General features: G+C 66.1%; 76 protein-coding genes and 1 tRNA gene. 50 read left to right on the top strand and 27 right to left on the bottom strand.

The annotated features are described in order from the left end of the window. On the bottom strand, nt 1-180 hold a 180-nt coding region (locus DIE23_RS39860), incomplete at its 3' end, for a hypothetical protein (protein ID WP_221623338.1). A gap of 175 nt (nt 181-355) precedes the next feature. On the opposite strand from DIE23_RS39860, the gene DIE23_RS02625 reads away from it, so the two are divergent. Both DIE23_RS02625 and DIE23_RS02620 read left to right on the top strand, forming a co-directional pair. Then, on the top strand, nt 356-2,431 hold the full coding sequence (locus DIE23_RS02625) for a molybdopterin-dependent oxidoreductase (RefSeq protein ID WP_124610665.1): 2,076 nt from the start codon (nt 356-358) through the stop codon (nt 2,429-2,431). Between the two features lie 136 nt (nt 2,432-2,567). Next, nucleotides 2,568-4,241, top strand: coding sequence for a long-chain fatty acid--CoA ligase (locus DIE23_RS02620; RefSeq protein ID WP_124610664.1), 1,674 nt, complete (start codon nt 2,568-2,570; stop codon nt 4,239-4,241). Between the two features lie 353 nt (nt 4,242-4,594). Here DIE23_RS02620 and DIE23_RS02615 read toward each other — a convergent pair whose 3' ends face one another. Then, complete coding sequence (locus DIE23_RS02615) at nt 4,595-5,752, bottom strand: porin (protein ID WP_124610663.1); 1,158 nt, start codon at nt 5,750-5,752, stop codon at nt 4,595-4,597. A 277-nt stretch (nt 5,753-6,029) separates the two neighbouring features. Between DIE23_RS02615 and coq7 the strand changes: the two genes are divergently transcribed. From coq7 to lpxC, 18 genes are all read left to right on the top strand, one after another. Then, nucleotides 6,030-6,656 (top strand): 2-polyprenyl-3-methyl-6-methoxy-1,4-benzoquinone monooxygenase, encoded by a 627-nt coding sequence (gene coq7, locus DIE23_RS02610; protein WP_124610662.1) that lies wholly within the window; start codon nt 6,030-6,032, stop codon nt 6,654-6,656. 387 nt (nt 6,657-7,043) lie between these two features. Continuing rightward, entirely contained in the window at nt 7,044-7,472 is a 429-nt protein-coding gene (gene mraZ, locus DIE23_RS02605) for a division/cell wall cluster transcriptional repressor MraZ (RefSeq protein WP_006400450.1), read from the top strand. A gap of 23 nt (nt 7,473-7,495) precedes the next feature. Then, nucleotides 7,496-8,437: a 16S rRNA (cytosine(1402)-N(4))-methyltransferase RsmH gene (gene rsmH, locus DIE23_RS02600; protein ID WP_124610661.1), complete on the top strand. Its 942-nt coding sequence runs from the start codon at nt 7,496-7,498 to the stop codon at nt 8,435-8,437. Further along, nucleotides 8,434-8,775: a cell division protein FtsL gene (gene ftsL / locus DIE23_RS02595; protein ID WP_124610660.1), complete on the top strand. Its 342-nt coding sequence runs from the start codon at nt 8,434-8,436 to the stop codon at nt 8,773-8,775. The genes rsmH and ftsL overlap by 4 nt, the downstream gene beginning before the upstream one ends. Continuing rightward, nucleotides 8,772-10,619 (top strand): penicillin-binding protein 2, encoded by a 1,848-nt coding sequence (locus tag DIE23_RS02590; protein ID WP_124610659.1) that lies wholly within the window; start codon nt 8,772-8,774, stop codon nt 10,617-10,619. The genes ftsL and DIE23_RS02590 overlap by 4 nt, the downstream gene beginning before the upstream one ends. Next, nucleotides 10,616-12,154: a UDP-N-acetylmuramoyl-L-alanyl-D-glutamate--2,6-diaminopimelate ligase gene (locus DIE23_RS02585; protein WP_124610658.1), complete on the top strand. Its 1,539-nt coding sequence runs from the start codon at nt 10,616-10,618 to the stop codon at nt 12,152-12,154. The genes DIE23_RS02590 and DIE23_RS02585 overlap by 4 nt, the downstream gene beginning before the upstream one ends. Then, nucleotides 12,151-13,557: a UDP-N-acetylmuramoyl-tripeptide--D-alanyl-D-alanine ligase gene (gene murF / locus DIE23_RS02580; RefSeq protein ID WP_124610657.1), complete on the top strand. Its 1,407-nt coding sequence runs from the start codon at nt 12,151-12,153 to the stop codon at nt 13,555-13,557. The genes DIE23_RS02585 and murF overlap by 4 nt, the downstream gene beginning before the upstream one ends. Nucleotides 13,558-13,573: 16 nt before the next feature. Beyond that, nucleotides 13,574-14,743, top strand: coding sequence for a phospho-N-acetylmuramoyl-pentapeptide-transferase (mraY, locus tag DIE23_RS02575; RefSeq protein WP_006752439.1), 1,170 nt, complete (start codon nt 13,574-13,576; stop codon nt 14,741-14,743). Nucleotides 14,744-14,771: 28 nt separating this feature from the next. Continuing rightward, nucleotides 14,772-16,280 (top strand): UDP-N-acetylmuramoyl-L-alanine--D-glutamate ligase, encoded by a 1,509-nt coding sequence (gene murD / locus DIE23_RS02570; RefSeq protein WP_124610656.1) that lies wholly within the window; start codon nt 14,772-14,774, stop codon nt 16,278-16,280. Next, nucleotides 16,277-17,560 carry a putative lipid II flippase FtsW gene (ftsW, locus tag DIE23_RS02565; protein WP_124610655.1) on the top strand — a complete coding sequence of 428 codons (1,284 nt, stop codon included), beginning with the start codon at nt 16,277-16,279 and terminating at the stop codon, nt 17,558-17,560. The genes murD and ftsW overlap by 4 nt, the downstream gene beginning before the upstream one ends. Then, on the top strand, nt 17,557-18,660 hold the full coding sequence (gene murG, locus DIE23_RS02560; RefSeq protein WP_124610654.1) for an undecaprenyldiphospho-muramoylpentapeptide beta-N-acetylglucosaminyltransferase: 1,104 nt from the start codon (nt 17,557-17,559) through the stop codon (nt 18,658-18,660). Before ftsW ends, murG begins: the two co-directional genes overlap by 4 nt. Continuing rightward, nucleotides 18,657-20,054 (top strand): UDP-N-acetylmuramate--L-alanine ligase, encoded by a 1,398-nt coding sequence (murC, locus tag DIE23_RS02555; protein ID WP_124610653.1) that lies wholly within the window; start codon nt 18,657-18,659, stop codon nt 20,052-20,054. Before murG ends, murC begins: the two co-directional genes overlap by 4 nt. Before the next feature lies 1 nt (nt 20,055). After that, the gene (locus DIE23_RS02550; protein WP_040143319.1) at nt 20,056-20,997 is read left to right on the top strand and encodes a D-alanine--D-alanine ligase; all 942 of its coding nucleotides are present in this window, start codon (nt 20,056-20,058) and stop codon (nt 20,995-20,997) included. Between the two features lie 19 nt (nt 20,998-21,016). Then, entirely contained in the window at nt 21,017-21,769 is a 753-nt protein-coding gene (locus tag DIE23_RS02545; RefSeq protein ID WP_124610652.1) for a cell division protein FtsQ/DivIB, read from the top strand. A 26-nt stretch (nt 21,770-21,795) separates the two neighbouring features. Beyond that, nucleotides 21,796-23,028 carry a cell division protein FtsA gene (gene ftsA / locus DIE23_RS02540; RefSeq protein WP_044844232.1) on the top strand — a complete coding sequence of 411 codons (1,233 nt, stop codon included), beginning with the start codon at nt 21,796-21,798 and terminating at the stop codon, nt 23,026-23,028. 111 nt (nt 23,029-23,139) lie between these two features. Beyond that, nucleotides 23,140-24,336: a cell division protein FtsZ gene (gene ftsZ, locus DIE23_RS02530; RefSeq protein WP_011883181.1), complete on the top strand. Its 1,197-nt coding sequence runs from the start codon at nt 23,140-23,142 to the stop codon at nt 24,334-24,336. A 200-nt stretch (nt 24,337-24,536) separates the two neighbouring features. Further along, nucleotides 24,537-25,043 (top strand): peroxiredoxin, encoded by a 507-nt coding sequence (locus DIE23_RS02525; RefSeq protein WP_124610651.1) that lies wholly within the window; start codon nt 24,537-24,539, stop codon nt 25,041-25,043. Between the two features lie 241 nt (nt 25,044-25,284). Next, entirely contained in the window at nt 25,285-26,202 is a 918-nt protein-coding gene (lpxC, locus tag DIE23_RS02520; RefSeq protein ID WP_059506998.1) for a UDP-3-O-acyl-N-acetylglucosamine deacetylase, read from the top strand. A 79-nt stretch (nt 26,203-26,281) separates the two neighbouring features. On the opposite strand, the gene DIE23_RS02515 is transcribed toward lpxC, so the two are convergent. Continuing rightward, the gene (locus DIE23_RS02515; protein WP_124610650.1) at nt 26,282-26,761 is read right to left on the bottom strand and encodes a DUF721 domain-containing protein; all 480 of its coding nucleotides are present in this window, start codon (nt 26,759-26,761) and stop codon (nt 26,282-26,284) included. 267 nt (nt 26,762-27,028) lie between these two features. Between DIE23_RS02515 and secA the strand changes: the two genes are divergently transcribed. The 4 genes from secA (at nt 27,029) to DIE23_RS02495 (ending at nt 32,556) form a co-directional block, all read left to right on the top strand. Next, nucleotides 27,029-29,827 carry a preprotein translocase subunit SecA gene (secA, locus tag DIE23_RS02510; RefSeq protein WP_124610649.1) on the top strand — a complete coding sequence of 933 codons (2,799 nt, stop codon included), beginning with the start codon at nt 27,029-27,031 and terminating at the stop codon, nt 29,825-29,827. 143 nt (nt 29,828-29,970) lie between these two features. Continuing rightward, nucleotides 29,971-31,212 (top strand): bifunctional glutamate N-acetyltransferase/amino-acid acetyltransferase ArgJ, encoded by a 1,242-nt coding sequence (argJ, locus tag DIE23_RS02505; protein ID WP_124610648.1) that lies wholly within the window; start codon nt 29,971-29,973, stop codon nt 31,210-31,212. Between the two features lie 19 nt (nt 31,213-31,231). Then, the gene (locus DIE23_RS02500) at nt 31,232-32,101 is read left to right on the top strand and encodes an ATP-binding protein (protein ID WP_124610647.1); all 870 of its coding nucleotides are present in this window, start codon (nt 31,232-31,234) and stop codon (nt 32,099-32,101) included. Further along, a complete protein-coding gene (locus DIE23_RS02495) occupies nt 32,098-32,556 on the top strand; it encodes an NUDIX domain-containing protein (protein ID WP_124610646.1) in 459 nt (152 codons plus the stop codon). The genes DIE23_RS02500 and DIE23_RS02495 overlap by 4 nt, the downstream gene beginning before the upstream one ends. Before the next feature lie 61 nt (nt 32,557-32,617). Here the strand turns inward: DIE23_RS02495 and DIE23_RS02490 are convergent, their stop codons facing one another. The 10 genes from DIE23_RS02490 to DIE23_RS02445 form a co-directional block, all read right to left on the bottom strand. Next, nucleotides 32,618-32,818 (bottom strand): DNA gyrase inhibitor YacG, encoded by a 201-nt coding sequence (locus tag DIE23_RS02490; protein ID WP_124610645.1) that lies wholly within the window; start codon nt 32,816-32,818, stop codon nt 32,618-32,620. 28 nt (nt 32,819-32,846) lie between these two features. Further along, entirely contained in the window at nt 32,847-33,602 is a 756-nt protein-coding gene (gene zapD / locus DIE23_RS02485; protein WP_124610644.1) for a cell division protein ZapD, read from the bottom strand. A 109-nt stretch (nt 33,603-33,711) separates the two neighbouring features. Then, nucleotides 33,712-34,320 carry a dephospho-CoA kinase gene (gene coaE, locus DIE23_RS02480; protein ID WP_124610643.1) on the bottom strand — a complete coding sequence of 203 codons (609 nt, stop codon included), beginning with the start codon at nt 34,318-34,320 and terminating at the stop codon, nt 33,712-33,714. 84 nt (nt 34,321-34,404) lie between these two features. Then, a complete protein-coding gene (locus DIE23_RS02475; protein ID WP_124610642.1) occupies nt 34,405-35,316 on the bottom strand; it encodes an A24 family peptidase in 912 nt (303 codons plus the stop codon). Between the two features lie 45 nt (nt 35,317-35,361). Then, nucleotides 35,362-36,567: a type II secretion system F family protein gene (locus tag DIE23_RS02470; protein ID WP_124610669.1), complete on the bottom strand. Its 1,206-nt coding sequence runs from the start codon at nt 36,565-36,567 to the stop codon at nt 35,362-35,364. A 5-nt stretch (nt 36,568-36,572) separates the two neighbouring features. After that, on the bottom strand, nt 36,573-37,850 hold the full coding sequence (locus DIE23_RS02465; protein ID WP_124610641.1) for a GspE/PulE family protein: 1,278 nt from the start codon (nt 37,848-37,850) through the stop codon (nt 36,573-36,575). 82 nt (nt 37,851-37,932) lie between these two features. Next, the gene (locus tag DIE23_RS02460; RefSeq protein ID WP_124610640.1) at nt 37,933-39,219 is read right to left on the bottom strand and encodes an HlyC/CorC family transporter; all 1,287 of its coding nucleotides are present in this window, start codon (nt 39,217-39,219) and stop codon (nt 37,933-37,935) included. Nucleotides 39,220-39,806: 587 nt separating this feature from the next. Continuing rightward, a complete protein-coding gene (locus DIE23_RS02455) occupies nt 39,807-40,352 on the bottom strand; it encodes a hypothetical protein (protein WP_124610639.1) in 546 nt (181 codons plus the stop codon). Nucleotides 40,353-40,531: 179 nt separating this feature from the next. Then, a tRNA-Pro gene (locus DIE23_RS02450) sits at nt 40,532-40,608 on the bottom strand. Nucleotides 40,609-40,757: 149 nt separating this feature from the next. After that, nucleotides 40,758-41,753: a polyprenyl synthetase family protein gene (locus DIE23_RS02445; RefSeq protein ID WP_124610638.1), complete on the bottom strand. Its 996-nt coding sequence runs from the start codon at nt 41,751-41,753 to the stop codon at nt 40,758-40,760. Nucleotides 41,754-41,963: 210 nt separating this feature from the next. Here DIE23_RS02445 and rplU point away from each other — a divergent pair, with 210 nt between their 5' ends. The 4 genes from rplU to proB all read left to right on the top strand — a co-directional run bounded on the left by rplU (nt 41,964) and on the right by proB (nt 45,072). After that, a complete protein-coding gene (gene rplU / locus DIE23_RS02440; protein WP_006025184.1) occupies nt 41,964-42,275 on the top strand; it encodes a 50S ribosomal protein L21 in 312 nt (103 codons plus the stop codon). 24 nt (nt 42,276-42,299) lie between these two features. Next, nucleotides 42,300-42,563 (top strand): 50S ribosomal protein L27, encoded by a 264-nt coding sequence (gene rpmA / locus DIE23_RS02435; protein WP_006476999.1) that lies wholly within the window; start codon nt 42,300-42,302, stop codon nt 42,561-42,563. Between the two features lie 187 nt (nt 42,564-42,750). Further along, nucleotides 42,751-43,863: an Obg family GTPase CgtA gene (gene cgtA / locus DIE23_RS02430; RefSeq protein WP_124610637.1), complete on the top strand. Its 1,113-nt coding sequence runs from the start codon at nt 42,751-42,753 to the stop codon at nt 43,861-43,863. A gap of 90 nt (nt 43,864-43,953) precedes the next feature. Then, entirely contained in the window at nt 43,954-45,072 is a 1,119-nt protein-coding gene (gene proB / locus DIE23_RS02425; protein WP_059465328.1) for a glutamate 5-kinase, read from the top strand. A 103-nt stretch (nt 45,073-45,175) separates the two neighbouring features. Here proB and DIE23_RS02420 read toward each other — a convergent pair whose 3' ends face one another. Next, nucleotides 45,176-45,784 (bottom strand): CNP1-like family protein, encoded by a 609-nt coding sequence (locus DIE23_RS02420; protein WP_124610636.1) that lies wholly within the window; start codon nt 45,782-45,784, stop codon nt 45,176-45,178. Nucleotides 45,785-45,797: 13 nt separating this feature from the next. Further along, nucleotides 45,798-46,445, bottom strand: a complete 648-nt coding sequence (locus DIE23_RS02415; protein WP_124610635.1) for an RNA pyrophosphohydrolase — start codon at nt 46,443-46,445, stop codon at nt 45,798-45,800. Nucleotides 46,446-46,663: 218 nt separating this feature from the next. Between DIE23_RS02415 and DIE23_RS02405 the strand changes: the two genes are divergently transcribed. After that, complete coding sequence (locus DIE23_RS02405) at nt 46,664-48,400, top strand: proline--tRNA ligase (RefSeq protein ID WP_124610634.1); 1,737 nt, start codon at nt 46,664-46,666, stop codon at nt 48,398-48,400. A 21-nt stretch (nt 48,401-48,421) separates the two neighbouring features. Beyond that, nucleotides 48,422-49,024 carry a MarC family protein gene (locus DIE23_RS02400; protein WP_096472392.1) on the top strand — a complete coding sequence of 201 codons (603 nt, stop codon included), beginning with the start codon at nt 48,422-48,424 and terminating at the stop codon, nt 49,022-49,024. A gap of 79 nt (nt 49,025-49,103) precedes the next feature. On the opposite strand, the gene DIE23_RS02395 is transcribed toward DIE23_RS02400, so the two are convergent. After that, nucleotides 49,104-49,655, bottom strand: coding sequence for a hypoxanthine-guanine phosphoribosyltransferase (locus DIE23_RS02395; RefSeq protein WP_124610633.1), 552 nt, complete (start codon nt 49,653-49,655; stop codon nt 49,104-49,106). Between the two features lie 94 nt (nt 49,656-49,749). Continuing rightward, a complete protein-coding gene (ffh, locus tag DIE23_RS02390) occupies nt 49,750-51,117 on the bottom strand; it encodes a signal recognition particle protein (RefSeq protein WP_039317379.1) in 1,368 nt (455 codons plus the stop codon). Nucleotides 51,118-51,206: 89 nt separating this feature from the next. Between ffh and DIE23_RS02385 the strand changes: the two genes are divergently transcribed. The 7 genes from DIE23_RS02385 (at nt 51,207) to DIE23_RS02350 (ending at nt 59,178) form a co-directional block, all read left to right on the top strand. After that, a complete protein-coding gene (locus DIE23_RS02385; protein ID WP_124610632.1) occupies nt 51,207-52,100 on the top strand; it encodes an inner membrane protein YpjD in 894 nt (297 codons plus the stop codon). Between the two features lie 13 nt (nt 52,101-52,113). Further along, nucleotides 52,114-52,428 (top strand): PP0621 family protein, encoded by a 315-nt coding sequence (locus DIE23_RS02380; RefSeq protein WP_124610631.1) that lies wholly within the window; start codon nt 52,114-52,116, stop codon nt 52,426-52,428. Next, on the top strand, nt 52,425-53,015 hold the full coding sequence (gene ampD / locus DIE23_RS02375) for a 1,6-anhydro-N-acetylmuramyl-L-alanine amidase AmpD (protein WP_124610630.1): 591 nt from the start codon (nt 52,425-52,427) through the stop codon (nt 53,013-53,015). Before DIE23_RS02380 ends, ampD begins: the two co-directional genes overlap by 4 nt. 452 nt (nt 53,016-53,467) lie before the next feature. Continuing rightward, nucleotides 53,468-56,461 (top strand): ribonucleoside-diphosphate reductase subunit alpha, encoded by a 2,994-nt coding sequence (locus DIE23_RS02370; protein ID WP_124610629.1) that lies wholly within the window; start codon nt 53,468-53,470, stop codon nt 56,459-56,461. A 363-nt stretch (nt 56,462-56,824) separates the two neighbouring features. After that, nucleotides 56,825-58,036 (top strand): ribonucleotide-diphosphate reductase subunit beta, encoded by a 1,212-nt coding sequence (locus DIE23_RS02360; RefSeq protein ID WP_014898151.1) that lies wholly within the window; start codon nt 56,825-56,827, stop codon nt 58,034-58,036. An 82-nt stretch (nt 58,037-58,118) separates the two neighbouring features. Further along, a complete protein-coding gene (locus DIE23_RS02355; RefSeq protein WP_124610627.1) occupies nt 58,119-58,445 on the top strand; it encodes a hypothetical protein in 327 nt (108 codons plus the stop codon). Between the two features lie 28 nt (nt 58,446-58,473). Next, nucleotides 58,474-59,178, top strand: a complete 705-nt coding sequence (locus DIE23_RS02350) for a histone H1-like DNA-binding protein (protein WP_124610626.1) — start codon at nt 58,474-58,476, stop codon at nt 59,176-59,178. 216 nt (nt 59,179-59,394) lie between these two features. On the opposite strand, the gene DIE23_RS02345 is transcribed toward DIE23_RS02350, so the two are convergent. The 10 genes from DIE23_RS02345 to DIE23_RS02300 form a co-directional block, all read right to left on the bottom strand. Then, complete coding sequence (locus DIE23_RS02345) at nt 59,395-59,868, bottom strand: glycine zipper 2TM domain-containing protein (RefSeq protein ID WP_059465339.1); 474 nt, start codon at nt 59,866-59,868, stop codon at nt 59,395-59,397. A 19-nt stretch (nt 59,869-59,887) separates the two neighbouring features. Further along, the gene (locus DIE23_RS02340) at nt 59,888-60,826 is read right to left on the bottom strand and encodes a carbohydrate kinase family protein (protein ID WP_124610625.1); all 939 of its coding nucleotides are present in this window, start codon (nt 60,824-60,826) and stop codon (nt 59,888-59,890) included. Between the two features lie 94 nt (nt 60,827-60,920). Next, nucleotides 60,921-61,424 (bottom strand): thiol peroxidase, encoded by a 504-nt coding sequence (gene tpx, locus DIE23_RS02335; protein ID WP_124610624.1) that lies wholly within the window; start codon nt 61,422-61,424, stop codon nt 60,921-60,923. A 72-nt stretch (nt 61,425-61,496) separates the two neighbouring features. Continuing rightward, entirely contained in the window at nt 61,497-62,831 is a 1,335-nt protein-coding gene (locus DIE23_RS02330; protein ID WP_124610623.1) for a DUF3426 domain-containing protein, read from the bottom strand. Nucleotides 62,832-62,876: 45 nt separating this feature from the next. Continuing rightward, nucleotides 62,877-63,779 (bottom strand): 50S ribosomal protein L11 methyltransferase, encoded by a 903-nt coding sequence (gene prmA, locus DIE23_RS02325; RefSeq protein ID WP_124610622.1) that lies wholly within the window; start codon nt 63,777-63,779, stop codon nt 62,877-62,879. 2 nt (nt 63,780-63,781) lie between these two features. Beyond that, nucleotides 63,782-65,149 carry an acetyl-CoA carboxylase biotin carboxylase subunit gene (gene accC, locus DIE23_RS02320; RefSeq protein ID WP_059451926.1) on the bottom strand — a complete coding sequence of 456 codons (1,368 nt, stop codon included), beginning with the start codon at nt 65,147-65,149 and terminating at the stop codon, nt 63,782-63,784. Between the two features lie 85 nt (nt 65,150-65,234). After that, on the bottom strand, nt 65,235-65,708 hold the full coding sequence (gene accB, locus DIE23_RS02315) for an acetyl-CoA carboxylase biotin carboxyl carrier protein (RefSeq protein WP_124610621.1): 474 nt from the start codon (nt 65,706-65,708) through the stop codon (nt 65,235-65,237). Between the two features lie 64 nt (nt 65,709-65,772). Continuing rightward, nucleotides 65,773-66,225, bottom strand: a complete 453-nt coding sequence (gene aroQ, locus DIE23_RS02310; RefSeq protein ID WP_124610620.1) for a type II 3-dehydroquinate dehydratase — start codon at nt 66,223-66,225, stop codon at nt 65,773-65,775. A 194-nt stretch (nt 66,226-66,419) separates the two neighbouring features. Then, nucleotides 66,420-66,974: a TlpA disulfide reductase family protein gene (locus DIE23_RS02305; protein WP_124610619.1), complete on the bottom strand. Its 555-nt coding sequence runs from the start codon at nt 66,972-66,974 to the stop codon at nt 66,420-66,422. Between the two features lie 7 nt (nt 66,975-66,981). After that, nucleotides 66,982-67,626 carry a UDP-N-acetylmuramate--alanine ligase gene (locus tag DIE23_RS02300; RefSeq protein WP_124610668.1) on the bottom strand — a complete coding sequence of 215 codons (645 nt, stop codon included), beginning with the start codon at nt 67,624-67,626 and terminating at the stop codon, nt 66,982-66,984. 234 nt (nt 67,627-67,860) lie between these two features. Here DIE23_RS02300 and mpl point away from each other — a divergent pair, with 234 nt between their 5' ends. The 13 genes from mpl to araG all read left to right on the top strand — a co-directional run bounded on the left by mpl (nt 67,861) and on the right by araG (nt 82,551). Then, the gene (gene mpl, locus DIE23_RS02295; RefSeq protein WP_124610618.1) at nt 67,861-69,246 is read left to right on the top strand and encodes a UDP-N-acetylmuramate:L-alanyl-gamma-D-glutamyl-meso-diaminopimelate ligase; all 1,386 of its coding nucleotides are present in this window, start codon (nt 67,861-67,863) and stop codon (nt 69,244-69,246) included. After that, complete coding sequence (locus tag DIE23_RS02290) at nt 69,243-69,812, top strand: YqiA/YcfP family alpha/beta fold hydrolase (protein WP_124610617.1); 570 nt, start codon at nt 69,243-69,245, stop codon at nt 69,810-69,812. Before mpl ends, DIE23_RS02290 begins: the two co-directional genes overlap by 4 nt. 81 nt (nt 69,813-69,893) lie before the next feature. Next, the gene (locus DIE23_RS02285) at nt 69,894-71,984 is read left to right on the top strand and encodes an RNB domain-containing ribonuclease (RefSeq protein ID WP_124610616.1); all 2,091 of its coding nucleotides are present in this window, start codon (nt 69,894-69,896) and stop codon (nt 71,982-71,984) included. Beyond that, nucleotides 71,981-72,847 (top strand): shikimate dehydrogenase, encoded by an 867-nt coding sequence (gene aroE / locus DIE23_RS02280; protein WP_124610615.1) that lies wholly within the window; start codon nt 71,981-71,983, stop codon nt 72,845-72,847. Before DIE23_RS02285 ends, aroE begins: the two co-directional genes overlap by 4 nt. Before the next feature lie 14 nt (nt 72,848-72,861). Next, entirely contained in the window at nt 72,862-73,599 is a 738-nt protein-coding gene (gene mtgA / locus DIE23_RS02275) for a monofunctional biosynthetic peptidoglycan transglycosylase (RefSeq protein ID WP_124610614.1), read from the top strand. A gap of 426 nt (nt 73,600-74,025) precedes the next feature. Next, nucleotides 74,026-75,636 carry a S10 family peptidase gene (locus tag DIE23_RS02270; RefSeq protein ID WP_124610613.1) on the top strand — a complete coding sequence of 537 codons (1,611 nt, stop codon included), beginning with the start codon at nt 74,026-74,028 and terminating at the stop codon, nt 75,634-75,636. Nucleotides 75,637-75,720: 84 nt separating this feature from the next. Continuing rightward, nucleotides 75,721-76,125, top strand: coding sequence for an EF-hand domain-containing protein (locus DIE23_RS02265; protein WP_124610612.1), 405 nt, complete (start codon nt 75,721-75,723; stop codon nt 76,123-76,125). Nucleotides 76,126-76,473: 348 nt separating this feature from the next. Next, a complete protein-coding gene (locus tag DIE23_RS02255) occupies nt 76,474-77,373 on the top strand; it encodes an IclR family transcriptional regulator (RefSeq protein WP_098549804.1) in 900 nt (299 codons plus the stop codon). Continuing rightward, complete coding sequence (locus DIE23_RS02250; protein WP_124610610.1) at nt 77,370-78,395, top strand: 2-dehydro-3-deoxygalactonokinase; 1,026 nt, start codon at nt 77,370-77,372, stop codon at nt 78,393-78,395. Before DIE23_RS02255 ends, DIE23_RS02250 begins: the two co-directional genes overlap by 4 nt. 22 nt (nt 78,396-78,417) lie before the next feature. Further along, nucleotides 78,418-79,095 (top strand): 2-dehydro-3-deoxy-6-phosphogalactonate aldolase, encoded by a 678-nt coding sequence (locus DIE23_RS02245; protein ID WP_124610609.1) that lies wholly within the window; start codon nt 78,418-78,420, stop codon nt 79,093-79,095. Next, nucleotides 79,095-79,874: an SDR family oxidoreductase gene (locus tag DIE23_RS02240; RefSeq protein ID WP_124610667.1), complete on the top strand. Its 780-nt coding sequence runs from the start codon at nt 79,095-79,097 to the stop codon at nt 79,872-79,874. The genes DIE23_RS02245 and DIE23_RS02240 overlap by 1 nt, the downstream gene beginning before the upstream one ends. A gap of 102 nt (nt 79,875-79,976) precedes the next feature. Then, nucleotides 79,977-80,972, top strand: a complete 996-nt coding sequence (locus tag DIE23_RS02235; RefSeq protein ID WP_124610608.1) for an arabinose ABC transporter substrate-binding protein — start codon at nt 79,977-79,979, stop codon at nt 80,970-80,972. Between the two features lie 67 nt (nt 80,973-81,039). Beyond that, complete coding sequence (gene araG, locus DIE23_RS02230) at nt 81,040-82,551, top strand: L-arabinose ABC transporter ATP-binding protein AraG (RefSeq protein WP_124610607.1); 1,512 nt, start codon at nt 81,040-81,042, stop codon at nt 82,549-82,551. Nucleotides 82,552-82,588 lie beyond the last annotated feature (37 nt).

Genomic DNA, 82,588 nt, shown 5'->3' with positions numbered 1-82,588 from the left:
TACGCCGATGATAGTGCGGATTCCCGTGTGAAAGTAGGTAATCGTCAGGCTCCCTAAGCCAGAAACCCCCGCCCGAACAGGCGGGGGTTTTTGCATTTGGGCGACGGAAAACGCGGTCTCGGACACGCGAATCGCCTCCGTTTTCTGCTCAAGCCGCAACGCGCGTACCCCCGCTTTCATACCCACTCCATACCTCGATCGTCGCGCCGGCCTTTCGAAGCGGGTCCCGTGTCGATATTCGTCATCCGTCATTACCGCTGTTTCGCCAATAGGCGAGAAATTCGTGCGAAATGCAGCCCTATTCGGCCCGTCCACGTAAAATTTGCGAATCTCCACCCCAGCAGCATCCAGAACAATGAATGCCGCCACTCAGATAGCTCGGGCCGTTTGCCCGCACGATTGTCCGGACACGTGCGCCATGCACGTGACAGTCGAAAACGGCCGGGCGATCAAGGTCACGGGCGATCCCGATCATCCGCCCACGCAAGGCGTGTTGTGTACGAAAGTCAGCCGATACGCCGACCGCGTTCACCATCCCGACCGGCTCACAGTTCCCCTCAAGCGCGTCGGCGCGAAGGGGGAGGGGCGCTTCGTGCCGATCAGCTGGAGCGAGGCATTCGAGGAGATCGGTCGTCGTCTCGGGGAAATCGCCGCGCGCGCGCCGGAGGCGATCGTGCCGTACAGCTATGCGGGAACGATGGGGCTCGTGCAAGGCGAAGGCATTGCGCAGCGGTTCTTCCATAAACTCGGTGCGTCCCGACTCGAGCGGGCAATCTGCGCCGCGGCCGGTGCGGCAGGGCTGCGCTATACGTATGGCGGAAGCGTCGGCATGCATCTCGAGCATTTCGAGGAAAGCGAGCTGATCCTGATCTGGGGTGCCAATCCGATCGCATCCAGCCTGCATTTCTGGACCCGCGCGCAGGAAGCCAAGCGTCGCGGCGCCCGTCTCGTCGCAATCGATCCGTACCGCTCGCTGACGGCAGAGAAATGCCATCAGCACATCGCATTGAAACCGGGCACCGATGGGGCGTTCGCGCTCGGCATGATGCATGTGTTGATCACCGAAGATCTGCTCGATCATGACTATGTCGCGCGTCATACGCTCGGCTTCGATGCGCTCAAGGCGCGAGCCCTGTCTTATCCGCCGGAGCGTGTCGCGCAGATCTGCGGCATCGACGCGTCGGAACTGATCGAACTCGCACGTCGTTACGGCGCGACTCGCAAGGCATCGATCCGCCTCAATTACGGAATGCAGCGCGTGCGCGGCGGCGGCAATGCCGTGCGCGCGATTGCGAGCCTGCCTGCGCTGACGGGCGCGTGGCGCGATCGGGCCGGCGGGCTGCTGCTCTCGTCGTCGGAATCCGCACCGGTCAATCAGGCGGCGCTGCTGCGCCCCGATCTGATGCCCGGCTGGCCGCACAAACTGCCGCGCATCGTCAACATGAATGCGATCGGCGATGCGCTGCAGCATCCGGGCGACGCGACTTTCGGGCCGAAGGTCGAAGCCGTGATCGTCTACAACTCGAATCCGGTCGCGGTCGCACCCGACTCGTCAAAAGTCGCCGCAGGATTCGCGCGCGAAGACCTGTTCACGGTCGTTCTCGAGCACTTCAAGACAGATACGGTCGATTTCGCCGACATTGTGTTGCCGGCCACGACGCAGCTCGAGCATCTCGACGTCCACAAGTCGTACGGTCACACCTACGTGATGGCGAATCTGCCGGCGATTCCGCCGGTCGGCGACGCACGGCCGAATACCGACATCTTTCGCGGCATTGCGCGCAGCATGGGGCTCGAGGAGCCCGCGCTTTATCACAGCGACGAAGAGGTCGCGCAGGCGGCGTTCCGTTGGGACGATCCGGCGCTCGACAGCGACTGGGAGACGTTGAAGCGTGCCGGCTGGCTGAAGCTCAAGGTGGCGGACGCGCCTTTCGCGAATGGCGGCTTCCGCACACCGTCCGGCAAATGCGAGTTCTACAGCGCGCGACTCGAGCAGATGGGCATGGATCCGTTGCCCGATTACCTGCCGCCGTTCGAGTCGGCGGAGGCCGCGCCCGAGCTCGCCGCCCGCTATCCGCTTGCGATGATTTCACCGCCGGCCCGGCATTTCCTGAACAGCACGTTCGTCAACGTGGACAGCCTGCGCAGCACGGAAGGCCAGCCGCACCTCGACATTCACCCGGCCGACGCCGATGCGCGCGGCATCGGGGAGTGCGACGTCGTACGCATCTTCAACGACCGCGGATCGATGCAGGCGGTTGCAAGAGTGACTGATCGCGCGCGGGCGGGGCTCGTCGTAGGGCTGTCGATCTGGTGGAAGAAACTGTCGGCGGACGGGCGCAACGCGAACGAAGTGACGAGCCAGGCGCTCACCGATCTCGGCAATTCGGCGACGTTTTACGATTGTCTGGTAGAAGTTGAGCGCATTTGACCGAACTTCCGAATATGATCAGACGAATTTATTCGAAAGTTCGAATTGGGCATCTAACCCTGTTGTCTCGGAAGGGGCGAGCCGCTACGATGCGTTTTAGCACGACCATTCGAAAATCTGTGAGGAGACGCGTAGTATGGACAAAATTTGGCTGAAATCGTACCCACCCGGCGTTCCAGCCGAAATTGACGCGTCCCCGTATCCTTCCATCCCGGATCTTCTCGACGAAAGCTTCAAGCAGTATCGCGACCGCAACGCGTTCGTCTGCATGGGCAAGAGCATCACATACGGCGAACTCGATGTGCTGTCGCGCCAGTTCGGCGCGTGGCTGCAGTCGCGCGGCCTGAAGCGCGGCGCGCGCGTCGCGCTCATGATGCCGAACGTGCTGCAGTACCCGGTGGCGATCGTTGCGGTGCTCCGCGCGGGCTACACCGTCGTCAACGTCAATCCGCTCTATACGCCGCGCGAGCTTGAACATCAGCTGAAGGACAGCGGGGCGGAGGCGATCGTCATCCTCGAGAATTTCGCGTCGACGCTGCAGGCCGTCATCGCCAATACCGCCGTCAAGCATGTCGTGGTCGCGTCGATGGGGGACCTGCTGGGCATCAAGGGCTGGCTCGTCAATTGCGTCGTGCGCAACGTGAAGAAGATGGTGCCGGCCTGGCAGCTTCCGTCGTTCACGCGCTTCAAGGCCGCGCTGTCGGAAGGGGCGCGGCAGACCTTCACGCCGCAGAAGCTCGGCCCCGACGACGTCGCGTTCCTCCAGTACACGGGCGGGACGACGGGCGTCGCGAAGGGCGCGACGCTGCTGCACCGGAACATCGTGTCGAACGTGCTGCAGGCCGGTGCGTGGCACCATCCCGCGCACGAGAAGTACCCCGACGTGAAGCAGTTCGTGACGGTTGTCGCGCTGCCCCTCTATCACGTGTTCGCGCTGACGGTCTGCGGCTTCCTGACGATGCGCACGGGCGGCATGGGCATCCTGATTCCGAATCCGCGCGACATTGGCGGCATGATCAAGGAACTGAAGGGTTATCAGATCTCGACGATTCCGGCGGTCAACACGCTGTACAACGCACTGCTGAACCATCCCGAATTCAACCTGCTCGACCTGTCGAAGCTCGTGATCGCCAACGGCGGCGGCATGGCGATCCAGGAAGGCGTCGCGAAGCGCTGGTATGAGAAGACCCATACGGCGATCGTCGAAGGGTATGGCCTGTCCGAAACGTCGCCGGTTGCGACCTGCAACCCGGTGACTGCGACTGAATATAGCGGGACGATCGGCCTGCCGCTGCCATCGACTGAAGTTGCCATCCGCGACGACGCCGGCAACGACGTCGCGCTCGGCGAACCGGGCGAGATCTGCATCCGCGGGCCGCAGGTCATGGCCGGCTACTGGAACCGTCCGGACGAAACCGCGAAGGTCATGTTCCCGGACGGTTTCTTCAAGACCGGCGACGTCGGCGTGATGGACGCGCGCGGTTACGTGAAGATCGTCGACCGGAAGAAGGACATGATCCTGGTATCCGGTTTCAACGTGTATCCGAACGAGGTCGAGGACGTGGTGGCGTCGCACCCGGGCGTGTTCGAGGTGGCAGCGGTCGGCGTTCCGGACGAGCACTCGGGAGAAGCCGTGAAGCTGTTCGTCGTGAAGAAGGACCCGGCACTGACCGACAAGGACATCCTCGCGTACTGCAAGGAGCGGCTCACCGGCTACAAGCGGCCGAAACTCGTCGAGTTCCGCACGGAACTGCCGAAGACGAACGTCGGCAAGATCCTGCGGCGCGAACTGCGCGACGGACGCGCGTAACACCGAAGTCGAACGAACGAGCCCGGCCTGTGCCGGGCTTTTTTGTTTGTGGTGCCGGCATCGGAGTTGCGGCGCACCATTTGGCTTTCGCCGGAACGATGCACGTTCGACCCGGCGCGGCGCGTCGACGGAACGTCTCGGCCGGGCTGCCCGTGTCGAATGGCGCGGCACCTCGGTGCAAGCCGCGGGCAGCCGGCAATAGCGTGCGGGTCGATGGGGCACCGCGAACGGTACGCATCCGTGAATGCGGTGTGCACCGACCATCCAGCTCACCGCTCACCACTTCCCGGCCCCAAAAAGAAAAAGGCGCCCGAAGGCGCCTTCAATATGCTGCGGCTTGTCAGGCAAGCTGATTAGAACTTGTGACGGATGCCGACGCGCGCTGCGACCTGGTTGCTGGTCGTCGACGGATCGAGACCGTTGATCGAAGCATGTGCCTGAACGACGTCGCCTGCCGCGTTGAGCGCGTTGCCCGACGCATGCTGATACACGCCGATCACGTAGACGTCAGTGCGCTTCGACAGGAAGTAATCGACGCCCAGCGAGCCTTGGTGGTACTTGGCTGCCGAGTTGCCGTCGATCTTGCTGCCTTGCGTGTAGTCGTACGCTGCGCCGACGATCAGCGCAGGGGTCAGCTGATACTTGAAGTTGATTTCGCCGTTGTTGAACGTCGCGGTCTGGTTCACGAACGGACCCACCGAGAAGCCCTTGAACTTCGTGTTCGAGTACGTCGCGCCGATCGTTGCCGCGCCGAACGTGTATGCGCCGCCCGCGCCGATGACCTGGTACGTGTTCGCGCTGTTCGCATAGGCGCCGTAGACGGGTGACGACACAGCCGTCGCAGCAGCCGACGCGCCCGTGTTGAACATGCCGCCGAAGTTCGCCGGCGTGCGTGCGTTCAAGTAGCCGACACCCAACACCAGCGGGCCGTTGTTGTAACCGGCGCCGAGCGACCAGACCTGGTTCTTCGAGAACTGGCCGGCCTGGCCACCGAAGCTGTACATGCCGCCGAACGTGAAGCCGCCGTAGCTCGGGCTCATGTACTTGACCGCGTTGTTCACACGGTACGCGTTGTTGAAGTTGTCGAGGTCGCCCGGGTGAGCGGCGATGTAGCCGCCCCACTGGTCGCCTGCCTCGAGCGGGCCAACGAAGTCGACGACGGAGTCGTACTGGCGACCCAGCGTGACCGTACCGTACTGGCTCGACAGGCCGACGTAAGCCTGGCGGCCGAACATCAGGCCGCCTTGGCCGAGCTTGCCGGAGTTGACGTCAAAACCGTTCTCGAGCACGAAGATCGCCTTCAGGCCGCTGCCCAGATCTTCGGTGCCGCGCAGGCCGAAGCGGCTGCCTTGCATCACGCCGCTTGCCAGACCGTACAGATGGCCGCCCTTGGCGTTGTTGTTGAAGATGAAGCCTTCGTCGATGATGCCGTAAAGCGTCACGCTGCTTTGCGCATGGGCTGCGCCAGCAAACGCGCCCAGCGCGACGAGCGCGAGAAGCGACTTTTTCATTAACGGATCTCCAAGAATCACTGAATTTTTTTGGCGGGGCGGATAGTTATGTTGTGGTGACGGGCCCCATCAACTTCGCAAGAAGTCGCACGTAATGTAGCAAAACCGATTTTTCGGACAAAGCAAAATGCCGTGGCTCAAGGTCGCCATGTTTCCTTTATGCAACAATGGTTAAAATCACGGGTTAACCGCAATTTCCGCTGAATAATCAAGTCGGTTACGCAGCGGAGCACGTGCCTTTGCCGCTCGCGGCAGCACACGCAGCCAGGAGAACAGGATGGTGTTGGATGAACTGATCAGCGAATTCGATCGCGGCTTGCGATCGCTGACCGGCATTAGCCGGATGAGCCGCCCGGTGCCCGTGCCGGCGGAGCCGCCGGCCGGCGAATTGACGCCCGCCGAGCGCACGCATGCCGCCGGGCTGATGCGCGTGAACCACGTCGGCGAGGTCTGTGCACAGGCGCTTTATCAGGCGCAGAAGCTGACCGCGCGCTCGTCGTCGTCGAAGGCGATGTTCGAGGAAGCCGCGCGCGAGGAGGAGGATCACCTGGCGTGGACCGCGCATCGGCTGAAGGAACTCGATTCGCGTCCGAGCCTGCTCAACCCGCTGTGGTACGCTGGCGCGCTCGCGATCGGCGTCGTGGCCGGAACGCTGGGCGACAAGGTCAGCCTTGGGTTCATGGCGGAGACGGAGCGTCAGGTCGAGAGCCACCTCGACGGACACCTCTCCGAACTGCCGGCGACCGACACGGCGTCGCGCGCGATCGTCGAGCAGATGCGGCTCGACGAGGTGAAGCACGGCAAGGCCGCGACCGACGCCGGCGGGATCGAACTGCCGCTGCCCGCACGGATGCTGATGCGCGCCGCGTCGAAAGTCATGACGAACACTGCGTACTATCTCTGACATTCGGGCCGGGGCGACACGCGACGCCGCCCCGGTTCGCCGTCCCCGATACCGCCCGTTTTTTCCGCGTTTTCCCGCCCCCGAAAGCCCCGTCCGCACGCCAGTCTGGCCCGCCTTTCTCACGTATCACCTTCACAAGTTGCACTAGCTCATTCATTTATAACGATTTTTGGAATGAGGGGTCCCATGAGCATGTGCGCGTAAGTCCTTGTTCTAACTAACAAAATTCGTCAAAAAACCGGGCCGCTCCCTTGACCGTGCCAAACCCTTCCTCTAAAGTGGGAGACAGTGTGAGAAAGTGTATTTTTGTGTGATTTAGCGGGCTATTCCGGCTAAATTCTTGAGCGTTGAGCGGGTGCTTCGGTGCCCTGAACGGGAGAGCGGAAAGTGTTCCAAGGGGCGTCGGCGCTGACGCTCGATGCGAAAGGGCGGATGTCGGTGCCGGCTCGCTATCGCGAAGCGCTGCAAGGACAGGCAGAAGGACGGGTGACTGTGACCAAGCACCCGGACGGCTGCCTGTTGCTGTTTCCGCGCCCCGAATGGGAGGTATTCCGCGCCAAGATCGCCGCGCTGCCGATGGATGCACATTGGTGGCGGCGGATTTTTCTCGGCAATGCGATGGATGTCGATCTCGACAGCGCGGGCCGGATTCTCGTATCGCCCGAGCTGCGGATGGCGGCCGGACTCGAAAAGGAAGTCATGTTGTTGGGAATGGGTAGTCACTTCGAGCTGTGGGATTCACAGACCTACATCGCGAAGGAGCAGGCAGCGATGGCGCAGGGCATGCCCGACGCGCTGAAGAACTTTACGTTCTGATTGCGGTGACGGAGACGCCCGCGATGGGAAACGAATTGCAACATCGGACCGTGCTGTTGGACGAAGCGGTCGATTCGCTCGTGACGCGGCCGGACGGCATTTATGTCGACGGCACGTTCGGGCGCGGCGGTCATAGCCGCGCGGTGCTCGCGCGGCTGGCGCCGGCCGGCCGGCTGATCGCGTTCGACAAGGATCCGAGGGCGATCGAGACGGCGCAGCGCATCGAGGATGCGCGCTTCTCGATCGTGCATGACAGCTTTGCATCGATGCGCGACGCGCTTGCGGCGCGCGGCGTCGAGAAGGTGTCGGGTGTGTTGCTGGACCTGGGCGTGTCCTCGCCACAGGTGGACGATCCGGCGCGCGGCTTCAGCTTTCGCGCGGATGGCCCACTGGACATGCGAATGGATCCGACGCGTGGCGAGTCGGCGGCCGAGTGGCTCGCGCGGGCTTCGGTGCAGGAATTGACGGAGGTGATACGGGATTATGGGGAAGAACGGTTTGCTTTTCAGATTGCAAAGGCGCTTGTTGCTCGCCGGGCAGAGTCCGACCGTCTTGGGCCTCTCGACACCACGGGCGAGCTTGCCCAAATCGTGGGTAACGTCGTCAAAACCCGTGAGAAGGGCAAGGATCCGGCAACCCGCACCTTTCAGGCTATACGGATTCACGTCAATCAAGAGCTTGCGGACCTGCAAGTCGTACTAGACGCGGCACTGTCGTTGCTGGAGCAAGGGGGGCGGCTGGTGGTCATCAGCTTTCATTCACTCGAGGACCGGATCGTCAAACGATTCATGCAGGCGCACGCGAGTGCGCCTGCGGTCGATCGTCGCCTGCCGATCCGTGCCGTCGACCTCCCGAGCCCGCCGCTCAAGATAATCAGCCGTCAGTTTCCGAGCGAAGCGGAAGTCGCCGCGAATCCGCGCGCCCGGTCGGCTGTGATGCGCATCGCGGAGCGCGTCACGCCATGAGCCGCTTCAATATCTTCCTGCTGATCATCGTGATGGGCTGCGCGCTGTCGGTCGTCAACTCGACGAACCAGCAGCGCCAGATCTTCATCCAGCTGCAGCGCGCGCAGTCGCAGGAGCGTCAGCTCCAGCAGGACTACGCGCAGCTTCAATATCAGCAGAGCGCGCTATCGAAGACGTCGCGCATCGAGCAACTCGCGAACGACTCGCTGAAGATGCAGCCGATCACGACGGGCCGCACCCAATACCTGACGCTGCCACCGGGCGCCGTGAAGGCGATCGACGCGCCGATTCCCGCTTCGGCCGACACGGCCACCAAGGGCAGCGGAGGCGCGCGATGAAGCCGTCGCAAAAGCGCCAGGACGTGAAGTTCTCGTCGAGCCCCGTGCTCGGCGTGCATCTGCCGATGTGGCGCTCGAAACTCGTCGTGTTCCTGCTGTTCATGGCGTTCGTCGCGCTGGCCGCGCGGGCGTTCTGGATTCAGGGGCCCGGCAACGCGTTCTATCAGAAGCAGGGCGAAAGCCGCTATCAGCGCACGATCGAGCTGCCGGCCACGCGCGGCAAGATCCTCGACCGTAACGGGCTCGTGCTCGCGACGAGCCTGCCCGTGCGCGCGATCTGGGCGATTCCGGACGCCGTGCCGGACGATCTCGGCGCGGACAAGGTCAACCAGCTCGGCAAGCTCCTCGGCATGACGCAGAAGGAACTGCGCGTGAAGCTGTCGGAAGACAAGGGTTTTGTCTATGTGAAGCGCCAGGTGCCGATCGACATCGCGGACAAGGTCGCCGCGCTCGACATTCCCGGTATCTATCAGCGCAACGAATACAAGCGCTTCTATCCGGAAGGCGAGATCACCGCGCACCTGATCGGCTTCACGAACGTCGAGGACGAAGGGCAGGAGGGCGTCGAGCTCGGCGACCAGAAGATGCTGTCCGGCACGTCCGGCGTGCGCCGCGTGATCAAGGACCGGATGGGGCACATCGTCGAGGACGTCGCCGAACAAATCCCGCCGCACAACGGGACGGACGTCGGCCTGTCGATCGACAGCAAGATCCAGTACATCGCGTATGCGAACCTGAAGGCCGCCGTCGAGAAGTTCAAGGCGAAGGCTGGCGCGGCGATGGTCGTCGACGTGCGTACCGGCGAGGTGCTCGCGCTGGTCAACTATCCGACCTACAACCCGAACGACCGCTCGCGCATGACGGGCGAGCAGTTGCGCAACCGGATCATGACCGACGTGTTCGAGCCGGGCTCGATCATGAAGCCGTTCACGGTGTCGCTCGCGCTCGACCTGCACCGCGTGACGCCGAACACGCTCGTCGAGACCGGCAACGGGCATTTCGTGCTCGACGGCGCGCCGATCACCGACGACGCGGGGTTCGGCACGCTGACGGTCGGCGGCGTGATCCAGAAGTCGAGCAACATCGGCGCGACGAAGATCGCGATGACGATGCGGCCCGAGGAAATGTGGAATATGTATACGAGCATCGGCCTCGGCCAGGCGCCGAAGGTCGGGTTCCCGGGCGCGGTGGCCGGCCGCCTGCGTCCGTGGAAGAGCTGGCGTCGCATCGAGCAGGCGACGATGTCGTACGGCTATGGCCTGTCGGTGTCGCTGTTCCAGCTCGCGCGCGCATACACGGCGATCGCGCATGACGGCGAGCTGATGCCTGTGACCATTTTCAAGACCGACCCCAACCAGCCGGTCGTGGGTACGCAGGTGTTCAACCCGACCACCGCGCGCGAAGTGCGCGCGATGCTCGAGACCGTGGTCGCGCCGGGCGGCACGTCGCCCGACGCCGCCGTGCCGGGTTATCGCGTCGGCGGCAAGAGCGGCACCGCGTACAAGCACGAAGGCCACGGCTACACGCGCAAGTACCGCGCGTCGTTCGTCGGGATGGCACCGATGCCGAACCCGCGCATCGTCGTTGCGGTGTCGGTCGACGAACCGACTGCCGGCAGCCACTTCGGCGGCCAGGTGTCGGGCCCCGTATTCTCGGCGATCGCGGGCGATACGATGCGCGCGCTGAACGTGCCGCCGAACATGCCGATCAAGCAGCTCGTCGTGTCCGACGACGCGCCGGGCGCGCCCGCCAAGCCGGGCCCGCAAAAGCTCGCCGCGGGCGGCGGTGCGAAGCATATGATCGTATCCAGCACGACACGTAATTCACCAGGAGTTGTTCGATGAGCGCCGCTCGCAGTTCCCATCCGGCGCATCAGCAGATCGCGGCCGCGCTTGCGTGGCTGCGCCAGCACGTGGCCCCCGCGGCGCAACTGCATGCGGACACGCGCAGCCTGCAGGCTGGCGATGTGTTTCTTGGTTATGCGGTCGACGGGGCAGACAATCGCGCCTTCATTTCCGATGCCGTCGCCCGCGGCGCGGCCGCCGTGCTGTATCAGCCGGAAGGCCTCGTGGCCGCACCGGCCGTACCCGTCGCACTCGCGGTGCCGGCGCTCGATCAGCTGGCCGGCGAGATCGCCAGCGGCTGGTACGGCGACCCGAGCGACAGCCTGCTCGCCATCGGCGTGACCGGTACGAACGGCAAGACGTCGTGCACGCAATGGATCGCTGCCGCGCTGACGGCGCTGCACCAGCCGTGCGCGCTGATCGGCACGCTCGGCAGCGGCATGCTGGGGCGGCTGGTGCCGACCGGCTTCACGACGCCGGACGCGCCGCAACTGCAGCGCAGCCTCGCGCAACTGCACGACGCGGGCGCGAAGGCCGTCGCAATGGAAGTGTCGTCGCACGCGCTGCATCAGGGGCGCGTGAACGGCACGGCATTCGACATTGCCGTCTTCACGAACCTCACGCGGGATCACCTCGACTATCACGGCACGTTCGACGCGTACGAAGCCGCGAAGGTGAAGCTGTTCGCCTGGCGCGGCCTGCGCGCGGCGGTCGTCAATCGCGACGACGCAGCCGGCCGCCGCCTGCTCGAGAAGCTGGCCGGCCGTGTGCGCACGATCGCATACGGGATCGGCGACGCGCAGGCGCCCGACGCCGATCGCGAGCTGGTCGCGCTCGACGTGCGCGCGACCGCCACGGGCACGGCATTTCGCCTGCGCTCGTCGTGGGGCGATGCGGACGTCGAGGTCGGCACGCTCGGCGCGTTCAACGTCAGCAACCTGCTCGCGGTGCTCGGCTCGCTGCTCGCGGTCGACCTGCCGTTCGACGCGGCGGTCGCGGAGATCGCACGGCTCGAGTCCGTCAACGGCCGCATGCAGCGCCTTGGCGGCCGGCTGCAGAACGACGAACCGCTGGTCGTGATCGACTATGCGCACACGCCCGATGCGCTCGAAAAGACGCTCGACGCGCTGCGCCCGATCGCTGCGGCGCGCGGCGGCCGCCTCGTATGCATGTTCGGCTGCGGCGGCGATCGTGATGCGACGAAGCGCCCGCTGATGGGGGCGATCGCCGAGCGGCTTGCCGACGAAGTCGTCGTCACGAGCGACAACCCGCGCAGCGAAGATCCGCAGCGCATCATCGATCAAGTCATCGCGGGCATGACCGCGCCCGATTGCGCGCGCCGCATCGAGGATCGCGCGAGCGCGATCCTGCAGGCCGTGCGCGGAGCCGCCCGCGAGGATGTCGTCGTGCTGGCCGGCAAGGGGCACGAGGCAACGCAGGAAATCATGGGCAAGAAGCGCACGTTCTCGGATCAGGATCACGCCCGGCTCGCGCTCGCGGCACGCGCGACGCATGGCAAGGGAGGCGGCGAATGACGATGCTCAGTCTCGGCGAAGCCGCCCGCCTGATTCCTGGCGCCACCGTCCACGGCGATCCGGACGTCACGTTCGAGCGCGTGTCGACGGACAGCCGCACGGCCGGTCCGGGCGACCTGTTCGTCGCGCTGAAGGGCGAGCGCTTCGACGCGCACGACTTCCTCGGCGACGTGGCGGCGCGCGGCGTAGCCGCAGCGCTCGTCGCGCACGTGCCTGCGGGCCTCGCGATGCCGGTTGTCGAGGGCGGCGAAACGCGTGCCGCGCTCGTCGCACTTGCGCACGGCTGGCGCAAGCGCTTCGCGGTGCCGCTCGTCGCGGTCACGGGCAGCAACGGCAAGACGACCGTCAAGGAAATGATCGCGTCGATCCTTGCGGCGGCAGTCGGCGCCGACGCGCGGCTGGCGACGGCCGGCAACCTGAACAACGACATCGGCGTGCCGCTGACGCTGCTGCGCCTGTCGGGCGCGCATCGCGTCGCGGTGATCGAGCTCGGGATGAACCATCCGGGCGAGACCGAAATCCTCGCGCGCCTCGCGGCGCCGACCGTCGCGCTGGTCAACAACGCGCAGCGCGAGCACCAGGAATTCATGGCGACGGTCGAAGCCGTCGCGCTCGAACACGCGGCCGTGATCCACGCGCTGACGCCGGACGGCGTCGCGGTGTTTCCGGCCGACGATGCGTACGCCGGTATCTGGCGCGTCGCGGCGACCGGCAACCGGATTCTCGATTTCGCGCTGCACGACGCCGAACGGCAGGTCGAAGCGCAGGTCACGGGCCGTCTGAACGGCGGCGAGCTTGCGATCGACACACCGTCCGGCGCAGTGACGGTGCGGTTGCGCGCGCTCGGCGAGCACAACGCACGCAACGCATTGGCGGCAACGGCCGCGGCGCTCGCTGCCGGCATCGAGCTGGCCGCGATCAAGCAGGGCCTCGAATCGTTCGAGCCGGTCAAGGGCCGTTTGCAGGTTCGGCGGGCGGACGTCGGCAGCCTCGCGGGTGCGACGGTCGTCGACGACACCTACAACGCGAACCCCGATTCGATGCGTGCGGCGATCGACGTGCTGGCCGCACAACCGGCGCCGCGCGTGCTGGTGATCGGCGACATGGGCGAGGTCGGCGACGAAGGCCCGGCATTCCACCGGGAGATCGGTGCGTATGCGCGCGAGCGCGGCATCGATGCGCTGTTCGCGCTCGGCGATGCGTCGCGCGACGCGTGTACGGCGTACGGCGACACGGCGCGCCATTTCGGCGACGTCGGCGCGCTGGTAACGGCGCTGCTCGCGGCGGGTTATGGCGCGCGGGCGACGGTGCTCGTGAAGGGCTCGCGGTACATGAAGATGGAGCGCGTGGTCGACGCGCTGACGAACCAACCCGCGGCGGGCACGGTGCCCGCTGCACACTGAGTAGAAGGAAGGAAGCATGCTGCTGGCGCTGGCGCAATGGCTGCAAGGAGACGCAAGCTTTTTGCGCTTGTTCACGTACCTGACGTTCCGTGCGGTGATGGCTACCATCACCGCGCTCGGGATCGGGCTCGTGTGCGGACCGTGGGTGATCCGCAAGCTGACGCAAATGAAGGTCGGGCAGGCCGTGCGCAAGGACGGCCCGCAGAGCCATCTCGTCAAGTCCGGTACGCCGACGATGGGCGGCGTGCTGATCCTGATCGGCATCGCGGTCGCGACGCTGCTGTGGGGCGACCTGACGAACCGTTTCATCTGGATCGTGATGCTCGTCACGTTCGGCTTCGGCGTGATCGGTTGGGTCGATGACTACCGCAAGGTCGTCTACAAGGACCCGCGCGGGATGTCGTCGCGCGAAAAGTATTTCTGGCAGTCGGTGATCGGCCTGTTCGCGGCGGTCTACCTCGCATTCAGCGTGTCCGAGGCGAACAACGTGCGCGTGTTCGACCTGTTCATGGCGTGGGTGCGCAGCGGCCTGTCGATGGGGCTGCCCGCGCGGGCCGACCTGATGCTGCCGTTCCTGAAATCGATCAGCTACCCGCTGGGCGTCTGGGGCTTCATCGTGCTGACCTACTTCGTGATCGTCGGCGCGAGCAACGCGGTCAACCTGACCGACGGTCTCGACGGCCTCGTGATCATGCCGGTCGTGCTGGTCGGCGGCTCGCTCGGCGTGTTCGCGTACGTGATGGGCAGTTCGGTCTATTCGAAATACCTGCTGTTCCCGCACATCCCGGGCGCCGGTGAACTGCTGATCTTCTGTTCCGCGATGGGCGGGGCAGGGCTCGCGTTCCTCTGGTACAACACGCACCCCGCGCAGGTGTTCATGGGCGACGTCGGCGCGCTGGCGCTCGGCGGCGCGCTCGGCACGGTCGCGGTGATCGTGCGCCAGGAGATCGTGCTGTTCATCATGGGCGGCATCTTCGTCGCGGAAACGCTGTCGGTGATGCTGCAGGTGTCGTGGTTCAAGTACACGAAGAAGCGTTACGGCGAGGGGCGGCGCCTGCTGAAGATGGCGCCGCTGCATCACCATTTCGAATTGTCCGGCTGGAAGGAAACGCAGGTGGTGGTGCGTTTCTGGATTATCACGCTGATGCTGTGCCTGTTCGGTCTGTCCACCCTCAAATTGCGGTAAAGGAAAGGTAACAAGGATGTCTGGCGAGATGTTTGGAGATCGGCAGCGGCCGATGGTGCTCGTACTGGGGCTCGGTGAATCGGGTCTCGCGATCGCGCGGTGGTGCGCGAGGCACGGGTGCCGGCTGCGTATTGCCGATACCCGCGAGGCGCCGCCGAACCTTGCCGCGCTGCAGGCCGAAGGCATCGATGCGGAGTTCGTCGGCGGGCCGTTCACGCCCGCGCTGCTCGACGGTGGCGTCGAGATCGTCGGGCTGAGCCCCGGCCTGTCGCCGCTCGAACCGGCACTGGCGGCGCTGATCGCGACCGCGAACGAGCGCGCGATCGCTGTGTGGGGCGAACTGGAATTCTTCGCGCAGGCGCTGCGCGCGCTCGGCACGAGCGGCTATCAGCCGAAGGTGCTCGCGATCACCGGCACCAACGGCAAGACCACGACGACGAGCCTCACGGGCCTGCTGTGCCAGCGTTCGGGCAAGAGGGTCGCCGTCGCCGGCAACATCAGCCCGGCGATGCTCGACCGGCTCGCGGCCGCGATCGACGAGACGGCGCTGCCCGACGTCTGGGTGCTCGAACTGTCGAGCTTCCAGCTCGAGACGGCGCGCTCGTTCGCGCCCGACGCGGCGGCCGTTCTCAATATCACGCAGGATCACCTCGACTGGCACGGCAGCTTCGACGCGTATGCGGCGGCGAAGGGCCGGATCTTCGGCGCGACCACCACGCGCGTGCTCAACCGCGACGATGCGGCCGTGATGAAGTTCGCGCCGGCCGCTGGCGCGGCCGATGCGGCGCGCACGGTCACGTTCGGCCTGAATGAACCGGCGCAGGACGGCGACTACGGGCTGTCGCGCGACAACGGCATCGCGTGGCTGGTCGAGGCGGTCGACCGTGACGCCCCGGACGAGACGACGACCCGCCGGCGCAAGCGCGATGGCGCGCATACGCCCGACATCACGCAGAAGCGCCTGATGCCGGTCGACGCGCTGCGCATCCGTGGGCTGCACAACGCGGCGAACGCGCTGGCCGCGTTTGCGCTCGCACGTGCGATCGACCTGCCGGCCGCGCCGCTGCTGCACGCGCTGCGCGAATATCGCGGCGAAGCGCATCGCGTCGAAGTGATCGCGACGATTGACGACGTGGACTACGTCGACGACAGCAAGGGAACGAACGTCGGCGCGACGGTGGCCGCGCTCGACGGGCTTGCGCAGAAGATCGTGCTGATCGCCGGCGGCGACGGCAAGGGTCAGGATTTCGCGCCGCTGGTCGCGCCGGTCGCGCGCTGGTGCCGCGCGGTGATGCTGATCGGCCGCGACGCGCCGGCGATTCGCGACACGCTCGCCGAAACCGGCGTGCCGCTCGCCGACCACACGACGCTCGAAGGCGCGGTGCGTGCCGCCGCCGAGCTCGCCGAGCCGGGCGATGCAGTGCTGCTGTCGCCCGCGTGCGCGAGCCTCGACATGTTCAGGAACTACGCCCATCGCGCGGATGTGTTCCGCGCGGCGGTGGATGAAGTCGCCATCGATAAAGGAGCGACGCCATGAGCTGGTCCGATCGCCTCGTCTCCCGTTTCAACGACCGGCGCGACACCGGCGGCAACGCCGCCGGCGGCCGCGTCGCGTCCGCCACGCGCGCCGCGACCGGCGGCCTCGCGAGCGTCGTCAACGGGGTGCGGCCGAGCCGCTCGCGGATGCTCGACTTCGACTACTCGCTGCTGTGGGTCGCCATCGCGCTGCTCGGACTCGGCGTCGTGATGGTGTATTCGGCATCGATCGCGATGCCCGATTCGCCTAAATACGCGTCGTATCACGATTACGCGTTTCTGATGCGCCACTGTGTATCGCTCGTCGTTGCGTTCATCGCGGCGGTGATCGCGTTCCGGGTGCCTGTATCTATCTGGGACAAATACGCGCCGCATCTCTTTCTGATCGCGCTGGTCGGCCTCGTGATCGTGCTGATCCCGCACGTCGGCAAGGGCGTGAACGGCGCGCGCCGCTGGATTCCGCTCGGCATCACGAACATGCAGCCGTCGGAAATCATGAAGCTCGCGGTGACGATCTACGCGGCGAACTACACGGTGCGCAAGCAGGAGTACATGCAGAGCTTCGCGAAGGGCTTCCTGCCGATGGCGTTCGCGGTCGGTCTCGTCGGCGCGCTGCTGCTGCTCGAGCCGGACATGGGCGCGTTCATGGTGGTCGCCGCGATCGCGATGGGCGTGCTGTTCCTCGGCGGCGTGAACGGCAAGCTGTTCGGCGGTCTGGTCGCGACGGCGGTCGGCACCTTCACGATGCTCGTATGGCTGTCGCCGTGGCGTCGCGAGCGGATCTTCGCGTATCTCGATCCGTGGGACGAACGCTATGCGCAGGGCAAGGCATACCAGCTCACGCACTCGCTGATCGCGTTCGGCCGCGGCGAATGGTTCGGCGTCGGTCTCGGCGGCAGCGTCGAGAAGCTGAACTACCTGCCCGAAGCGCATACCGACTTCATCCTCGCCGTGATCGGCGAGGAACTCGGCTTCGTCGGCGTGCTGGTCGTGATCCTGCTGTTCTACTGGATCGTGCGCCGCGCGTTCGAGATCGGTCGCCAGGCGCTCGCGCTCGACCGTACGTTCGCGGGTCTGATGGCGAAGGGCATCGGTATCTGGTTCGGCGCGCAGACGTTCATCAACATGGGCGTGAACCTCGGCCTGCTGCCGACCAAGGGCCTGACGCTGCCGCTCGTGAGCTACGGCGGCTCGGGCATCCTGCTGAATTGTGTCGCGCTCGCGGTGCTGCTGCGGGTCGACTATGAAAATCGCGTATTGATGCGCGGAGGAAAGGTATGACCGCGTCGCGACGCACGCTGATGGTGATGGCAGGCGGCACCGGGGGCCACGTGTTCCCGGGGCTCGCGGTCGCGCACCGGATGGAAGCGGCGGGCTGGCGCGTCGTATGGCTCGGCAATCCGGCCGGGATGGAAGCGACGCTCGTGCCGAAGCACGGCATTCCGATGGAATACGTGCGCTTCGGCGGACTGCGCGGCAAGGGCCTGAAGACCAAGCTGACGCTGCCGTTCAACCTGCTGCGGGCTTGCTGGCAAAGCCTCGGCGCGCTGCGCCGCGTGCGGCCGGACGTCGTGCTCGGGATGGGCGGCTACATCACGTTCCCGGCGGGCGTGATGACCGCGCTGTCGGGCCGTCCGCTCGTGCTGCACGAACAGAATTCGATCGCCGGTCTCGCGAACAAGGTGCTCGCGAAGTTCGCGAAGCGCGTGCTCGTCGCGTTCCCCGGTGCGTTGCCGCACGCGGAATGGACCGGCAACCCGATTCGCGCGGAACTTGCGCGCACGGAAACGCCCAAAGCACGCTATGCATCGCGCAGCGGCCCGCTGAACGTGCTGGTCGTCGGCGGCAGTCTCGGCGCCGCCGCGCTGAACGAAGTCGTGCCGCGCGCGCTGGCGCTGCTGGCGCCGGGCGAGCGCCCGCGCGTCGTGCACCAGGCCGGCGCGAAGCACATCGACGCGCTGAAGGCGAATTACGAAGCGGCCGGTTTCGCGGGCGACGACGACGTACGGCTCGTGCCGTTCATCGACGACATGGCGACCGCGTACGCAGCGGCGGATCTCGTGATCTGCCGCTCCGGCGCGATGACGGTGTCGGAGATCGCGGCGGTGGGCGTGGCAGCGCTGTTCGTGCCGTTCCCGTACGCAGTCGACGATCACCAGACGACCAACGCCGCGTTCCTCGCCGATGCGGGCGCGGCGGTGCTGGTGCAACAACGCGACCTGTCGGCGGATCTGCTTGCCGACTGGCTGCACGGCCAGTCGCGGGCATCGCTCGCGGACATGGCGGAGCGTTCGCGAGCGCTGGCGAAGCCCGAGGCCACCGACGAAGTCGCGCGTGTCTGCGCGAAGGTGGCCGGCGCGAACCTGGAACAACTGCAATGAAACACATCGTCAAACATATTCATTTCGTCGGGATCGGCGGCGCGGGCATGAGCGGCATCGCCGAGGTGCTCGTCAACCTCGGCTACGAGGTCAGCGGCTCCGACTTGTCGCGCAACGCGGTGACCGACCGTCTCGAGGCGCTCGGCGCGCGGATCGCGATCGGCCACGACGCGGCGAACATCGAGGGTGCGAACGCGGTCGTCGTGTCGACGGCCGTGCGCTCGGACAACCCCGAAGTGCTGGCCGCGCGCCACCAGCGCGTGCCGATCGTGCAGCGCGCGGTGATGCTCGCGGAACTCATGCGCCTGAAGCAGGGGATCGCGATTGCCGGCACGCACGGCAAGACCACGACGACGAGCCTCGTCGCGAGCGTGCTCGCGGCGGGCGGCCTCGATCCGACCTTCGTGATCGGCGGCCGGCTGATCAGCGCCGGCGCGAACGCGCGGCTCGGCACGGGCGATTTCATCGTCGCCGAGGCCGACGAGTCGGACGCGTCGTTCCTGAACCTGTATCCGGTGATCGAAGTCATCACGAACATCGATGCCGATCACATGGATACCTACGGCCACGATTTCGCGCGGCTCAAGCAGGCGTTCATCGAATTCACTCAGCGCCTGCCGTTTTACGGCAGCGCGGTGGTGTGCGTCGACGATCCGAACGTGCGGCAGATCATCCCGTTCATCTCGAAGCCGGTCGTGCGCTACGGGCTGTCGCCGGACGCGCAGGTGCGCGCGGAAGACATCGACGCACGCGACGGCCGCATGCACTTCACGGTGATCCGCGAAGGTCGTGCGCCGCTGGCGGTGGTGCTGAACCTGCCGGGCCTGCACAACGTGCAGAACGCGCTCGCGGCGATCGCGATCGCGACCGATCTCGGCGTGGCGGACGACGCGATCCAGCTGGCGCTGGCGGAATTCAACGGCGTCGGCCGGCGCTTCCAGCGCTACGGCGAGGTGCCGAGCGCGGACGGCGGCCAGTACACGCTGATCGACGATTACGGCCACCACCCGGTCGAGATGGCCGCGACGATCGCGGCCGCGCGCGGTGCGTTCCCGGGCCGCCGCCTCGTGCTGGCGTTCCAGCCGCATCGCTACACGCGCACGCGCGACTGCTTCGACGACTTCGTCAACGTGCTGTCGACGGTCGACGCGCTGGTGCTGACGGAAGTCTATGCCGCGGGCGAGGCGGCGATCGCGACGGCCAACGGCGACGCGCTGTCGCGTGCGCTGCGCGCGGTGGGGAAGGTTGACCCGGTGTTCGTCGCGACGGTCGACGACGTGCCGGACGCACTGGCCAAGGTCGCGCTGAACGGCGACGTGGTGATCACGATGGGCGCGGGTTCGATCGGCGGCGTGCCGGCGAAGCTCGTGCAACACACACAACAGAAGGCATGACATGAGCGGGATCGATCCGAAACGTTTCGGCAAGGTGGCGGTGTTGTTCGGCGGCGAATCCGCCGAGCGCGAGGTGTCGCTCACCTCGGGCCGTCTCGTGCTGCAGGGCCTGCGCGATGCGGGCGTCGACGCGCATCCGTTCGACCCGGCCGAGCGGCCGCTATCGGCGCTGAAGGACGAAGGCTTCGTGCGCGCGTTCAACGCGCTGCACGGCGGCTACGGCGAGAACGGCCAGATCCAGGGCGCGCTCGATTTCTACGGAATCCGCTACACGGGCAGCGGCGTGCTCGGCTCGGCGCTCGGTCTCGACAAGTTCCGCACGAAGCTCGTGTGGCAGCAGACGGGCGTGCCGACGCCGCCGTTCGAGACGGTGATGCGCGGCGACGATTACGCGGCGCGCGCGACGGACATCGTCGCGAAGCTCGGCCTGCCGCTGTTCGTGAAACCGGCGAGCGAAGGCTCGAGCGTCGCGGTGCTGAAGGTGAAGACGGCCGACGCGTTGCCCGCCGCACTGTCGGAAGCCGCGACGCACGACAAGATCGTGATCGTCGAGAAGAGCATCGAAGGCGGCGGCGAATACACCGCGTGCATCGCCGGCGATCTCGACCTGCCGCTGATCAAGATCGTGCCGGCCGGCGAGTTCTACGACTACCACGCGAAGTATGTTGCCGACGATACGCAGTACCTGATTCCGTGCGGGCTGCCCGCCGAACAGGAAGCTGAACTGAAGCGCATCGCGCGCCGCGCGTTCGACGTGCTCGGCTGCACCGACTGGGGCCGGGCGGACTTCATGCTCGACGCCGCCGGCAACGCGTATTTCCTGGAAGTGAACACGGCCCCCGGGATGACCGACCACTCGCTGCCGCCGAAGGCCGCGCGGTCGATCGGCATCAGCTATTCGGAGCTGGTCGTGAAGGTGCTGTCGCTTACGCTCAACGACTGACGCAGGAACGGAACGACGTATGTGGAACAACGTTCGCCAACTCAACCTTGCCGCCAGCGCGCTGTACGCGCTGCTGCTGCTCGTGTTGGCGGCGGCCGGTTGCTACTGGCTGATCCAGCGTCCGACGTTCGCGTTGCGCGAAATCCGGATCGACGGCGACACCGAGCACATCAACACGCCGACGGTGCGTGCGGGCGTGGTCGGCCGGCTGAAGGGCAATTTCTTCACGGTCGATCTCGACACGGCGCGTGCCGCGTTCGAGCAGATGCCGTGGGTGCGCCACGCGAGCGTGCGCCGGGTCTGGCCGAATGCGCTGGCTGTCACGCTCGAGGAGTACAAACCGCTCGGGACCTGGGGCAGCGCGCAGCTCGTGAGCGTCGACGGCGAGCTGTTCACCGCGAACCAGGGCGAACTGGATCAGGAACTGCCCGCGTTCGACGGCCCGGAGGGCAGTGCGAAGGAAGTCGTCACGCGGTATCGCGACTTCGCGAACTGGTTTGCGCCGCTGAAGGCGGCGCCGGAAGAAGTGACGCTGTCGGCGCGCTACGCGTGGACGGTGAAGCTGTCGAACGGCATGCAGGTCGAACTGGGCAAGGAGCGTACCAGCGAGACCCTGCATGACCGGAGCCAGCGCCTCGTCGCCGCGTGGCCGGCCGTCACGGAGCGTTGGGGCAACGACATCGAGTACGCGGACCTGCGTTATCCGAACGGATTCGCGATTCGTGCGGCAGGCATGCGGTTCCTGACCGATACCGACAAGCGCAAGAAGTAACGAGAGATCACACGCAAGAGCACTTTATGAGCAAAGACTACAAGGATCTGCTGGTTTCCCTCGACATCGGCACGTCGAAGGTGGTGGCCATCGTCGCCGAGCTGAAGGGCGAGGGCCATTACGAGGTGATCGGCCTCGGCCAGAGCGAATCGAAGGGTCTGAAGAAGGGCGTGGTGGTCAACATCGAGGCCACCGTGCAGTCGATTCAGCGCGCGCTCGAGGAAGCCGAGCTGATGGCCGACTGCAAGATCACCAACGTGTTCACGGGGATTGCCGGCAGCCACATCCGCAGCTTCAACTCGAGCGGGATGGTCGCGATCAAGGACAAGGAAGTCACGCAGACCGACGTCGCGCGCGTGATCGAGACCGCGAAGGCGATCAACATCCCGACCGACCAGCAGGTGCTGCACATCCTCACGCAGGAATTCATCATCGACGGCCAGGAAGACGTGCGCGAGCCGATCGGGATGAGCGGCATCCGCCTCGAGGTGAAGGTGCACATCGTGACGGGCGCGGTCAGTGCCGCGCAGAACATCGTCAAGTGCGTGCGCCGCTGCGGGCTGGAAGTGAACGACCTGATCCTGCAGCCGCTCGCGTCGTCGCTGGCCGTGCTGACGGAAGACGAGAAGGATCTCGGCGTGGTGCTGGTCGACGTCGGCGGCGGCACGACCGACATCGCGATCTTCGCCGAAGGCGCGATCCGCCATACCGCGGTGATTCCGATCGCCGGCGACCAAATCACGAGCGACATCGCGATGGCGCTGCGCACGCCGACGCCGGATGCGGAAGACATCAAGGTCGGCTACGGGATCGCGAAGCAGGCGCTCGCCGATCCGGACGAGATGGTCGAAGTGCCGGGCCTCGGCGAACGCGGCCCGCGCACGCTGTCGCGCCAGGCGCTTGCCGCCGTGATCGAGCCGCGCGTCGAGGAACTGTTCTCGCTCGTGCAGCAGGTCGTGCGCGAGTCGGGTTACGAAGAACTGCTGAGCTCCGGCGTGGTCATTACCGGCGGGGCTTCGATGATGCCGGGCATGGTCGAGCTCGGCGAAGACATTTTCCTGAAACCGGTGCGCATCGGCGCGCCGGAATACGCGGGCGGCCTCGCCGACGTCGTGCGCAATCCGCGCTACTCGACGGCGATGGGCCTGCTCGTCGAAGGCAGTGCCCAGCGCATGCGCGGCCGCAAGGTCGCCGTGCAGTCCGGCAACGCGGGGCAGATCTTCTCGCGGATGAAGGAATGGTTCCTGAGCAACTTCTGACGAACCGAATCGAAATTCGCGCCGGTGCCGGCGGCTGGCGCGCGACAGGGGGTTGCCCGATCTCCTGCCGAATAACGGCCGAGTAGGTTTATTTTCTTGACGGAGGCAACAATGGAATTCGAAATGCTGGAAACCGAAACCAACGGCACCATCATCAAGGTGGTCGGCGTTGGCGGCGCTGGCGGCAATGCCGTTCAGCACATGATCAACCGTGGCGTGCAGGGCGTCGACTTCATCGTGATGAACACCGACGCACAGGCGCTGTCGCGTGCGCGCGCACCGTCCGTGATTCAGCTCGGCAACACCGGCCTCGGCGCCGGCGCGAAGCCGGAAATGGGCAAGGCGGCGGCGGAAGAGGCGCGTGAGCGCATCGCCGACGCACTGCGTGGCGCGCACATGGTGTTCATCACGGCCGGCATGGGTGGCGGCACGGGTACGGGCGCGGCGCCGGTGGTCGCGCAGATCGCGAAGGAGATGGGCATCCTGACGGTTGGTGTCGTCAGCAAGCCGTTCGAATTCGAAGGCGGCAAGCGGATGCGCGTCGCGGAAGCAGGCTCGCAGCAACTGGAGGATCACGTCGACTCGCTGATCGTCGTCCTGAACGACAAGCTGTTCGACGTGATGGGCGATGACGCCGAGATGGACAAGTGCTTCCAGTGCGCGGACGACGTGTTGAACAACGCGGTTGCAGGCATTGCTGAAATCATCAATGTCGATGGCCTCGTGAACGTCGACTTCGAAGACGTGAAGACGGTGATGGGCGAGCAGGGCAAGGCGATGATGGGCACGGCGACGGTCGCCGGCGTCGATCGCGCACGCCTCGCGGCGGAACAGGCCGTGGCGAGCCCGCTGCTCGAAGGCGTCGATCTGTCGGGCGCGCGCGGCGTGCTGGTCAACATCACGTCGAGCCGTTCGCTGCGCCTGTCGGAAACGCGCGAAGTGATGAACACGATCAAGAGCTACGCGGCGGAAGATGCCACGGTGATCTTCGGTGCGGTGTACGACGACGCAATGGGCGATGCGCTGCGCGTGACGGTCGTGGCGACGGGTCTGGGCCGTGCGGCGAAGAAGCAGCAATCGGCTCCGATGACGCTGCTGCGCACGGGTACCGACAACCAGCCGGTCAGCGCGGTCTCGCACGGCTATGCGCAGCCGCAACACGTCAGCACGGCCGACTACGGCGCGCTCGATACGCCGGCGGTGTGGCGCAACTCGCGCGAAACCGCGGCATCGCACGTGCAGGCGCTGCAGGAGAAGGGTGTCGACACGTACGACATCCCGGCTTTCCTGCGCAAGCAGGCTGACTGACGACGCACACACAGGCGAAGCCGCGGCGCAATCGCTGAGATTGCCGCGGTAACGCCGGCGTGACGGATGCTACGGACCACGACAGGCCGCGTCGGATGCGACGCCGGGCCGGGAAACGTGCCCTCTTCGCTCGAGCGAGGCGGGATGGACCGTGCTGTCCGCAACACGCCGAAAAACCGTATCGCTATGAGGGACCAGCCATGATTCAAGTGGGCGACGCGCTGCCCGACGCGCAACTGTTCGAGTTCATCGACGACGCGCGCGAAGGCTGCTCGCTGGGGCCGAATGCCTACAGCGTGCGCGACCAGGTTGCGGGAAAGCGGGTGGTGATCTTCGGATTGCCGGGCGCGTTCACGCCGACCTGCTCGGCGCAGCATGTGCCGGGCTATGTCGAGCACGCCGAGCAACTGCGCTCGGCGGGCATAGACGAGCTCTGGTGCGTGTCCGTCAACGACGCATTCGTGATGGGCGCATGGGGACGTGATCTGCACACCGCGGGCAAGGTGCGCATGATGGCGGACGGCAGCGCTGCTTTCACTCATGCGCTGGGGCTGACGCAGGATTTGTCCGCGCGTGGCATGGGAATCCGTTCCCTGCGCTACGCGATGGTGGTCGACGACGGTGTGGTCAAGACGCTGGCCGTCGAAGCGCCGGGCAAGTTCGAAGTGAGCGATGCGGCGAGTGTGCTCGCGACGTTGACGTCCTGATCGTGCGGTGCGCCGTTGCCTGCCGGCAACGCTGCTCACCGGGCCTCAGGGCAGTTGTAACACGGGCCGATGACCGGAAACGCCTCCGTTCCGGGCATCGGCCCGTCCCGTATCGGCGCGGGTAAACAGTCGAAACAGTTTGATACGCAGTTTCAAACAGCGTTGAATAGGGAATTACGCTATAATCCCACCTATCGAATATAACTCCTGATTGATATTCTCAATCAAGATGAAGAACACCATGCTGAAGCAGCGCACCATCAAATCGATCGTGAAGACCGTGGGCATCGGTCTCCACTCGGGCCGCAAGGTCGAACTGACGCTCCGCCCGGCCGCGCCGGGCACAGGGATCGTTTTCTCGCGCGTCGACCTGCCCACGCCCGTCGACATTCCGGCATCCGCGATGTCGATCGGCGACACGCGGCTCGCGTCGGTGCTGCAGAAGGATGGTGCGCGCGTTTCGACCGTCGAGCACCTGATGTCGGCGTGTGCTGGCCTCGGCATCGACAACCTCTATGTCGACGTGACGGCCGAGGAAATCCCGATCATGGACGGCAGCGCCGCGTCCTTCGTGTTCCTGATCCAGTCCGCGGGCATCGAGGAGCAGAACGCGCCGAAGCGCTTCATCAAGGTGAAGAAGCCGGTCGAAATCCGCGACGGCGACAAATTCGCGCGTCTTGATCCGTATTTCGGCTTCAAGCTGAAGTTCACGATCGACTTCCGTCACCCGGCCGTCGACAAGACCGGCCAGGAACTCGAGGTCGACTTCGCGAACACGTCGTACGTGCGCGAGATCGCGCGGGCACGTACGTTCGGTTTTGCCCACGAAGTCGAAATGATGCGCGAGCTGGGTCTCGCACGCGGCGGCAGCATGGACAACGCGATCGTGCTCGACGAATACCGGATTCTGAACAACGACGGGCTGCGCTACGACGATGAGTTCGTGAAGCACAAGATGCTTGACGCGATCGGCGACCTGTACGTGGTCGGCCATCCGCTGCTGGCGTCGTACACCGCGTACAAGTCGGGGCACGGGCTGAACAACGCGCTGCTGCGCGAGCTGCTCGCGCACGAAGATGCGTACGAGATCGTCACGTTCGACGATCCGCAAGCCGCACCGAGCGGCTTCGCTTTCGACACGCAGACGGCCTTCGCCTGATCGGCGTCGGGCTCCCTGCAACAAAAAAGCGACCTTCGGGTCGCTTTTTTGTTGGGCGGCCGCGGCCGGCGGCGCGCATTCAGCGCGACGACTTTGCGCCGTGCCGCGCGGCCATCCGCGCGAGCGCGGCCTGCAGCGGCGACGGCTCGAGGTGATCGGCGAGCTCGCGCAGCGCGGTGGCGCCGACGGTCGTCATGCGCGCCTGCTTCACGTGTGGCGGTTCCGGCGCGTCCTTCGGCCGCACGCGCACGCGCAACGCCGAGACCGGCCAGCCGCGCTTCTGGAGATCGGCGAGCAGGCGCGGCTCGACCTGCCGCAGCCGGGCGGCAAGCGCATTGTGCGCGGCAAAGAGGGTCAGGGTGCCGTCCTTGATGGAGCCCGGTTCGACATGATTCGCAAGATAGTCGGGCAGGAGCGCGGCGAGGTCGCGCTGCAGCGACGCGACCTGTTCGACGCCGGCGCGCAGCGCCGCGAACGCGTCGGTGCGGTTGAGCACTTCGGACACGGGTTGCGGGCGGTACGCGGGGAGCGGGCCGAAACGCTTGGAAAATCGGTTCATCGAGGCATTCTTCGGGCGCGCACGTGCGCGGACGTTGACGCCGATTGTACCCGCGCCGGCACGCGCACGTGCGGCTTTCGGGCCGTGCGCCCGGTTGCCGGCGCGGTCCCGGCGCACGGCGCGAGTCCGGCCGGGACACGGGCGCATGCTTTCCCGCGTGCTAAAATTCCTCGTTTGATTCCACTAATTCGCTAAGCCGCCGAGGCTCGGGCGTCGGGGCGCGCAACACGCGCCGGGCGCCGGTGCTGCGACGCAGGATCCGATCCGATGACAACCGGTTTTCTCCAGAAAATTTTTGGCAGCCGCAACCAGCGGCTCGTCAAGCAATACCAAAAGACCGTCGCGACGATCAATGCGCTCGAAACGCAGATCGAGAAGCTGACGGACGACCAGTTGCGCGGCAAGACGGATGAGTTCCGTCAGCGGATCGCAGGCGGCGAGTCGCTCGACAAGCTGCTGCCCGAGGCGTTCGCGGTCTGCCGGGAGGCGAGCCGCCGCGTGCTGAAGATGCGCCACTTCGACGTGCAGTTGATCGGTGGCATGGTGCTCCACTACGGCAAGATCGCGGAAATGCGCACCGGCGAGGGCAAGACGCTCGTCGCGACGCTGCCGGTGTACTTGAATGCGTTGGCCGGTCGCGGCGTGCACGTCGTGACGGTCAACGACTACCTCGCGCAGCGCGACGCCGAATGGATGGCGCGCCTCTATAACTTCCTCGGTCTGTCGGTTGGCATCAACCTGTCCGGCATGGAGCACGACCAGAAGCAGCAAGCCTACGCGTCCGACATCACCTACGGCACGAACAACGAGTTCGGCTTCGACTACCTGCGCGACAACATGGTCTACGAGACCGACGCGCGCGTGCAGCGGGCCCTGAACTTCGCGGTCGTTGACGAAGTGGACTCGATCCTGATCGATGAGGCGCGTACGCCGCTGATCATCTCGGGCCAGGCGGAAGATCACACCGAACTGTACGTGCGGATGAATGCGCTGCCGCCGCTGCTCGAGCGCCAGATCGGCGAGGAGAAGGCCGACGGCACGGGCGTCGAGAAGCCGGGCGACTACACGCTCGACGAGAAGTCGCGCCAGGTGTTCCTGACGGAGTCGGGCCACGAGAAGGCCGAGCGGCTGCTGGCCGAGTGGGGCCTGATCGGCGAGGGCGAGAGCCTGTACGCGCCGCAGAACATCACGCTGATGCACCACGTGTACGCGGCGCTGCGCGCACACACGCTGTTCTACAAGGACCAGCACTACGTCGTGCAGAACGGCGAAGTCGTGATCGTCGACGAATTCACGGGACGCCTGATGGCGGGCCGCCGATGGTCCGACGGCCTGCACCAGGCGGTCGAGGCGAAGGAGCACGTGAAGATCCAGAGCGAGAACCAGACGCTCGCATCGATCACGTTCCAGAACTACTTCCGGATGTACGCGAAGCTGGCGGGCATGACGGGTACGGCCGACACCGAAGCGTACGAATTCAACGAGATCTATGGCCTCGAGACGGTCGTGATCCCGACCAACCGTCCGCCGAAGCGGATCGACAAGCAGGACCAGATCTACAAGACGGCCAAGGAGCGCTACGACGCGGTGATCCGCGACATCCGCGAGTGCTACGAGCGCGGCCAGCCGGTGCTGGTCGGCACGACGTCGATCGAGAACTCGGAACTGCTGTCGCACCTGCTGAAGCAGGCCGGGCTGCCGCACGAAGTGCTGAACGCGAAGCAGCACGAGCGTGAAGCGGCGATCGTCGCGGAAGCCGGCCGTCCGAACCGCATCACGATCGCGACCAACATGGCCGGTCGCGGTACCGACATCGTGCTCGGCGGCAACGCCGAGAAGCAGGCCGCGTTCATCGAAGCAGACGACGCGATCCCGGCTGACGAAAAAGCGCGCCGCATCAAGCAACTGCACGACGAGTGGGAAACGCTGCACGAACAGGTGAAGGCCGCGGGCGGCCTGCACATCATCGGCACCGAGCGCCACGAATCGCGCCGGATCGACAACCAGCTGCGCGGCCGTGCGGGCCGCCAGGGTGACCCGGGCTCGTCGCGCTTCTACCTGTCACTCGACGATCCGCTGCTGCGCATCTTCGCGGGCGACCGCGTGCGCTCGATCATGGATCGCCTGAAGATGCCGGAAGGCGAGGCGATCGAGGCCGGCATCGTCACGCGTTCGATCGAATCCGCGCAGCGCAAGGTCGAAGCGCGCAACTTCGACATCCGCAAGCAGCTGCTCGAATACGACGACGTGTCGAACGACCAGCGGAAGGTGATCTACCAGCAGCGCAATGAACTGCTCGAAGCGCACGACATCACCGAGACGATCTCGGCGATGCGTCACGGCGTGATCACCGAAGTCGTCCGCCAGTTCGTGCCGGACGGCAGCATCGAGGAACAGTGGGACGTGCCCGAACTGGAGGAAGCGCTGCGCAACGACTGGCAGCTCGACCTCGCGATCCAGGAAATGGTGAACGAGTCGTCGTCGATCACGGCCGAGGAGATTCTCGAAGCCGTGACGACCGCCGCCGACGAGCAGTACGAGGCGAAAGTCGCGCTGGTCGGCCGCGAATCGTTCAGCGCGTTCGAGCGTTCGGTGATGCTGCAGACGGTCGACCGCCTGTGGCGCGAGCACCTCGCGGCGCTTGACCACCTGCGCCAGGGCATCCACCTGCGCGGCTATGCGCAGAAGAACCCGAAGCAGGAATACAAGCGCGAAGCGTTCGAGCTGTTCGCCGCGATGCTCGAGGCGATCAAGCAGGAAGTCACGCGCATCGTGATGAACGTGCAGATCCAGTCGCCCGAGCAACTCGAGGAAGCCGCCGAGCAGATCGAGGAGCGCGGCGGTCATCTCGAGAACGTCGAGTACCAGCACGCCGACTACGCGGAATCCGGCGCGCCGGTCGCGAACGTCGCGGCCGCCACCGCGGCCACGGCGACGGCCGAGATGGTCGGCAGCGCGATGACCCACAGTGGCCCCGGCGGCGAGATGCCGAAGGTCGGCCGCAACGACCCGTGCCCGTGCGGCAGCGGCAAGAAGTACAAGCAATGTCACGGGAAGCTGTCATGATCGGCGGCGGCGCGCGTCCGCGTGCCGCTTCGTTCGCAGCTTCGAGTCAGTGATGTGAGTTGCGGCGGCCCGCTCATGCGGCCGCCGGTTCTTCCAATCGATGCCGGCGCGTGCCGGCATTTTCCATCCGGCAGGTGTGCCCCATGGCTGTCAATTTTCCGTCGATCGATCCCGCCCAACTCCAACCCGTCGCCGGCGTCACGCTCGGCTGGGCGGAAGCGAACATCCGCAAGCCGAATCGCAAGGACGTGCTGGTCATCTCCGTCGACGAAGGGGCGACGGTCGCCGGCGTATTCACCGAGAATCGCTTCTGCGCCGCACCGGTGACGGTGTGCCGCGAGCACCTGGCAAAGGTGCGTGACGGCGGCGCGGGCATCCGCGCGCTCGTCGTGAACACGGGTAACGCGAATGCGGGCACCGGCGAGCCGGGCCTCGCGAACACCCGCGAAACCTGCGCGGAACTCGCGCGCCTCGCGGGCATCGACGCCGCGCAGGTGCTGCCGTTCTCGACCGGCGTGATTCTCGAGCCGCTGCCGATCGACCGCCTGAAGGCCGGGCTGCCGGCCGCGCTCGCGAACCGCAAGGCCGCGAACTGGTACGACGCCGCGCAGGCGATCATGACGACCGACACGCTGCCGAAGGCCACGTCGCGCCAGGTGACGATCGACGGCCACACGGTCACGCTGACGGGCATCAGCAAGGGCGCGGGCATGATCAAGCCGAACATGGCGACGATGCTGGGCTTCCTCGCGTTCGATGCGAACGTCGCGCAGCCGGTGCTCGACACGCTCGTGAAGGAAGTGGCCGATCGCTCGTTCAACTGCATCACGATCGACGGCGACACGTCGACGAACGACTCGTTCATCCTGATCGCGTCGGGCAAGAGCACGCTTCCCGCGATCACGTCGACGGACTCGCCGGCCTATGCGGCGCTGCGCGACGCGGTCACGCAGGTCGCCCAGGTGTTGTCGCAACTGATCGTGCGCGACGGCGAAGGCGCGACGAAATTCATGACGGTGCAGGTCGAAGGCGGCAAGAGTGTCGCCGAGTGCCGCCAGATCGCGTATGCGATCGGACATTCGCCGCTCGTGAAGACGGCTTTCTATGCATCCGACCCCAACCTGGGCCGGATCCTCGCGGCGATCGGCTATGCGGGCGTCACGGATCTCGACGTCGGCAAGATCGATCTCTATCTCGACGACGTGCTCGTCGCGAAGGCCGGCGGTCGCAATCCCGCCTACCAGGAAGAGGACGGCCAGCGCGTGATGAAGCAGAGCGAAATCACGATCCGCGTGCTGCTCGGCCGCGGCGACGCGCAGGCAACCGTCTGGACGTGCGACCTGTCGCACGATTACGTGAGCATCAACGCGGATTACCGCTCCTGATCGGGAGCGCTCGAACGACATGGACAAGCTCGAACAGTTTCTGACGCGCGCGGAAGCGCTGCTCGGCCGCCTCGAGGGGATGCTGCCGCCCGCGCCGGCGGCCGTCGACTGGAATGCCGCCACTGCGTTTCGCTGGCGCAAACGCCAGGGGCGCGGCTATCTGCAGCCGGTGCCGGCCGCGTCGACGATCACGCTCGACGACCTGCACAACATCGATCGTCAGAAAGGGCTGATCGAGCAGAACACGCGACAGTTCGTGCAGTGCAAGCCGGCGAACAACGTGCTGCTGACCGGTGCCCGCGGCACCGGCAAGTCGTCGCTGATCAAGGCGTGCCTGAACGCGTATGCGAAGGAGGGGCTGCGCCTGATCGAAGTCGACAAGGACGACCTGCACGATCTCGGCGACATCGTCGAGCTGATCGCGCGGCGTCCGGAGCGGTTCATCGTGTTCTGCGATGACCTGTCGTTCGAGGAAGGCGAATCGGGCTACAAGGCGTTGAAGGTCGCGCTCGACGGCTCGATCGCCGCGCAGTCCGACAACGTGCTGATCTACGCGACGTCGAACCGCCGCCATCTGCTGCCCGAATACATGAGCGACAACGAGTCGTACAAGCATCTGCCGGACGGCGAGATTCACCCCGGTGAAGTCGTCGAGGAAAAGATCTCGCTGTCGGAGCGCTTCGGCCTGTGGGTCAGCTTCTACCCGTTCAAGCAGGACGACTACCTCGACATCGTCGCGCACTGGCTGCGCCATTTCGGCTGCGTGGACGCCGAGATCGAGACGGCACGCGGCGACGCACTCGTCTGGGCGCTCGAGCGCGGTTCGCGGTCGGGGCGCGTCGCATGGCAGTTCGCGCGCGACTGGTCGGGCCGCAAGGAGCAGGCATGAGCACGGATTCCACAACGAGCGCCGTGCGCGCGCCCGACGGCCGCAAGGTGACCGAAGTCGCGGTCGGTGTGATGGTACGGCCGGACGGGCCGGTCGGCCGCTGCCGCTACCTGCTCGCGCAGCGGCTGCAGGGCAAGCCGTACGAAGGCTACTGGGAGTTTCCGGGCGGCAAGCTGGAGGCCGGGGAGAGCGTCGAGGACGCACTGGCGCGCGAGTTGCACGAGGAACTCGGCATCGAGGTCACGGCCAGCCACCGCTGGCATACCCTCGAGCACGATTATCCGCACGCGTACGTGCGGCTCTATTTCTGCAAGGTGACGGGCTGGACGGGCGAGCCGCACAGCAAGGAAGGGCAGGCGTTCGTGTGGCAGCCACTGCCGGTCGAGGTCGCGCCGCTGTTGCCGGCGGCGCTGCCGGTGCTGGAACTGCTCGAGAAGGAAGCGGCGTCGCAATGACGCCGTGACGGCTCGCCTGAAAGGCGGGCCATATCCGCCCACGGGCGGTGCCGCGCGCCGCTCAGCTGTCGCCGCGGCCGTCGGTGCCGTCTTCCTCCGACGACGGACCCTCGTCGGAGGACCCGCCGATGCGGTACTTTTCTGCGGCCCATGCACCGAGGTCGAGCTGCTTGCAGCGGGCCGAACAGAAGGGACGGAACTTGTTTTCAGGCGTCCAGCGCACTTCCGCGCCGCACGAAGGACATTTCACAACGGTAGTCATACGAAAGCGTCGAACCGGCACACGGCCGTTACAGATTGCACAGTGTCAGATGGAACGGCACGTCGATGTCCACCGCGCGCGGCCGCACGTCGCCGTCCTGCATGGTGAACCGTACCCACAGCATGTATTTGTTGGCGCTCGCTTCGGGAATGACGCGCAGCTCCGGCGGCACGCGCACCTGCATCAGCTGATAGGAGCGTCCCGACAGCATCTGCTGGTAGCTGCCCTGCATTGCCATCACCTTCGACGCCTGACCCGATTCGCGCGCGAGCCGCAGCACGATCGCCGCGGCATCGCGCAGCGGCAGCAGTGGCAGGATCCATTTCGCGATGTCCTGGCGCCGCTGTTCCGCGGGCCATTGCTGCCACGCATAGTACGACGGCAGGTCGAACTTGCACGTGCCGCCGGGAATCACCGCGCGGCTGCGGATGCTGGCAAGCCACTCATTGTCGACCAGATGCTGCCCGGTCTTGCCCTGCATCTGCGCAAGATTGGCGAGCGTCTGCTCGATTTCACCGAGCACGGACTCGAGTGCATTCTGTTCGATGCCCGGATTGCCGCGAAAGGGGGCGAGCGTCTGGCGTTGACGTTCGAGCTCCTTCATCAGATCCGATTTCAGGTCCGCGCGGCCCGTGACCTCGGCGATTTCGAACAGCGTCGTCAGTGCGACGTGATGTTCTCGCGGGTCCTCCTGAGTCAAAAAGAACGCGAAGCGCTCGAACAGGTCTTCGAGGCGCAACAGCGTGCGAATTCGCTCGTTGAACGGATACTCGTAAAGAATCAAGCGCGCTCGCCTCTTGGGTAGGGATTGAAACAATGCAGGACATTCTAATGCTCACTCTCTACCCTAGCAACGCACCAATTTCGTACACCATCACGATCGCGCGCGGCGGTCAGTGCGCGGCGGCCGCGAATCCGAGATAGCGTTGGTGCAGTGCATCGACTTGCGCGGCGAGCGCATCGGGTGTCGTCGCGTCGTTGACGATCACGTCGTCGGCCGCCGCGAGACGCGCTTCGCGCGTTGCCTGTCTTGCGATGATCGCTTCGACCTGTTCACGCGTGAAATCATTGCGCCGCATCACACGTGCGATCTGCGTTTCGACCGGACAGTCGACCACGAGCACACGATCGCTGCGCGCCTTCCAATTGCCTGACTCCACGAGCAGCGGCACGACGAAGATCACGTAAGGGCCCTGCGCTTCGCGCGCTTCGCGATCGGTCTCGGCGCGGATCAGCGGATGCGTGATCGCTTCGAGGCGCCGGCGTGCGTCGTCGTCGCTGAAAATGAGTGCGCGCATCTTCGCGCGATCGAGCGAGCCGTCGGCCGCGACGAAGTCCGGTCCGAATGCGTGTTCGATCGCCGGCATCGCGAGACCGGCCGGTGCGGTGATTCGGTGCGCGATCAGGTCGGTATCGACGAGCGATGCCCCGCGTGCGGCGAACATGTCGGCGACGGTCGTCTTGCCGCTGCCGATGCCGCCGGTGAGTCCTATTGAAAACATGTGAGCCTCCGCCGGGCCGCCACAAGGAGGCGAAGTGCCTCCCCGCGACGCAGCGAACAAAGCGGACGCCGGCGGTGCGTCATGTCAGCCGCCGAGCGCCGAATAGAAAGGTGTACCGAAAAATAGCGTGGCGACGCCGCCTGCCGCGAGGAACGGGCCGAACGGAATCGGCTCCTCGAAACGCATGCGCCCGCGCCAGGTCGCGACGAGCCCGACGAGCGCGCCCGTCACCGCGGCGAACAGCACGACCTGCGGCAGTGCGGTCCAGCCCATCCATGCACCGAGCGCGGCGAGCAGCTTCAGGTCGCCGAAGCCGATGCCCTCGATGCCGCGCAGCCATTTGAACAGCCAGTAGATCGACCACAGGAACAGGTAGCCAGCCATCGCGCCGACCACGGCCGAACGCAGCGACGTGAACGTTCCGCCGAGATTCAGTGCGAGCCCGGCCCACAGCAGCGGCAGCGTCATCGAATCGGGCAGGTAGCCGGTCCGGATATCGATCGCGCTCATCGCCAGCAGCGCGGCACACAGTCCGAACGCGGCGAGTGCGGCGACGGTGGGGCCGAACGCGGCGAGCGACCCGGCGGCGAGCAGCGCACCGGCAAGCTCGACGAGCGGATAGCGCACGCCGATCGCATGGCCGCACTGACGGCAGCGCCCGCGCAACAGCAGGTAGCTGACAAGCGGGATGTTCTCCCACGCGCGCAGCACGTGACCGCAATGCGGACAGGCGCTGCGCGGGCGCCACAGATCGTAGTGCGGCGGATAGCCGTCGTCCGGCGGCGTGCTCGCGCTGCCGGTCGCTTCGGCGATTTCGGCCTGCCAGGCGCGCTGCATCATCACCGGGATCCGGTGCACGACGACGTTCACGAAGCTGCCGACGCACAGGCCGAGCACGACGGCGAATACATACTGCACCGCGGGCGGCAGCATCGCCAGCGCGAGCAACGTGCTGTCGGGCGAGTCGAAAACGGTGGTCAGGGGCGCGGGCGTCATGGGGCTCGGGTTCGGGCTTGAAAGGCGACAGAGTCGGTTGCGATGCTACACCACGTTGCCTAGCTGAAGGATGGGCAGATACATCGCGATCACAAGGCCGCCGACGAGCGCGCCCAGCACGATCACGATCAGCGGCTCGCCGAGCGCGGCGAGCGCATCGAGGCGCGCGTCGAGCTGACGCTCGCAAAGCGCGGCGATGTCGGCGAGCATCGTGTCGAGCGCGCCGGTTTCCTCGGCGACGGCGATCGGCTGCACGACGTCGTCCGGAAAGCAGCCCGCCGCGTGCATCGCGTCGGCGAGACGCGCGCCGCGCAGCACGCGCGTCGCGATCTGCGCGGTGGCCTGTTCGAACACCGGATGGCCGGCGGTGCGTTCGAGCGTGGCGAATGCATCGGCGAGCGGGACGCCCGCACCGAGCAGCGTTGCAAGCGAGCGGCACCAGCGCGCGGTCGCGAACCGCGTGAGCGCGCTGCCGACGAGCGGCGCATTCAGCACGTGTAGCGCGACCGTGTAGCGCAGCGATGGCGAGCGCCGCAGCGCGTGGCGCGCGGCGAGTCCCGCGCCGGCTGCGCCAGCGACGAACGTGCCGCCCCAGGCCGATGTCGCGGACGAGAGGGCGAGCAGGGCGCGGGTCGGGGCCGGCAACGCCGCGCCGAAGCCATCGAAGATCTGCCGGAACGTCGGCACGACCCACACCATCAGCGCGGCCGAGATCGCGAGCGCGAACACGATGACGGCGACCGGGTAGGCGAGTGCGGCGCGCAGCTTGCGCCATTGCGCGTCGGCGCGTTCGCGGTGCTCCGCGACGCGGGTCAGTACGGTCCCGAGCGCGCCCGATGCCTCGCCCACCTCGATCAACTGGCGATACAGCGTGCCGAACTGGGACGGATAGCGTGCAAGCGCGGCGGCGAAGCGTTGTCCGCCGACGATCTCGCGTGCGAGGCCGGCGGCGATGCGCGGCAGCCCGTCGCGCGTACGGGTGCGGGCGAGCATCTCGAGCGACGGTGCGAGCGGCAGTCCGGCTTGCAGCAGGCTAGCGAGCTGACGCGTGAAGCGCGTGACCTCCCGTGCGCCGGCCGCCGGTGGTCGGGCCGTGCCGCGGACGTCGAGCGACAGCACCGCGACGCCGTCGCGCGCGAGCGCTGCGCGCGCGGCGGCTGCATCGAAGGCGATGACGTTCCCGCGGCATGGCGTGCCGTCGCGACGACGGCCACGCCACGCGAAACGCGTCTCGGGCGGCGGCATATGCATTGCGATCACGCGTCAGGCGTCGCGGCCAGCGCTTCCGCGACGCTCGTCGTGCCGTCGCGAACGTGCGCGAGTGCCGCGTCACGCAGACTGCGTACGCCCTCGGCGGCCGCGCATTGCGCGAGCGCGCCGACGCTTGCGCGCGCGACGATGCGTTCCGCCATCTCCGGTGAAACCGGCATCGTCTGATGCAGGCCGATCCGGCCTCGATAACCGATGCCGTGACAGGCGGAACAGCCGCGTGCGACGAACGGGCGCCATCCGGATTCCAGCGTCGCCGGGTCGCAGCCTGCGTCGCGCAGCGCGCGCACCGACGCGTCCGAACGCACACGGCAGGTGGTGCACAGACGCCGAACGAGGCGTTGCGCGGTGACGAGGCGCAACGCGGCCGCCAGGTTGTACGGCGCGACACCGATGTCGAGCAGTCGCGCGACGGCTGCCGGCGCGTCGTTCGTATGCAGCGTCGACAGCACGAGGTGCCCGGTTTGCGCGGCCTTGATCGCGACGTCGGCCGTCTCCGCATCGCGAATTTCACCGACCATGATGACGTCCGGGTCCTGCCGCAGCAGCGCGCGCAGCGCAGTGGCAAAAGTGAGCCCGGCCTTTTCGGCGACACCGACCTGGTTGATGCCGTCGAGCTGAATCTCGGCCGGATCCTCGACCGTGCATACGTTGTGCGCATCGCGGTCGAGCATCTGCAGCGCGCAGTAGAGCGACAGCGTCTTGCCGCTGCCGGTCGGCCCGGTGACGAGCACGAGACCGTGCGGCGCGCGTATCGCGGCTTCCATCGCCGCGGCCTGCCGCGCGTCGAACCCGAGGCGCGCGAGCGTGAGGTCGGGCGGCAGCGTTTCGAGGCGGCGCAACACGAGCTTTTCGCCGAACAGCGTGGGCAGCGAGCTGACCCGGTAGTCCCCTCGCATGCCACCGTCGACCGCTATGCGCAGCCGGCCGTCCTGCGGAAGCCGGCGCTCGGCGATGTCCATGCGGGCGAGCACCTTGATCCGCGTCACGAGCGCGTCGCGCAGATGAGCGGGCGGTCGCGCGTGTTCATGCAGGACGCCGTCTATACGCAGGCGGATGCGCCAGCCTGCTTCGAACGGTTCGACGTGGATGTCTGACGCGTCGCGCACGCGGGCGGCGTGCAGCGTGTCGGTCAGCAGCCGTACGGCGGGCGAATCGTCGAGTTGCGTCGCGTCGAGCGACCGGGATGTTTCAGCGAGCGATGCGTCGGTGGAGACGGGCGGCCGCTGCGTGCGCAGCGGCGCCCCGGGAGGTGGGAAGTGCATGTGAGCCGGCGCTCGGCCGCCTGTTGATCGTGACCGGCAAATGGTCGCGTATCACGAGCGGCGCCGACAGTCGGCCGTTCGGCTAGCGCGCGGCGCGTGCGCGCGTGCTGTGCGGTTTGAAGAGCTTGACGGTACGCACGGCCTGGTCGTCGCTGCGCATGACCTCGAGCATCACGTCGCGGATTTTCAGGCACACGTCGCCTTCGGGAATTTCCTCGAGGATTTCGAGGATCAGGCCGTTCAGCGTCTTCGGTCCGTCGGTCGGCAGTTGCAGGTGCAGCCAGCGGTTCAGTTCTCGTAGCGGCATGCTGGCGGCGACGATGCATTCGCCGTTCGCGTCCCAGCCGCCCGCGCGTTCGCCGCGCGGCATCGACGTCGTGAATTCGCCGATCAGCTCCTCGATGATGTCCTCGGGCGTGACGAGCCCCTCGAGTTCACCGTACTCGTTGACGACGAGCGCGGTCCGCTGCCGGCTTTCCTGGAAATACTGGAGCTGCTGGACGACCGGCGTGCCCGACGGCACGTAGTACGGCTCGGCGAGCAGCGTGCGCAACGTTTCGCGGTCGAAATCCTGGTTGTGCAGCGCGGTGAGCGTCTTGCGGACGTGCAGCACGCCCAGCACCTTGTCGATGTCGCCTTCGTAGACGACCAGGCGGTTGTGATAGCAGGTCTCGAGCTGATGCAGGATGTCGTCGAGCGGCGCGTAGAAGTTGAGCGACTCGATCTGCCGGCGCGGCACCATCACGTCGTCGACCGTGATGTTCTCGAGGTCGAACAGGTTGAGCAGGATGCTGCGGTGCTTGGTCGGCATGAAGCTGCTCGACTCGAGCACGATCGCGCGCAGCTCGTCGGCCGACATCCGCTGGTCGCGTCCCTTCTTCGTATTGATGCGCAGCACCCAGAGCACGCCGTTCGCGAGCGCGTTGACGAACCAGACGACCGGCTTGAACACGCGCATCAGCGGCGCGATCACGAGACTGGCCGGCAGCGCGATGCGCTCGGGAAAGGTCGCGCCGACGATCTTCGGCGCGATTTCCGCGAACACGATGATCAGGAACGCGACGATGCCGGTCGCGATCGACAGCGCGAGGTTGTTACGGCCGAACGTGTGCAGCGCGAGCGACGTCGTCAGGACCGGGATGATCGTGTTGAACAGGTTGTTGCCGATCAGGATCACGCTGAGCAGCAGGTCAGTGCGCGTGAGGAGGCCCTGCGTGGTTTTCGCGCCGAGCACGCCCTGGCCGGCGAGATGCTTCAGCCGATGGCGGTTGAGCGCCATCATCGCGGTCTCGGAAATGGAAAAGAAGCTGGAGCAGAGGAGAAGCAGGAAGACGGCGCCGATTTGCGCCCATAAGGGAATTTGGTCCACGCGTCAGAAGGGCAGTGAAGGACAGGGATGAAGGGAATATAGCAGAGGCCGGCGGCCGGGATGTGTCGGGCGCGGCACGAGGGCTCGCGCGATCAGGCAAACAGAAGGCAAAAAAAAACCGTGCACACGGTGCACGGTTTTTTCAAATCTGGTCGGGGTGAGAGGATTCGAACCTCCGGCCTCTACGTCCCGAACGCCAGTTTGCCGCCCTACACGGGTTTCGTCAGTATATTCGATTCCTTGAAAATCAACCACTTGCGTCTGGCTGCGCTCGCCTGCGCACCGCTGCGCGCAAGGGGAAATGGCGGCAATTGCCGCAAGATTGCCGCAAGATTTTCGCGGTCAGCCGCGTTTCCGCGGGGGCGATTATGCGTGCCTGGGGACGTCCGTCGACTGGCAGCGCGCGGCGGGTGTCGCCCTGGCTCCTGGGAGGGCCCTGGCCATTCATTGAGGCGGTTAATTGGGGTACGTTTACGAGGGGGCTACCTTAGGGCGTTGACCATTGAGCGGTTGCCGACACGTCGTGCCTGGCGCAGTAACGTCTGCGGGCATGCCTGGCCGCGCCTGCGGGCGGAGGTGTCCAGGGACTATCCGGCGCCGCTGGCAGCAGCGGCGCTCTCTGTGCAATGTTTCGACATCGTTTTCGAAAGGACCTGCGATATAAACCGCGCTCGCTTCACTTGCCCGTCATCACTCGACGGAAACTGCAAGATGAGCACCGCTGCCTTCATGCCACTGAACAAACAGGACGTCGCCCAGATTCTGGGCGTCTCCATCCGGACCGTGGAAAACTTTGTATCGAAGGGGCGGATGAGGTCGACGAACGTGACCTGGTGGGCCTTCGTGTAGTCGCGGAACAGGCCGCGGCTGCGCTCTTCCTCGATTTTCTGCACGGTCTTTTCGGCTTCCGCGATAGAGCCTGCGGTGTAGTTCACCGTCGGCCAGCCTTTCTGGCGGATGCGGATTTCGATGGTGTCCTCGTACTGGCCGAGGCGCGGTTTCAGTTTCTGCGCGACGAGTTCGGTGTGGTACGCCTTCGCGTCGGTCAGCCGGTGAAAGGAAAATTCGCGGTGCAGGTCGTCGCGTTGTCTGACGCTGACGAAGAAGCGGCTGCGGTTGGTGATGCTGGCCATCGGGCGGTCTCCGGTTGGGAAGGAAGACCGTGTTTAACGAGGGGGGTTTAGATTTCGCGGGAGTAGGGCGCAGCGTTTCCGTCAGAGGAAATTGCCGCAAGATTGCCGCAAAGCGGCGCCGCAAAACAAAAACCGCCCGGCGAAGCGGGCGGTTGTGCCTTGATTTAACAAGGAAAATCTGGTCGGGGTGAGAGGATTCGAACCTCCGGCCTCTACGTCCCGAACGTAGCGCTCTACCAGGCTAAGCTACACCCCGATTTTTTGCTCTTCCGACTCCGCCGTCTTGGTGAAGATCGCTGCGTCGTCTCAAGCAAGAACGTAACTATAACGATGTTTTTTCGAAAAGGGAATACCTTGATGAAGAAATTTTTCGAGACAAGGTATCGCCTCTCGTTCGCGGCGCGTTTACGACTGCCGCGACGTCGAGTACGAGCACAACGCGAGCAGGCTTTCCTTGTAGATCGAATCCGGGAACGCAGTGATCGCGGCCGCCGCCGCCTGTGCTTCCTGACGTGCACATTCGAGCGTATGGTCGAGTGCGCCCGAACGCGTGATCGCGTCGAAGATCGTGTCGAAGCGATCGGTGCCGCCTTGCTCGATTGCCTCGCGTGCGAGCGTCGACTGCTCGGGCGTGCCGCGTTCGATCAGATAGATGAGCGGCAGCGTCGGCTTGCCTTCGCGCAAGTCGTCGCCGGCATTCTTGCCCATCGCTTCGGCCGTGCCCGCGTAGTCGAGCCAGTCGTCCATGATCTGGAACGCGGTGCCGATCCGGCGGCCGTATTCGGCCGCGGCCGCTTCGGTCGGCGCGTCGGCGCCGGCGAGCACCGCGCCCAGGCGGGCCGATGCCTCGAACAGCTTCGCCGTCTTGTAGCGGATCACCTGCATGTAGCGCGTCTCGTCGACGTCCGCGTCGTGCATGTTCAGAAGCTGCAGCACTTCGCCTTCGGAAATGATCGTCGTCGCTTCCGACAGGATTTCCATCACGCGCATCTTGCCGACGCCGACCATCATCTCGAACGAGCGCGAATAGAGGTAGTCGCCAACCAGCACGCTCGCCGCGTTGCCGAACAGCGCGTTGGCCGTCTGGCGACCGCGTCGCAGTTCGGATTCGTCGACGACGTCGTCATGCAGCAGCGTGGCCGTGTGGATGAACTCGACGACGGCGGCCAGCACGTGCCGCTGGTGCGACGTCTCGCCGAGCGCGCCGGCGACGAGCAACAGCAGGGCCGGACGCAGTCGCTTGCCGCCCGCGCCGATGATGTACTCGGCGATCTGGTTGATCAGCAGCACGTCGGACGCGAGGCTTTGCCGGATAACGCGATTCACCTGCTCCATGTCGCTGGCGATCGGGGCGAGCAGGTGGGCGGCGCTGAGGGTGGGGGAGGCGGTGGACGACGACATGATGATCGAAATGGGTGATGCCGCGGATTATAAGTCGAATCCGAGATATCCCGGTCTGTCGGACGTGCCCGCACCGTGATTTTGGCCGTCCGGCCAGGGCTTGCGCGCGGCAATCGTCGATCGGCTTTGACTCGGGTGCTAACCCCATGTATAATCACGTGTTTTCCGCGCGTGGTGTGCGGAAAAATTGGATCCAGAGTGAGGTTCTCAATGTACGCGGTCATAAAAACCGGCGGCAAGCAGTACAAGGTTGCCGTTGGCGAAAAACTCAAAGTAGAACAGATACCGGCTGACATTGACGCTGAAATCACGCTCGACCAGGTTCTCGCAGTGGGCGAAGGCGAATCGATTAAGTTCGGTACGCCGCTGGTCAGTGGGGCTTCCGTCAAGGCCACCGTTGTGTCGCACGGTCGTCATGCCAAGGTCACCATCTTCAAGATGCGTCGCCGGAAGCACTACCAAAAGCACGGCGGCCACCGCCAGAACTACACTGAGCTGCGCATCGACGCGATCAACGCGTAAGCGCCTCGGTAAAGGAGCAATCAGATGGCACACAAAAAGGCAGGCGGCTCTTCCCGGAACGGCCGCGACTCCGAGTCGAAACGTCTCGGCGTGAAAGTGTACGGCGGCCAGGCGATCAACGCCGGCGGCATCATCGTGCGTCAGCGCGGTACGCGCATGCACGCTGGCGAGAACGTCGGCATGGGCAAGGATCACACCCTGTTCGCGCTGGTCGACGGTCACGTCAAGTTCGCGACCAAGGGCGCGGACAAGAAGCATCTGGTCATCGTTGTCCCGGCGGCTGCCTAAGTTCAGGCACCCACGGGCTTCGTAGCCGAAAGGCCCCGCAGTCTTCGCGGGGCCTTTTTTTATTTGGCCGCCGCGCGCATGTGCGCGCTGGCGGCTGTCGCGAAACGGCGGGCAATCGGCCGAACGGCAGATTGTTCAAGCGCGCCGGCGCGCGGCACAATAGCGGAAATACTGGTCGGAGTGACGAATGAAGTTCATTGACGAAGCACGAATCGAAGTCATCGCCGGCGACGGAGGCGATGGCAGCGCGTCGATGCGCCGCGAGAAATTCGTTCCGTTTGGCGGGCCGGACGGCGGCGACGGCGGCCGGGGCGGCAACGTCTACGCGATCGCCGACCGCAACATCAACACGCTGATTGACTACCGTTACGCGAAGAAGCACCTGGCGCGCAACGGCGAAAACGGTCGCGGTTCGGATTGCTACGGCAAGGGCGGTGACGACGTCACGCTGCGCATGCCGGTCGGTACGGTCGTGACCGACATGGACACGGGCGAACTGATTGCCGATCTAACCGAGCACGATCAGCAGGTGATGCTCGCGAAGGGCGGCGCAGGCGGTCTCGGCAACCTGCATTTCAAGTCGAGCACGAACCGCGCACCGCGCCAGAAAACCGACGGCAAGCCCGGCGAACGGCGCATGCTGCGGCTCGAGCTGAAGGTGCTCGCCGACGTCGGGCTGCTCGGCATGCCGAACGCCGGCAAGTCGACCTTCATCTCGTCGGTGTCGAACGCGAAGCCGAAGATCGCCGATTATCCGTTCACGACGCTCGCGCCGAACCTCGGCGTCGTGCGGGTCGGCCCGAGCAAGAGTTTCGTGATCGCCGATATTCCGGGGCTGATCGAGGGCGCCGCCGAAGGCGCGGGCCTCGGCCACCAGTTCCTGCGACACCTGCAGCGCACCGGCGTGCTGCTGCATCTCGTCGATTTGGCCCCGTTCGACGAAAGCGTCGATCCGGTCGCGGAAGCGACCGCGATCGTCGGCGAACTGCGCAAGTATGACGAGGCGCTTTACGAGAAGCCGCGCTGGCTCGTCCTCAACAAGCTCGACATGGTGCCGGAAGACGAGCGCGAGGCGCGCGTCGCCGATTTCCTCGACCGTTTCGGCTGGGACGGCCCGGTGTTCGAGATTTCGGCGCTCACAGGCCAGGGCTGTGAAGCGCTGTGCTACGCGATCTACGATTACCTCGCCGAGCATTCGGACGCGCATCGTGCGGCGGAAGAGGAAGATCTGGCCGCGGACGTGCGGTTCCGCGATGCGCCGCCCGCCGATGGCGGTGCGACGCCCGGCGGCGACGCCTGAGCGGCCCCGAAACGCACCGGGCATCGCGTCCGGTGCCGGAATTCAATCGCGCCCGGCCGGGCAGGCATCAGATACAGGAGACAGCGCACGATGCGTTCGATCATCGCGGATTCGAAGCGATTGGTGGTGAAGGTGGGCTCCAGCCTCGTGACCAACGACGGCAAGGGGCTCGATCATGCTGCAATCGGCCGCTGGGCGGCCCAGATCGCCGCGCTGCGCGCGCAGGGCAAGGAAGTGGTGCTCGTCAGTTCGGGCGCGATTGCCGAAGGGATGCAGCGGCTCGGCTGGAGCAAGCGTCCGCGCGAGATCGACGAACTGCAAGCCGCCGCCGCAGTCGGCCAGATGGGGCTCGCGCAAGTCTATGAAAGCCGCTTTACCGAGCACGATATCCGCACCGCGCAGATCCTGCTGACGCATGCCGATCTGGCCGATCGCGAACGCTACCTGAATGCGCGCTCGACGCTGCTCACACTGCTGCGGCTCGGCGTCGTGCCGATCATCAACGAGAACGACACGGTCGTCACCGACGAAATCAAGTTCGGCGACAACGACACGCTCGGCGCGCTCGTCGCGAACCTGATCGAAGGCGATGCGCTGATCATCCTGACCGACCAGTCGGGGCTGTTCACCGCCGATCCGCGCAAGGATCCGAACGCGACGCTGGTCGCGGAAGCCAGTGCGGGCGCACCGGAACTCGAGGCGATGGCGGGCGGCGCAGGCTCGAGCCTCGGTCGCGGCGGGATGCTGACGAAGATCCTCGCGGCGAAGCGCGCAGCGCACAGTGGCGCGAACACCGTGATCGCGAGCGGCCGCGAAGCCGACGTGCTGGTGCGGCTGGCGGCGGGCGAGGCGATCGGCACGCAACTGATCGCACGCACCGCGCGGATGGCCGCGCGCAAGCAATGGATGGCCGACCACCTGCAGGTACGCGGGCACGTCGTGATCGATGCGGGCGCGGTTGAAAAGCTGACGGCCGGTGGCAAGAGCCTGCTGCCGATCGGCGTGATCGGCGTGCAGGGCGCGTTCGCACGCGGTGAAGTGATCGCGTGCGTCGGCCCCGACGGGCGTGAAGTGGCGCGTGGCCTTACGAACTACAGCAGTGCGGAAACGAAGCTGATTCACCGCAAGCCGAGCGGCGAGATCGAGACGGTACTCGGCTACATGCTGGAGCCGGAGCTGATTCACCGCGATAACCTCGTGCTTGTGTAAGCGCTCGGCAGACGTCGCGAGACCACGAAAAAGCCCGCATTGCGCGGGCTTTTTTATTGCGACGGGCGGGGCAGGGTCGGACAGGCAGCCTGCGCAAACGCCGTCAGCGCAACTGGCTCATCGCGGTGCGATGGAACCGGATGTTCTCGAGAATCTGCTGGGTCGTGCCCTGCGGCATCTTGTTCGAGCAGAAGTAGTCCTGGTACAGCGCCGAGTGGTACGCGTTCAGCTCGCCGTTCTCGATGCGACGCCAGTCGTTCTCGACCGTGCGGTCCCAGCCGTCGTGATCCGAATTCAGGCCCGCGTACTGACGCCATTCGTAGGTGTCGCAGCGGATGCCTTCATAGTTCACGTTGCGCGCGCCGGCCGGGCTCGTGATGACGACTGCATAGCGCACGACGCCGTCGGTGCCGACCACGAGCGACTTCGCATCGACGGAGAACTTGAGCGGGGTGTTCTGCGACACGTTGAACGGCAGCAGGTCGCCCGCTTGCGGCAGCGGCGGCAGCGTGTCGACCGGGTTTTCCTTCCAGTTGCCCTGGCGGTCCAGCAGGTACACGAACTCGCTGTCATCCTTGTTGGTCGGCGTCTTCGAATTCGCGCAACCGGCCAGCGTGGCCGCCGCGACAATCGATGCGAGCGCGAGAGCAATCGCTTTCAATATGCATTCCTCGTAAAAAAAGGGCGCGACACCAAGGTCGCGCCCGGTCATGCAGTCCGACTCGTCATTTGCCGACGATCACGCGGGGCGGCAACTCGTCGAGCGTGCTCGCCTCTACTTCGATCTCCGAACAGACTACCGATGTGTCGACAATCGTCAGCGTCTGCTGGGCCTGTGCGCCAATGACGCGCGGATAGCGCGACGGACGCGGCCCACGCGGCTTTTCGGCTCGCTGCGCCGGGCGGCGCAGGAAGCGCGACAGTTCCGTCAGCGCCAACTGATAGACATCCCGCTTGAACTCGATCACCGCATCGAGCGGCACCCAATACTCGTTCCAGCGCCACGCATCGAACTCCGGGTGATCGGTCGCGCGCAAGCAAATGTCGCAATCGCGTCCGACCATCCGCAGCAGGAACCAGATCTGCTTCTGGCCGCGGTAATGTCCGCGTACTTCGCGTTTGATGAACTTGTCAGGCACCTCGTAACGCAACCAGTCGCGAGTGCGGCCGATTATCTTGACGTGTTCCGGGTGCAGGCCCGTCTCCTCGTGCAGTTCCCGGTACATCGCCTGCATGGGGGTCTCGCCGTACTTGATCCCACCTTGAGGAAACTGCCAGGAATGCTCGCGGAGCCGCTTGCCCCAAAACACCTCGTTGCGCGCGTTCAAGAGGATGATGCCGACGTTCGGGCGAAAGCCTTCACGATCCAGCATACAACCACCTTCGAATCCTTTAAAATTGCTTTGATTATAAACAGATAACGGGCGCTGCGCACCGTGACGGAGCGAATCCGCGCGGGGTACACCGGCTGAATTGTCCCTGATTTGTCTGCTAAGTCATCTGCGCCATCGTCGTTCGTCGCGCGCAGCTTTTTCACCTTGAAACTTTTTCGGGCGCCCCGCCTGGGGGCGCCGTATTTGGAACCGTCCGCATGAAAGCTTCCCGTTTCTTTATCGGCACCCTCAAAGAAGCACCGGCCGACGCAGAGATCGTCAGCCACAAGCTGATGGTGCGCGCCGGCATGATCCGTCGCGTCGCCGGCGGCATCTACAATTACCTGCCGGTCGGCCTGCGTTCGATTCGCAAGGTCGAGGCGATCGTGCGCGAGGAAATGAACCGGGCAGGCGCCATCGAGCTGCTGATGCCGGCCGTGCAACCGGCCGAGCTGTGGCAGGAATCGGGCCGCTGGGAACAGTATGGCCCGGAGCTGCTGCGCTTCAAGGACCGCAAGGACAACGACTTCGTGATCGGGCCGACGCACGAGGAAGTCGTCACCGACATCGCCCGCAACCAGATCAAGAGCTACCGGCAGATGCCGGTGAACTTCTACCAGATCCAGACGAAGTTCCGCGACGAGATCCGTCCGCGCTTCGGCGTGATGCGCGGACGCGAATTCATCATGAAGGACGCGTATTCGTTCGACAAGGACGCGGCCGGCCTGAACGAGTCGTATCGCAAGATGTATGACGCATACGTGCGCATCTTCACGCGCCTCGGCCTCGAGTTCCGTGCGGTCGCGGCCGACAGCGGCTCGATCGGCGGCAACTTCTCGCACGAGTTCCACGTGATCGCCGATACCGGCGAGGACGCGATCGCCTACTGCCCGACGTCCGATTTCGCGGCGAACATCGAAGCGGCCGAAGCGCTGCCGCTGACTCCCAAGCGCGCGGCGCCGGCCGAAGCGATGGAGAAGGTCGCGACGCCCGGCAAGGCGAAGTGCGAAGCCGTCGCCGAACTGCTGGCGATCCCGCTCGAGCGCACGATCAAGTCGATCGTGCTCGCGACCGAGAACGAAGGCGCCGAGCCGACCATCTGGCTCGTGATGCTGCGCGGCGACCACGACCTGAACGAGATCAAGGTATCGAAGCTGCCGGGGCTGAAGAACCACCGCTTCGCGACCGAGCAGGAAATCGTCGAATGGTTCGGCACGCCGCCGGGCTATCTCGGCCCGGTCGGCACGAAGAAGCCGGTGAAGGTGATCGCCGATCGCACGGTCGCGAACATGAGCGACTTCGTCGTCGGCGCGAACGAGGTCGACTATCACATCGCAGGCGTGAACTGGGGCCGCGACCTGCCGGAGCCGGAAGTCGCCGACGTGCGCAACGTGAAGAAGGGCGATCCGTCGCCGGACGGCAAGGGAGAGATCGACATCTGCCGCGGCATCGAAGTCGGCCACGTGTTCCAGCTCGGCACCAAGTACTCGGAAGCGATGGGCGCGACGTTCCTCGACGAGTCGGGCAAGCCGCAGCCGATGCTGATGGGCTGCTACGGCGTCGGCGTCACGCGCATTCTCGGCGCGGCGATCGAACAGAACTTCGACGACAAGGGCATCATCTGGCCCGAGTCGATCGCGCCGTTCGAGGTCGTGCTGTGCCCGATGGGCTATGACCGCAGCGAGATGGTCCGCGAGGCCGCCGACAAGCTGTACGCGGAACTGGCCGCGGCCGGCATCGACGTGATCCTCGACGATCGCGGCGAGCGCCCTGGCGTGATGTTCGCCGACTGGGAACTGATCGGCGTGCCGCATCGCCTGGTGATCGGCGAGCGCGGCCTGAAGGAAGGCAAGATCGAGTACCAGGGCCGCCGCGACGCCGAGGCGACGCTGCTGCCGGCCGACGCGGCTGCGGCGACGGTGACGGAGAAGATCCGCGCCGCGCTCGCGCACTAAGCGCCGCGACCGGGGGACACGGTGGAATACACCTTCCTGTCGGCCACCGTGCTCCTCGTGCTGATCACGGATCCGCTCGGCAACATCCCGCTGTTCATCACGGCGATGCGGGACGTGCCGCGCGAGCGGCGCGTGAAGCTGATCCTGCGTGAAGTCGGGATCGCGTTCGTGATCCTGCTGTTCTTCATGGTGGTCGGCGACCGCTTCCTGCGGATGATGAACCTCACCGACCTGTCGCTGCGGCTCGGCGGCGGGATCGTGCTGTTCCTGATCGCTTTGCGGATGATCTTCCCGCATCCGGACGGTGCGCTCGGCAGCGATCCTCGTGCCGGGGGCGAGCCGTTCATCGTGCCGCTCGCGATTCCCGCGCTCGCCGGGCCGTCCGCGCTCGCGACGGTGATGCTGCTGACGTCGCAGGCGCCGGGCAAGATGTTCGAGTGGGTCGGCGCGCTGACGGTCACGATGATCGTCTGCGCGATCACGTTGGTGCTGGCCGAACGGATCCAGCAGTGGCTCGGCGAGCGGACCGTCGCCGCGTTCGAGCGGCTGATGGGTCTTGTGCTCGTCGCGATCTCGGTCGAGATGCTGCTGGCCGGCATCCGGGCGTTCGTGCACCAGTTGTAGCACGGGCGGCGCGGCCGAGGAAAAAAAGCGGCGCTCCGGGAAACCGGAGCGCCGCTTTTCTTTATGGCGGGCAGGGCGGTCAGACGTTCGCGGTCAGCGCACGGATCGTCGGGAGGTTGCGCCAGTAGCCCTTTGCGTCCATCCCGCAGCCGAACACGTAGCGGTCCGGCACCGAGAATCCGCAGAAGTCGGGGTGCAGCGGTTTCGCCTTCGTCAGCGTCTTCTCGCACAGCACGGCGGACATGAAGCGCTTCGCACCCATGTCGAGGATGCGGTCGCGGATCGCGGCCATCGTCTCGCCTTCGTCGAGGATGTCGTCGAGCACGAGCACGATCCGGTCCTTCACCGATTCTCGCGGGGCGACGCGCCAATGCATCTCGGGGCTGCCCTGCGTCGTGTTGCGGTAGCGGGTCAGGTGGATGTAGTCGAATTCCAGCGGGAAATCGAGATGCGGCAGCAGCATCCCGGTAAACACCGCGGCGCCGCCCATCACCGAGAGAACGAGCGGGAACGCATCGCCGATCTCGGCGCGGATCGCGTCGGCCATCCGGGCGATCGAGGCGTTGACGGCGTCTGCCGAGACGATCTCTTCGGAGTGGTCGAAAATGTGGAGGGCTTCTTCGCGGTTCATGTGTTCTGGCGGGCAGTCGGTATACAAATAAGAATGAAGCAGAACGGCCGGCGCGCGCTACGGCAAAAACCCGCGCGCCGGCCGACGGGCGGAATCAGCGCATGCCGGGCATCATGCCCTTCAGGCCGCGCATCATCTTCTGCATGTTGCCGCCCTTCAGCTTCTTCATCATCGTACGCATTTGGTCGTACTGGTTCAGCATCCGGTTGACTTCCTGCACCGGCACGCCCGCGCCGGCTGCAATGCGGCGCTTGCGCGTCGCCTTGATGATTTCGGGTTTCGCTCGCTCGGCGGGCGTCATCGAACTGATGATCCCTTCCATCCGGCGGATCGACTTCTCGGCCTGGCCCATGTCGGCGCCGGCCGCGGCCTGCTGGAACTGCGCAGGCAGCTTGTCCATCAGCGACGACAGGCCGCCCATGTTCTTCATCTGCGAGATCTGCGCGCGGAAGTCGTTCAGGTCGAAGTCGCCGCCTTTCTTGACCTTGTCGGCGAGCTTCTGCGCGGCCTGCACGTCGACGCCGCGCTGGGCTTCCTCGACGAGCGCGAGGATGTCGCCCATGCCGAGGATCCGGTTCGCCATCCGGTCCGGGTGGAACACCTCGAGGCCGTCGAGCTTTTCGGCGACGCCGACGAACTTGATCGGCTTGCCCGTGATGTGGCGCACCGACAGCGCGGCACCGCCGCGCGAATCGCCGTCGAGCTTGGTCAGCACGACGCCGGTGAGCGGCAGTGTGTCGTTGAACGCCTTCGCGGTGTTGACCGCGTCCTGGCCGAGCATCGCGTCGACGACGAACAGCGTTTCGGCCGGCTTCAGCGTGCCGTGCAGCGCGGCGATTTCCTGCATCATCGCCTCGTCGATACCGAGGCGGCCGGCCGTGTCGACGATCAGCACGTCATGGTAGTGGCGCTTCGCCCAGTCGACGGCCGCGAGCGCGATGTCGACGGGCTTCTGGTCGGGTGTCGACGGGAAGAAATCGGCACCGACCTGTTCGCTCACCGTTTTCAGCTGCATGATGGCGGCCGGGCGATACACGTCGCACGACACCGTCAGCACCTTCTTCTTGTACTTCTCGCGCAGCAGCTTCGCGAGCTTGCCGGCGGTCGTGGTCTTGCCGGCGCCCTGCAGGCCGGCCATCAGGATCACGGCGGGCGGCGTGACCGCGAGATTCAGCTCGGCGGCCTTGCCTTCGTAGTCGCCGCCGATCACGGCGGTCAGTTCCTTCTGGACCACGCCGACGAGCGCCTGACCCGGCGACAGGCTGCTGATCACTTCCTCGCCGAGCGCCTTTTCCTTGACCTTGGCGATGAATTCGCGGACGACGGGCAGCGCGACGTCGGCTTCCAGCAGCGCGAGACGCACCTCGCGGAGCATCTCCTGGGTGTTCGCCTCGGTAAGCCGGGCCTCGCCGCGCAGCGTCTTGACGACGCGCGCCATCCGTTGAGTGAGATTGTCGAGCATGGGGAGCGATGGACAGTGGGGCCCGAAGGCGCAACGGAACCGAACAAAGGGAGCCGTCGCGGGAAGGGGGCCTAGTGTAAACTTCGAACATGGATATTGTACTGTATGCCCTCACTGCATTCCTGTACGGCGGCCTCGCCGTCGCAGGCTGGCGCACGCACCGCCAGGGCGCGACGCCGCTCGTCGCGAGCGTGCCGGCCGTGCCGGTTCCGGCGTCCGCCGCGTCGGGGATGAGCGGGGCCGGCCGCGCGCTGCTGTTCGCGGCGCTCGTCGCTCACGGCGTGTTGCTGCACATGACGATTTTCCCGCACGACGCGATGATCTTCGGTTTCGCGTTCGCGCTGTCCGCGATGTTCTGGCTCGGCGCCGGCATCTACTGGATCGAGAGCTTCTTCTTCCCGCTCGACAGCCTGCGCCTGCTGGTGCTGCCGCTCGCGTGCGGCGCGTCGCTGCTGCCGCTCGTGTTCGGCGGCGTGCGGGTGCTGCCTTATGCCGCGGCGCCGCTGTTCAAGATGCACTTCCTGATCGCGAACATCGCGTACGGCCTCTTCGCGATCGCCGCGCTGCACGCGGTCCTGATGCTGATGGTCGAGCGGCGCCTGCAGTCGCTGAGGAGCGGCGGGCGCGACGGCTCGACCGGCTGGATCGCGAGCTGGCTCGAAACGCTGCCGCCGCTGCTCACGCTCGAGAAGCTGCTGTTCCGCCTGATCGGCGCGGGTTTCGTGTTGCTGACGCTGACGCTCGCGTCGGGGATCCTGTTCAGCGAGCAAGTCGATGCACGCGCGCTGCGGCTCGATCACAAGACCGTGTTCGCGGTACTGTCGTGGCTGATGTTCGGTGGCCTGCTGGTCGCCCACAAGACGTCGGGCTGGCGCGGGCGCGGCGCCGCGCGCTGGGTGCTCGTGTCGTTTGCCGCGCTGCTGCTCGCGTATGTCGGCAGCCGGTTCGTTTTCGAGGTGCTGCTGCACCGCTCCGTGGTTTGAACGCAGGTTTCCGATGCGACAGATTCTTCTCCTGATTCTTCTCTTCTTCGCGGGTTCGTGGCTCACGCGCAAGCTGCGCCAGGCCCAGGAGCATGCGCAGGCGCGCACCGGCCGCGGTGGCGGCTACGACGGCGCGTCCGGTCGCGGCACCGGGACGGCACGCCCGAACGACGACGCTCGCTCGCTGCCCGAACCGATGGTGCGCTGCGCCGAATGCGGCGTGCATGCGCCGAAGGGCGATGCCGTCGCCGTAGGCGGCGAATACTTCTGCAGCACCGAGCACGCGCAGCGCCACGGCGCACGCGCGAGCGGCCACGACGCCCGATGAGCGACGCAGCGCTGCTGTCGGTCGACGCACACGGCTGGGTGCGCGAAGCGCGCCACGCGCCGTCGCCGAATTTCGAGGCGCGGCCCGCGGGCGCGGTGCCGACGCTCGTCGTCGTCCACAACATCAGCCTGCCGCCTGGCGAGTTCGGCGGCGACGCAATCGAAGCGCTGTTCCTGAATCGCCTCGATTGCGATGCGCATCCCTATTACCAGAGCCACCTGCGCGACGTGCGCGTGTCCGCGCACTTCCTGATCCGTCGCGACGGCGAGCTCGTGCAGTTCGTGTCGTGCGACGAGCGCGCATGGCATGCGGGCGCGTCCGAGTTCTTCGGCCGTCCGCGCTGCAACGACTTCTCGATCGGCATCGAGCTCGAAGGCACGGACGACGTGCCGTTCGACGCGGCGCAGTACGCGACGCTCGGCGTGCTCGCACGCGCGCTCGCCGCGCGCTACCCGATCGATGCCGTTGCCGGGCACTCGGACGTCGCGCCGGGCCGCAAAACCGACCCCGGGCCGCACTTCGATTGGCAACGCTTCGCGGGCGATGCCGGCTTTTCCGACGAATACTTTCCTTTCCGTCAGCACTGAACGCAGGGTTTTTTGACCGGGGAAAGTTTTTTCTCCGACCAATGCCTTGTCGTGTCTGCGCGCGAGCGATGTCAATACCTCCATCGCAAATTATCCGTTTTGACCTCGTCCGAATGTCCACTATACTTGGTGCCAGTTGAGTGGTTCTGTACTAGATATAGTGTGTGTCGCAGGGGAAACCCGAGCGGCACCGGCCGGCGGGCAACGCCGGCGGACAGGGTTCTCAGGGCGGCGCGCCAGGCCGGGCGGTCCGGGCGTCGCGATCAAGCGCAGCGAACTTCGACGGGGCAGGGTACACATGACGAAGCACACGACCGGATCGGTTGTCGCGCATCGACCGAACCGGCTTCCCCGACGCATCGCTCGCCTCTTACCGCTCGCGCACCCCATTGCGCAGCGTTCGTTTTAATCCGCGGTTCTCTCCGCACCATCCAACACCAGGAGCTTTGCACATGCAAACCACCGACAACGCGACGTCCCAGTACGAGAGCGCCTCGAGCCGTCCGCTCGGCGGGACCGAACAGGGCGCGCAGGCGCTCGCGCCGCAGGCCACGTTCGCCGACTACAAGGTGATCCGCCGCAACGGCAGCGTGGTGTCGTTCGAGCCTTCGAAGATCGCGATTGCGGTGACCAAGGCTTTCCTGGCCGTCAACGGCGGGCAGGGCGCGGCATCGGCGCGCGTGCGCGAACTCGTCGAGCAGCTGACGCACAACGTCGTGCGCGCGCTCGTGCGCAGCCGTCCGAACGGCGGTACGTTCCATATCGAAGACATCCAGGATCAGGTCGAACTCGCGCTGATGCGCGGTGGCGAACACAACGTCGCGCGCGCGTACGTGCTGTATCGCGAGAAGCGTCACCTCGAGCGCCAGCATGCGGGCGAGGAAGCGGCGGCAGCGGGCGGCGAGTCGAGCACCGGCATCAACGTCGTCGACAACGGCGTCACGCGCCCGCTCGACCTGAACGCGCTGCGCGCGCTGATCGTGTCGGCATGCGACGGTCTCGGCGCTGCGGTTAACCCTGACCCGATCGTCGCCGAAACGGTGAAGAACCTGTACGACGGCGTGCCGATGAGCCAGGTCTACGACTCGGCGATCCTCGCTGCGCGCACGATGATCGAAAAGGATCCGGCGTACAGCCAGGTCACGGCCCGCATCCTGCTGCACACGATCCGTCGCGAGATCCTCGGCGAGGAAGTGGTCCAGGCCGAGATGTCGGCACGCTACGCGGAATACTTCCCGCAGTTCCTGAAGCGCGGCGTCGACGCCGGCCTGCTCGACGACAAGCTGCTGCAGTTCGACTTGAAGCGTCTCGGCGAAGCGCTGGACGCGAACCGCGACCTGCAGTTCGGCTACCTCGGCCTGCAGACGCTGTACGACCGTTACTTCCTGCACGTCGACGGCTCGCGCATCGAAATGCCGCAGGCATTCTTCATGCGCGTCGCGATGGGCCTGTCGCTGAACGAGATCGACCGCGAAACGCGCGCGATCGAGTTCTACAACGTGCTGTCGAGCTTCGATTTCATGAGCTCGACGCCGACGCTGTTCAACTCGGGCACGCACCGTTCGCAGCTGTCGTCGTGCTACCTGACGACGGTCGCGGACGACCTCGACGGCATCTATGAAGCGCTGAAGGAAAACGCGCTGCTGTCGAAGTTCGCCGGCGGTCTCGGCAACGACTGGACCCGCGTGCGCGCACTCGGCTCGCATATCAAGGGCACGAACGGCAAGTCGCAAGGCGTGGTCCCGTTCCTTAAGGTCGTCAACGACACGGCCGTCGCGGTCAACCAGGGCGGCAAGCGCAAGGGCGCGGTGTGCGCGTACCTGGAATCGTGGCACCTCGACATCGAGGAATTCCTCGAGCTGCGCAAGAACACCGGCGACGATCGCCGCCGTACGCACGACATGAACACGGCGAACTGGATTCCCGACCTGTTCATGAAGCGCGTGATGGAAGGCGCCGACTGGACGCTGTTCTCGCCGTCGACCTGCCCGGACCTGCACGACAAGTTCGGCGCCGAGTTCGAGGCGGCTTACACGGCTTACGAAGACAAGGTCGCGCGCGGCGAGATCAAGCTGTTCAAGAAGATCCCGGCGCAGCAACTCTGGCGCAAGATGCTCGGCATGCTGTTCGAAACGGGCCACCCGTGGATCACGTTCAAGGATCCGTGCAACGTGCGCTCGCCGCAGCAGCACGTCGGCGTCGTCCACTCGTCGAACCTGTGCACGGAAATCACGCTGAACACGAGCGACACCGAAATCGCGGTGTGCAACCTGGGCTCGGTGAACCTCGTCGCCCACCTGGTGAAGCAGGCCGACGGCAGCTACGCGCTCGACCACGACAAGCTTAAGCGCACGATCAGCGTCGCGATGCGCATGCTCGACAACGTGATCGACATCAACTACTACGCGGTGCCGAAGGCGCGTAACTCGAACCTGAAGCACCGTCCGGTCGGCATGGGCATCATGGGCTTCCAGGACTGCCTGCACCTGCTGCGCACGCCGTACGCGTCGGAAGCGGCGGTCGAGTTCGCCGATCGTTCGATGGAAGCGGTCTGCTACTACGCGTACTACGCGTCGACCGAGCTGGCCGAGGAACGCGGCCGCTACTCGAGCTACCGCGGCTCGCTGTGGGATCGCGGCATCCTCCCGCAAGACACGCTGAAGCTGCTGACGGAAGCGCGCGGCGGCTACGTCGAGGTCGACACGTCCGAGTCGCTCGACTGGACGACGCTGCGTTCGCGGATCGCCGCGCACGGCATGCGCAACTCGAACTGCGTCGCGATCGCGCCGACGGCGACGATCTCGAACATCATCGGCGTGTCGGCGTGCATCGAGCCGACCTTCCAGAACCTGTACGTGAAGTCGAACCTGTCGGGCGAGTTCACGGTGGTCAACGAGTACCTCGTTCGCGACCTGAAGGAACGCGGCCTGTGGGACGAAGTGATGGTCGCCGACCTGAAGTACTTCGACGGCATGCTGTCGCGCATCGACCGCATCCCGGCCGACCTGCGCGCGATCTACGCGACCGCGTTCGAAGTCGACCCGACGTGGCTGGTCGAAGCGGCATCGCGTCGCCAGAAGTGGATCGACCAGGCGCAGTCGCTGAACATCTACATGGGTGGCGCGTCGGGCAAGAAGCTCGACGAGGTCTACAAGCTCGCATGGCTGCGCGGTCTGAAGACGACCTACTACCTCCGCACGATGGCGGCGACGCACGTCGAGAAGTCGACGGTCGCACACGGCGCGCTGAACGCAGTGCCGACGAGCGGTGGCTCGAGCAGCGGCGGCGCGCAAGGCGCGGCAGGCGGCTTCGGTGCGGCAGGCGGCGATGCATCGTCGGGTGCGGTCAATGCGGCACCGGCGCTGGCGCCGGTCGAAGCAGACGGTCCGGTGTGCACGATGCGTCCGGGCGATCCGGGCTTCGACGAGTGCGAAGCCTGCCAGTAACGCGGCGCGCATGACCTGAAGAAGGTTCGGGCGGCGCGCACGACAACCGATCGAGGTTGAAGTGTGCGCCGCTCTCTACTAAAAAAATGATAAGGAATCTGTAACGCGGCACTTGCGTTGCAGGCAGTGACAAGCGATCGAAACATCCCCGACGACGTCGCGTTTCGATCAGCGTTCGATGCGTCGAGCGCACCTCGCGAACCATGCTTGACTCACGTCGCGCGCTGCATGAGCGACGATGCGTTGCTCAAAGTGTTGTATCGAGGTCGCAACGCGAATCGAAAAAAGGATTTTTCGTGAGCGAACCCTTTTATCGCTCAGGAAAAGATGGTACAAACCGTTCTAAATTGATGGTGAGAATTTATGCTCAACTGGGATGACGAGAAGACTGCCGTGACCCCCGCGAGCGGAGCGCAGCAAAACGCGATGCGCACCTCCGCAGGGATGGCTGTCGGAATGCAGGCTGCAACGCCTGCCGCCCATCAGGTCCGCGACATTTTCGAAGGCGATCTTGCGGTGCCGCCGCAAGCATCGGCTGTTCCCGCTGGCGGTTCGGAAGCACGGGTCAATGTCGCCGACAAGCGCATCATCAACGGCCAGACTGACGTCAATCAGCTGGTGCCGTTCAAGTACAAGTGGGCGTGGGAAAAGTATCTGGCGGGTTGCGCGAACCACTGGATGCCGCAGGAAATCAACATGTCCCGCGACATCGCACTGTGGAAGGACCCGAACGGTCTGACCGAGGACGAGCGCCGCATCGTCAAGCGCAACCTCGGCTTCTTCGTGACGGCCGATTCGCTCGCCGCGAATAACATCGTGCTCGGCACGTACCGCCACATCACGGCGCCCGAGTGCCGGCAGTTCCTGCTGCGCCAGGCGTTCGAAGAAGCGATCCACACGCACGCGTACCAATACATTGTCGAATCGCTCGGTCTCGACGAAGGCGAGATCTTCAACGCGTACCACGAGGTCACGTCGATCCGCGCGAAGGACGAATTCCTGATCCCGTTTATCCACACGCTGACGGACCCGGCCTTCAAGACTGGCACGCTCGAAGCGGATCAGAAGCTGCTGAAGTCGCTGATCGTGTTCGCCTGCATCATGGAAGGCCTGTTCTTCTATGTCGGCTTCACGCAGATTCTCGCGCTCGGCCGCCAGAACAAGATGACGGGTGCTGCAGAGCAATATCAGTACATCCTGCGTGACGAGTCGATGCACTGCAATTTCGGCATCGACCTGATCAACCAGATCAAGCTCGAGAACCCGCATCTCTGGACCGCGGAATTCCGCGCCGAGATCCGCGAGTTGTTCAAGCAGGCTGTCGAACTCGAATACCGCTACGCCGAGGACACGATGCCGCGCGGCGTGCTGGGTCTGAACGCGTCGATGTTCAAGAGCTATCTGCGCTTCATCAGCAACCGCCGTTGCCAGCAGATCGGCCTCGACCCGCTGTACCCGAACGAGGAAAACCCGTTCCCGTGGATGAGCGAGATGATCGACCTGAAGAAGGAGCGCAACTTCTTCGAGACGCGTGTGATCGAGTATCAGACGGGCGGCGCGCTGTCCTGGGAATAACCCGCAGCAGCGAACCCGTCACATGATGGAGCAGCCGGTGGCCTCTCGGCCCCGGCCCAAGGTTTAGGAGCAAGAACGCCTGATGCAAAGCATGCCCGGTGCCTTAACGGCCCAACGACATGATCGGCACTTTGCGAACCCTTCAGTGGGATGGGCAAACTTCCCTCCGGAAAAAGCGGACGGCCGTGTGGCCGTCCGCTTGATCAAGCGATTAGGGGTGGCGGTGCGAAGCGCACCGGCTACCGACTTGATTTGGCGCGCGAGGCCATGGGGTCACGCGCGCCATACCGTATTCATTAGCGTAAGCGCGCGGTATCCGCGTACGCCGATGAATAGCCCGCTTCGAAGCGCACGTCCTGAACAGCGTCCGCGGGAAGCGGGTTTTGACGAAGGGTGTAGTTTGAACTGACTCTCATCTGAACCTGAAGGAGAACAACATGGCTACTGCCAAGAAGAAACCGGCTGCTAAGAAGGTTGCTGCCAAGAAGACCGTTGCGAAGAAGGCTGCTGCTCCGGCGAAGAAGGCCGCTGCAGTGAAGAAGGTTGCTGCGAAGAAGGTCGCGGTGAAGAAGGTTGCCGCGAAGAAGGCAGCACCGGCGAAGAAGGCCGCTGCGAAGAAGGTCGCGGCAAAGAAGGTCGCAACGAAGAAGGTTGCAGCCAAGAAGGTTGCTGCGAAGAAAGTCGCGGTGAAGAAGGTTGCCGCGAAGAAGGCAGCACCGGCGAAGAAGGCCGCTGCGAAGAAGGTTGCAGCCAAGAAAGTCGCAGTAAAGAAGGTTGCTGCGAAGAAGGCCGCACCGGCGAAGAAGGCTGCTGCCAAGAAGGCCGCGCCTGCGAAGAAGGCTGCCGCGAAGAAGGCTGCGCCTGCGAAGAAGGCTGCCGCGAAGAAGGCTGCACCTGCCAAGAAGGCTGCCCCTGCGAAGAAGGCTGCTGCTGCACCGAAGGCTGCCGCTGCACCGAAGGCTGCCGCTGCACCGAAGGCCGCCGCACCGGCGAAGAAGGCTGCTGCTCCGAAGAAGGCCGTCGTGAAGAAGGCTGCACCGGCAACCACCGCGTCGACCGCATCGGTCGCGCCGGCATCGGGCGTGAAGACCGCGCTCAACCCGGCAGCGGCATGGCCGTTCCCGACCGGCAGCCGTCCGTAATCGCGGCTGACCAGTACCACCCGGACACTCACGTGGTGTCCGTGGGTTGAGTAGCGCTACTCAATCAATCCCGCCATCTGGCTCAGGTGGCGGGATTTTTTTCGTCCGTATTCATCGATGTGCCGGCCGGTTGCCGGTCACGGACGAAAAAAAACGCATGTGCAGCTTCGCACATGCGTTCGACCGCGGCTTGCGCCGCGTGCTGAGGATGCTCGGTTAGTGCGTGACGCGCGTGACGCCGCCGCTCGACAGCAGCCGCACACGTTCACCGGCGCGGAACATCTCGCCGCTCGCCGCCTGCGTGATCGAGCGCAGGTCGCCGTTGTCGAGGCGCACGGTGATTTCGACACCGTTCGCCGTGCTGAGGTTTTCGCCGACCGCGTTACCCGCGACCGCGCCGACGAGACCGCCCGCGATGGCCGTCAGGATCGACCCCTTGCCGCCGCCGATCGCGCTACCCGCGACTGCGCCGAGCGCACCGCCGCCGAGCGTGCCGATCGCGCTGCCGCCACCGTCGGACTGGATGCGTACGGCACGGACGCTTTCGACCGTGCCCATGCGGACGGTTTGTTCGCGCTGCGCCTGGCCGACGCTATAGACATCTGCCGAGCCCGGCGCCGTGAAGCAGCCGGCGAGCGTCAGGGTGGCCGTCAGCATGGCCGCGAGCGTGAGGGTTTTCTTGGTCAACATTCGTGCTCTCCCACAATATTCATTTGAGACTGTAACCGAAGACAGCCTCGAAGCGCGCGTCGATTTCGGCGCGCGTCAGTGCGTAAGTCTGGGGCCCCTGGTGGGCGATCTTGATCGAGCCCATGAGGCTCGCGAGGCGGCCCGTGGTTGCCCAGTCGAGGCCATTCTCGATGCCGTACAGCAGGCCGCCCCGGAAGGCGTCGCCGCAACCGGTCGGATCGACGACACGCTCGGCTTGCACGACCGGAATCTGTTCTTCGCCGTTTTTGTGAAGAATGGTGGAGCCGTGCTCGCCGCGCGTGATGATCAACGCCTGAACCCGGCTGGCGATTTCCTGTTCGGACCAGCCCGTCTTGTCGCTGACGAGCTTGCCCTCGTAGTCGTTGACCGCGACGAAGGTCGCGAGTTCAATGATGCGGCGCAGCGTCGCACCGTCGAACAGCGGCAGGCCCTGGCCCGGATCGAAGATGAACGGGATGCCGGCCTTCGCGAATTGTTCGGCGTGCTGGACCATCCCGTCGAAGCCGTCCGGCGCGACGATGCCGAGCTTCACGCCCGACACTTCGTCCGCGCGGTTCAGGTGCGACTGCATCATCGCGCCCGGGTGGAATGCGGTGATCTGGTTGTTCTCGAGATCGGTCGTGATCATCGCCTGCGCGGTGTGCGTTTCAGGCACTACGCGCACGCTGGCCTTGGACAGGCCGAGGCTGTCGAGACGCTCGAGATAGCGGTCGGCGTCGTTCGCGCCGACCGTCGCCATGATGCGCGCGTCGCCGCCGAGCATGTGCAGCGCGTAGGCGATGTTCCCCGCGCAACCGCCGAATTCGCGACGCATCGTCGGCACGAGGAAGCTCACGTTCAGAAGGTGAACCTGGTCGGGCAGGATGTGCTCGCGAAACCGGCCTTCGAAGGTCATGATGTTGTCGTAGGCGAGCGAGCCGCAAATCAGCGTAGTCAAGGCGTGCGTTCCTGTAGAGAGCAAAAGGAGGCGGCCGCCCGGCCGGCGCGCGGAGGCCGTCGGGCCCAGCGCGGCAGGGTCGGGCGGCTGCGGGTTACTTCAGTGCGGCGAGCGCTGCGTCGTAGTTCGGCTCGTCCTTGATCTCGCCGACGAGTTCCGCGTGGATCACCTTGTCCTGCGCGTCGAGCACGACGACCGCGCGGGCCGTCAGGCCGTTCAGCGGGCCGCTCGTCACGTCGACGCCGTACGCGTTCGCGAACGCGCGGCCGGCGCGGAACGTCGAAGCCGTCACGACGTTTGCGAGGCCTTCGGTCGTGCAGAAGCGCGTGGCGGCGAACGGCAGGTCGCCGGACACGACGACCACGACCGTGTTGTCGAGCGACGACGCGGCTTCGTTGAACTTGCGGGTCGACGTCGCGCAGGTCGGCGTATCGAGGCTCGGGACGATGTTCAGCACCTTGCGCTTGCCGGCGAAGCTGGCGAGCGACAGATCGGCGAGGTCCTTGCCGACCAGCTTGAAGTCGGGGGCTTGCGAGCCGACGGCCGGGAACGTGCCGGCGAGATCGATCGGGTTGCCACCCAGCGTAACTTTGCTCATGTTCGTGCTCCGAAATAGCGCGCCGCTCCGGCGCGCGGGTTGAGACGGCGCGCATGTGCGCGCCGCGGGGCGTCACGGATAGAAGATCTGGACGCGGAAATTCGAGGCGGGCGCGCCGTTCGTGTCGAGACGGACGACCATCGTCTGCGTCATGCCGGGCGGCAGCCCGGCGTCGATCGGCGTGCCCGGGCGCACGTAGTCGCGCGGCGCGAGCACGCGGCGCACGGTCACGTGATTCGTGTCGTCGAGCAGCGTCAGCTCGAGCGACGGGTAGGCGAGTGCGACGCGGTAGCGGTTCGTCAGCGGCACCTTCAGCTCCAGCACGCGCGGGCCGTCGAGCTGGCGCAGGTCGGCCGCGTCGAGCCGCAGGCCGTCGATCGCGCGCGGCGGCGTGACCGTGCAGCCGAGCGGCGCACACGCCTGCCGGAACCAGCCCTGCGTGACGGGCCAGTAGATCATCACGCTTTCGCGCTGCCACCACGCGAGTTGCGCGACGAGCAGTACCGCGAGCGCGGCGGCGACGAGTCCGCCGAAAAAGCCGCCGAGCATCCCGCGTTGCTGCGGCGCGCGCGTTTCGCGCGTGACGGCGAAGTGCGGGCGGTCGTCGTCAGTCAGTGCGGCGGGGAAGGGGACGGCCGGTTGGACGGCCGGTTCGCTGGCGGCCGCAGCCGGTGCGGGGGCGCGCTCGTCGGCGTCGGCATCGGGTTCAGGGACGGCCTGCGCCGGCGTGAACGCGAAGCGCGGTTCGCGCGGTGCGCGTTCGTCGTCGGGTACGGCGAAGTGCGCGTGGGCGACGGGTTCGTCCGTGTCTGCGGCCGACGGCGGGTGCACGACGAAGCGCGGTTCGCGCAGGTCGGGTTCGGCGGGCGGCGTGGCCCGCGACGTGCCCGATGCGTCGGATTCGTGCGGCGTCGCATCCGGTCCGGCCGGTTGCGACGCGACAGCGTGCAGCTCGGCCGGGGCCGATGCGATCGGCGCGGGCGTTCCGGACAGGTGAACGACGCCGGCGTCCGTTGCCGGCAGCGCGAGCGGCACCAGCGGCTCGGCGCGTACGGTCTGCACGTTGTGCTGCAGGGACGGGTCGACGCCGGCATCGAGCCACGGCGCCCACATGTCCCAGCCTTCTGGCTTGTAATCGGAACCGGACGCCGGTTCGACCGGTGCGTCGGTGGTGAAGAGCCGCGCGGGCGCGGCGTCGTGTTGCGGCGCGGCGGCGGCCGGCTCGGCCGGCGCCGCTTCGGTCAGAGCGGTTTCCGGCTGCTGCGCCGGATCGGGCACGAGCGACTGCGATGCGTTGAAGACCTGCTGGCAGTGTCCGCAACGCACGAGCCCGTCATGCAGCGAGAGCTGTTCCTGCTGCAGCCGGAAGACGGTTTCGCAATGAGGGCAGCGCGTCGCAAGAAGCATGTCGAGCCGGGCGGCCTGCTGGCCAGAGTGAAGGACAGCGCTATTCTAATGGCTTTCGCGCCGGGTTCCGGCGAGGCACACCCAACCTTCGTGTTCGCGCCAGACCGAGATGTCGACGTAGCGCGCATAGACGGCCGCGACTTCGTCCGCCTGGCGCGCGAGCACGCCCGACAGCGCGATGCGCCCGCCCGGTTTCACCTTCGATGCGAGCATCGATGCCATCAGCTTCAGCGGGTTCGACAGGATGTTGGCGACGACGATGTCGAATTCGCCGGCCGGGCACGCGTCGGGCAGCCCGTACGTGACTTCCGCATGGTTGCGTTCGCTGTTCTGCCGCGCCGATTCAACCGCCTGCGGATCGATGTCGATGCCGACCACGGGGTTCGCCCCGCATTTCTGCGCGAGGATCGCCAGAATGCCCGAGCCGCAGCCGTAGTCGAGCACCGACTGGCCGGGCTTCACCGACTGTTCGAGCCATTCCATGCACAGGCGCGTGGTCGGGTGGCTGCCGGTGCCGAATGCGAGACCGGGGTCGAGTTCGAGGATCAGCGCGTCGGGGTCGGGTGCGTCGTGCCACGACGGCACGACCCAGATGCGTTCGCCGATCGGAATCGGCTCGAATTGCGACTGCGTGAGCCGCACCCAGTCCTGCTCCTCGACTTCGCGCACGTCGAACTTCGGCGTCTCGGCGACACCGATCTCGTTCGCGGCCGCCGCAAGCAGCACGGCTGGCTCGTGATCGGGCGACAGCAGCGCGATCACGCGCGAGTGCTGCCACGCGCTGCGTTCGGGAACGAGGCCAGGCTCGCCGAAGAGCGGCTGTTCGTCGGGCGTGTCGGCGTCGGCGTCCTCGACGGACACCGACAGCGCGCCGAGGTCGAGCAGCGCGTCGGACAACGCCTCCGCATGCTCACGGGCCAGTTCGACGACGAGTTCGCGATAGCTCATGCTTACGCTTCTTCCGGTGCGACCTGCTGCTTCTGGGCGAGCCGGTGTTCGAGGTAGTGGATGCTGGTGCCGCCTTCGACGAACTTCGAGTCGATCATCAACTCGCGGTGCAGCGGGATGTTGGTCTGGATGCCTTCGACGACCATTTCCGACAATGCGATGCGCATCCGGCGGATCGCCTGGTCGCGCGTCGCGCCGTAGGTGATCAGCTTGCCGATCATCGAATCATAGTTCGGCGGCACGAAATAGCCATTGTATGCATGCGAGTCGACGCGCACGCCGGGTCCGCCCGGTGTATGCCACGACGTGATCCGGCCCGGCGACGGCGTGAACTTGAACGGATCTTCCGCGTTGATCCGGCATTCGATCGCATGTCCGCGGAACTGGATGTCGCGCTGGCGCAGCGTGAGCTTCTCGCCGGCCGCGATGCGGATCTGTTCCTGCACGATGTCGACGCCCGTGATCATCTCAGATACCGGGTGCTCGACCTGCACGCGCGTGTTCATCTCGATGAAGTAGAACTCGTTGTTCTCGTACAGGAATTCGAACGTGCCCGCACCGAGGTAGCCCATCTTCTTGCACGCGTCCGCGCAGCGGTCGCCGATGCGCTCGATCAGGCGGCGCGGAATGCCGGGCGCCGGCGCTTCCTCGATCACCTTCTGGTGACGGCGCTGCATCGAGCAGTCGCGCTCGCCGAGCCAGATCGCGTTCTTGTGCGCGTCGGACAGCACCTGGATTTCGATGTGGCGCGGGTTCTCGAGGAACTTCTCCATGTATACCTGCGGGTTGCCGAACGCACGGCCGGCTTCCTCGCGGGTCATGTTGACCGCGTTGACGAGCGCGGCCTCGGTATGCACGACGCGCATCCCGCGCCCGCCGCCGCCGCCCGCTGCCTTGATGATCACCGGATAGCCGATCGCGCGCGCAATCTTCACGATCTCCTTCGGATCGTCCGGCAACGCGCCTTCCGAACCCGGCACGCACGGCACGCCGGTCTTGATCATGGTCTGCTTCGCGGTGACCTTGTCGCCCATCAGGCGGATCGTTTCCGGACGCGGGCCGATGAACGTGAAGCCCGACTGCTCGACGCGCTCCGCGAAGTCGGCGTTCTCCGACAGGAAGCCGTAGCCGGGGTGGATCGCCTCGGCATCGGTGACTTCCGCGGCGCTGATCAGCGCCGGCATGTTCAGGTAGCTCAGGTTCGACGGAGCCGGGCCGATACAGACGGCTTCGTCCGCGAGGCGCACGTACTTGGCTTCCTTGTCGGCTTCCGAGTAGACGACCACCGTCTTGACGCCGAGCTCGCGGCACGCACGCTGGATGCGCAGCGCGATTTCACCGCGGTTGGCAATGAGGATTTTTTCAAACATAGCGAGTATTCGTCTCTTCGAGGGGCGCGCGAACGGCGCCTGGCGAGCATCGGCGGCGCGCGGCCGGGTGGGCCGCGCGGTGTACTTAGCCGATCACGAAAAGCGGCTGGCCGTATTCGACGGCCTGGCCGTTCTCGACGAGGATTTCCTTGATCACGCCGGCCTTGTCCGACTCGATCTCGTTGAGCAGCTTCATCGCTTCGATGATGCAGATGGTCTGGCCTTCCTTGACCGTGTCACCGACCTGGGTGAACGGGTCCGCGCCCGGCGACGGCGCGCGATAGAACGTGCCGACCATCGGCGACGTCACGACGTGGCCTTGCGGGACGGCGGGCGCGGCGGCGCCTGCGGCCGGCGCGCCCGCCGCGCCTTCGGTCGGCAGCGCGACCGACGGGATCGGTGCGCTGATCTGCGGGGCAAATCCGCCCGTCGGCTGGACATAGACCGGCGGCGCGTTCTTGACGATACGCACCTTGCCTTCGCCTTCCGTCACTTCCAGCTCGGAGATGCCGGATTCGGAGACGAGGTCGATCAGAGTTTTCAGCTTACGAAGATCCATCGGGAATTCCCCTTTCAATACGTGAAAGCGCCGGTGAGACCGGCGCTGAATCTAGATCGCGAAATCAGCCGCGCGACGCGCCTTGCAGCTTGTCCAGCGCGTACTCGAGCGCGTACAGATAGCCTTTCCAGCCGAGCCCGCAGATCACGCCTTCGGCCTGGTCGGAAAAGTAGGAGTGGTGCCTGAACGCTTCGCGGCGGTGCACGTTCGACAGATGAACCTCGACGAACGGGATGCCAACGCCGGCGATCGCGTCCCGGATCGCGACGCTCGTATGCGTATACGCGGCGGGATTGATCAGGATGAAATCGGTCTGTTCCTCCCGCGCGGCCTGGATGCGGTCGACGAGCGCGCCTTCATGGTTGCTCTGGAACGACGACAGTTCGGCGCCGGCTTCCTGAGCCCGCGCGGCAAGCGCCTGATCGATCTGCGCGAGCGTGACGCAGCCGTACACCTCCGGTTCCCGGGTGCCGAGAAGGTTCAGGTTGGGGCCGTGCAGCACCAGCAATCGTGTCATGGTCGCTTCTATTTCTGCGGAATTGCGCGAACTTTAGCGCTATTTAGAGAAATTTGTCTAGTTTTGCCGAACGGCCGGGCGCGCCGGACCCGCAAGAATTACCGGTGCGGCTGCAAAGTATCAGCGAATTCACGTGAATTTGCGGCGATCGACGCACAAGTCGCCGCCAACGTGCGGGCCGCCGTTCGGGGCAATCACAGCGCGTCGAGGGTCTTTTTCAGCTCGGCCGGATGGATTTGTCCCAATTTTGTCTCGCGAATCTTGCCGGTTTCGTCGATGACGACGGTAAACGGCAGCGCGCCGGCGGTATTTCCGAAATTACGGGCCAGATCGGCGCCCGCATAGCCGCTGACGAAAACCGGATAGTCGACCTTCACCTTCTGCAGAAAGTTCTTCACGTTCTGGTTGGAATCGACGCCGATCCCGATGAAGCGGATGCCTTTCTGCTTGTATTGGTGCGACAGCGCGACGAGCTCCGGCATCTCCTCGACGCACGGGCCGCACCACGATGCCCAGAAATTGACCACGATCTTCTGGCCCTTGAAGGAAGCGAGTGAGGCCGGCTTGCCGTCGACGCCGGTCAGCGACGCGGCCCACAACTGGTCGACCGGGCTGCCTTGCGCGGCGGGTGCGGCGACGGCGACGCCGTCATCGGCGCTGCCGCCGCGGAACCAGTGGCCGGCGGCGAGCCCGCCGGCGACGGCGGCGGCGGCGACTACCGCGAGCGCCAACATGCGTTTCATCATCATCGTTGAATCATTCCGGTTCGGAAGGGGCGTTGCTGGCCTCGAGGAGCGCCCGCAATGCGGCGGCGTCCGCGCGGGCGACCCGGCCGCGGGCGTCGGCCTTGACCGCGCCGCGCAGGTCGTCGCTCGCGTAGAGCGCGACGTGAATGCCGGTCGCGTCCACGTCGCGCCGCGGGCGCCACAGGAAGCTCAGCGTCTCGACGTCCGCGCGACCGGCGAAATGCCGCGTCTCGGACACGTCGTACTGAACGTTCTGGTTCAGCAGGTAGATCGAGACGTCCTTCGGGTTGTCGGTGAATATCTGCAAATGGATGTCCGAATGCGCGTTCGCGGTGCCGTTCAGCACCGCGCCCGTCACATACGGATTGAACTCGGCGAGCCGGCGCATCCAGTCGAGCGCGACCTCGCGCAGGCAGCGCAGTTCGTCCGGTTGCGTGTCGCTCTGGAACAGGGCGAGGTACTCGCGCAGTTCTTCCTCGATCAGGTCGTTATCCGGCAGCCATTCGCCGGCAACGCGCGTATCGCCGAACAGCTGGCGCGCGGCCTTGCGTTTCGCGCTGGCGTAATCGAGGCCGTCCTCCGCGATCAGGCGGGCGGCGGACTGGGCGATTTCCTCGCGGGCGCGCCGCGGGTCGACAAAAGGTTTGCGAGACATGATCCGGCAATCATACTCGATCGCCGCCACGGCCGAATCCGGTGCGGCTGCGTGCCGTCCGCCGCGCCGGGCAGCCTCCCGATCCATCGTTCGGGCCGCCGGGCACGGCGGCCCGTCAGTTACAATGACGGTCTTTGTGTCGCGGCGAAAGTCGTTGGCCGGGCGGCCTGTCCGGCGTGCCGCAGACCATCCTTTCCGAATCGACGGCGCCCGGCGGCGCGAAAGCATTCATCTATGCACATCCACATTCTTGGCATCTGCGGCACCTTCATGGGCGGTCTCGCCGTGCTCGCGCGCGAGGCGGGCCACACGGTGACGGGTTGCGACGCGGGCGTCTATCCGCCGATGAGCACGCAGCTCGAGGCGCAGGGCATCACGCTGATCGAGGGCTACGGCGCCGAGCAGATCGACCTGAAGCCCGACCTGTTCGTGATCGGCAACGTCGTCACGCGCGGCAACCCGCTGATGGAGGCGATCCTCGATCGCGGCCTGCCGTATGTGTCCGGCCCGCAATGGCTCGGCGAGCACGTGCTGGCCGGCAAATGGGTGCTGGCGGTCGCGGGCACGCACGGCAAGACGACCACGTCGTCGATGCTCGCATGGCTGCTGGAAGATGCCGGCCTGAACCCGGGCTTCCTGATCGGCGGCGTGCCGCTGAACTTCGGCGTGTCGGCGCGGCTGACCGATTCGAGCTTCTTCGTGATCGAGGCCGACGAATACGATACGGCGTTCTTCGACAAGCGCTCGAAGTTCGTCCACTACCGGCCGCGCACCGCGGTGCTCAACAATCTCGAATTCGATCACGCCGACATCTTCCCGGATCTCGCCGCGATCGAAACGCAATTCCACCATCTCGTGCGCACCGTGCCGGGCGTTGGCCGGATCGTGACCAACGGCCGCTCGGATGCGCTGGAGCGCGTGCTCGCGCGCGGCTGCTGGAGCGAGGTCGAGCGCTTCGGCGTCGACGGCGGCTGGCAGGCGCTGCCGGCCGAGGACGGCGTGCCGGTCGACGAGCGCTTCGCGGTGTATTCGCACGCAGAGCGCGTCGGTGAAGTCGCGTGGCAGGTGCAGGGCGACCACAACCGGATGAACGCGCTCGCGGCGATCGCCGCCGCGCGCCACGTCGGCGTGCCGCCTGCGCAGGCCGCCGAATCCCTCGCGTCGTTCCGCAACGTGAAGCGGCGCATGGAAGTGCGCGGCAGCGTGGATGGTGTAACCGTCTACGACGACTTCGCGCACCATCCGACCGCGATCGAAACCACGATCGCCGGCCTTCGTGCGCGCATCGGCCGCCAACATTCCCGCATTCTCGCCGTGCTCGAGCCGCGTTCGAACACGATGAAGCTCGGCGTGATGAAGGCGCAACTGCCGGCCAGCCTCGCCGACGCCGATTTCGTATTCGGCTACGGTGCCCCGACCGGACGCGACGCGCTCGGCTGGAACCTCGGCGATGCGCTCGCGCCGCTCGGCGACAAGGCGCGCGCGTTCGACGATCTCCATCTGCTGGTGAAGTCGGTCGTCGAGGCCGCGCGCCCGGGCGACCACGTGCTCGTGATGAGCAACGGCGGTTTCGGCGGCGTGCACCAGAAGCTGCTCGACGCGCTCGGGAGCCGCACGTGATCCTGTACCTGCACGGGTTTCGGTCGTCGCCGGAGTCGCAGAAGTCGCGGCTGCTCGCCGCGCGCATGGCCGAACTCGGCCGCATGCACGCGTGGCGCTGCCCGTCGCTGTCGGTGTCGCCCCTGGAGGCGATCGCCGTCGCGGAAGCCGAGGTGGCCGGTGCGCGCGACGTGACGGTGATCGGCAGTTCGCTCGGCGGCTACTACGCGACCTGGCTCGCCGAAAAGCACGGCTGGAAGGCGGTGCTGCTGAACCCGGCGATCGTGCCGCAGCGCGATCTCGAGCAACATCTGGGCGAACAGCCGCTGTGGCACGGCGGCGGGTCGATCGTCGTCGAACGCCATCACCTGCAGGAGCTCGATGCGCTGCGCGTGCCGGCGATTTCGCGGCCCGAACGCTACTATCTGTTCGCGGCGACGGGCGACGAAGTGCTCGACTACCGCGAGATGCTCGCCCACTACCCGGGCGCGAAAACGCGCGTGATCGAAGGCAGCGATCACGGAATCAGCGAATTTGCCGACTATGTCGACGACGTTCTCGCCTTTTGCGACGACAGAACGTCATGAACCCGGCGTCATGCCGATCGAATTCCCATCATCATGCGGCGCCGCCGATGTGGCGCCCGGCAGTCTGAACGAGAGTACTGAGTGAACGTTTTCTTCGAGGAATCGGGCAGTTTCAAGGCGGGCAGCGTGCTGTCGCGCCAGGGCGACGCGTTTCAGGTCGAGTTGCCCGGCGGGCGGCGGGCGAAGGTGCGCGCAAAAGACGTGCTGATCGAATTCGAGAAGCCGGCCGCGAGCGAGCTGATGCAGGAAGCCGATACGGCCGCGCAGCAGATCGACCTGGATTTCCTGTGGGAGTGCGCGCCGGCCGACGAATTCGCGTATACGGCGCTGGCCGCGGAATACTTCGGCGCGACCTACGGCCCGGTCGAGCGCGCGGCGCTGGTGCTGCGGCTGCACGGCTCGCCCGTCTACTTCCGCCGCAAGGGGCGCGGCCAGTACCAGCGCGCGCCGGAAGAGCAGCTCAAGATGGCGCTCGCGTCGCTCGAGCGCAAGCGCCAGCAGGCGCTCGTCCAGGCGCAGTATGAAGAGGAACTGAAGGCCGGCAAGCTGCCGGAAGCGTTCGCGGGCAAGGTGCTCGGGCTGCTGACGCGGCCGGACAAGAACGCGATCGAATACAAGGCGATGGAAGCGGCGGCCGGCGCGCGCGGCGTGTCGCCGGCGCGGCTGATGCTCGACTGCGGCGGCATCGCGTCGCCGCGTGCGCTGCACGAAGCGCGTTTCCTCGCGGAATTCTTCCCGCACGGCACGGGCTTCCCGGCCGTCACGGTCGGCCCGCTGCCGGACGACCTGCCGCGCGCGGACGTCCAGGCGTTCTCGATCGACGACATCACGACGACCGAAATCGACGACGCGTTCTCGGTCGAGCACCTGTCCGACGGTCGTGTGCGGATCGGCGTGCACATCGCGGCGCCGGCGCTCGGCATCGGGCGCGGCGATGCGGTCGACGCGATCGCGCGCGCGCGCCTGTCGACCGTCTACATGCCGGGCGACAAGATCACGATGCTGCCGGACGACGTCGTCGACGTGTTCACGCTGAAGGAAGGCGACTACCGCCCGGCGCTGTCGCTGTACATCATCGTCAACCGCGAGACGCAGGAGATCGTCGCGAACGAGACGCGGGCCGAACTGGTGTTCGTGAAGAACAACCTGCGCCACAACACGCTCGACGAACTCGTCAACGAAGAGACGCTCGCGGCCGGCACCGGCGACTACCCGCACAAGGATGACATCGCCGTGCTGTGGCCGCTCGCGCAGGCGTTGTTCGAGAAGCGCCAGGTCGCGCGCGCGGGCTATGGCCTGAAGCGCGAAGTGCAGCGCAACACCGACTACAACTTCTACGTCGAAGGCGAGCACGTGACGATCACGCCGCGTCGCCGCGGGTCGCCGCTCGACCTGATCGTGTCGGAGCTCGCGATCCTCGCGAACTCGACGTGGGGCGCGTTCCTGCACGATCACACGGTGCCCGGCATCTACCGCTCGCAGCGCGGCTTCGGCGCGCCGGGCCCGAAGCGCACGCGGATGCAGACGACGGCCGCGCCGCACGAAGGCCTCGGCGTCGCGCAGTACGCGTGGAGCACGTCGCCGCTGCGCCGCTACGTCGACCTCGTGAACCAGTGGCAGTTGCTCGCGTGCGTGCAGCACGGCGTCACCGCGAAGCTCGCCGCGCCGTTCAAGCCGAAGGACGCCGACCTGTACGCGGTCGTGCAGGGCTTCGACGACACCTATACCGCGTACGCCGACTACCAGCGCCGGATGGAGTACTTCTGGTGCCTGCGCTGGCTCGCGCAGGAGCAGAAGAGGCAGGTCGTCGCGAGCGTCGTGAAGGGCGATCTCGTGCGCCTCGAGGACATTCCGCTGCTGCTGCACGTGCCGGGGCTCGGCGTGCATGCGCGCGGCACGCGCGTGCTGCTCGACGTGATGTCGCTCGACGAGCTGACGATCGAGGCGTCGGTGCGACTGCTTAACGTGCTCGATGCGCCGACCGTGACGAGCGGCGAGGCGGCCGACGACGAAGACGAGACCGAAGGCGGCGACGACACGCTGGTCGATGCGGAAGACGCGTCGGCGGAAACCGAGGCCGAAGCACTGGCCGAAGCGGACGGCGTGGTAGTCGAAGGCGGCGAGGCCGCGAACGGCAACGGCCAGGAAAGCGAAGAGGGGCGCGCATCATGAACGCAGCCGCGTCGACGAGCGGCGCCGACCGCTACGTGGTGTTCGGCAACCCGGTGGCGCACAGCAAGTCGCCGTTCATCCACGCGCAGTTCGCGGCGCAGACGGGCGAGGCGATCGTCTATGAGCACCGGCTTGCGCCGGTCGACGGCTTCGAGGCCGCCGTGCGCGCGTTCATCGCCGAAGGCGGCCGCGGCGCGAATGTGACGGTACCGTTCAAGCTCGACGCGCATGCGCTCGCCGACACGCTGTCGCCGCGCGCGGCGGCGGCGGGCGCGGTGAACACGCTGCGCATCGAGGCCGACGGCAGCATCTACGGCGACAACACCGACGGCGTTGGCCTCGTGCGCGACATCGAATTGAATCTCGGCGTGTCGCTCGCGGGCGCGCGCATCCTGCTGCTCGGCGCGGGCGGCGCGGCGCGTGGCGTCGTGCTGCCGATGCTCGAGCGCGCGCCGCTGTCGATCACGATCGTGAACCGCACCGCGAGCAAGGCCGAGGCACTCGTCGGCCAGTTCACGCAGGCCGCGCACGATGCGGGCTGCGTGCTGTCGGGCGGCGGCCCGGAATGCGTGCGCGCCGAACCGTACGACGTGATCGTCAACGCGACGGCAGGCAGCCTCGATGCGGCGCTGCCGGAGTGCGACGCGGCCGCGTTCGGCGCGGGCACGCTCGCGTACGACATGATGTACGGCGCGCAGCCGACCGTGTTCATGCAGCATGCGGCGTCGCTCGGCGCGCGCACGGCCGACGGGCTCGGGATGCTGGTCGAGCAGGCGGCCGAATCGTTCTTCATCTGGCGCGGCGTGCGGCCGGACGGCGCACCGGTGCTGGCCGCGCTGCGTCAGGCGCTCGCGGCGGCCTGACCGGAGCGCGGCAGGTGGTGGCGGTAAGCGGCACGCAGCGCACGCGCACGGTCAGTCCGACCCGCTGGATCGTCTATGCGGGTTCGGTGTTCGCGGGCGCGTGGCTCGCGACGCAGCTGTTCTATCTCGCGCAGATCGCGCTGTGGTCGTTCATCAATCCCGGTTCGACCGCGTTCATGCGTACCGATGCGTGGTGGCTGTCGCGCGACAAGCCGCCCGCGCAGATCCAGCATCAGTGGGTGCCGTACGACCAGATCTCGCGCAACCTGAAGCGCGCGCTGATCGCGTCGGAGGATTCGACCTTCGCGACCAACAACGGCTACGATGTCGACGCGATCCTGCAGGCGTGGGAGAAGAACAAGGCGCGCGGCCGGATCGTCGCGGGCGGCTCGACGATCACGCAGCAACTCGCGCGCAACCTGTTCCTGTCACGCGAGAAGAGCTACATCCGCAAGGGGCAGGAACTGATCATCACGTGGATGCTCGAGACGGTGCTCGACAAGGAGCGGATCTTCGAGATCTACCTGAATTCGGTCGAATGGGGCCGCGGCGTGTACGGCGCCGAGGCCGCCGCCCGCTATTACTACAAGATTCCCGCGAGCCGGCTCGGCGCGTGGCAGTCGGCGCGCCTCGCGGTGATGCTGCCGAAGCCGCGCTGGTTCGACGCGCACCGCGGCTCGGCCTACCAGGCGCAGCGCGCGGCCGTCATTGCCCGCCGGATGGGCGCGGCCGAACTGCCGCAATCGCAGTGAGCGGCGCGCCCGCGCCGTTGCATTGTCCGTTCCGTCGCCGGCGCACCATTGGTGCGCTGCAGCGCATTCGTGTCGCCCGCATTTCGGGCCACATCCATTAGACGAATTCGTCTATTTCGCTTTGCTGAGCAATGCCCGTGGACACGGGATTTTGTTTGCCGATGTGGCACGAAATCCGCGTGGTTTTAGTGTTTGCGGGTAAGCGCGAAAGCCTCTGAAAGGCGACTGAAAATAGATGGTTCGAGAATCGAAGGATTCCTGAAAGGTGTGCGCTGCACCGGCCATCGATCAAATATTTCCAAATTTTTCAAAGCCGACCCGCTCGCGTATATTGGCCAGCGCCTTGGCTTATCGGCCGCAATCGAGGCGGGGGGCGGCTTACCCGGCTGCTCGACACAAAAAACATTCGAGAGAAGGAAAGCAACGATGCCAGCGAGCAAAGCGAAGCTGTTGTTGGGGGTTGTGTTCTCTTCGCTGATTCTGACGGCCTGCAACGACGACGTGACGTCGTCCTCGGCAGCAGGTACCGACAATTCAGCCGATCCCGCCGCTCAGGTGGACAGGCCGTACAACGATCCCAACAGTTATTCGTCGAGCGCGACCGCGTCGCTCGACGCGTCCGCCGGGGTCGAAAAGGCCGCCGTCACCCATCACCAGATCACACTGAACGGCAAGACGATTCGCTACACGGCCACCGCCGGCCACCTCGTCGCGCGCAATCCGCAGACGGGCGCGCCCGAAGCATCGTTCTTCTACGTCGCGTACACCGCCGACAACCAGCCCGCGGCGAAGCGGCCCGTCACGTTCCTGTACAACGGCGGCCCCGGTTCCGCATCGGTGTGGCTGCATCTCGGCTCGTTCGGTCCGAAGCGGGTCCAGACGGGCGACCCGAACGCGAACACGTCGACGTTCCCGTTCGTCGACAACGCGGAAAGCCTGCTCGATACGACCGACCTCGTGTTCGTCGATGCGATCGGCACCGGCTTCTCGGAGGCGATCGCGCCGAACACGAACCAGACATTCTGGGGCGTCGACCAGGACGGCGGCGCGTTCCGCGATTTCGTGACGCGCTACATCGCCGTGAACCAGCGCAACGATTCACCGAAGTACCTGTTCGGCGAGTCGTACGGCACGCCGCGCACCGACGTGCTCGCGAACCTGCTCGAGACGGCCGGCGTGAAGCTCGACGGCATCGTGCTGCAGTCGTCGATCCTGAACTACAACGCGAACTGCGACATGGCGAGCGACTATGTCGGCAACTCGAACAACGGGGCGAGTCCGGTGAGTTGCGCGGGCTTCGTGCCGTCCTACGGCACCGTCGGCGCGTATTACCAGCTCGACAATCCGAACCCGTCGAGCCTGCCGCAGTATGCGGACCAGATGCGCCTCCTGACGGCCGGCAGCTACGCGCCCGCCGTGAACGCGTATCTCGCGAGCCACACGCCGCCTCCGCCGACGCTCGTCACGACGATGGTGAATTCGACCGGCGTGAAGCAGTCGCTGTGGAATGCGGACTTCAACGTGGTCCCGACGTTCTTCGACAACAGCTTCCAGGTGTCGCTGATCCCGGGCACGCTGATCGGCCGCTACGACGCACGCGTGAACGTGCCGTCGTCGAGCCCGCTCGCCGCGGACGGCGACCCGTCGAGCACGTTCATCACGAAGCCGTTCACCGACACCATCGGCAGCTACCTGCCGAACGTGCTGAAGTACAGCGCGCAGACGGCGTATTCGGTCAGCAGCAATGCGATCCAGACCTGGGACTGGACACACGACGGCCTCGCGATGCCCGACACGATTCCCGATCTTGCGGCGGCGCTGACGCTGAATCCGTCGCTGAAGGTGCTGTCGCTGAACGGGTATCACGACATCGCGACGCCGTTCTACCAGACCGAGCTCGACCTCGCGCGGCTCGGCTCGCAACCGAACCTGACGATCAAGGACTATCAGGGTGGACACATGGTCTATCTCGACGATACGTCGCGTCCGCAGGAGAAGGCCGACCTCGTGACCTTCTACAACGCGGCCGCGCACTGATGCGATGTGCGGGCCTGGCGACGCGCGCCTATGGTGGCGCCGTTCGCCGGCCGTCGACGACCTCATTCCAGACTGGAGCCTGATATGAAGAAACGTTTCATCGTCGTTGCCGCGGCGCTTGCATGCGCCGGAGTTGCAGCATTCGCATCGGTATCCGCGTTCGCGCAGGCGAGCGACGCCGCCACCCCGGCGCGTGCACGACAGGCGCAGCTCGGCGATCCGTACGTGCCGCCGGCCGCACGCAAGCCGACCGCCGGCACGCAGACGACGGGCGCCGCGCTGCACGCGCAGGTGGTGCGCAAGCTCGCGCGGCAGTTCGGCGCGGCCGACACGCAGAACACCGGTTCGATCACCGAAGCACAGGCGCGCGCGGCCGGCCTCGGCTATGTCGCGAACCACTTCCGGCAGATCGATTCGAGCGGTAGCGGACGCGTCTCGTTTTCCGACGTGCAGCGCTACATGCAGGCGCGCAGCACGAACCAACAGTAAGCGCGGCGCGCGTGGATAACGGGGGCGGAACCCGCGACGCGTCGGGTTCCGCCCCCGTGCGCATGGGGCCGCCGTTTCGCGACGAATCACGCGACCTTTGCCTGTTTATCTCATTATCTGGACAACGCATTCAAATATTGGAGACGAGTGCGTGCGCTCCTACAATCCGAAGCACATCGACAGCTTCGGACCCACGCACCGCGCGGCGCCCGACGCACACGGAGACACATTCCATGAAGTTCGCCGGGCGCTTTCCTCGGTGCATCGACCGCCGCGTTGCCGCGACGCCCGACCTCGTTCCGGCCTCGCGACAGCGGCTTCACCGATTCCGTTGAAGAAGCCTGTTCCATGACCAAGATGCCCGATTCCCTTGCTCTCGACGCCCGGCGCGCGACGCCGGACGATGCGCCGCTGACCGACAGCATCGGCGCGACCAGCACGCCGCTCGACCTCGCCGCGCAGCAGGCCGGCACGCAGACGCTGTTGCGCGGTCTCGCGATCCTCGAAGCGATCGCGAACGGCGCGCGCGACATGCGTGCGATCGGCGCGGCGCTCGGCACGACGCGCAGCACGACGCACCGTCTCGTCAGCAGCCTCGTGCAGGCGCGCTACCTGCGCCAGGTGCAGGGCGGCTACCTGCTCGGCCCGAAGTTGATCGAGCTCGGCACGATCGCGCTCGAGCAGATGCCGCTCACGGCGGTCGCGCGGCCGCACCTCGAAGCGCTCGCGGAAGCAACGCTCGACACGATCCACCTCGGCGTGCGCGATGGCGACGACGTGCTGTACATCGACAAGATTCCCGGCACGCGCGGCCTCGAGATGCGTTCGCGTGTCGGTCACCGGATGCCGCTCGCATCGACCGGCATCGGCAAGGCGATGATGCTCGACCTCGATCCGGACCTGTGGCGCTCGCTGTTCGAAGCCGCGCGGCGTGCACTGGCCGGCGTCAATTTCAAGCCGGACAACCGGCCCGAGACGAGCGCGTTCCTGCAGCGCATGGCGCATTACGCGGCCGGCGGCTACACGTTCGACCTCGAGGAAAACGAAGCGTCGATCCGCTGCGTGGCCGCGCCGATCCGCGACGCGTCGGGCGCGATCGTCGCGGCCGTATCGGTCGCGAGCACGATTCCGTACATGCCGCACGACCGGATGGACGAACTGATTCCGCTCGTGCAGCGCGAAGCGCGAGCCATTTCCGCGGAACTGGGCTGGAGCCCGCCGCAGGGTACCCGCAGGATCAAACGATGACCAATTCGACCCGGACCGCTCCGGACGCCAACTCCGCCGCCCCGTCGCTGATCGCGCTCGACTGGGGCACGACGTCGCTGCGCGCATATCTGTTCGACGCGCACGGCGCGCTGCTCGACACGCGCAGCCGCGCGGCGGGCGTGATGCACGTGCCGGCCGGCGGCGCGCGTGCGTTCGACGTCGTGTTCGAGGAAGCGTGCGGCGACTGGCTCGACCGTGTGCCGGGCGTGCCGGTGCTGGCGGCCGGGATGGTCGGCAGCGCGCAGGGCTGGCGCGAGGCGCCGTACGTCGCGGTGCCGGCCGGCGCCGACGCGCTCGTCGCGGGCCTCGTCACGGTGACGACGGCGCGCGGCACGACGGTGTCGATCGTGCCGGGCGTGATCGCGACGGGCGAATTGCCCGATGTGATGCGCGGCGAGGAAACGCAGATATTCGGCGCACTCGCGAACGATCCCTTGCTTGACGCAGATCGTTCAGGGGTACTGATCGGCTTGCCGGGCACGCATGCGAAATGGGCATGGGTGAAGGACGGGCTCATCGAGCGCTTCCAGACCTTCATGACGGGCGAGCTGTTCGCGGCGCTGCGCGATCACACGATCCTCGGCCGCACGATGCGCGCGAGCGCGTCGCCCGACCGCGCGGCGTTCGCGCGCGGCGTCGCGGTGGCCCGCGGCGCGCAGCGCGCGGGGCTGCTCGCGACGATCTTCAGCACGCGCACGCTCGGCCTGACCGACCGGCTCGCACCCGACGCGCAGGGCGACTACCTGTCCGGGCTGCTGATCGGCCATGAGCTCAATGCGCTCGACGCGATGCTCGCGGAGCGCGGTGTCGCGCTCGCGAACCAGCCGCTGCTGCTGATCGGCGACGACGGATTGTGCGCGCGCTACGTCGACGCGTTGAGCGTGTTCGGCTGCACGCATGCACGCGTCGCCGCACAGGCGACCGAGCGCGGCTTGTGGTGGATTGCGTCGCGTGCCGGACTCGTGCGCGCGGACGGCGAGCCCGTCTGCGCCGACCAATGAACCGATCGAAGAGGAACCGCTGATGTCGTCCGACCTTACGCTGCCCGCGCCGTACACGCCGCACGCCGCACTGATGCGCGCGTTCGACGCGTGCCCGCTGATCGCGATCATGCGTGGCATCACGCCCGCCGAAGTCGCCGACCACGGCCTTGCGCTGCATGAAGCCGGCTTCCGGATCGTCGAGGTGCCGCTCAACTCGCCCGATCCGTTCGACAGCATCGCGGCGCTGCGCCGTGCGCTGCCCGACGACATGATCGTCGGCGCGGGCACCGTGCTGCGTGCCGAATTTGTCGACCGCGTGCAGGACGCCGGCGGCACGCTGATCGTGATGCCGCACAGCGACGCGGCCGTGATCCGGCGTGCGCGCGAGTGCGGGCTCGCGAGCGCACCGGGCGTCGCGACGCCGACCGAGGCGTTCGCCGCGCTCGCGAACGGCGCCGACGTGTTGAAGATGTTCCCGGCCGAGCAGATCGGCATCCCCGTCGTGAAGGCGTGGCGCGCGGTGATCGACCGCGCGGTGCCGCTGATTCCGGTCGGCGGGATTGCGCCGGACAACATGCAGCCGTTCCTCGCAGCCGGTGCCAATGGCTTCGGCCTTGGTTCGGCGCTGTACCGGTCCGGTCAGTCGGCGGAAGCGACCGCGGCGAACGCGCGCGCGTTCCAGGCCGGCCTGCGCGCGGCGCGCGGCGGAGTCGCATGATGGGGCGCCTCGCGGGCAAGGTCGCGATGGTGACGGGTGCGGGCCGCGGGATCGGCGCCGCGATCGCGCGGGCGTTCGCGCGCGAAGGCGCGGCCGTCGCGCTCGTCGACCTCGACTTCCCGCAAGCGCAGCGCACGACTGCGGCGATCGCCGACGACATCGACGGTGCGCGCGTGCTCGCGCTGCACGCGGACGTCGCGCGGCAGGACTCGGTGCGCGACGCGCTCGCGCGGACCGAAGCCGCATTCGGCCCGCTCGACGTGCTGGTGAACAACGCCGGCATCAACGTGTTCGCCGATCCGCTGACGATGACGGACGACGACTGGCGCCGCTGCTTCGCGGTCGACCTCGACGGCGTGTGGCACGGCTGCCGCGCGGCGCTGCCGGGAATGGTCGAACGCGGCCGCGGCAGCATCGTGAACATCGCGTCGACGCATGCGTTCCGGATCATCCCGGGCTGCTTTCCGTACCCGGTCGCGAAACACGGCGTGCTGGGCCTCACACGTGCGCTCGGCATCGAATACGCGGCGCGCAACGTGCGCGTGAACGCGATCGCGCCCGGCTACATCGAGACGCAGCTCACGCGCGACTGGTGGGATGCGCAGGCCGACCCGGCCGCGGCACGCGCCGAGACGCTCGCGCTGCAGCCGATGAAGCGAATCGGCAAACCGGAGGAGGTCGCGATGACGGCCGTGTTCCTCGCCTCCGACGAGGCGCCGTTCATCAATGCCGCGTGCATCACCGTCGACGGCGGGCGCGCGGCGCTGTATCACGACTGACGCAACGATTCGAAAGACCGCACGTGCGACGGCCGCGCGCACGCTGCGTCGAAACCAACAAGCGGCTGGTTCCTATTCGATGAAGACAAGGAGACACTGGAGATGAAACGCAGAACGTTCGTAACGCTGGCCGCCGCGGCCGCGGTGGTGATGGGTAGCCCGGTTGCGCACGCGGCCGATCCGGTCAAGATCGGCTTCCTCGTGAAGCAGCCCGAAGAGCCGTGGTTCCAGGACGAATGGAAGTTCGCCGAGATGGCCGCGAAGGACAAGGGCTTCACGCTCGTGAAGATCGGCGCGCCGTCGGGCGAGAAGGTGATGAGCGCGATCGACAACCTGTCCGCGCAGAAGGCGCAGGGCTTCATCATCTGCACGCCCGACGTGAAGCTCGGGCCGGGCATCGTCGCGAAGGCGAAGTCGCACAACCTGAAGATGATGACGGTCGACGATCGCCTCGTCGACGGCGCCGGCAAGCCGATCGAGTCGGTGCCGCACATGGGGATCTCCGCGTACAACATCGGCAAGCAGGTCGGCGACGGCATCGCGGCCGAGATCAAGAAGCGCGGCTGGAACATGAAGGACGTCGGCGCGATCGACATCACGTACGAGCAGCTGCCGACCGCGCACGACCGCACGAGCGGCGCGACCGACGCGCTGGTTGCCGCCGGCTTCCCGAAGGCGAACGTGATCGCGGCGCCACAGGCGAAGACCGATACCGAGAACGCATTCAACGCGGCGAACATCGCGCTCACGAAGAACCCGCAGTTCAAGCACTGGGTCGCCTACGGCCTGAACGACGAGGCCGTGCTCGGCGCGGTGCGCGCGGCCGAAGGGCGCGGCTTCAAGGCGGACAACATGATCGGCATCGGCATCGGCGGGTCCGATTCGGCGCTGAACGAGTTCAAGAAGCCGCAGCCGACGGGTTTCTACGGCACCGTGATCATCAGCCCGAAGCGCCACGGCGAGGAAACCTCCGAGCTGATGTATACGTGGATCACGCAGGGCAAGGCGCCGGCGCCGCTCACGCTGACCACCGGCATGCTCGCGACGCGCGACAACGTGTCGAAGGTGCGCGACGAGATGGGGCTCGCCTCGAAGTAAGCGGCCCGCCGGCTGCCGCGGCGATGCGGCGGCCGGCGGTCGATCGAATTGGAAGTGGGGAGACGACGTGTCAGCGGCACTGCGTTTTGACAATATCGGCAAGGTATTTCCCGGCGTGCGCGCACTCGACGGCATCTCGTTCGACGTGCACGCGGGCGAGGTGCATGGCCTGATGGGCGAGAACGGCGCGGGCAAGTCGACGCTGCTGAAGATTCTCGGCGGCGAATACCAGCCCGATGCGGGCAGCGTGCTGGTCGACGGCCAGCCCGTGCATTTCTCGAGTGCGGCTGCGTCGATCGCGGCCGGCATTGCAGTGATTCACCAGGAACTGCAGTACGTGCCCGACCTGACGGTCGCGGAGAACCTGCTGCTCGGCCGCCTGCCGAATGCGCTCGGCTGGGTGAGAAAGGGCGAGGCGAAGCGCCACGTGCGCGAGCGGCTCGCCGCGATGGGCGTCGATCTGGATCCCGACGCGAAGCTCGGGCGGCTGTCGATCGCGCAGCGGCAGATGGTCGAGATCTGCAAGGCGCTGATGCGCAATGCGCGCGTGATCGCGCTCGACGAACCGACGAGCTCGCTGTCGCATCGCGAGACCGAGGTGCTGTTCAAGCTCGTCGACGACCTGCGTGCGCAGGGCCGCGCGCTGATCTACATCTCGCACCGGATGGACGAGATCTACCGGCTGTGCGATGCGTGCACGATTTTCCGCGACGGGCGCAAGATCGCATCGCACGAAGCGCTCGCCGACGTGCCGCGCGAACGGCTGGTCGCCGAGATGGTCGGGCGCGAGATCGCTGATATTTACCATTACGCGCCGCGCGCGCTCGGCGACGTGCGGTTGTCCGCCGAAGGCGTCGACGGCCCGGCGCTGCGCGAACCGGCGAGCTTCTCGGTGCGCGCGGGCGAGATCGTCGGCTTCTTCGGCCTCGTCGGCGCCGGGCGCAGCGAACTGATGCGGCTCGTCTACGGTGCCGACCGCCGGCGCGCGGGCGTGCTGACGCTCGACGGCAAGCGCATCGACGTGAAGCGCACCGGCGACGCGATCCGTCACGGCATCGTGCTGTGCCCGGAGGACCGCAAGGAAGAGGGGATCATCGCGATGGCGTCGGTCGCGGAGAACATCAACATCAGCTGCCGCCGTCATTCGCTGCGCGCGGGGCTCTTCATCGATCGCAAGACCGAAAGCGCAACGGCCGACCGCTTCATCCAGCGGCTGAAGATCAAGACGCCGAACCGGCGCCAGAAGATCCGCTTCCTGTCGGGCGGCAACCAGCAGAAGGCGATCCTGTCGCGCTGGCTCGCGGAGCCCGACCTGAAGGTCGTGATCCTCGACGAGCCGACGCGCGGGATCGACGTCGGCGCGAAGCACGAGATCTACGACGTGATCTACCGGCTCGCGGAACGCGGCTGCGCGATCGTGATGGTGTCGTCGGAACTGCCGGAAGTGCTCGGCGTGTCCGATCGCATCGTCGTGATGCGAGAAGGCCGCATCGCGGGCGAGTTGCCGCGCGAGCAGGCGAACGAGCATGCGGTGCTGAGCCTCGCGCTGCCGCAGACGAGCGTCGTCGAGGCGGCCTGACGCGGTTTCAGGTCGCCGCGGGCGATGCACGATATTC

Origin of the sequence: Burkholderia sp. Bp9143 (assembly GCF_003853645.1) — a bacterium.
In the GTDB taxonomy this organism is placed as follows: Bacteria; Pseudomonadota; Gammaproteobacteria; order Burkholderiales; family Burkholderiaceae; genus Burkholderia.
Note: the sequence above shows the minus strand (reverse complement) of the source record. Positions and strands in the feature narration are given on the sequence as shown.

Coding starts and splice junctions, on each gene's coding strand:
- DIE23_RS02625 (WP_124610665.1), top strand. CDS start 356: ATGAATGCCGCCACTCAGATAGCTCGGGCCGTTTGCCCGCACGATTGT.
- DIE23_RS02620 (WP_124610664.1), top strand. CDS start 2,568: ATGGACAAAATTTGGCTGAAATCGTACCCACCCGGCGTTCCAGCCGAA.
- DIE23_RS02615 (WP_124610663.1), bottom strand. CDS start 5,752: ATGAAAAAGTCGCTTCTCGCGCTCGTCGCGCTGGGCGCGTTTGCTGGC.
- coq7 (WP_124610662.1), top strand. CDS start 6,030: ATGGTGTTGGATGAACTGATCAGCGAATTCGATCGCGGCTTGCGATCG.
- rsmH (WP_124610661.1), top strand. CDS start 7,496: ATGGGAAACGAATTGCAACATCGGACCGTGCTGTTGGACGAAGCGGTC.
- ftsL (WP_124610660.1), top strand. CDS start 8,434: ATGAGCCGCTTCAATATCTTCCTGCTGATCATCGTGATGGGCTGCGCG.
- DIE23_RS02590 (WP_124610659.1), top strand. CDS start 8,772: ATGAAGCCGTCGCAAAAGCGCCAGGACGTGAAGTTCTCGTCGAGCCCC.
- DIE23_RS02585 (WP_124610658.1), top strand. CDS start 10,616: ATGAGCGCCGCTCGCAGTTCCCATCCGGCGCATCAGCAGATCGCGGCC.
- murF (WP_124610657.1), top strand. CDS start 12,151: ATGACGATGCTCAGTCTCGGCGAAGCCGCCCGCCTGATTCCTGGCGCC.
- mraY (WP_006752439.1), top strand. CDS start 13,574: ATGCTGCTGGCGCTGGCGCAATGGCTGCAAGGAGACGCAAGCTTTTTG.
- murD (WP_124610656.1), top strand. CDS start 14,772: ATGTTTGGAGATCGGCAGCGGCCGATGGTGCTCGTACTGGGGCTCGGT.
- ftsW (WP_124610655.1), top strand. CDS start 16,277: ATGAGCTGGTCCGATCGCCTCGTCTCCCGTTTCAACGACCGGCGCGAC.
- murG (WP_124610654.1), top strand. CDS start 17,557: ATGACCGCGTCGCGACGCACGCTGATGGTGATGGCAGGCGGCACCGGG.
- murC (WP_124610653.1), top strand. CDS start 18,657: ATGAAACACATCGTCAAACATATTCATTTCGTCGGGATCGGCGGCGCG.
- DIE23_RS02550 (WP_040143319.1), top strand. CDS start 20,056: ATGAGCGGGATCGATCCGAAACGTTTCGGCAAGGTGGCGGTGTTGTTC.
- DIE23_RS02545 (WP_124610652.1), top strand. CDS start 21,017: ATGTGGAACAACGTTCGCCAACTCAACCTTGCCGCCAGCGCGCTGTAC.
- ftsA (WP_044844232.1), top strand. CDS start 21,796: ATGAGCAAAGACTACAAGGATCTGCTGGTTTCCCTCGACATCGGCACG.
- ftsZ (WP_011883181.1), top strand. CDS start 23,140: ATGGAATTCGAAATGCTGGAAACCGAAACCAACGGCACCATCATCAAG.
- DIE23_RS02525 (WP_124610651.1), top strand. CDS start 24,537: ATGATTCAAGTGGGCGACGCGCTGCCCGACGCGCAACTGTTCGAGTTC.
- lpxC (WP_059506998.1), top strand. CDS start 25,285: ATGCTGAAGCAGCGCACCATCAAATCGATCGTGAAGACCGTGGGCATC.
- DIE23_RS02515 (WP_124610650.1), bottom strand. CDS start 26,761: ATGAACCGATTTTCCAAGCGTTTCGGCCCGCTCCCCGCGTACCGCCCG.
- secA (WP_124610649.1), top strand. CDS start 27,029: ATGACAACCGGTTTTCTCCAGAAAATTTTTGGCAGCCGCAACCAGCGG.
- argJ (WP_124610648.1), top strand. CDS start 29,971: ATGGCTGTCAATTTTCCGTCGATCGATCCCGCCCAACTCCAACCCGTC.
- DIE23_RS02500 (WP_124610647.1), top strand. CDS start 31,232: ATGGACAAGCTCGAACAGTTTCTGACGCGCGCGGAAGCGCTGCTCGGC.
- DIE23_RS02495 (WP_124610646.1), top strand. CDS start 32,098: ATGAGCACGGATTCCACAACGAGCGCCGTGCGCGCGCCCGACGGCCGC.
- DIE23_RS02490 (WP_124610645.1), bottom strand. CDS start 32,818: ATGACTACCGTTGTGAAATGTCCTTCGTGCGGCGCGGAAGTGCGCTGG.
- coaE (WP_124610643.1), bottom strand. CDS start 34,320: ATGTTTTCAATAGGACTCACCGGCGGCATCGGCAGCGGCAAGACGACC.
- DIE23_RS02475 (WP_124610642.1), bottom strand. CDS start 35,316: ATGACGCCCGCGCCCCTGACCACCGTTTTCGACTCGCCCGACAGCACG.
- DIE23_RS02470 (WP_124610669.1), bottom strand. CDS start 36,567: ATGCATATGCCGCCGCCCGAGACGCGTTTCGCGTGGCGTGGCCGTCGT.
- DIE23_RS02465 (WP_124610641.1), bottom strand. CDS start 37,850: ATGCACTTCCCACCTCCCGGGGCGCCGCTGCGCACGCAGCGGCCGCCC.
- DIE23_RS02455 (WP_124610639.1), bottom strand. CDS start 40,352: ATGGCCAGCATCACCAACCGCAGCCGCTTCTTCGTCAGCGTCAGACAA.
- DIE23_RS02445 (WP_124610638.1), bottom strand. CDS start 41,753: ATGTCGTCGTCCACCGCCTCCCCCACCCTCAGCGCCGCCCACCTGCTC.
- rplU (WP_006025184.1), top strand. CDS start 41,964: ATGTACGCGGTCATAAAAACCGGCGGCAAGCAGTACAAGGTTGCCGTT.
- rpmA (WP_006476999.1), top strand. CDS start 42,300: ATGGCACACAAAAAGGCAGGCGGCTCTTCCCGGAACGGCCGCGACTCC.
- cgtA (WP_124610637.1), top strand. CDS start 42,751: ATGAAGTTCATTGACGAAGCACGAATCGAAGTCATCGCCGGCGACGGA.
- proB (WP_059465328.1), top strand. CDS start 43,954: ATGCGTTCGATCATCGCGGATTCGAAGCGATTGGTGGTGAAGGTGGGC.
- DIE23_RS02420 (WP_124610636.1), bottom strand. CDS start 45,784: ATGACCGGGCGCGACCTTGGTGTCGCGCCCTTTTTTTACGAGGAATGC.
- DIE23_RS02415 (WP_124610635.1), bottom strand. CDS start 46,445: ATGCTGGATCGTGAAGGCTTTCGCCCGAACGTCGGCATCATCCTCTTG.
- DIE23_RS02405 (WP_124610634.1), top strand. CDS start 46,664: ATGAAAGCTTCCCGTTTCTTTATCGGCACCCTCAAAGAAGCACCGGCC.
- DIE23_RS02395 (WP_124610633.1), bottom strand. CDS start 49,655: ATGAACCGCGAAGAAGCCCTCCACATTTTCGACCACTCCGAAGAGATC.
- ffh (WP_039317379.1), bottom strand. CDS start 51,117: ATGCTCGACAATCTCACTCAACGGATGGCGCGCGTCGTCAAGACGCTG.
- DIE23_RS02385 (WP_124610632.1), top strand. CDS start 51,207: ATGGATATTGTACTGTATGCCCTCACTGCATTCCTGTACGGCGGCCTC.
- DIE23_RS02380 (WP_124610631.1), top strand. CDS start 52,114: ATGCGACAGATTCTTCTCCTGATTCTTCTCTTCTTCGCGGGTTCGTGG.
- ampD (WP_124610630.1), top strand. CDS start 52,425: ATGAGCGACGCAGCGCTGCTGTCGGTCGACGCACACGGCTGGGTGCGC.
- DIE23_RS02370 (WP_124610629.1), top strand. CDS start 53,468: ATGCAAACCACCGACAACGCGACGTCCCAGTACGAGAGCGCCTCGAGC.
- DIE23_RS02360 (WP_014898151.1), top strand. CDS start 56,825: ATGCTCAACTGGGATGACGAGAAGACTGCCGTGACCCCCGCGAGCGGA.
- DIE23_RS02355 (WP_124610627.1), top strand. CDS start 58,119: ATGCAAAGCATGCCCGGTGCCTTAACGGCCCAACGACATGATCGGCAC.
- DIE23_RS02350 (WP_124610626.1), top strand. CDS start 58,474: ATGGCTACTGCCAAGAAGAAACCGGCTGCTAAGAAGGTTGCTGCCAAG.
- DIE23_RS02345 (WP_059465339.1), bottom strand. CDS start 59,868: ATGTTGACCAAGAAAACCCTCACGCTCGCGGCCATGCTGACGGCCACC.
- tpx (WP_124610624.1), bottom strand. CDS start 61,424: ATGAGCAAAGTTACGCTGGGTGGCAACCCGATCGATCTCGCCGGCACG.
- DIE23_RS02330 (WP_124610623.1), bottom strand. CDS start 62,831: ATGCTTCTTGCGACGCGCTGCCCTCATTGCGAAACCGTCTTCCGGCTG.
- prmA (WP_124610622.1), bottom strand. CDS start 63,779: ATGAGCTATCGCGAACTCGTCGTCGAACTGGCCCGTGAGCATGCGGAG.
- accC (WP_059451926.1), bottom strand. CDS start 65,149: ATGTTTGAAAAAATCCTCATTGCCAACCGCGGTGAAATCGCGCTGCGC.
- accB (WP_124610621.1), bottom strand. CDS start 65,708: ATGGATCTTCGTAAGCTGAAAACTCTGATCGACCTCGTCTCCGAATCC.
- aroQ (WP_124610620.1), bottom strand. CDS start 66,225: ATGACACGATTGCTGGTGCTGCACGGCCCCAACCTGAACCTTCTCGGC.
- DIE23_RS02305 (WP_124610619.1), bottom strand. CDS start 66,974: ATGATGATGAAACGCATGTTGGCGCTCGCGGTAGTCGCCGCCGCCGCC.
- DIE23_RS02300 (WP_124610668.1), bottom strand. CDS start 67,626: ATGTCTCGCAAACCTTTTGTCGACCCGCGGCGCGCCCGCGAGGAAATC.
- mpl (WP_124610618.1), top strand. CDS start 67,861: ATGCACATCCACATTCTTGGCATCTGCGGCACCTTCATGGGCGGTCTC.
- aroE (WP_124610615.1), top strand. CDS start 71,981: ATGAACGCAGCCGCGTCGACGAGCGGCGCCGACCGCTACGTGGTGTTC.
- DIE23_RS02270 (WP_124610613.1), top strand. CDS start 74,026: ATGCCAGCGAGCAAAGCGAAGCTGTTGTTGGGGGTTGTGTTCTCTTCG.
- DIE23_RS02265 (WP_124610612.1), top strand. CDS start 75,721: ATGAAGAAACGTTTCATCGTCGTTGCCGCGGCGCTTGCATGCGCCGGA.
- DIE23_RS02255 (WP_098549804.1), top strand. CDS start 76,474: ATGACCAAGATGCCCGATTCCCTTGCTCTCGACGCCCGGCGCGCGACG.
- DIE23_RS02250 (WP_124610610.1), top strand. CDS start 77,370: ATGACCAATTCGACCCGGACCGCTCCGGACGCCAACTCCGCCGCCCCG.
- DIE23_RS02245 (WP_124610609.1), top strand. CDS start 78,418: ATGTCGTCCGACCTTACGCTGCCCGCGCCGTACACGCCGCACGCCGCA.
- DIE23_RS02240 (WP_124610667.1), top strand. CDS start 79,095: ATGGGGCGCCTCGCGGGCAAGGTCGCGATGGTGACGGGTGCGGGCCGC.
- DIE23_RS02235 (WP_124610608.1), top strand. CDS start 79,977: ATGAAACGCAGAACGTTCGTAACGCTGGCCGCCGCGGCCGCGGTGGTG.